This is a genomic window from Janthinobacterium glycogeni, assembly GCF_051380725.1.
In the GTDB taxonomy this organism is placed as follows: Bacteria; Pseudomonadota; Gammaproteobacteria; order Burkholderiales; family Burkholderiaceae_D; genus Janthinobacterium.
The window spans coordinates 57,672-173,014 of record NZ_JBNYXP010000005.1; the positions used below are offsets into that span (position 1 = coordinate 57,672).

The following is a 115,343-nucleotide window of genomic DNA, read 5'->3' on the forward strand; positions in this document are numbered from 1 at the left end:
CTCGTCATCGGCTGGACCGTGTACGACCTGCTGTGCCGCTCGAAGCTGGCGCACTATGAACTGTGGTTCGGCGTGACGGTGTTCGCGCTGATCGTCGGCGCCGCGTACGTGCTCACGCATTTGCTCAGCGGCCGCGCCGCCTATATCCACGTGGGCGCGATGATCGGCACCATCATGGTGGCCAATGTGCTGATGCTGATCATCCCCGGCCAGCGCAAGATGGTCGAAGCCATGGCGGCCGGCAAGCTGCCCGATCCCAAGCACGGCCAGAAGGCCAAGCAGCGCAGCGTGCATAACAATTACTTTACCTTGCCGGTGCTGTTCATCATGATCAGCAACCACTACGCGATGACCTATCGGAACGATCATGCGTGGCTGGTGCTGGCGCTGATCATGCCAGCCGGGGTCTTCATCCGCCACTTCTTCAACCTGCGCCACAAGGGCCGTGTCGAGTGGCGCTACCCGGCCATCGGCGTGGCCTTGCTGGTGGCGGTGGCCGTGGCCATCGCGCCGAAAGCGCCCGTGGCCATGGCGGCCGCGCCGGCGGTGGACCCGGCCGCGCAGTTCAGGAGCGTGCACGCCATCATCGCCCAGCGCTGCGCCACCTGCCATTCGGCGCACCCCACGCAAGCGGGTTTCGCCACGGCGCCGGCCGGCATGATGCTCGATAATGAAACGCAAATCCGCCAGCACGCGGCGCAAATCTACAAGCAGGCCATCGAACTGAAAGCCATGCCGATCGGGAACCTGACCAATATGACGGAAGCCGAGCGCAGCGAACTGGGCGCCTGGCTGCAACTGACCATGCAAGGAGCAAAATGACTACGCACGCAGAAAAAATCACGGCCTGGATCGACGAGCACTTCGACGAGGAAATCGCCTTTTTACAGAAGGTGGTGCAGCAGCCGACGGATACCCCGCCCGGCAACAACGCGCCGCATGCGGAGCTGGTGGCGCAGCTGCTGCAGGCGTATGGCTGGAACGCGGAGCAGCATGCGGTGCCGGCGGACCAGGTCGAGGCGTACGGCATGCAGAGCATCACCAACCTGATCGTGCGCCGTCCGTATGCCGCGGGCGGGCCGACCGTGGCGCTGAATGCGCATGGCGACGTGGTGCCGCCCGGCGACAACTGGACGTATCCGCCGTATGGCGGGCAGATCGACGGCGGTTATATCTACGGCCGCGCGACGGCCGTCTCGAAAGGCGATTTCGCCACCTATGTATTCGCCGCGCGCGCCCTGGAAGCGCTGGGCATTCCATTAAAAGGCCAGCTGGAGCTGCATTTTACCTACGACGAGGAATTCGGCGGCTTGCTGGGGCCGGGCTGGCTGCTGGAACAGCAGCTGACAAAACCCGATTTCGTCATCGCGGCCGGTTTCAGCTACGGCATCGTCACGGCGCACAACGCCTGCCTGCAGCTGGAAATCACCGTGCACGGCAAGTCGGGCCACGGTTCCATGCCGGAGACGGGACACGACGCGCTGCAGGCGGCCAACAAGATCCTCAACGCCATCTACGGCCAGTTGCCGCAGCTGAAAAAGATCAAATCCAAAGTGGCCGGCATCGACTCGCCCACCATGCTGGTGGGGCGCATCGACGGCGGCACGAATACCAATGTGGTGCCGGGCAAGGTCGTCATGAAGATGGACCGCCGCATGATTCCGGAAGAAGACCCGGTGGCGGTGGAAGCGCAGGTGCGCGCGCTGATCGAGGACGCCGTGCGGGGCGAGCCAGGCATCCGCATCGAGATCCGCCGCCTGCTGCTGTCGCATGCGCTGCGGCCCTTGCCCGGCTCCGAGCAACTGGTCGGCAGCCTGCAAAAGAATGCGCAAGCGATCCTCGGCGAGACGATACCCGCCGTCGGCACGCCCCTGTATGCGGATGCGCGCCTGTATGGCGAGCGGGGCATCCCGGCCGTGCTGTATGGCGCCGGCCCGCGCACGGTGCCCGAATCGAACGCGAAGAAGGCCGACGAGCGCCTGGCGCTCGACGATCTGCGCAAGGCCAGCAAGATCGTGGCCCTGACCCTGCTCGACTTCCTGGGACAGAAATAGGGCAGGAAATAAGGCAAGGCAGTTTGGCTTACAATGGGCCGACCACACTTTAGGTGAAGAAGAGCTCCATTGAATACCCGTTTTCTCGAAGCGTTTGTCTGGGCCGCGCGGCTGGGCAGCTTTCGCACGGCGGCCGACAAGCTGCACATCACGCAAGCCGCCATTTCGAACCGCATCGCCTCGCTGGAGCAGGATTTCGGCACGCGCCTGTTCGATCGCGACGCGCGTGAAATCCGCCTGACCTTCGCCGGGCGCAACCTGCTCGGGTACGCCGAGCGCATGCTGGAGCTGTGCCGCGACATGTATGCGGCCAATTCCTCGCCCGCGCAGATCACGGGTGAGGTGCGCATCGGCGTCATCGAAACCATCGTGCATACCTGGCTGATCCCGTTCCTGCAGCGGGTGCAGGAACGCTATCCGGGCATCGAGATTCAATTGACGTCGGAATCGACGCGCCGCCTGCACGAACAGCTGCAGCAGGGCGAGCTCGATATCGCGCTGCAGACGGACATGCTGACGGGCGACCATATCCGCAGCACGGGCAGCGGCGCCATCGCCATGGGCTGGGCCGGCAGGGCCGCCGACTGGCCCGCTACGGGCGCGCCGTTCACGGTGGCGCAACTGGCGCAGCATCCGATCATCACCATGAACCGGGGATCGCAGCCGCATTCCGCCTTGAAGGCGCTGTGCCAGGACGAGGGCGTGCAGCTTGGCCGCGTGCACTGCGTCAGTTCGATTTCCGCCATCGTGCGTCTGGTCAAGGCGGGCTTCGGCATCGCCGTGCTGCCGCTGGCGCCCCTGCGCGAGGAAATCGAACAAGGCAATATCGCGCTGATTCCCTGCACCAGCACCCTGGCGCCGCAACGCATCGTCATCAGCTACAGCGAAGACATCACCACGGAAGCGATTCAGCTGGTGGCCATGCTGGCGTGCGAGGAGGCGGCCAGGTTCACCTTGGCGCTGGGCGAGGAATATGGCGCCGGGTGATGTCGGCTTACGCTGGCGCTAAGCCGACCGACGATGCCGTGGTGGAGGTGAGTCGCGTAGGTCGGATGAGCGCCCAGGCGCGTAATCCGACAACATTGTTGGCTCCACCCACAAGAAAAACTTATCAGTCGCGTTCAGAATAACCCGTTTGCCAAGTGATGGCGCGCCACCTATTCTGGGTTGGCACTCCACTTACAACGCAAACGGAACCCTCATGACGACGTCCACCACCACCTTGCCCGGCATCCTGTTCGTCTGGACCAGCGCCGACCCGGAACATGAACGCGATTTCAACCGCTGGTACGACCGCGAGCACGTGGAAGAGCGCGTGCGCATTCCCGGCTTCGTCAGCGGCACGCGCTACCAGAGCGTGCGCGGTCCCCGCAAATACCTGGGCCTGTACCGCACCGTGTCGCTCGCCGCCTTCCAGACAGCCGACTACTTCAAGGCCTTCGGCCAGCAGACCCCATGGTCGCTGACGAATCTGCAGCGCATGGTGGACCCGATGCGCAGAGTCTGCGCCATCGAGGCAGAAACGGGCATGGGCACGGGTGCCTGGCTGGCCGTGCTGCGCCTGGGGGCGCCGGCCATCGGCCAGGATGCGCAAGCGGTGGCCGCCATGACGAAGCTGGGGGCGACATTGCTGCAGATCGACGGCGTCATTGCCACGCGCTTGCTCACTCCCGACGTCAATTTGTCCGGCCCCCTGCCGGCCGAGCAGAAGGAAGGGCGCGTGCTCGATCCGATTTTCCTGATCGACGCGTCCTCGGAACGTGCCGCCATGGCCGCCGCCGATGCCGCCAGCGCGGCGCTTGGGCTGGACGGGGAGCAGGCGGCCATCCTGCAGCTGTCCTGGCAACTGCGCGAAGCCGACCTGCACGCCGCCTGACGCGGTCACGCGCATCTTGCCGGCACTGATAACACGAGACACGGGCCACGGCGCAGGGCAAAGCATCCTGCGGCGGACCTGCAATAAAACTGACGAGAGAGGTAGGCAATGACCACATATACAACGGCAAGCGCAGCGCATCCGGCGGCCCAGGCACCGGGTGACAAGTCAAAAACGGGCCGCCTGGCCACGGCCAGCATGGTCGGCACCACCCTGGAGTGGTATGACTTCACTGTCTACAACACCATGGCCGCGCTGATCTTCAATCACCTGTTCTTTCCCTCGTTCGATCCGCTGACGGGCACCATCCTGGCCTTTTCCACGTATGCCGTCGGCTATATCTCGCGCCCCATCGGCGGCGTGATCTTCGGCCACCTGGGCGACAAGCTGGGGCGCCGCTGGGTGCTGGTCGTGACCCTGATGCTGATGGGCGTGACGACGGGCCTGATGGGTCTCCTGCCCACGTACGCGACGGCCGGCATCTGGAGCCCGGTCCTGCTGGTGGCGCTGCGCTTCGTGCAGGGCATCGCTTTGGGCGGCGAATGGGCCGGTGCCGTACTGATCTCCGTCGAACACGGCGCGCCGGACAAGCGCGGCCGCAACGCTTCGTGGACGCAGGTGGGGCCGTCGTTCGGCACCTTGCTGGCGACCGGCTGCATCGGCCTGATCACCTATCTGCTGCCGCATGAAGCGTTCATGGACTGGGGCTGGCGCATGCCGTTCATCGCCAGCCTGCTGCTGGTGGCCTTCGGCATGTGGATACGCAGCGGCATCGAGGAAACACCGCTGTTCAAGGAACTCGACCAGCAGGACGCGAAGGCGGAAGCGCCGGTCGGCGACGTGCTGCGCCTTTACTGGCGCCGTCTGCTGATCGCCGGCGGCGTGCGCATCGGCTCGGACGTGCTGTATGCGCTGGTGGTGGTGTTCACCCTGACGTATGTGACCACCGTGCTGCACCTGTCGTCGACCCTGGCGCTCACCGCCATCATGATCGGCACGGCTTGCAATGCGCTGTCGGTACCGCTCTTTGGCGCCCTGTCGGACAAGATCGGCCGCCGCCCCGTGTATGCGCTGGGCGCCATCCTGGGCCTCGTGTGGGCATTCGCCTTCTTCACCCTGCTCGACGCGGCCAGTCCGGCGGCCATCGTCACGGCCGTCGTCGTGGGCCTGGTCATCCACGCCATCATGTATGGCCCGCAGGCCGCCTTCGTCATCGAGCAATTCCCCACCAAGGTGCGCTATGCGGGGTCTTCGCTGGCCTACACCCTGGCCGGTGTCATCGGCGGCGGCTTTGCGCCCCTCGTCATCGCCAGCCTGTATCGCTCGTACAACAGCACCATGGCCGTCTCGCTGTATGTGGCGGCGGCCTTGCTGATCACCGGCGCAGCCGTGTTTGCGGCGCGCGAAACGGGCCGCGGCCCCCTCGAAGAATAAGGAAGATCATGACTACCCACACCTTCAACCTGGCCGGCCACGGCCCCGTCACCTTCGACATCGACCAGTTGATCATCGCCGGCTGGACGGGCCGCGACATGGCGATGGTCGAACACCATATCGCCGAACTGGAAGCCATCGGCGTGGCGCGCCCGAAAAGCGTGCCGACGTTTTACCGCGTGGCGGCATCGCTGCTGTCGAGCGACGCGGCCATCGAAGTGCCGGGCCGCGACTCCTCTGGCGAAGCCGAATTCGTGCTGTTCTCCACGGAATACGGCCTGCTGGTGGGGATCGGCTCCGACCATACGGACCGCAAGGTGGAAAGCTATGGCGTGACGGTGTCCAAGCAGATGTGCGGCAAACCCGTGGGCGATACCCTGTGGCCTTATGCCGACGTGGCCGGCCACTGGGACCAGCTGCAGATGCGCTCCTGGCGCGAACGGGCCGGCGTGCCGGCCCTGTACCAGGAAGGCCCCGTGACGCGCATGCTGTCGCCGGAAGACCTGATCTTGCGCTACACGGGGCAGGCGACCCTGCCCGTGGGCAGCGCCATGTTCTGCGGCACGCAGCCCATCATCGGCGAAATGGGCCATGGCGACGCGTTCGCGCTGGAGCTGTATGATCCAGCCTTGCAGCGCCGCCTGCAGCACCGCTATGCCGTGCAAACCCTGCCCGTGGAAGGATAAGAGCATGACCCAGTTGACCAAGACCATCCGCGACCTGGCGGCCGACCTGGCCGCCGGCCGCATCACCAGCGTGGCATTGACGGAGCAGATGCTGGCGCGCGCCGAGGCGCACCGGGCGCAGGGCGGCCATGCGTATGTCAGCCTCGATGGCGAACAGGCCCTGGCCGAGGCCCGCGCCAGCGATGCGGCGCGGACGGCCGGCTGGGTGCCTTCGCCGCTGGCCGGCGTGCCCATCTCGATCAAGGACCTGTTCGACGTCAATGGGCAGGTCAGCAGCGCCGCCTCGCTGGCGCTGGCCGGCGCGCCGCCCGCCGTTGTGGATGCAGGTGCCGTGGCGCGCCTGCGCGCGGCCGGCGCCATCCTGCTGGGGCGCACCAACATGAGCGAATTCGCGTTTTCCGGCCTGGGCTTGAATCCCCATTACGGCACGCCGCGCCATCCGCACGACGGCGCGCGCGTGGCGGGCGGCTCCACCTCGGGCGGCGCCGTGACGGTGGCGCTGGACATGGCGGCCGGCGCGCTGGGCACGGACACGGGCGGCTCGATCCGCATCCCATCCGCCTTTTGCGGCTTGACGGGCTTCAAGCCGACGGCGGCCTCCGTTTCGCTTGAAGGCACGGTACCGCTGTCGCGTTCCCTCGATTCGGCCGGCCCCATCGCCCACAGCGTCGACTGCTGCGCCATCCTGTACGCGGCCCTGTCGGGCAAGGAGATCGCCGACGGCGCACCGGCATTGAAGGGCTTGCGTCTTGGCTTTACCCTGGACTACGTCGGGGCCAATGTCGAGCCGCAGGTGCGGCAGGCTTTCGACGCCGCGCTGGGCAAGCTGCGGCTAGCTGGCGCTCAAGTCGAACAGTTCGATTTCCCCGAATTGCTGGAGCTGCCAGGTATCAATGGCGGCGGCGGCCTGGTGGCGGCGGAAGCGTGGCACTGGCACAGGGTGCTGCTTGAAGAGAAGGGTGCGCAGTACGACCAGCGCGTGGCGGCGCGCATCCGCCGCGGCCAGCAGCAGGGGGCGGCCGACTACATCGACCTGCTCGATGCGCGCGCGCGCCTGATCGCCATCGCCAAGCAGCGCCTGGCGCCGTTCGACGCCTGGCTGATGCCCAGCGTGGCCATTCTGGCGCCGCAGCTCGCGCCGCTGGAAGCGGACGACGCCACTTTTTTTGCCACGAACGGCCTGGTGCTGCGCAACGCCAGCGTCATCAACTTTCTCGACGGCTGTGCGCTGTCGCTGCCTTGCCATACCGACGGCGAGCTGCCAGTGGGGCTGGGCATCTGCGGCCTGGCGGGCGCGGACGATCAAGTGCTGCAAATCGGCCGCGCCGTGGAGGCGTTGTTGCGGGGGCGTGAAAAAGAATAGTGCTGTAGTGCAGGAAAATGCCAATTCTGTCATGATGGCTGGCATTGACATGGGATAGTCGCGCTGCGGGCGCCGGCAAACTTCACACTGTGCACCGATACGACCTGATTAGCTGTCATGACTGCGGCGTGCTGTACCGCAAACGTCCGCTGCGTCCCCGCGAAAAGGCGCGCTGCATCCGTTGCCGCTCGGTGCTGTACCGGGGCGCGCCAGGCCGGGGCGCGCATGCGCGGGGCGCATCGGCCGAATTGAGCAAGGTGGTGGCGCTCACCCTGGGCGCCGCCTTCGTCTTCCTGATCGCCCAGTTTTTTCCCATCGTCGAACTCGACGTCAATGGCCTCACTTCCAGCGCCACCTTGCTCGGCTCCATCCGCGTGCTGTGGTACGAGCAGATGCATATCGTGGCGACGATGGTCTTCCTGTTTACGATCCTCTTTCCCGCCATCGAACTCGGTTCGCTGCTGTATGTGGCGCTGGGCTTGCGCGGCGGCGTCAAGGTGCCGGGCTTCAACCGCGTGCTGCGCGCCGTGCAGACGGCGCGCGAATGGGGCATGACGGAGGTGCTGATGATCGGCATCCTGATCACCGTCGTGAAGATGACCAGCCTGGCCACGGTGCTGCCGCAACCGGGCTTGTTCGCGTTTGGCGCGCTGACCCTGATGCTGGCCATCGTCGTCTCGTTCGACCCCAAGGCCCTGTGGAATCTGGGCGACGACCTGACCCGCCAGGCGCTGCCCGGCATCCGCTACAAGGCCTTCGCGCCGGGCGCGAAGATCGTTCCCTGCCATGCCTGCGGCCTGGTGGCGCCGCCTGCGGGCAAGGGCAGGCACCTGGCGTGCGTGCGCTGCGGCACGGCCCTGCACGTGCGCAAGCCGGACAGCATCAACCGCACCTGGGCCTTGCTGATCGCCGCCATGATCCTCTACATTCCCGCCAACCTGCTGCCCGTGATGGTGACGCAGTCGCTGTTCGGCGCGCAGGACGACACCATCATGAGCGGCGTGGTGCTGTTCTGGACCAGCGGCTCGAAGGGCCTGGCCATCATCATTTTCATCGCCAGCGTGGTCGTGCCGATGTTGAAGCTGGGCGTGCTGGCGCTGCTGGCGTTTACGGCGCAGCGGCGTTCGCGCTGGCGGCCGCGCCAGCGCACCATCTTGTACCGCATGGTCGAATTCATCGGCCGCTGGTCCATGCTCGACATCTTTGTCGTCACCCTGACGGTGGCGCTGGTGCGCTTCAAGTCGCTGGCCGTGATCACGGCCGGTCCCGGCGCGCTGGCCTTCGGCGCCGTGGTGGTGCTGACCATGCTGGCGGCGATGCAGTTCGACCCGCGCCTGATCTGGGACCCCGTTGATGGCCAGGTGCCTGGCGAGGAAGAACCCGTGGTGGTGGCAAATACCGGAAACAATACAGTGATTGGAGAACAGCATGTCTGACAACGAAGCGGGCGGCCTTGCCGAAACGGGTGGCCGTCCATTGCCGGAACCCGATGTGGAGCAGGGCAGCCGCTGGCTGCCGTCGCTGGTATGGCTCATTCCGCTGCTGGCCGCGCTGATCGGCGCCGGCCTGGCCGCCAAGTCCATCCTCGACCAGGGGCCCACGGTGACGGTCAGCTTCAAGAGCGCCGAAGGCCTGGAGCCGGGCAAGACCAAGGTCAAATACAAGGATGTCGAGATCGGCCAAGTGCGCGCCATCACCCTGGGCGACGACTTGAGCAAGGTACTCGTGACGATCGACATGAGCAAGGAAGCGCGCCGCTTCGCCACCGCCGATTCGCGCTTCTGGGTGGTGCGCCCGCAGATCGGCGCCAGCGGCGTGACGGGGCTGGGCACCTTGCTGTCGGGCGCCTATATCGGCGTCGACACGGGCAAGTCGGAGGCCAAGAAGGACAATTTCGTCGGCATGGAGAGTCCGCCTGCCGTGGCAGGGGACCAGAAGGGCAAGCTGTACACCCTGCATGCGGACAGCCTCGGTTCCGTCGACGTGGGTTCGCCCCTGTTCTTCCACCGTCTGCGCGTGGGCAAGGTGGTCAGCTTCGCGCTGGACAAGGATGGCAACGGCATCACCATGTCGGTCTTCGTGAACGCGCCGTACGACCAGTTCGTCGGCAAGAATGCGCGCTGGTGGCACGCCAGCGGCGTCGACGTGCGCCTCGATTCGAACGGCTTCAAATTGAATACGCAATCGCTGGCCGCCATGCTGGTGGGCGGCATCGCCTTTGAGGCGGAAAACGGCCGCAGGCCCGAAGAACCGGCGCCGGCCAATGCCAATTTCCGCCTGGCGGCCGACGAGGCCAGCGCTATGCGCGAGCCCGATGGTGAAGCCATTACGACCGTATTCTATTTCGACCAGTCCCTGCGCGGCTTGCAGCCTGGCGCCACGGTCGATTTCCGCGGCATCGTGCTGGGCGAGGTGCGTTCTGTCGGGATCGAGTTCGATCCCGTGAAGAAGAACTTCCGCATGCCCGTCACCGTCAACCTGTACCCGGCCCGCCTGGGCATGCGCTTCAAGGCTGCCGTCGACGATGAGGAAGGTTCGGCCGGCCACCAGCTGCTCGAACGCATGGTCAGCCGCGGCTTGCGCGCGCAGCTACGCACGGGCAACCTGCTGACCAGCCAGCTGTACATCGCGCTCGACTTCTTCCCGAAAGCGCCGAAGGTGGCGCTGGACCTGAACAAATATCCGCTGGAAGTGCCGACTGTGCCCAATACCCTCGATGAACTGCAGACGCAGATCGCCAGCATCGCCCGCAAGCTCGATCAGGTGCCGTACGCGGAGATCGGCAACAACCTGAACGCCACCATCAAGCAGGCCAATACCCTGTTCAAGCAGCTCGATGGCCAGGTGGTGCCGGAAATGCGCGATACCCTGACGGCGGCGAAACAGACCTTCGGCACGGCCGAACAGGTGCTGCAAAAAGATTCGCCGCTGCAGTCGGACGTGCGCCAGGCCTTGCAGCAGCTGACGCAAACCCTGCAATCGCTCAATGCCCTGTCGGATTACCTGGAACGTCACCCCGAATCCCTGATCCGCGGTAAAAAAGGAGATGAGAAAAAATGAAGCAGCCAATTTTTGCGCTTTTGATGACAGCCATCCTGCTGGGCGCCTGCTCCACGCCCCAGCCCGAGCATTTCTATACGCTCAGCGGCGGCCCCGACGCGCAGCCGGCCAAGCCTGTGAAATACTATGTCGAGGTGCTGGCCGTCAGCGTGCCGCAGCAGGTGAGCCGCAACCAGTTTGTCGTGACGGCGCCATCGGGCCGTATCGAATTGCTGGAGCAGCAGCGCTGGGCGGGGCCGCTGGCCGGCGAGATCGGCCAGGCCCTGTCGACGGCCGTGACGAACGACCTGGGCGCCATCGACGTGTTCCGCACGCCGCATCCCGATAACCTGCCCGTGTACCGCATCAGCACCAATGTGCAGCGCTTCGAGTCCGTGATGGGCCAGTATGCGCTGATCGACGCTGTGTGGAGCGTGCGCCAGCTGGCCAGCAGCAAGGTGGTCACTTGCCGCACGATCGCCAACGAAAAGGTGGGCGCCGGCTATGATGAGCTGGTGCTCGGTCACCGCCGCGCCGTGAACCGCATCGCCGCCGATGCGGCCAGCGTGGTGCGTGCTTTTGACAACGGCAGCGCCGCCTGCCCGGCGGCCTGAGCCGCTTTCCGCTACCCAGTCCCGGCGGCCGCTGGTAAAATGCGGCCATGGGAATGACCTTGTTCACGCGCCGCTTTGCCGCCTGGATCGCCTGTTTCGCGATTCTGCTGGCGGCGCTCGCGCCATCGATTTCCCAGGCCGTCGCCAACGCCAAGCAGGAGTCGGGCTCCGGCTGGGCGGAAATCTGCTCGGTCGCCGGCATACGCTTCGTCCAGGTCGATGATGACGGCGCCGCCGACGGCAAGTCTGGCGGCAAGGCCATGCAGATGGAGCACTGCGCCTTCTGTTCCACGCATGCGGGCTCCGTCGGGCTGCCGCCCGCCAGCCCCGTGCTGCCGCTGCTTGTGGCCAGCGGCACGGCCATCTTCCCGGCCCTGTACTACCGGTCTCCCGCACCGCTGTTCATCTGGTCCGCCGCGCAGTCGCGCGCGCCGCCAAACCTCGTCTAAGTTTTTTTTTGCTTTTTCAATGCTGGCGCTGTCCACCTCGCGGTGTGACGCGCCGCATCCGCACACTTATACGAGAATCACATGAACAAACAACTGTTGGTGCTGGCCGCGGCCATCACCGTGGCTTATCCGTGCGCGCAGGCGCAGCAACTTGACCAAACCGACCACGCCATCGACACCGTCGTCGTTTCCGGCTCGCGCGCGCAAGCGTGGCTGTCCGAGACGCCGCAGGCCATCGGCGTCGTCAATGCGAAGACGCTGGAACGCGACAAGCCCAAAACCATGGGCGATATCCTCAACCGCATCGCCGGCGTGTACTGGAATGACCTGGGCAACGAGCAGCACAGCATGAGCATCCGCCAGCCGATCGGCACGAATGCCGTCTACCAGTATCTGGAAGACGGCATCCCCATCCGCCCGCTGGGCGTCTTCAATCATAACTCGCTCAACGAGATGAACATGGCGGGCGCCAGCGGCGTGGAAGTGGTGAAGGGCGCCGCCTCCTCGCTGTACGGCAGCAATGCGGTGGGCGGCGCCGTCAATTTCCTCACGGCCGGCGCCAGCGCCACGCCGACGGCAAGCGTGGGCGTGCGGCGCGACAACGTAGGCGGCTTCACCCGCTACGACACGGCCGCCAGCGATACCTGGGGGCCGCTGGGACTGCGCTTCTCCCATTACAGTTCGCGCCGTTCGCGCGACAACTGGCAAGAGTACAGCTACGGCGACAAGGATTCGTTCTCGCTGCGCGCCGACTATGCGCTCGGCCCCGCGTCGCAGCTGCGCGCCACCATCGTGCACACGGATCTCGATGCGGCCATGACGGGCAGCCTGTTCGAGAACGATTATCGCAGCCATCCCGGCAAGAGCCTGAACACGTTCAGCTACCGCAAGGACAAGACCACGCGCATGAACCTGGCGTGGGAGGGCGCGACGACGGCCCATGGCACCAGCACCGTCACCGTGTTTACGCGCAAGAACGACCATGGGCAGATTCCCGCATATTCCATCGGCAGCTGCGCAGGCATGCTGTGCAAGGGCGTCATCAACAACAACCACGTCGATTCGCTGGGGCTGGACCTGAAGCACCAGCAGGAATTCGCCTGGCTGCGTTCGCGCCTGATCGCCGGCGTGTATGTCGACAAGAGCGACAATCCCTTTGTCAGCGACAATCTCTCCATCGTGCGCGATGCGGCCACGGGCCGCTACCTGCGCTATACGCTGGCCAATGCCAGCAATCCCCAGGGCGTGCGCGACTACCAGACGGATATCCTCAACACGGCCGTCTTCGCGCAATGGGAGTTTTCACCGCTGGCCGGCACGCGCGTGGTGCTGGGCGGGCGCTCGGACGCCATCCGCTACGATTACCACAACAAGCTGGCGCCCGGCGGCAGCACCAATTACGGCGCGCCCGACGAGTCGCGCAGCTTTTCGCACGTGAGCCCGAAGCTGGGCGCCACCTACGCCATCGGCCAGGCGGGCAGCGCGTATGCGAACGTCAGCCAGGGTTTTACGCCACCCGAGGTGAGCCAGCTGTATGGCAAGACGGGCATCGCCGACCTGCAGCCGTCCGTCTACAACAACTATGAACTGGGCTTGCGCTGGGCCTTTTTGCAGGGCCGCCTGAAACTCGACACGGCCCTGTACCGTCTCGACGGGCGCGACACCATCGTCAGCTATACGCTCTCGCCGGGCAACAGCGAAAACCGCAATGCGGGACGCACGCGCAGCGAAGGGCTGGAGCTGGGCCTGAACTACGACAGCGGCCCGTTCGACGCGCGCTTCGCCACGGCCATCGCACGCCACCGCTACCTGCGTTACCAGGTCTCCGCCAGCCTCGATTACAGCGGCCGCGCCATGCCGCAGGCGCCGCGCGACATCACCTCAATCGAGATCGGCTACAAGCCCGTTGCGGGCGCGCGTATCGCGCTCGAAGCCGTGCATCAGGGCCGCTACTGGATGAACAACGCCAACACGGTGGAGTATGGCGGTCACGCGCTGCTGAACCTGCGTGCCAGCTACCGGCTCGCGCGAGGCCTGGAGGCGTGGGCGCAGGTGCGCAATCTGGCCGACAAGCGCTATGCCGATTCGGCCAGCAGCAGCTATGCGGGTACGGGCAGCTATGCGCCGAACAGCCAGAACCAGTACACGCCCGGTGCGCCGCGCAGCGTGATGCTGGGCCTGGGCTATACCTTCAACGCACTGTGAGGCTGGCCATGGACGATTTCACCTTTCTCATCGCGCGCCGCAAAAGCCTGTACTGGCGCATCCATTTCTGGGCCGCGCTGATCGCCTCGCCGTTTGCCCTGGTGGCCACCCTGACGGGCATTCTGTATGTGTTCACGCCGCAGATCGAGGCAAGCCTGTATCGGCACCTCGACCATGTGACGCCGCAAGCATCGATGCTGCCGCTGGACGCCGCCGTTGCGGCGGCGGAACGGGCGGCGCCACGCGGCTGGGCAGTGCAGCACTTGGTGCCGCCGTTCCAGCAGGACGATGCGGTGCAGGTGGCGTTCGCGCCGCCCGGCGGCGTGCAGGATGAGCATGCGGCCCATGGCGGACATGCGGCGCCGGCCACGCCCGCCAGACCGAAGTTCGGCCTGCCCGCGCAAGCCATCATCGTGTATGTGAATCCGTATGATGCGCGCGTACTCGGTACGCTGGCGAGCGGCGAGCGCTTCGGCAACTGGGCGAAAAAGCTGCATTCGCGCCTGCTGCAAAACGATGGCTGGCGCTGGATGATCGAACTGGCGGCCAGCTGGCTGATGGTGATGCTGGTGACGGGCGTGGTGCTGTGGTGGCCGCGCGGCGCGCAATCGGGCTTGCCGAAGCGGGGCGCGCAGGGCCGCAATGGCTGGCGCCAGTGGCATGCTTTTCTCGGCGTGGCGCTTGGCATCGTCAGCGTCGTGATCCTGACGACAGGACTGACGTGGAGCCAGCAGGCGGGCGCGCGCATCCGCGCGCTGCGCGACGTCAGCGGCCAGGCGCCGCCGCCCGTGCCGCGCGGTCTGCATTCGCGCGAGGAAGGTGCTCCGCTCGACTGGCAGGGCGCCTGGCAGGTGGCGCGCAGCCATGCGCCTGCCATCGCCGTGCAGCTGACGGCGCCGGCCAGCCAGGACGACGTGTGGCGTGCCACCATGGCCGACCGCAGCCGGCCCACCTTGCGCTTCGACCTGCAATTCGACGCCTACAGCGGCAAGCCTTTGTACTATGCGGGGTGGGAGGCGCAGACGGCGTTCGGCAAGGCCACCGCCATCGGCATTCCGTTTCACCGCGGTGAATTCGGCTGGTGGAACCAGGCCTTGCTGCTGCTGTTCGGCGCCAGCGTGCTGTTTTCGCTCGTGTCGGGCTGGGTGATGTTTTTCAAGCGGCGTTTGCCGGGTACTTTGGGTTTGCCCAAGCTGCTGCCCGGCGCGTGGACGTCGCCATCCGCGCTGGCCTGGCTGGCGGCGGCCGGCATGTGCGCGCTGATGCCGCTGCTGCTCGTTTCCGGCTGCATGCTGATGCTGCTGGAGCTGGGGTTGGAGCGCGCCAGACGCCGGCGCATGGCTGCACGTTGACATGGCACACGGCTCGGCGATTGTTGCGCTAGAATGAAAGGAAGCGGCCAGGCTCGTTGCCATGGGCCGCCCCTTGCAATGGCTAAACCATGGTATTCATCGATTTTTTCGCCTTGTCCGCACTGGCCGCGACGTCGGCCGGCGTCACTCAAAAATGCAGCTGCTGCACCGTTCCGCTCGATGCCTGGCAGCGGCTGCCGACGTCGCTGGAACTCGACCGTTTCGAGGAGGTCGGCACCTTGCGCGAAGATCCGTACGAGGAACCGACGTTTGACGAGTACCACCCGCACGGCACGCGCTATGACAGTGCCGATGCGCCCATCGCGCCGCGCTACTATCCCGCCAACCTGAGCCAGGTGGCCCGCTGCCTGGACTGCGGCCGCCACTACCTGCGCTACAACGAGGCGGGCGGTTATTTCACGGAGCTGCGCATCCGCGCGCTGCGCCCGGCATTGCTGGCCGACGCGGCGTAGTCACTGCTACAGGCTTTCCTTGACGTGGGCGATGCCGTGTTCATCGTAGATCGAGTACACGGCGGCGAGGAGGTTGTCCAGTTCCGGCGAGCGGTCCATATGCCGCATGCTGAATAAAATGGGCGAGAACGCATGCTTGTCGTCCAGCTTGCGATACACGACGTTCCGATGATGCATGGCCTGCACGCTTTCCGGCACGATGGAAATGCCCTGGCCGGCCGCTACCAGTCCCATGGAAATCTGCAGTTCGCGCACTTCCGTGACGGGACCGGGCGTGACATTGCCTTCGCTGAACATGGCCAGCACCTGGTCGGCAAAGCTGGGGCGCGGCGTTTTCGGATACACGAGCAGGGTTTCGTGCACCAGGTCCGTCAGGCGCAAGCCGCCTTCCCCCCTGGCCAGCCGGTGGCCGGGCGGCAGGGCCACCACCAGGCGTTCTTCGCGCAGCAGGATGCGGCGGATGCTGGGGTCTTCGCTTTTCAATCGCCCGAAACCCACGTCGATGCGGCCTTCCTTCAGGGCCTTCAACTGCTGCACCGTCGTCATTTCATGCAGGGTCACGTCGACTTCGGGATGGCGTTCGCAAAAGCGGTGCGCGATGTCGGGCAATTCCCCATACAGGGTCGAGGCGACGAAGCCGATCGACAGGGTGCGTTCCAGCTTGCCGATGCGTTGCGTCATCGCCTGCAGGTCGCGCACCTGGTCGAGCAGGGGCCGCGCATGGGCGAGGAAAAACTCTCCCGCTTCCGTCAGCCGCAGCGGCCGCGACCCCTTTTCGATCAGCGCCACGCCCAGCGTTTCTTCCAGCTGCTGCATCTGCCGGCTCAGCGGCGGCTGCGCGATGTGCAGCCGCGCGGCGGCCCGCGTGAAGTTCCTTTCCTCTGCTACCGCGACGAAGTAGCGCAAGTGCCGTAATTCCATCTTCATACCTTTCAGGTATAGGTTTGATACCAACTCGGTGTTGGACGTGGGGGCGTTCGGGGAATATCGTGTCTCCACTCCACAGAATTATACGGAATAAATATGATTCAAAATATCGATACCTACCTGGTCGATGTGCCAACCATCCGTCCGCACCGGATGTCCGTCGCCACCATGAATACGCAAACCCTGGTGCTGGTGCGGCTGCGCTGCGCCGACGGCATCACCGGCTGGGGCGAAGCGACCACCATCGGCGGTTTGGGCTACGGCGGCGAAAGCCCGGAAAGCATCAAGACGAATATCGATACCTATATCGCGCCGCTGCTGGTCGGTATGGAAGCGAGCGCAGTGGCCAAGGCGATGGCCAGGGTGCGCAAGGCCATCCAGGGCAACCGCTTCGCCAAATGCGCGATCGAGACGGCGCTGCTCGACGCGCAGGCGCGCCGCCTGAACGTGCCGCTGTCGGAATTGCTGGGCGGCCGCGTGCGCGATGCGCTGCCCGTGGCCTGGGTGCTGGCCAGCGGCGACACCGCGCGCGATATCGCGGAGGGGGAAAAAATGCTGGACCTGCGCCGCCACCGCATCTTCAAGCTGAAGATCGGCTTGCGCGACGTGATGGATGACGTGGCCCATGTGCTGGAGATCAAGCGGGCGTTGGGCGAACGGGCCAGCGTGCGGGTCGACGTCAACCAGGCCTGGAGCGAGACGGACGCCGTGCGCGGCATCGCCGCGCTGGAAGCGGGTGGCATTGACCTGATCGAGCAGCCCGTCAAGGCTGGCAATCGCGCCGCGCTGGCGCGCCTGAAGCAGCGCTTCGACGTGGCCATCATGGCCGACGAAGCCTTGCACGGCCCCGCCGATGCGCTGGCGCTGGCCCAGGCCGACGCGGCCGACGTGTATGCCGTAAAAATCACCCAGTCGGGCGGCTTGCTGCCCGCGCTGGAAGTGGCCACCGTGGCGCGCCTGGCCGGCGTGGGCCTGTACGGCGGCACCATGCTCGAAGGCGGCGTCGGCACGGCGGCCACGGCCCACGTGTGTTCCACGTTTGCCGAACTGGCCTGGGGCACGGAGCTGTTCGGGCCACTGCTGCTGACGCAGGAAGTCTTGCGCGAGCCGCTCGTGTACCGCGACTTCATGCTGCAGGTGCCGACGGGTCCGGGCCTGGGCGTCGAGATCGATATGGACAAGCTGCGCTCCCTGCAGCGTCAATAAAGGAGACACCATGTTATTCCATGTACGCATGAACGTGAACCTGCCATTGAGCATGCCCGCCGAACAGGCGGCGCAGCTCAAGCAGACGGAAAGGGAACTGGCGCAGCGCCTGCAGCACGAGGGCAAATGGCGCCACCTGTGGCGCATCGCCGGCCAGTACGCCAACATCAGCGTCTTCGACGTGGACAGCGTGGACGAGCTGCATGATTTGCTGACTTCGCTGCCGCTGTTTCCCTACATGCAGATCGACGTGATGCCGCTGTGCCGCCATCCTTCGTCGGTGCGCGACGACGATTCCTGAGGAGACGTGCGATGACGCAGATAGACAACGGCACTGCCGGGAAAACGTGCGAGGTCGACGGTATCGGCCTGCATTACCGGACGGATGGCGAGCGTGGCAAGCCCTGCCTGGTCCTGTCGAATTCCCTGGGCACGGACCTGTCCATGTGGGATGCGCAGGCGGACGCGCTGGCGGGCGACTTTTTTGTCGTGCGCTACGATACGCGCGGCCATGGCCAGTCCGCCAGCGGCGGCGCGCCGTTCGGCATCGACCGGCTGGGCCTGGACGTGGTGGCGCTGCTCGATCACCTCGATATCGCGCGCGCCGCCTTCTGCGGCATTTCCATGGGCGGCTTGATCGGCCAGTGGCTGGGCATACACCAGCCGCGGCGCTTGACGCAGCTCGTGCTGGCAAATACGGCGGCACGCATCGGGGGCGCCGCGCCGTGGCAGCTGCGGGCGGAACAAGTGCGCCGCGACGGCATGGCCGCAGTGGCCGACAGCGCCGCCGCGCGCTGGTTCACGCCGCAGTTCATCGCGCGCGAGGCGGACACGGTGGCGCGCCTGGTCGGCATGTTGCGCAGCCAGGATGCCGGCGGCTACGCGGCCTGCTGCGACGTGCTGGCCCAGACGGACTTGCACGCCGGTGTCGGCACGATCAGCGTGCCCACCCTGATCATCGCGGGCGAGCACGATCCCGTCACCACCCTCGACGACGGGCGCTGGCTGCAGCGGCAGATCGCGGGCGCCCGCCTGGCAAGCTTGCCTGCCTCGCATATCTCGAACGTCGAAGCGGCGGACTTGTTCACGGCGCAGTTGCGGACCTTTTTGTTGTGAGGCTTGCTGTACCGTATAGGTATGGCAGGAATTTGACTTCCCCCTGAGCACCGCCACCGGCAAGACCGGCATGCGGCAGGGGAAGCTTTCTTGAAAAATAATAATAAGAAAAGCAGACTTGGAGTAGACAGATGGAAAACAGATTGATCATTATCGCCGCGGTCACGGTGGGCTATTTCGCCCTCATGTCGTACATTACGTATAGCGTGCGCAAGCATGCCAACAGCGCCGAGGGCATGACGGCGGGCGGGCGCAATTATCCCGCCTACCTGATCGGCGCGCTGCTGCTGTCGGAATTCATCGGCAGCTCCGTCAGCATCGGCACGGCGCAGAAGGGTTATGAACTGGGCATTTCCGCAGCCTGGAACCTGGTGGCGCTGTCGCTGGGCTTCTTGCTGCTGGCCATCGTGCTGGTCAAAAAATACAAGGAAAGCGGGCAGTCGACGATTTCCGGCATCCTGGCGCAAACCTACGGCGAACCCGTGCGCTATGCGGCGTCGATCCTCACCATCGTCGCGCTGAGCATCGTTGCCGTGGCCCTGTACGCGAGCGGCGGCGCCGTGCTGGCGGCCGTGTTGCACATCAACAAGACGGTGGCCATTTTGCTGGTGGGCGCCATCACCGTGATCTATGTCAGCCTGGGCGGCATGCGCTCGGTGGTGTACACCAACTTTGCCCACTCCATCGTCAAGTACCTGGGCGTGATCCTGGCGCTGGCGTATGCGCTGGAAGCGACGGGCGGCATCGGCGCGCTGCAGGCGCAATTGCCGGCCAAGATGTTCAATTGGGTCGAGATCGGCTGGGGCCAGATCATCGCCTGGATGATCGGCGGCATCGGTTCCATCTTTGCCACGCAATACGTGATCCAGGCCCTCGTCAGCACGGACAACCCTGCCGTGGCCAAGCGCGCCTGCTATTACGTGTCGTCGCTGATGATTCCGTTCGGCCTGATGGCGGCCCTGATCGGCATGTGCAGCGCCGTGCTGTATCCGGGCATGAAGTCGATCGACGCCTTTCCGACATTGATCGCGCACATGCCGGCGTTTTCCGCCAGCATCATGATCGTCGGCCTGGCCGGCGCCCTGTTCGGCGGCATTTCCGCCACCACCCTGGCATCGGCGACCCTGGCCATGAAGGATTTTTATGATCCCTGGTACAACAAGGCGAAGAACGATGCGAAATCGCTGATGTTCCTGCGTATCGCCATTGTCGTGGCCGGCCTGCTGCCGCTGGTGCTGGCCCTGTATGCAGAAAAACTGCTGATGATCGCTTTCCTCGGCAAGGCCCTGCGCGCCACCCTGGCCGTGCTGGTGCTGATGGCCTTCTATGCGCCGAAGTTCGGCACGCCGCGCGGCGCCTTCGTCGGCGTGATCGTTTCCGTGATCGCCACCATCGGCTGGTTCCTGGCCGGCAATCCGTATGGCGTCGACAGTTCCTACCTGGCGCTGGCCGGCCCGCTGCTGACCATGGGCATCAGCCACCTGTTCAAGCCGGCGCAAGCGGTGGTGACGCCGGCATCGTCGTCGCGGCTGTAGCTTGCCCAACCGTCACACCAGACCCGTCAGGTAATACAGGGCAATGACGAGGAACACGGCCACCGTCTTGATGACGGTGATGCCGAAAATGTCGCGGTAGGACTGGCGGTGCGTGAGGCCCGTGACGGCCAGCAGGGTGATCACGGCGCCGTTGTGCGGCAAGGTATCCATGCCGCCGCTGGCCATGGCCACCACGCGGTGCATGACTTCGAGCGGGATATGCGCCTGTTGCGCGGCCTGGATAAAACTGTCCGACATGGCGGCCAGCGCGATGCTCATGCCGCCCGAAGCCGATCCCGTAATGCCGGCCAGGGTCGTCACGGACACGGCCGCGTTGACGAGCGGATCGGGCACGCTGCGCAAGGTGTTGCTGACGGCAAGAAAGCCGGGCAGGGCGGCGATGACGCCGCCGAAGCCGTATTCGGACGCCGTATTCATGGCAGCCAGCAGCGCGCCGCCGACGGCCGCCTTGGTGCCTTCGGCAAAGGCGGCGCGGATGCGCCCGAAGGCCGTCACGCACACGAGCAAGATACCCAGCAACAAGGCGCCTTCCACGGCCCAGATGCCGGTGACGGCGGCGATCGACGTGGTCACGGGAGCGTGCAAACCGGGCAGGGCATCGGCGCTGAGCACGTAGCTGGCGCCATACCAGTGGGGAATCAGCTTGGTCAGCGCAAAGTTGGCCACGCCGACGAGCACCAACGGCGCGACCGACAGCAGCGGATGGGGCAGGTCGCCGCCACCGGTCTTGGCCTGTTCCGCTTCCACTCCGTAACCTTCGCCCGTCGCCATGACGGAGCGGCGGCGCCATTCCAGAAAAGCCAGCCCCATGATCACCGTCAGCACGGCACCGATGGTGCCCAGCCATGGCGCGGCCCAGCCGGTGGTATTGAAAAAGGTGGTGGGGATGATGTTCTGGATTTGCGGCGTGCCGGGCAGGGTATCCATGGTGAACGAAAACGCGCCCAGAGCGATGGCGCCCGGCATCAGGCGCTTGGGAATATTGCTCTGGCGGTACAGCTCGGCCGCAAACGGATACACGGCAAACACCACCACGAACAGCGACACGCCGCCATACGTGAGCGCCGCGCACACGGCAACGATCACGGCATTCGCCCGCGCGCTGCCGATGTAGCGGATGGCGGCCACGACGATGGACTGCGAAAAACCGGACAGCTCGATGAGTTTACCGAACACGGCGCCGAGCAAAAAGACGGGGAAATACAGCTTGATGAAGCCCACCATCTTTTCCATGAAGATGCCGCTGAAGACGGCCGGCACGGCAGACGGATCGGTCAGCAGCACGGCGCCCAGCGCGGCGACGGGCGCAAACAGGATCACGCTATAGCCGCGGTAGGCGGCCAGCATCAGGAAGGCCAGTGCGGCCAGAACTATCAGGAAAGACATCGGTCAGCCCCTTGCGCGAGAAGTGAGCAGGATATTAATGATGTAATTAATATCATACTTCTCGGCAACACGCCAACGCGTGGGTCAAGGTACCGGCAGCTTAAGCCGGCACAGCAAGGGGGAAGCGGCTGGTCGGGGTGAGAGGATTCGAACCTCCGGCCTCTGCGTCCCGAACGCAGCGCTCTACCAGGCTGAGCCACACCCCGCATACTGGTATTACAGCAGATGGCGGGGCGGGTTTCAAGCGGCGGCGTCAAGGTCTATTTCTTTTCCTGCTGGGCCTTCCTGATTTCCGCTTCGCTCACTTTCTTGGCGGGCGCGTTCGTCGCCGGCACCGTGGGATTTTTCCGCGTGGCGTTGGCTTGGGCCATGACGGCGGCGCAGTTCGTGTCGGGGGCCTTGTCGACGTTGACCAGCGGCAGCAGGGCGGCCAGGGGCGTGACGACGGTGGCCAGCGCCACAGCGGCGCCTGCCTTCAGGGCCAACGGGCCTTTTTGCGGGCCCACGTCCGGGTGCTTGAACGTGCCTTTCGCATACAGCGGGGTGCGCAGGGTGATGATGCGGGCGCCCTTGGTGCGCGGGCGCACGTCGAGGTCCAGGGTTTCGCTTGCCAGGTCGACGTTGCCCGTGACGTTCACGACGGCCGTGTCCGTATCGAGCACGAAGCGGCGCACGTCGGCCTGGCCATTCGTGACGGCGAAGTCGCTGGCCAGGCAGTTCAGGTGGACTTGCTTGTCGCCAAAGATTTTCACGAAGACGGCGTTGGCCAGGTTCAGGCCCGCCAGTTCCAGCATGAACTGGCTGACGGAGCCTTCGCTGACGGTGGCCGCCAGCTCGCCATTTGCGCTGGCCAGCATGGCCGAGATGGAATTGCCGTGGCCCGTCAGCGCCGCGTCGCCATACACTTCGCCGAAACTCGCCTGCATCGATTGCAGCTTGGGAAACAGTTCGCGGATCTTGAGGTGGCGCGCCGCCACCTTGGCTTGCGCGGCGATGGTCTTTTGACGGCCGTCGAGCGTGATGTTCGAGGTGATGTCGCCGCCGGCCATGCCGAAATTGAGCGGCGTCAAACTCAGCACCTTGTCTTTCATGCGGATGTTGGCGACGATATCGTTGAGCGGGATGTCGTGCGTGCGTACCAGTTTCTTGCCTGTGAATTTCACGTCGGCATCGAGCGCATCCCATTTCGCCGTATTGAACTGTTCCACGGGCAAGGCTTTGCTGTCGGGCTGCACGGGCGCCTTGCCGCGCGCCTGTTTGCGCGCATTGCTGTCGGCGCCGATGCTGGGGCCCAGGTCTTCCAGGCGCAATTGCTGCGACGTTACTTCGCCGCGCAGCAGGGGGCGGGGTTGGCGCGGCAAATATTGCAGGGTGCCGGCCAGGTCGCTCTGGCCAACCGTGCCCTTGAAGTTTTGATAGGTCCAGCTCCAGGCGGCGCCGTCTTTCTTGCCCAGCAGGCGGCCCTTGGTCGCGTAGTCCGGCGTTTCCGGCAGCAATACCCCTGTCAGCGGATACAGGTCGGCCATGCTGGCGCCGGCCAGGCTCAGCTGCAAATCGATGCCCGACAAGGAGCGCGGGTCGGTCAGGGTGCCATCGATGCTGGCCTTGTTCTTGCCCAGCACGGCATGCGCCTGCACGGGATACACGGTGTTATTGTCGGTCAGGGACAGCACGGCGCCCGCCTTGCCGCCGCCCGTCACGGGCGCCTTGCGGTAGCTGCCGCCCAGGGTGAATGCGATGCCGTATTTCTGCACGGGCGCGTTGCCTGGTGCGTCGCCCGGCGTGGCGTCGGGCGCCGTCGAGCTGACCTTGGCTTGCACGTCGAGCGCGATGCCTTCGTCGAGGTAGCGGATGACGCCGTCGCCGAAGGCCATGCGCTGGATTTCCACGTCCCATGTCGAAGGGCCGTTGTCCTTCAAGGTCCAGCTGTTGCTGCCGTCGGCGCGGCGCTGCAGGGCGATGTTCGGCGCCTCGAGGGCGAGATCCGTCAGCACCAGCCTGTGCTGCAACAGGGGCAAGGGATGGATCGCCAGGTCGATGCGTTTCGCGCTGGCCAGTTGCGTGCCGGCTGTCGCCCAGTCAGGGTTGCTCATGCGCACGTCGTGGGCGCTGATGACAGGCCGCGGCACGTAGCGACGCCAGCCCGGCTCGGTTTTGAGGCCTTGCTTCCATGTCACCTGCAGGTCGCCGCCGATGACGAAGCTGCGGCCCGTGCTTGCCGATACCTTCTCGTTGATGTAGGGGCGGGCGCGGTTCCAGTCGAAGGTCAGCACGAAGATGACCACGATGGCGATGAGGGTAAGCAGGGCGGCCAGGCTCCAGCCGAGGATTTTCAGGGGTGTCGAGCGTGTCATGGTAAGCCAGTCGCAATGATTTTTCATCAAGGTAGACCGATAGGCCAGAACAGTCGGTGCGCTGGGTTACGTAAGACACCGCGCTTGAAATGATTCAATAATTCGACTATTATTGAAATATGGAAAATGCAAAGACAATAGCGAACCAGGCGACTGCGCTGACGAGCGCTTCCGCCATCGTGGCCCTGGCTGCGCTGGCGCAGGAATCGCGGCTGGCCGTGTTCCGCCTGCTGGTGCAAGCGGGGCCGGAAGGCATGGCCGCGACGAAAATTGCCGACGCGCTGGCGATTGCGCCGTCGTCGCTGTCATTTCACCTGAAAGAACTCGCGCACGCCAATTTGGTGACGGCGAACAAGGCAGGGCGCTCCATCATCTATGCCGCCAATTATGCGGGCATGAACGGCTTGCTCGCCTTCCTGACCGAGAACTGTTGCGCCGGCGCATCTTGCTGCGTCAGCGAACCCAATGTAAAGGACATCACGCCATGACGATCACGATTTATCACAACACGGCATGCGGCACCTCGCGCAATACCCTGGCCCTGATCCGCAACACGGGCGTCGAGCCCGTCATCATCGATTACGTCAAGCATCCGCCGTCGCGCGAGGAACTGGTCGACCTGATCGAGCGTGCGGGCCTGTCCGTGCGCGCCGTCATGCGCGACAAGGGCGCCCTGTACGACGAACTGGGCCTGGCCAATCCTGAGCTGAGCGATGCGGCCCTGCTGGACGCCATGCAAGCCCACCCCATTTTGATCAACCGCCCCATCGTCGTCACGGCACTGGGCGTGCGCCTGTGCCGGCCGTCGGAAAAAGTGCTGGAGATCCTGCCGCTGCCGCAGCAAGGGGCATTTGTCAAGGAAGATGGTCAGGCCGTGGTCGGCGCCGACGGCAAACCGGTGAAATGAGCGGAGTATAAAAAACGGCGCCAGTGGCGCCGTTTTGTATTGGATATGAGTACCACGCGATCAGTGATTGCGGTCCACGGCAAACGAGCACAGTTGCAGCATCGATTGCTTGTAGACGCTGTCGGGCCAGCCGGCGATGGCGTCGGCGGCGCGCTGGCCGGCGATTTCCGCCTGCTGGCGCGTGTAGTCGAGGGCGCCGCTGCTGGTGATGGCCGTCAGGACGGTATCGAAATGCTGTTCGTCGCCTTGCTCGATGCAGCTGCGCACCAGTTCGCGTTGTTCCGGCGTACCGTTTTCCATCAGCCAGATCAGCGGCATGGTCGGTTTGCCTTCGCGCAAGTCGTCGCCCACGTTCTTGCCGATTTCGGCGGCGTCGCCTGCATAATCGAGCACGTCGTCGATCAGCTGGAAAGCCGTGCCCAGCGAACGGCCGTATTCGGCAGCCGCTTCGATATCGTCTTCGCTGGCGCCGGCGATCAGCGCGCCCAGTTGCGCTGACGCTTCGAACAGCTTGGCTGTCTTCGAGCGGATGACGTTCAGGTAGCTGTCCTGCGTCACGTCCGGATCGTGCATGTTCAGCAATTGCAGCACTTCGCCTTCGGCGATCACATTGGTGGCGTCGGAGAGGATTTGCATGACGCGCATATTATTGAGCGACACCATCAGCTGGAACGAGCGCGAGTGCAGGAAGTCGCCCACCAGCACCGAAGCGGCATTGCCGAACAGGGCATTGGCCGTTTGGCGTCCACGGCGCATCGACGATTCGTCGACGACGTCGTCGTGCAGCAGGGTGGCGGTGTGGATGAATTCCACCACGGCGGCCAGTTCATGGTGCGCCGTGCCGCGATAGGCGTGGGCATTGGCCACCAGCAAAATCAGCACGGGGCGGATGCGTTTGCCCCCTGCGCTGATGATGTATTCAGCGATCTGGTTGATCAGAATGACATCGGAGTGCAACTTTTGGCGGATCACCGTATTGACTGCATCCATATCGGCGGCAATCGTTTGCACGATGGTGTTTTGGTTAACGTGTTTGTTAGCGTCAGACAAGGCGAACCTGCATTAGATTGTGGGTGCCGCGATTATACGACAAGGCTTGCGCGTGCGTGATGTTTGCCTATGACTGTAGAGCAATTGATTGATCTTGTTGGCACTGGCGCGCGTTTTCCTGTCCGCCTGGCGCAAGCCTGACATCATGGCCAGGTTGTCGACATACCACGATCGTCAAGCTTTGTGAATACTTTTTGACGCAATTTCTCAGTCCGTGTATAATCGCTGGTTCTCCCTGTTGTGTACGGCTTGCTTTGCGTGACAGTGGGACAAATTCTTTCAACATTTGATGAGGTTTCAAATCATGTACGCGGTCATAAAAACCGGTGGCAAACAATACAAAGTTGTCGCTGGCGAAAAACTTAAAGTAGAACAGATACCGGCAGACATTGGTTCCGAAATCACCATCGATCAAGTTCTCGCAGTAGGCGCGGGCGATAGCATCAAGTTTGGTGCTCCATTGGTCGAAGGTGCAACGGTACTGGTTACGGTTGTGGCGCATGGTCGCCATGATAAGGTCAAAATTTTCAAGATGCGTCGTCGTAAGCACTACCAAAAGCATCAAGGCCATCGCCAGAATTTTACCGAAATCCAAATCGTTTCGATCAACGGCTAATCGCCGCTGTTTGAATTAATCAGCTATCAAGGAGTCTTAAATGGCACATAAAAAAGGCGGCGGCACAACGCGAAACGGCCGTGATTCAGAATCAAAGCGTCTGGGCGTTAAAGTCTACGGCGGCCAAGCTATCAATGCTGGCGGCATCATCATTCGTCAACGCGGCACCCCAGTGCGCGCCGGCGAAGGCGTAGGCATGGGCAAGGACCACACGTTGTTCGCGCTGATCGCGGGCAAAGTGAAGTTCGTTGTCAAAGGTGCCGGCTCGAAGCAATTCGTGACCGTTGTACCAAACGAAGCAGTACCAGCGTAATTCATTGGCGGAGCGCCAGTTCGCTCCACGATGATCGCATGATGTAAGGCGCAAGCCTTCAATCGAAAGGCTCTGCCCAAGGTAGAGCCTTTTTAGTTTTATGGCGGCAAAATTATGAAGTTTATCGACGAAGCAAAAATCGAAGTCATCGCGGGCGATGGCGGCAACGGCTGCGCCTCTTTCTGCCGTGAAAAATTCCGGCCTTTCGGCGGTCCCGATGGCGGCGATGGCGGCAAGGGCGGCACCATTTGGGCAGTCGCCGACCGCAATATCAACACGCTCGTCGATTTCCGCTTCTCCAAAATGCACAAGGCTCGCAATGGCGAGCCTGGCCGTGGCGCAGATTGCTATGGCAAGGGCGCCGATGACATCCACCTGCGCATGCCGGTCGGCACCTTGATCATCGACAACGCGAGCGGCGAAATCCTGGCCGATCTGACCGAACACGGCCAGACCGAAATGCTGGCCAAGGGCGGCGAAGGCGGCTGGGGCAATATCCACTTCAAGTCCTCGACCAACCGCGCACCGCGCCAAAAAGGCGAGGGCAAGGAAGGCGAACGCCGCGAATTGCGCCTGGAACTGAAAGTACTGGCCGACGTGGGCCTGCTGGGCATGCCGAACGCCGGCAAATCGACCTTCATTTCGGCCGTCTCGAACGCGCGTCCGAAAATTGCCGATTACCCATTTACCACCCTGCACCCGAACCTGGGCGTGGTGCGCGTGTCGCACGAGAAGAGCTTTGTGATCGCCGATATTCCCGGCTTGATCGAAGGCGCTTCCGAAGGCGCGGGCCTGGGCCATCAATTCCTGCGCCACTTGCAGCGCACGGGTCTGCTGCTGCACATCGTCGACCTGGCGCCGTTTGAAACCAACGTCGATCCTGTCAAGGAAGCCAAGGCGCTGGTCAAGGAATTGAAGAAGTACGACGAGTCGCTGGTCGACAAGCCGCGCTGGCTGGTGTTGAACAAGCTCGACATGGTGCCGGAAGAAGAGCGCAAGAAGATCGTCAAGGACTTCCTCAAGCGTTTCGCCTGGAAAGGTCCCGTCTTCGAGATCTCCGCGCTGAACCACCAGGGTTGCCCGGAACTGGTCAATGCCATTTACCAGCATCTGGAAGAGAAGAAACACAGCGAAAGCCGTGCCGAAGAAACGCAAATGACCGAAGAAGCACGCGGTATCTCGTCGATCGACCCGGATGATCCGCGTTTCAAGATCCTCGACTAAGAGCCTTACCCTGATGTCGGTACAGACGGTCGCTGCCGCGTCCGCACGCAAGCAAGCGTGGCAGCGCCGTGTATTGCATCTGATCGCGTATGCTTACGGGCTGAGCGCGGTCGCCTGTCTGCTGTTCGCCGATGCAATGGCGGCCGGCATGGGCATCTTCCTCAACGGCGTCGATGGCTACAGCCAGTTCTACGCTTCCCATGTCGGTGTCTGGGGCGCTACCGCGCTCCTGGCGCTGTTCGCGGCACGGCAGGGCGAACCGCCTGTCCTCGGCGATATCACTGCAATGTTGGTCCTGGCGCAGCCCGCCGGCCGTCTGTTCGCGGCCATCAGCTTCGGCTTGCCCCAGGGTTTTGTGTTGTTCATGTGCGCAATCGAGCTGACGGCGGGGCTGGCCTTGCTGCTGCTGCGTCCTGCGCGCTGACGTCTATTAAGTGAAGAGCGCCGCCCCATGGATTCCGTGATTCAAAAAGCTACCCGCATCATCATCAAAGTCGGCTCCTCGCTGGTCACCAACGATGGCCGCGGACTCGACCATGCCGCCATTGCGCGCTGGGCCGCGCAGATTTCCGGCTTGCGCGCCCTGGGCAAGGAAGTGGTGCTGGTCAGTTCCGGCGCCATCGCCGAAGGCATGCTGCGCCTCGGTTTCGAGCAGCGCCCCACCGATATCCACGAATTGCAGGCGTGCGCCGCCGTGGGCCAGATGGGCCTGGCGCAAATCTATGAAAGCAGCTTCCGCGCCCACCAGCTGGGCACGGCACAGGTGCTGCTCACGCACGCCGACCTGGCCGACCGCGAACGCTACCTGAACGCGCGCTCCACCCTGACGACCCTGCTGCGCCTGGGCGTGGTGCCGATCATCAATGAAAATGACACGGTCGTCACCGATGAAATCAAGTTCGGCGACAACGATACCCTGGGCGCCCTGGTCGCCAACCTGATCGAGGCCGATGCCCTGGTCATCCTGACGGACCAGCACGGCCTGTTCTCGGCCGACCCGCGCAAGGACCCGAACGCCTACCTGATCACGCAAGGCATCGCCGGCGATCCGGCCCTGGAAACGATGGCCGGCGGCGCCGGCAGCAGCCTGGGCCGTGGCGGCATGCTGACGAAAATCCTCGCCGCCAAGCGCGCCGCCAAGTCCGGCGCCCATACCATCATCGCCTGGGGCCGCGACAGCGACGTGCTCAGCCGCCTCGCCCAGGGCGAAGCGATCGGCACGCAGTTGCTGGCACAAACGGGGCAATTGACGGCGCGTAAGCAGTGGATGGCCGATCATCTGCACACGGCCGGCGCCGTCGTGCTGGACGCGGGCGCCGTGCAAAAGCTGCGCCAGGAAGGCAAGTCCCTGCTGCCGATCGGCGTGACGGGCGTGAACGGCGAATTCGGCCGCGGCGCCGTCATCACCTGCGTCGACGCGGATGGCGTGCCCGTGGCGCGCGGCCTGTCGAACTACACGAGCGGCGAAGCGCGCCGCATCATGCGCAAGCCGTCCACCGAGATCGAAGCGATTCTCGGCTACATGGAAGGCCATGAGCTGATCCATCGCGATAATATGGTGTTGTTGTAGGTCGGATTAGGCCCGAGGGGCCGTAATCCGACAACACCCCAGGCAGCAACAATGTGTCGGGTTACGCCCTGCGGGCTAACCCGACCTACGCAGCAACGACATCGGCCCACTCGGGCCGTTGCTTTACACCACGGCCGGCATCGGCGATTTGTCCTTGTAGTCGCACAGGTCGGCGATCATGCAGTTCCAGCATTGCGGCTTGCGCGCCGTGCATGTGTAGCGGCCGTGCAAGATGAGCCAGTGGTGGGCGTCGTGCAGGAATTCCTTGGGGATGAATTTGAGCAGCTTTTGCTCGACGATATCGACATTCTTGCCCGGCGCAATGCCGGTGCGGTTCGAGACGCGGAAGATATGCGTGTCGACAGCCATCGTCGGTTCGCCAAACGCCGTGTTCATGACCACATTGGCCGTCTTGCGGCCCACGCCGGGCAAGGCTTCCAGCGAAGCGCGGTCGCGCGGCACTTCGCCGCCGTGCTGATCGAGCAGGATCTGGCAGGTGGCGATGACGTTCTTCGCCTTGGTGCGGAACAGACCGATGGTGCGGATGTAGCTGGCCAGCTCGTCGACGCCCAGCGCCAGTATCTTGGCCGGCGTATTGGCGACCGGATACAGCAAGCGGGTCGCCTTGTTGACGGACACGTCCGTCGCCTGCGCCGACAGCAGCACGGCGATCAGCAGCTCGAACGGCGTCGTGTAGTCGAGTTCCGTTTTCGGGGAAGGGTTGGCGGCGCGAAAGCGCGTAAAGATTTCCAGGCGTTTGGCAGCGTTCATGCGTCTTTTTTCGGCGTGTTGGGGGCTGGCGGGGCGGTGTCGGCGCTGGCGGCGGCCTTGGCGCGCGCGCGCTCCATGGCGGCGGCGATGATGGCGCGCTTGCGCTCCTTCTCTGCCAGTTCATCTGGCGTGACGGGCACTTCCTGCGTCACTTCCTGCATCTTGGCGACGGCCTTGGCGGCCAGGCGCGCATCGTTGGCCTCTGCTTCGCGGCGCAGCCGCTGCGTGCGGAAATCGTGGCGCGCGCGCGCGTCGTCGGCCTCTGCCTGGCTCCAGGCGTCCCAGCCCGTGGCGTCGCCGCTGACCGGGTACATGACGATGCAGTCGACGGGGCAGGGCGCCACGCACAGGTCGCAGCCCGTGCACAGGCTGGTCACTACCGTATGCATCTGCTTGGCTGCGCCGACGATGGCGTCCACGGGACAGGCCTGGATGCACAGCGTACAGCCGATACACAGCGATTCGTCGATATAGGCGAAAGATCGCGGACGTTCGAGGCCGTTGACGGGATTGAGCGGAATGATTTTTTTGCCCAGCAAGCCGGCCAGGCGCACGATGCCCTGCGCGCCGCCCGGTGGGCACTGGTTAATGTCGGCGCTGCCGACGGCTATCGCTTCCGCATACGGGCGGCAGCCGTTGTAGCCGCATTTGGTGCATTGCGTTTGCGGCAGCAGGTCTTCGATCTGGTCGGCAAGTGAGGCAGGGGCTGGGTGCGGCACGGTCATCTTCCACGGTAAAACGCCATTATCGGCCATCCGGCGCGCGCACAAGCAAAAACCTGTTTCGTCAGAGGGGATAGCGTGTGCCAGGGCCGGCTGTTGCAGGCGCGCCGCAATCGTATTTTATTTCCATTGGGAATGTCAAAGTGCAAATAAACAACTTTGCAATTTCTTTTTTTTGTGGGAGCATGATTTTCATCAAGCCAGTAATCAAAAAAGCCGACCGCCAGTCCTGTTGTCGCCCCCTGTGAGGCGTAGCAGGTCATAGGAGCAAAACATGCGTTTCCTCCGGACAGTTGGTTTGCCCTTCTGTTTGTTCATGCACTCTGCACTTGCCCTTGCGTACGGGCAGGCTGGCTCTCCCATGGCGGCGCCGGGCGCCGCCAGTTCGCGCATCGTCCGCTTCGCCGCGGAAGACTGGCCGCCCTTCATTTCCCGCAGCCTGCCTGCCGATGGCATGTCGGGCGCCATGGTCAGCGCCATCTTCGAGCGTCTCGGCTATACGGTCAAATATGAATATTTTCCCTGGAAGCGTGCCATGCAGTTTGGCCTGGCCAGTTCCCGCTATGCAGGGCTTCTGGCCGTCTGGCGCACGCCCGAGCGGGAAAAACTCTGTCATTTTTCTGTGCCGGTTGGCAATACGCAAGGCGTGCTGGCCTACCTGAAGGAGGATGGCGTGCCCGGCGCCAGCCTGGCCGATCTGGGCAAGCTGCGCATCGGCACCGTGGCCGGCTATTCGAATGGAGAACAGTTCGATGGCATGGTGGCGCGCGGCGAGCTGAGGACGGAAGAGGGCTTGAACGACGCGACGAATCTGAAGAAGCTGTTGATCAAGCGTTACCGCGTGATCGTCATCGAGCGCCATGTCCTGCAGCATTTGCTGATGGGACGCAACTTCAGCAAGGCCGAGCGCGAGCGCATCGCCATCATCGATACGGTCTTCAAGGAGCGTCCCGTGCATGTGTGCTTCCAGCGCGATGCCGAGGGGGCGGCCCGGCAAAAGCGCTTCAACGAGGCGGCCCGCGATATCGATACGGCCCGCCTGGAACGCGATTACTGGAAGCGGCTCGACCAGAGCCTGGCGACGGCCCCATCCTCCCCCTGAGACTGTGGGCCGCTGTTGTTCGTTGCCAAAACGAAATATCTAAATACGAAACCATTCGTTCTTGTTTGTTTGTCCATCCTTTAGTCTGCAGCCACTGTGTTGACGACTTTGAAAGGATGTTTTCGTATGCCGGAATTGATTCAGAAGCAAGAGCCCGTCCCCCGCGTGCGGCAATTGGCGCATGCCGTCTCGTTGGCCGTGCTCATGCTGGGAGCGCCTGGCGTGGCCCATGCGCAAGCGCCGCTTGACGCCGTGATCGTCACGGGCGCGCGCGGCACGGGCCGCACGGTGGCCAACAGCGCCGCGCCGATTGACGTGATCAGCGCGCAGCAATTGCAGGCCACGGGCAAACTGAACTTGCTCGACGCGCTGGATACGGCCTTGCCCTCATTCAACTTGCCGGCCCGCGTGCAGCCCGACCTGGGCAGCATCGTGCGCGCCGGGCAGTTGCGCAACCTCGACCCGTCGCATACATTGGTGCTGGTCAACGGCAAGCGCCGGCATACGACGGCCATCGTCAATGAGGATGGCTTTCCCGGTTCCGTCGCCACCGACCTGGCCCTGATTCCCACGGGCGCCATTGCCCGCGTGGAAATCCTGCGCGACGGCGCCTCGGCCATCTACGGTTCCGACGCCATCGCCGGCGTCATCAACATCATCCTGAAAGCGGACGACAAGGGCAGCTTCAGCACGCAGCTCGGTTCCACCTACGACGGCGACGGCACGAACGGTTCCGCGCGTATCGATGGCGGCACGCGCTTGGGCGAACACGGCTTTGCCCACTTCGGCGCCGAAGTCCAGCGCCAGGGCATCGCCGTGCGCAATTTCGGATTGAATCTCGGCTACCTGTCGTATCCGGCCGTGCGCAACAGCGATGGCCAGCTGGTCAAATTGGGGACGAACAACAGCTTGCCGGCCGGCACCTCGCCGAATCCGGCCGAAGCAAAGCGCAACAGCAATCCGTGGCGTAATACGGGCGTGCCGCAAAGCACGACCGCCTCGCTCAGCGCCAACCTCGGCTATGACCTGTCGAACGAGGTGCAACTGTACGGCTTCGGCACGTATGCGCACCGCAATGCCCGCTCGGCGCAGAATTTCCGCCTGCCCAATACCATTTTTAATAACAACAAAGGCTTGCTGGCCGTGTATCCCGACGGCTTCACGCCGTATGAAACGACGAGCGAAAACGACTTTTCCTTGACGGGGGGCATCAAGGGCGAAACGGCCGACTGGAGCTGGGATATCAGCAGTACCTACGGCCGCGACGATATCGACGTGGGCGTGGAGCATACGGCCAATTATTCGCTCACTTATCCGGGCGGCAAGACGGATTTTGACATCGGCAATCAGCGCTACAGCCGCTCGACGACGAATGCGGACGCGCGCCGTCCCGTGCAGCTGGGCTTGAGCGAACCGGCTGACCTCAGCGTCGGTCTCGAGTACTCGCATGAAACGCAGCAGCGCAACCCAGGCGAACCCGCTTCCTGGCAGGGCAGCGGCTCGTCCGCGCTGGCCGGTTACCTGCCCGTCGATGCTTCCGACACGGCGCGCCACAGCTATGCGGCGTACATCGGCCTGGGCGCCAAACTGACGCCGCAATGGCTGCTCGACACAGCCTTGCGTGCCGAAAAGTACTCCGATTTCGGCAGCAAGACGACGGGGCGCTTGTCGGCCCGTTATGACGTCACGCCCACCGTGGCCGTGCGCGGCACTGTCAGCAACGGTTTTCATGCACCGAGCCTGGTGACGCAGTCGTATTCGAACACCTCCGACCATGCGGGCGTGCCGTATACCCTGGCGCAGCCGAATTCGGCCGCTGCGCGGGCCCTGGGTGCGCAAGCGTTGAAACCGGAAAAATCGACGAATCTGTCTGCCGGGCTGAGCTTCAATCCCACGCCGACGCTGCGCCTGGCCGTCGACGCATATCAAATCAGGGTCAGCGACCGCCTGGGCGTGTCGTCGAACATCGGCATCGACCGCAGCTCGGGCGTGGCGCTCGACGGCAGCGGCCGGCCGCTGACGGCGGCGCAAGCGGGCGTCATTGAAAACCTGCTGCGCTCGGCGGGACTGACGGTGGGCAATGGTCTCGTCGCCCATTATTTTGGCAACGTGGGCGACACGCGCACGCGCGGCATCGATTTCACGGCGGAAGATGTGCTGCGCGTGGCCGATGGCAAGCTGCGCTGGACGGCGGCGGCGAATCTCAACCATACGAGCCTGGTGGGCAAGGCGGCACTGCCCGCCGTGCTGCAAGGCTTGCCGAACATCGGCACCCTGAGCAAGTCGGCCGAGTACGACTTGCTGTACCGCGCCCCGCGCGACAAGGAAATCGTCACCCTGGCATATGAAAAAGCCGGCTGGACATTCAATGTACGCGAGACGCGCTACGGCAAGCTCAAGCGCCTGAACGCCATCACGGGCGGCGATTACCAGTTGAAAGCGGCCTTCGTGACGGATGTCAGCGTCGGCTACGACATCAGCAAGCGCATCAACGTGACGGTGGGCGCCAACAATGTCTTCGACCAGAAGCCGGGCCAGCTGCCGCGCGAGGCGCGCAGCGCCGCCAGTCTGGCGCAGTACGCGGGCGCGTATGACAACACGGGACCATTAGGCGTGCTGGGCGGCTATTACTACGCCCGCGCCACCGTCTCGTTCTGATTTTCCCCATCCCTCTACCTCTCATCAAGAACAGGAAATCCTATGTCTGAACACAATCAATACGCCGCCATCGATCTGGAATGGGCCAATCTCCTCTCGCCGCAGCGCCGCACGGTGTTGCGCGGCGGCGGCCTGGTGGCGGCGCTGGCCGCTTCCGGCCTGGCGGGAACGGCCCTGGCGCAGGATGGCGCAGTAAAACGAGTCAAGCCGCCGCCCGGTAAAAGCCCATGGGGCGAGCATACGGATACGGCGCCCACGCCGCGTCCCGTCAGCGTGCGGCCCGGCGAGGAAGCCTTGCCGTCGGCGCCGCGCGCCTACACGGATATCGAGAGCTATCACGCGCACATCTATTTTGACGAAGACAGCTACCGGAAGGCGGCGCTGATACGCCAGTGGGCGGCCGAGCGCTTCCGGATCGAGCTGGGCGACTGGAATGTGGAGCCGCGCGGCCCGCACGTGACGCCGTCGTTTTACTTTGGCTTTACGAATGACTTGCTGCCCGTGATCGTGCCGTGGCTGCAGCTCAACAGCCTGGGCCTGACGATATTGATCCACCCGAATACGGAAGATCCACGCGCCGACCACCTGTATTACGCGCTGTGGGTGAACCGTTCGCAGCCCGTGAATGGCTACGCGATGAAGAAGCCGGGACCGGGCGAACCAAGGGTCGAGCAAATCTTTGTCAATACGCGCCCGACGGTGAAAATCGAACGGGCATGAGCTGGGCACAAAAGAAAACGCCACGCCAGTATGAACTGGCGTGGCGTTTCGATGGATATGCCGTGTATCAGCCGTGTTTCTGAATGAATTCGCCGATCTTCGGGCAAATGATCTCGCGCCAGCGGCGGCCCGAGAAGATACCGTAGTGGCCGCATTTCGGCGCCACGAAGTCTTGCTGCATGTCGGCAGGGATGCCCGAACACAGATCATGGGCCGCCTGCGTCTGGCCGGCACCGGAAATGTCGTCCAGCTCGCCTTCCACGGTAAACAGCGCTACGTTCGTGATGTCTTGCGGACGCACCAGCTGGCCGCCCACTTTCCAGGTGCCCATCGGCAGGCTGAATTCCTGGAAAACCGTTTTAATGGTTTCCAGGTAGTACTCGGCCGGCATGTCCAGTACGGCGTTGTACTCGTTGTAGAACTGGCGGTGGCCTTCCGCCGGTTCGTCGTCGCCCGTCACCAGGTGCATGTAGAACTCGCGGTGACTTTGCGCGTGGCGGCCCGGGTTCATGGCGATGAAGCCGGCGTGCTGCAGGAAGCCCGGATACACCTTGCGGCCAAAGCCAGGGTAGTTCGGCGGCACCGCGTAGATCACAGTGTTTTCAAACCATGAGAATTTCTTTTCCGTCGCCAGGTTGTTCACTTGCGTGGGCGAGCGGCGCGGGTCGATCGGGCCGCCCATCATCGTCATGGTTTTCGGCATGTGCGGATCTTTTGCCGTCGCCATCAGCGAGATGGCGGCCAGCACGGGCACGGTCGGTTGACAGACGGAAATGACGTGCAAGTCAGGCGCCAGCAGGCGGATGAATTCCTGCACATAATAAATGTAGTCATCGAGGTGGAACGGGCCTTCCGTCAGCGGTACCATGCGCGCGTCCGTCCAGTCGGTGATGTAGACATCGTGCTCGGCCAGCAAGCCGCGCACGGTATCGCGCAGCAGGGTCGAGTGGTGACCGGACAGGGGGGCAACCAGCAAAACTTTGGGCTGTTGCAAGCCAGTGGCTTCTTTTTTGAAGTGAATCAGGCGGCAAAACGGTTTTGTCACGACAACGTGTTCGCGGATGTCGACGCTCTCGCCCTGGACGAGAACGGATTTGATATCGAATTGTGGTTTTTCGTAGTCTTTGCCAAGGCGGTACATCAGCTCGTAGCCGGCTGCGATGCGTTGCGAAAACGGGGTGTGGGCCAGAGGGGAAACCGGGTTGGTAAATAACTTGGAGGACATGTCTGCCCATTGCATCACCGGAGTGAGGAAAGAGCGTTGCAGTTCGTGCAGTTGGTAAAGCATATAGAGTCCTTGTTTGATTCCAAGCGCCAATATCGGCTCAAATATCATAATCCAATTTTACGATATTTGTTGAGGACAAAATGTGCTTTACCGCGCATAGGTCCACTGTTTGCGCATAGTTGTGACAGCGCGCCACAGTTACGTGGATAGACCTGCAACGATGCTTTAAAAGCAAAAAAAGCAGCGTTTCCGCTGCTTTTTGTCTGTTTTTTTGCCGCTACGCCCCTGCGGGGAAGAGTCTCCATCCCCGCCGGACTTGCCGCCGCAGCTGCCGGGCGTTTAACGCACCAGCATGTCGAGCTTGTCCTTGACGTCCTTGTATTGCTCCGCTTCCGGCAAGGCAGCCTTCGTCTTGGTGATCGAAGGCCAGTTGCGGGCCAGATCGACGTTGATCTTGATGAAGGCTTGCTGGTCGCCCGGCACGTCCTCTTCCGCGAAAATCGCGTTCACCGGGCACTCTGCCACGCAGACGGCGCAGTCAATACATTCGTCCGGATCGATTGCCAGGAAGTTCGGGCCTTCCCGGAAACAATCTACCGGGCAGACATCGACGCAGTCGGTATAGCGACAGGCGATGCAGGATTCGGTGACAACGTGGGTCATAACAGTCCTATCAATTTTTGGGGGAGGTGCTGTAGCGCCTGCAGGAACTTCGGCGGCGCATACTAAAGCAAAGCATTGTATTTTAAGGCAATTCGCTATTTCTCACAAATCCCGCTTATATACAATACATATAAGCAAATTCATTTTTTGGCAGTGCCATTGCCGCGCAGAGCGGGCAGTTCAGCGACTATCCGGGACGTTGCCATGAAGAACGCGGCAAGAACGCGACAGTCGCCCGACGCGGCAGGGGGCAGGGCGGGGGCTGTGCTGGCTTGCCGTGTGGTGTTTTTGTTTTACTCAAATCAAGATCGGCACAAATAAATGCCGGAACAATCAGGCGCTGGCGCGTATTTGCGTCAGCAATTGCTGCCATCGTGCATTTTCAGCGCTGCCATCCTCGGCAAATGTGATGGTGCGACGCGCGGTGGGCGCATCGACGGTGATCTGCCAGCGGGGAATATCGGCGCCCACGTGTTCGTCCCTGGCCTGCGGATGCGTGAAAAAGCCGCTGCTGGCCAATGCCGCTTCCAGCCTGGGGCCAGCCGGATGGGCTTGCGTATCGATCTCATACTGTTCGCTCAGGCCGGCAAAGCCGCCGCTGCTGCGGGCTGAAATTTTCATGCTGCTCCTTGCTGTTGTGGGTGGTGTAGGCCCGTCATGGCCTGCCGCTGGTGCGACTGGCCTGAAGCGGGCGCGCCGGTGCGCTGCCTGGTACGTGACTGTTTACCGGGGACCGTAACTGCGGCACCAGGCGGCCAGCGCTTCGCGCTCCGCTTCGAGCAACTGGTCCGATTCGCTGTATTCCGCATGGTTCATGGTACCGCAGCAGGCGCGCCGGTCTTGCACGGCGCCGTCTTCGTCGACGACATCGGGGGCGAACGTCATTTGCCCCTCCTCCGTCATGGTATTGGCCTTGAGCACTTCGCGCACGGTAAAGCTGTTGCGGATGAAGTCCAGGTAGGCGCCATTGCCATCGGCCTGGGCGATGGTCAGCATGTGGCCGGCTACATCCGCATAGGTGGCGGCCTGATCGGGCGATGCCACCAGCGCGCGCAGGACCAGGCTGCGCAGGTAATCGCCGCAGCGGTGCAGCACGGCCGCGTCATCTTCCAGCTGGGGCTGGCGTTCGTGGGCAAAGATGTCGGCCAGGATGTCGTAGATGGCGCCCGTAAACACTTGCGAGATGGCGTGCACTTCCGTGCCCGCTTCCGACAATTTGATGTCATTGTCGGCATTGCGCAAACCGTTCGGCCGGCCCAGGGCCAGGCCGAACTGCTCCGCCAGGTCGGCCAGAAAGGTCTTGTCGTGCAGGTCGGATTTCGTTTGCGCGATCACCGCTTCCACCTGATCCAGCTGCGACAGGGCCAGGAAGATGGCGGTCAGGTCGCCGAACGATTCGTGCAAGCCGCCCGTTTGCGGCGGATTGTTGCTGAGCAGCCAATTCGGCTTGAGGCCATCGAGCACGGCGTGCCCCGTTTCATGCGAGACGATGTCGAGCGAGCGGCAGGTGTAGACGCGCTCGGTGGCGCCGCTGGGGATGAAGTCGCCGAACTTGAGCGCCTTGTCGCTGCGGCTGTAATACGCATTCATGACGTTGGGCAAACCATGCGGGAACACGCGCAGCGGTGCCGTATTGCTGGCGCTGTTCCATTGCCAGGGCAGGGGCGGCGCCGTGTCGTTGCTGGCCAGCGCGCGCTGGTACATGGTGAGCGTCATGCGCACGATGGCAAACGTGTGCACGGCGTCGAACTGGTCGGTGTTGGGCGAGACGATGAAGTCGCCGAAGGCATTTGGGCTGACCTGCGCGATGCCCGGTTCGCCAAACGTGATGCGCGCGTCGCGCGGACCTTGCAGGATCAGGCCGGGCAAAAAGGCTTTACGGGTGCCCAGGTCGCTGACGGACGGATCTTGTTTCCAGATCAGCACGCGTGAACCGATGGGCACGGCGGCCAGCTTGCGCACCGTTGCCTCCGTCAGGCGGGGCGGGCCCGGCTGCAGGGTCAGCTGCGCATTCTTGCGGTGCTGGCGGTATGGCGCCGAGGGGGTGGGGACATAGCCGACGGGCAGGGACACGCATTTGGTCAGTACGGCTTCGACCGGCACGATGACTTTCTGGTCCATGGTAGTTCTCCAAAACACGCGCAACTGGAACTGGAATAGTCGTCCCGCTTCGGCGCGTCCGGTTTGATTCCGCGCAAACGATGCGCGGGAAGGACGGGCTTTTTTGGCCGCCCGGCGCTGGCTGCGGCCGTGCCCGCTGCACGGCGGCTGGTATGATGCTGGCCGTATTGCCCCCGTTTTTATAATAAAAGGATCGTTTGATGGCGGATATAAATATAGTTCAGCAACATAAGCTGACAGCAGCAAAGGCGCGCGCAGCGGCGCAGCAAGTGGCCGACAAGCTGGCCCAGGAGTATGACCTGGCGTGCGCCTGGGATGGCGATGTGCTGCGCTTCGAGCGCAGCGGCGTCGACGGTTCGCTGACCCTGGAAAAGGAACAGGCGCAACTGCAAATCAAGCTGGGCTTCATGCTCAGCGCCTTCGCCTCCACGATTGAAGGCAAGATCGCCGAGAAAATGCGCAAGGTGTTTACCGAGTCGGCTTGATGGCGTTTCAGCCACTTGTCTGGCGCCCTGTTTGGTGCTAGGGAGCGTGTCGCGGCGATGGGCGAAAAGACGATGAAAACACGTCGCTTTTCGCCTTTTTCACCCCCCACTGTACGCTGGCGAACATTGCTAGCACATTTCTATTTGGAAAGCTATTGGACTTTAGTGGCTTTTTGCGTTATACTTGAGTCATATTTACAACAGCTACACCGCGTTTCACCTTCTGCTTCGCAGTACTCTCCGCTCGCTGAGTGGTGAATAATTCTTCGGGTTTTACACCCGCATCCAGTTAAAAAGTAGCTTGGTCGATTTTTTCGGTCAAATACATTTGGTGCCATGTATTTGCATGGCGCTAGCGTTGTTAAAAGTCCTGAACCACAGCCTCTTTTAGCACGCACACGGCACCCCGGCACCGGCCTTGGCCATCCGCTGGTCACACGCGTGCCACCCCCTGTTTCCTGTCGCTCCCGTGCGCTTTTTGCGCCGTGGCGTAGCCGACGCAACAGGGTTTGCTGATTCCCGCCGCAAGCTGGCAGCTTGCTGGGTTTCATTCCATTCGTCAAATCGAGGGAGAACCACATCGTGGCAAAACAAATCATTATCGACCATGTGTTCAAAGTGTTCGGCGACAAGCCAGAAGAAGCACTTGAACTCGTCCGTCAGGGCGCCAGCAAGCAGGACATTCTGGCCAAGACCGACTGCACCATCGGCGTCTTCGACGCCACCTTTACCATCGAAGCGGGCGAGATCTTCGTCATCATGGGCCTGTCCGGTTCGGGCAAGTCGACCCTGGTGCGCATGCTGAACCGCCTGATCGAACCGACCGCCGGCCGCATCCTGATCGACGGCAACGACATCAATACCTTGCCGGACGCCCAGCTGCGCGCCCTGCGCCGCAAGGACATCAGCATGGTGTTCCAGTCGTTCGCGCTGCTGCCGCAAATTACCGTGCTCGACAACACCGCCTTCGGCATGGAACTGGCCGGCATGCCGAAAGCCGAGCGCCATGCGCTGGCCCAGCAAGCGCTGGAGCAGGTGGGCCTGGATGGCTACGGCGCCAGCTATCCCGACGAATTGTCGGGCGGCATGCAGCAGCGCGTGGGCCTGGCCCGTGCGCTGGCGTGCGATCCATCGATCTTGCTGATGGATGAAGCGTTTTCCGCGCTCGATCCGATTATCCGCACGGAAATGCAATCGGAACTGCTGCGCTTGCAGCAAATCAAGCGCCGCACCATCGTCTTCATTTCGCATGACCTCGACGAAGCCATGCGCATCGGCGACCGCGTCGCCATCATGAAAGACGGCCACGTGGTGCAAGTGGGCACGCCGGAAGAAATCCTGCGTAAGCCTGCCAACGATTATGTGCGCAACTTCGTGCGCGGCGTCGATGCGGCGGCCGTCTTCAAGGCCAGCGATATCGCCCGCAAGAGCCAGATCGTCGTGTCCGAGTCGCCGAGCCGCGGCTCGCGCGCCGCGCTGTCGATGCTGGAAGAGCAGGATCGCGCGTTTGCCTACGTCGTCAATCCGCAGCGCAAGTTCCTCGGCGTCGTGTCGGCCGATTCGCTGCGCAATGCGCTCGACGGCCATGTGGGGCCCTTGGGCCTGGCGCATGCCTATCTGCCCGACGTGCAGACCATCAATGCAGATGAGCCAGTCGCCGGCCTGTTCGGCCAGGTGGCGCAGCTGCCTTACGCCGTCCCTGTGGTGGCCAATGACGGCAGCTTCCGCGGCGCCATCAGCAAGACGACCTTGCTGAAGTTCCTCGACCGCGACACGCCAGCCATAGCCGAACAACAACAGAAAGGACAAGCATGAACCCAAGCACCGTTTCCACAGTAGAACCTGTTGTTGAACAGGCCGCCCAGATCAATCCTTGGGCGCTGACGCCTCCCACCGACGCCAGCACCGCGTGGCTGGACGCCGCGGCGCCCGCCGTGCAGCCGGAACATGCGGCCGGCTTTCACCTGACGCAGATCTTCGACGGCTCGCTGCCGCTGGAAAGCTGGATCAACCAGGGCCTGGGCTGGGTCGTCGCGCATTTCCGCCCGTTTTTCCAGGCCGTGCGCGCGCCGATCGACAGCGTGCTGTCCGGCGTGGAAGGCGTGCTGCTGGCGGCCCCGTCGCTGACGGTGATCGCCATCATCGGCTTGCTGGCATGGCAATTCACGAGCCGCACTCTGGCCATCGGCACCGTGCTGGCGCTGCTGCTCGTGTCGATGCTGGGCATCTGGCCGGAAGCCATGACGACCCTGTCGCTGGTGCTCACCTCCCTGGCGTTCTGTCTGGCTATCGGCTTGCCGCTCGGCATTTTCCTTGCCAGCAGCGACCGCGCGCAGAATATCCTGCGCCCCTTGCTGGACGCCATGCAGACGACGCCCGCCTTCGTCTACCTGGTGCCGGTGGTGATGCTGTTCGGTATCGGTAATGCGCCAGGCGTGATCGTGACGATCATCTTTGCCCTGCCGCCGCTGGTGCGTTTGACCAACCTCGGCATCCGCCAGGTGCGTCCGGACCTGATCGAAGCGGCCCGCGCCTATGGCGCTTCGCCGTGGCAGTTGCTGACCCGCGTGCAGTTCCCGCTGGCCATGCCGTCCATCATGGCCGGTATCAACCAGTCGCTGATGCTGTCGCTGTCGATGGTCGTGATCGCCTCGATGATCGCCGTCGGTGGCCTGGGCCAGATGGTATTGCGCGGCATCGGCCGCCTGGACATGGGGCTGGCAACGGTTGGCGGCCTGGGTATCGTGCTGCTGGCCATCACCCTGGACCGCTTGACGCAAGCGATGGGCCAGCCACGCCGCGGCGTGCGCCACTGGTACCAGACGGGTCCCGCCGGTTTCGTGCTGCGCCTGGTGCGCGGCAACACGGAAAAGAATAATGTTGAACAGCAAGCTACGCTGGCCAACGCACAATAAAGGATACACATGCATCAAATTGACAATTTTAAAGTGACGCAAAAATCGCAACGCAAGTTCCAGCTGTTTTCCGCCCTGGCGATCGCCGCCATGGCCCTGACCACCAGCCTGGCCATGGCGCAGACGCCGGCCGTGGCCGCCGATGCGCTGCCCGGCAAGGGCGTCAAGGTGCAGCCGCTGCAAAGCTCGATCGCGGAAGAAACCTTCCAGACCATGCTGGTCGACAAGGCCCTGGAAAAGCTCGGCTACGAAGTGCAGCCGATCAAGGAAGTGGAATATCCGACCGCGCATATCGCCATCGCCAACGGCGACGCCACCTTCATGGCCGTGCACTGGGACCCGATGCACAAGGATTTCTATAACAATGCGGGCGGCGACGCCAAGCTGTCGCGCACGGGCCAGTATGCGGGTCCTGCCGCACAGGGTTATCTGATCGATAAGGCGACGGCGGAGAAGTACAACATCACGAATATCGACCAGTTGCGCGACCCCACCCTGGCCAAGCTGTTCGACCATGATGGCGACGGCAAGGCCGACTTGACGGGCTGCAACCCCGGCTGGGGCTGCGAAGCGCTGATCGAGAACCACATGGATGCCTATAAATTGCGCGACACGGTGACGCACGTGCAGGGCAGCTATGCGGCCCTGATCGCCGACACCCTGGGCCGCTACAAGCGTGGCGAATCCATCCTGTACTACACGTGGACGCCATACTGGGTCAGTGGCGTGCTGGTGCCGGGCAAGGACGTGGTCTGGCTGAAAGTGCCGTTCTCGGCCAATCCCGACAAGGTGAATACTCGCCTCGACGATGGCAGCGACTACGGTTTTGCCGTCAACACGGCGCGCATCGTATCGAACAAAGCCTGGGCGGAGAAAAATCCGGCCGCGGCCAAGCTGTTCGAGGTGATGCAATTGCCGGTGGCCGACATCAATGCGCAGAACGAGCGCATGCGCCGCGGCGAAAACACGCAAGCCGATATCGCGCGCCATACGGCCGGCTGGATCAAGTACCACCAGCAAAAGTTTGACGGCTGGATCGCGCAAGCGCTGGCGGCGGCAAAAAAGTAAATTACGGCTGATACAGGCGTAAAAAAAGTGGCTACCTATTTGGTAGCCACTTTTGCGTTAACGGCCCGTTTTGGTGGTTTTTTGTGAGTTTTCAGCCGTTTTCGGCCAGTTTCAGGTGCAAAATGGGGAAAGGCTTGCCAAAGGGGTCGCATTCCGAGCGGCTTTCCCCGATAAAACCCAGGTGGCGGTAAAAGCCGTGCGCTTGCGTGTTGTGCTCGTTGACGTCGACGGTCGTGGCGCCCAAGGCCGTGATGGCGTGCTGGACCAAGGTGCAGCCGGCGCCGCTGCCGCGTTGATCGGGATGCACGAACAGCATCTCGATCTTGGCGTGCTCGACGCACAGGAAAGCATAGGCGGCGCCGTCATCCGCGCGCAGCACGTGCAGCAGGCGTTCCGCCGTCACCCTGGCCAGCTCGTCGCGCACGAAGGGCATCAGGAAGGAGATATCGCTGTCGGCGAGAAAATCGTGGGTGGCGCGGACGGACAGGTGCCAGACATCGAACAAACGGGGCAGGTCGGCGGCGTGCGCCAGGGAAACTGGGGAAAGCGGGGATGGGGTCATGCAGAAATTATACTGCCCCGGCAGGCGCCGGGGCAGGGATACATCAGTCCTTTAAATCTTCGATCAGGTCGATGTACTGCTGCTGCGCCTCTTCCTTCGAGGTGCCGGCCAGGGCCGCCCAGGCGTCGAACTTGGCGCGGTTAACGAAGTCGGTCATGCCAGGGCGCTCGCCCGTGGCGTCCCCGCTCGATGCTTGCTTGAACAAGGCGTAGATTTTCAACAAGGTCATATTGTCCGGACGCTCGGACAGGGTCTTGGAATCGAGCTGCGCTTGGTCGAATTGTTCTTGTAAACTCATGATGGCTCCTGTGTGCTGATGGAATCGCTGGAAAAGTGCGGCAGGCGCGGCGGAGTGGCCACCGTGCGTGCTGCAGTGCCTGACATCATAGTGAAAAAAGCGCGCCGTGCATTAGAGGACACACTCAAAACAAAAACGCCGCCGCTGCGTGAACAGGGGCGGCGTCGGTACAGTCGCTTCAGCGCTGTGGAGTCGGTGCTTATACGCCCAGCAGTTCGACGTCGAAAATCAGGGTGGCGTTCGGTGGAATCACGCCGCCGGCGCCGCGTGCGCCATAGCCCAGTGCTGCCGGGATGATCAGCTGGCGCTTGCCGCCCACTTTCATGCCTTGCACGCCTTCGTCCCAGCCCTGGATGACGCGGCCGGCGCCCAGCGGGAATTCGAATGGATCGTTGCGATCCTTGCTCGAGTCAAATTTCGAGCCGGCGCTGCCGTCGTCGTTTTGCAGCCAGCCCGTGTAATGCACGACAACATTGTTGCCGGCTTGCGCTTCAGCGCCTTCGCCAACGACGGTATCGATGTATTGCAGGCCGGAAGCGGTAGTGGTGGTGGTCATGATTATCCTTGTGTAGGCGATGAAAGCTTCAGATTGTAGAGCAATGAGTTGCAAAGCGCCATTCCAGGCCCTTTGCCGGGAAAATGGGGAAGTTACGGCGATGTGTGGCTAGTGCTTGCATTTAAGGGGGGATTTCACACAATAAATACGGTGTTCCACGTAAAATGCATGTTTTGTATTTAACAGTGATTTCTTCCATGTTCCGCAGTCTACGCCGCCTTGTTTTTTCCTCGCTGTGCCTGGTTTCCGCAATATCGACGGCGCAAGCCGAAGTGGTGGTGGTGCTCAATTCCCGTGATGCTACGGTGCAACTGCTGGACCAGAAAACCTATGCTCCCTTGTCCACCTTTGCCGTCGGCAAGGAACCGCACCATCTGATGGAGACGCCGGATGGCAAGTCGCTGATCGTCGCCAGTTCCGTCGGCAACGAGCTGATCTTCCTCGACCCCGTGTCGGGCCAGATCCAGCGCCGCATCAGCAATATCCTCGACCCCTACCAGATCGGCTTTTCGCCGGACCAGAAGTGGTTCATCTCGAACTCGCTGCGCCTGGACCGCATCGACCTGTACCGCTACGACGGCAAGAACCTGACTCTGGCCAAGCGCATCCCGCTGCCGAAGCTGCCCAGCCACATGGCCTTCACGGCCGACAGCACCATGGCTTTTATCACGCAGCAGGGCAGTAACCAGGTCAGCGCCATCGACCTGGCCACGCAGACGGTGAAGTGGACCATGCCCGTCGGCCCGGCGCCGGCCGGCATCACGATGACACCCGACGGTAAACATTTGCTGGTCGGCATCATGGGCAGCGATTACGTGGAAGTGATTGACTGGCGCACGCAAAAGACCGTCAAGCGCATCAAGGCGGGCGCCGGCACGCATAATTTCCGCGCGCTCGGCGATAACCGCATGACGTTCGTCTCGAACCGCGTCTCGAACACCATCAACATCATCGACCAGCAAACCCTGGAAAACGTGGGCACCATCAATGTGCCGGGCGGCCCGGACTGCATGGAAATCACGCCGGACGGCAAGACCATGTGGGTAACGTTGCGCTGGATCAAGAAAGTGGCCGTGATCGATTTGACCACGCGCAAGGTGATCAAGACGATCCCCGTGGGCCGCTCGCCCCATGGCGTGTATTTCGCCACGCACTCGCCGCGCATGTGATGACGGGTGTGATGATGCAATGCTTGATTTCCGCGGGCCGTGTGCCCGCCACGCTGCTGTGCGCCAGCGCCATGCTGTCGCCCGCGCATGGCGCCGCCGCTGCCGCACCTGCCACCGTACCTATTGCCCCAGCCGCCTCGTCAGCCCCGGCCGCCTGTAAGGGCACCATCTACATGACGTTCGACACGGGCAGCCAGTCGCAGGCGCAACTGATCGCCGATGTGCTGAACAAGCGCCATGTGAAGGCCACCTTTTTCCTGGCCAATGAAAAGACGACGCGCGGCGACTATTCGCTCGACCCGTCGTGGGCGCCCTACTGGAAAGCCCGCGTGGCCGAAGGCCATGCGTTCGGCACGCATACGTTTGACCACGTGTATTGGAAGAAGGATCTGGCCAACGGCTTGATCCAGGTCAAGCCCCAGTTCGGCAAGGATGGCGGCAAGCTGGCCTCCTTCACCGATCAGCAGTTCTGCGAGGAACTGCGCCGCGTCGACACGCGCTTCCAGGAACTGACCGGACATAAGCTCGACCCGTTCTGGCGTGCGCCGGGCGGCTACACGTCGCCGCGCACCCTGGCGGCCGGCAGCGCTTGCGGCTACCAGCATGCGGGCTGGGCGCCGGCCGGGTATTCCGGCGATGAGCTGCCCAGCGACAAGTATCCGAACGCCATGCTGCTGAAGAAAGCCCTGGCGAACCTGCGCAGCGGCGACATTTTCATTGCGCACATGGGCATCTGGTCGCGCAAGGAGGCGTGGGCCCCGGCCAACCTCGATGCCTTGATTTCCGGCCTGCAAGACAAAGGTTTCTGTTTTGCCACCCTGCGCGCGCATCCTGCCTACGCGCAGAAGAAAGGGCAGCCATGATCGCCGCCGACATCGTCAGCTTCGTCACCCCGGTGATCGACGCCGTGGTCGACGCCTTTGGCGCGGCGCAAGGCTGGCTGTTCCAGACCATCGTCAATCCCCTCGTGTATCACCTGGGCTTTGGCGAATTCACGGAAGAAGCGTTCGAGGGCACGGAGTGGCTGCTGATCGGCCTGTGCGAGCTGGTGCTGCTGTTTCTCGTGCTGCGCCCGCTCGAAGCCCTGATTCCCGCGCAAAAGATCACGGACCCGCGCGCCCGCTGGAACGATTTTCTCTATACGGTGCTGCACCGCATCGGCCTGTTTTCCGTGCTGGTCTTCTTCACGCTCGATCCGCTGATGGATGCCTTGGCGGGCGCCTTGCGTTTCGACAATATCCATCCCCTGAACCTGGAGTCGCTGTTGCCCGGCATCAGTCCCTTAGTCAGTTTTATCATTTATTTTGTGATACTGGACTTCGTCGACTATTGCTATCACCGGGCCTCGCACCATTTCGGCTGGTGGTGGGGCTTGCACAGCCTGCATCACAGCCAGCAAAACATGAACTTGTGGAGCGATGACCGCAATCACTTGCTCGATGACTTTTTACGCGACGTGGTGATGGCGCTGGTGGCGCTCGGCATCGGCGTGCCGCCTGGGCAATATGTGCTGCTGGTGTCGATTTCGCGCATCCTGCAAAGCTTGCAGCATGCGAATGTGAGGATACACTTCGGCCGCATCGGCGAGCGCCTCTTGATCTCGCCCCGTTTCCACCGCACCCACCACGCGATCGGCGTGGGGCACGAGTCGAAAGGCAAGGGCAGCATGGGCGGTTGCAACTTCGGCGTGGTCTTGCCGATTTGGGATATGCTGCTGGGCACCGCGAATTTCTCGGCCGGTTATGCGCGCACGGGCGTGCGCGACCAGCTGGCCCGCATCGACAGCAACGGTGTCGGCCGGCCGGGGCGCAACTATGGCCGCGGCTTCTGGCAGCAGCAATGGCTGGGCCTGCGTCGCATGGTGGAATTTGCAAGAATTAAACGAAAAGGACGCCGTTGATGCGCAATGTGTTGAATTCGTATGGCCGTGCTTTCCTGTCGCAATTGCACGGCAGGATATTGCTGTTGAGCATCGCACCGTTCATCCTGTCGCTGATCCTGTGGGGCGCTCTGCTGTATGTGGGCCTGCAGCCGCTGATCGACAGCCTGCATGCGCTGTTTACGCAGTATGACTTCTTCCGCACCAGCGGCCAGGTGCTGGCCACCTTCGGCCTGGGGATGCTGAAAGCCGTGATCGTGCCGCTGATCGCCATGTTCATGCTGCTGCCGCTGATGATCCTGACGGCGCTGATCTTCATGGGCCTGTTCGCCATGCCGGCCATCGGCCGCCACATCGGCGGGCGGCACTTTCCGCAGCTGGAAAAGAAACATGGCGGCAGCCTGCTCGGCAGCGTCGGCACTTCGCTGGCCACGTTCCTGCTGTTCATCGTCGTCTGGGTGCTCATGCTGCCCCTGTACGCTTTCCCGCCGGCCGCATTGGCGGGGCAGGCCGTGCTGTGGGGCTGGCTGACCTACCGCGTGATGGCGTATGACGCCATGGCCGACTACGCCAGCGTGGAAGAGCGCCACGCCATCATGCGCACGCAGCGCTGGCCCTTGCTGGCCATCGGCATGGTGTCCGGCGCGGCCGGCGCCGTGCCGGGCCTGCTGTGGATGGGCGGCGTGATGGCGGTGGTGTTCTTCCCCTTCCTGGCGGCGTTCGCCATCTGGCTGTATGTCCTGATCTTTATCTTTACGGGGTTGTGGTTCCAGTATTACTGCCTGGAAGCCCTGGCGCGCCTGCGCGGCCAGCGCGGCATGACGGACGTGGCGCCGGCGGACGCTTGAGTATTTTCATCGAATTCTACGAGGAAGCTTCATGGCTATCGGATTGATCATCATCGGCGACGAAATCCTGTCGGGCAAGCGCACGGACCAGCATTTCCCGAAAGTGGTGCAAATGCTCAAGGCGCGGGGATTGCAGCTGAGCTGGGCGGAATACGTGGGCGACGAGCCTGCCCGCCTGGTCGCCTTGCTCAAGCGCAGTTTTGCCAGCGGCGACATCGTCTTCAGCTTTGGCGGCATCGGCGCCACGCCGGACGACCATACGCGCCAGGCGGCGGCAGATGCGCTGGGCTTGCCGCTGGTGCTGCATCCGCAGGGCAAGCTCAATATCCAGCAACGGATCATGGAAATGGGCGAGGAGGCGGGCGTGCCGGCCGATTTGAACTCGCCGGAAAACCTGCACCGCCTGAAAATGGCGGAATTCGTCCAAGGTGCCGAGCTGATTCCGAATCCGTACAACAAGATTGCCGGCTTTGCCGTGCGCGAGCATTATTTCGTGCCCGGCTTTCCCGTCATGTCCTGGCCCATGATCGAATGGGTGCTCGACACGCATTATGCGCACCTGTTCAACCAGGTGCCGCACGCGGAACATGCCTTGCTCGTGTATGAAACGGCCGAATCGCTGCTCACGCCGCTGATGGTGCGCCTGGAAGCGGAGTTTCCGCTGATCAAGGTATTCAGCCTGCCCAGCGTGGGCGATGCGCAGACGCGCCGGCATATCGAACTGGGCGTCAAGGGCGAGCCCGCGCAAGCGGCCGCCGCCTTTGCCGAGATGCGCGCCGCGCTCGACGCGCTGCATGCGGAATACACCACCATCTGAGATGCAGCCAGCCCGGCGCCGGCGGCTTTTTCGCTGGCGTCCAGCCCGCCGTGCATCTTAGAGCCTATCCCAGTAGGGAGCGTCTTCTGCTGGCAGCGCATCAGGAGCGCGGACAAGGCGTGAGGAGGACGCGTGGCGAGCCACGCAACGACGATCAACGCAGTCCCCGCTTCTGAGGGGCGCCAGCAGGGGGATGTATTCATCTACTGGGATAGGCTCTTAGTACGCAAGCGTACGTTCCAAGACGTTGTTTTTTTGCGAAAATCTTCAATGAAGCAAGATTTTTGTGCGCGCTCGTCAGTCGTTTTCATGCCGATGTGGTGGAATGGTGAACAGGGCCCTTGCGTGTCGAACGCGCGGTCGCCTGCCTGTGCAGTAGCGTGTTTTTTTGATTCACCGGTATGGACATCATGTTAAGCAAGTTTTGTTGTGACCGGCCCTGGCTGGCCCTCGTCTTATCCTGCGCGGAGCGGCATCGCTGCCGCCTTTGCCGCACCGTCCAAACCCAACCTTACCCCAGCACCCCATGAAAGACACAGGCGTCAACCTGGCCGCGCAAGAGCGGCCCCCCTCCGATCCAGCTCCCGAGGCGCCGCCGCCGACGAGCCCGCCGAAGAAGCGTCGTTCGCGCATCTGGCCGATCTTTGCCATCATCGTGCTGGCGCTGATCGCCGGCGTGGCGTGGTTCGTCATGCGCGAAGTGCGCACCTCGGCCTTGCAGGCCGAGTTTTTCACGCGCCTGGACCGCCAGCTGGCGTTCAAGGTCGAGCCTGGCCCCGCGCCGGCGGCGGCCATCCGCTATCCGCAGCACGGCCCGTACGACGAGCGGCTCGGCTATGCCAGCCTGCCTGACTTCATTTCCAAGCTCAATGCGCGCGACTATGCCGTCACGGCGCAGGCGCGCATGTCGCCGAAAATGGTGCAACTGGTCGACCGTGGCATCTTTTCCACGTATCACGAGAAAAACCGCGCCGGGCTGACCATCCTCGATTGCCGCGCTGCGCCGCTGTTCGCGGCCAGCTATCCCGAGCGCATGTTCGACGGCTTTGCCGAAGCGCCTCCCGCGCTCGTGCAAAGCCTGCTGTTCATCGAAAACCGCGAATTGCTCGACCCGGGCACGCCCAAGCGCAATCCCGCCGTGGAATGGGACCGTCTGAGCAAGGCGATCCTCGACAAGGCGCTCAACCTGTTCGGCGGCCACCGGGGCGGTGGCGGCAGCACGCTGGCCACGCAGATCGAAAAATACCGGCATTCGGAAGACGGACGCACCAGTTCCATGCAGGACAAGCTGCTGCAGATGATTTCGGCCAGCCTGCGCTCGTACCAGGATGGCGAAAACACCATGGAAGCGCGGCGCAAGATCGTCGTCAATTACCTCAATACCGTGCCGCTGTCGGCAAAGAGCGGCTTTGGCGAAGTCAACGGCATCGGCGACGGCATGTGGGTCTGGTATGGCCGTCCGTTTGCCGAAGTGAAAACCTTGCTTAGCGGAAAAATGGACCAGCCGGGCAGCGCACTGGCCTACAAGCAGGCGCTGAGCCTGCTGATCGCGCAGCGCCGTCCTTCCCATTATCTGGTGGCCGGCGGCGCCGACCTGGAAGAATTGACCAACAGCCATCTGCGTTTGCTGGCGCAGGCGGGCGTGATTTCGCCGCAGCTGCGCGATACGGCCATCGCCGAGAAGCTGCGTCCGTCGACGGCGTCGGGCGTGCAATCGGAAGCGTCGACCTCGTTCGTCACGCGCAAGGCGTCGAATGCCGTGCGCAACCACCTGGCCGCCATGCTCGGCGATCCGCGCTTGTACAACCTCGACCGCCTGGACCTGAAAGTGGTCAGCACGCTCGACGCACAGGCGCAAAACGCCGTCACCAAGGTCTTGCGCGAGCTGCGCGACCCGGAAGTGGCGAAAGCGGCCGGCCTGACGGGCAAGGGCATGCTGGGCAATGGCGACCCCGCCAACGTGGTCTACAGCTTTACCTTGCTGCAAAAGGGCGACCAGGCCAACCTGTTGCGCGTGCAAACGGATAACTTTGATCAGCCGCTCGACATCAACGAAGGCGCCAAGCTGGACCTCGGTTCCACGGCCAAGCTGCGCACCCTGGTGACCTACCTGGACATCATCGACCAGCTGCACCAGCGCTACAGCGGCATGGGCGCCGCCGAGCTGAACAAGATCGCCGTCGATCCCAAGGATATGCTGTCGCAGTGGGCGATTGCCTACTTGAAACCTTTGCCTCTGGGCGAAGCGAGGAATCTGCCGGCCATGCTGGCGGCTGCCATGGAACGCAAATACTCGGGCAACCCGGGCGAAGGCTTCTTCACGGGCGGCGGCTTGCACCATTTCGGCAACTTCTCCAAGCTCGACGACAGCCGCATCATGACGGTGCAGCAGGCGCTGCGCCAGTCGACCAATCTGGTGTTCGTGCGCCTGATGCGCGACGTGGCCCGCTACTACATGTTTTCGCGCCCCGATTCCTCGGCTTCCCTGCTGGCGGATGCGGACGATCCGCGCCGGGCGCAGTACCTGAGCCGTTTTGCCGACAAGGAAGGGCGCGAATTCCTGCACCGCTTCTATCAGAAGTACCGCGGCAAGAGCGTCGACGAGCAGGAAAAGATTTTATTGGCCAGCATCCGCCCGACGCCCGTGCGCCTGGCGAATATCTTCCGCACCATCAATCCCAAGGGCACGGTGGCGGAATTCGGCGATTTCCTCAACGCCAACTTGCCGTCGCAAAACGAAGTGCCGCCCGAGCGCGTCGCCAAGATGTATCAGCAGTACGCGATGGAAAACTGGTCGCTGGCCGATCGCGGTTATCTCGCCAATGTGCATCCGCTGGAACTGTGGATGGTGGCGTATCTGCGCCAGCACGAAGGTTCCACCCTGACGCAGATGGTGGCGGCCAGCGAAAAGGAACGCCAGGAAGTGTATAAGTGGCTGTTCAATACGCACCGCAAGCACGCGCAGGACCGCCGCATCGCCAACTTGCTGGAAGTCGAAGGCTTCCTGGAAATCCACCGCCAGTGGAAGAAGATGGGTTATCCCTTCGATTCGCTCGTGCCGTCGTATGCGACCACCTTGGGCGCGTCGGCTGACCGTCCCGCCGCGCTGGCCGAATTGATGGGTATCATCATCAACGATGGCGTGCGCAAGCCGAGCGTGCGCATCGATTCCATGCATTTCGCCGCCAATACGCCGTATGACACCATGGTCAAGCGTGGCACGAAGGTGGAGGCGGAGCAAGTGTTGTCGCCGGACGTGGCCAAGGCTGTCGCCAAGGCCATCCGCGAAGTGGTGTCGGACGGTACGGCGAAACGGGCGAAGACGGCGTTTGTCGGCGCCGACGGCGTGCCGATCCCGATGGGCGGCAAGACGGGTACGGGCGACCAGCGTTTCGACGTGTATGGCGCCGGCGGCCGCCTGATCGAATCGCGCTATGTGAACCGTTCGGCCACGTTCGTCTTCAATATCGGCGAGCGCTTCTACGGCAGCATGACGGCGTATGTGCGCGGGCCGGAATCGAAAAACTATGATTTCACCAGCGCCTTGCCCGTGCAACTGCTGGTGTCGCTGGCGCCAAGCCTGATGCCGCTGATTGAGCCGCCCGCGCCGGCCGAGGGCGTGGCGAAGCAGTGCACGAATTAAATCGTTGCTGCAACTAAAAGCCGGCCCTCGCGGGCCGGTTTTTTTGCACAGGAGTAAAAGAAATGGAAACAACGCAGCGCATTTTTGAGCAATATCACCGCTTTGACGATGGCGCGCTCGTGTCATTCGAGCAAATGTACGGGCCGCACGGCGTGCAGGCCGTGCGCATCGTCTTGTACGCGAGAAATCATGCATTGGATGGCAACGTGTGGCGCCAGGTCGCCATCACGGTGGGCGCCGTGCGGGAAGTGCTGCTCAGGACGCCGGGCAACTTCATCAACCGTATCTGCTGCGGCGTGAAGCTGCTGCGTTTCGGCGACGTCTGGTGCGTCGATGTCGACGGCACGTATGCGCACGACGACCCGGCGACCCTGGACGAGGTGCGCCGCGATGGCGACTGCTACGTCATCGGCGGCACGGTCGAGGCCATCGAACTGGACTAACCGGCGAACACGGCGGTTTTACCTTCCAGGCGCGCGTGATAGGCGGCGATGGCCGGATATTCCGGGCGTTCCATGGGCGCCATCAGCCAGCGCTTGACGGACAGACCCAGCACGATATCGGCCAGGGTGAACGTTTCGCCGCACACATAAGCGCCCGTGCGCTGCAACTGCTGCTCGAGGATGCCCATCATCTTGTTCCATCCGGCAATACCCGCCGCCAGCTGCGCCGCATCCTGGTGGGCCGGGCTGTGGCGCACCAGCGACATGAAGGCGTAGCGCCAGCTGTTGTTCAGGTCGCCCATCTGCCAATCCATCCATTTTTCCACTTCCGCGCGGGCACGTGGCGTGCTTGGCAGCAAGTCGTCGCGGCCTGCCTGGGCGCACAGGTAGCGGCAGATCGTGTTCGATTCCCACAGCACCAGGTCGCCATCGACCAGCACGGGCACCATGGCGTTCGGGTTCAGGGCCAGGAAGGCCGGGTCGTCCGTGCTGCGAAAGCCGCTGCCCCAGTCTTCGCGTTCGTAGGACAGGTCGAGTTCTTCGCACGTCCACAGGACTTTGCGGACGTTGATCGAGGCGGCTTTTCCAAGAATTTTCAGCATGCGGGGCTCCAGAGGGCAGGTGATCGATCTGCCACTGTAGCGGATTTGGCCACGCCGCGCATGTGAATGTGCCTTGCATAGTTGAGGTTTTCTTGGCATCGTAGCCACCCATGAAACCTATGCGCCACCACATGTCCAAAATCCTCGCGTTCAGCCGCTTTTCCGTGCGCGATTTCCTCGCCACCGCCGGTCCCACCCTGCTGCTCGTCGGCGCGTTCTGCGCGCTCGCTTACTGGCTGGTCGACCCGGCGCCGCCGCGCCAGGTGAGCCTGTCGACGGGACAGGACAATAGCGCGTATGAAGAGTTCGGCAAGAAATACGCGGCCACCCTGGCCAAGCACGGCATCAAGGTGACCTTGCAACCGTCGCTGGGCTCGCAGGAAAACTTGCAGCGCCTCAATAACGGCAGGACCGATATCGCTTTCGTGCAAAGCGGCTCGACGGAACACGCCGATGCCGAGCGCCATGGCCTGATTTCCCTGGGGAGTTTATTTACGGAACCCGTGTGGCTGTTCCTGCGCGAAGACAAGGCGGTGACGGAACTGACGCAATTGAAGGGCATGAAGATCAACCTGGGGCCGGAAGGCACGGGTGTGCCCAGCCTGTTCCGACAGTTGCTGTCCGTCAATGGCGTCGAAGCGAGCGAGCTGACCGTCAGTGCCTTGCAAAACACGCCCGCCACGGTGGAACTGCTTGAAGGGCGCATCGACGGTCTCGTGTTCAGCTCGGCGCCGGAAGCGCCGCTGATCCAGATGCTGCTGCAAACGCCGGGCATCAAGCTGTTTGATTTTTCGCAGGCAGAGGCGTACACGCGGCGCCTGCCTTTCCTGACGCATGTCGTTTTGCCGCGTGGCATCGTCGACCTGGGGCAAAACATTCCCGCGCAGGATTATCATTTGATCGCGCCGACGGCCACCCTGGTCGCGCGCGAAGACTTGCATCCGGCCCTGGTCGACCTGTTCGTGCAGGCGGCGGCCAGCATTCACGGCGGCACGGGCTGGTTCCAGCAGCAGGGGCAGTTCCCATCCGCGCGCTACACGGAAATTCCTGTCGCGCCGGAAGCGCTGAAATTCTACAAGGATGGCGCGCCAGTGCTGCAGCGCTATATGAGCTTCTGGCTGGCCAATTTCTTCGACCGCATGTGGGTGCTGGTGGTGGCCCTGGGCGCCTTGATATTACCGCTGTCACGCGTGGTGCCGCCCCTGTACGTGTGGCGCATCCGCTCGCGCGTGTACCGCTGGTACGGCCAGCTGCGCACGGTGGAGCAGGCGCTGGAAGACGTGCCGGAAGGGCAGCGCGCGCACGTGTATGCGGAACAATTGAAACGGCTCGACCAGATCGAGGACATGGTCAACCAGATATCGATTCCATTGTCGTTCGCCGATGGCTTGTATGGCTTGCGCAGCCACATCAATTTCGTGCGCAAGCGCATTCTGACGCTGATGGGCGAACATCCAGAGGCGGGTGAGCCAGCCTGAAGCATCAAGCCCGGGCGGGACTTGTCTCTGGCCGACGCATGGCCGTCATCGGCAGCTGTTCCGTTACTGCTGCTTTCAAGCGCCCAGCCACGGCAAGCCCGCCTTGCACCAGCCGCCGATCTGCTTGCGGTGGCCGTCGGCATCCTTGTCGCCTTCAAACCCTTCGAGGATGTCGAAGCAGTTGATATAGCCGTGTTCGGTGGCCAGCTTGGCGGCGTGGCGCGAACGCACGCCGGAGCGGCACAGGAACAGCAGCACCTCGTCCTTGCCGGCCTGGGCCGCCAGTTGCGCGAGGAAGTCGGGATTCGGCACGCCGCCCGGATACGTGGCCCACTGCACCGCACCATGCTGGGTATCGGCGATGTCGACCCGGCCCACCCAGTCGCGCTCGGCATTCGTGCGCACGTCGATGAGCTTGACGCCGGCATCGTCTTGCAGCAAGTCATACGCTTCCTGCGGCGTGACGGCGCCGGCATACGGGGTTCCTTCATTGGCCCGGCTGCGGGCGGTGGTCAGGATGGCGGCGGCGGTGGTCATGGCGTCCTCGATGAAAGTGGGATGGTGTATACGATTATAGTGCGCCGTCCGCGCCCCGCAAACGGGAAACCACGGTGCACGGCGCATGCACCACAACGAGGCATTTTCAAGAAATTTTCACAAAATGCACGATAATGGTGCGTTATTCGTTTTTTGCACTTGCATAGTGCATTCTTGATTTAACGCAAACGCAGCAGGAAAATCGCGGGCAGGAAAACTTTCACAGGGATGGCCGGGTTTTGACCTGGGCGGCTAGATCCGTCCAGAAGCTGGCATGGAATCTGCTATGATCCTTATGAGTTTTGGTGGCACGCAATGTTTGCTTCGCTTCATCAGCCCAGACGCACTAAGGTCGGCTCACCCCACATTCATTTAGGAGATACGCATGGCAATGACAGCCGCAGAAGTCTTGAAGATGGTAGAAGAAAACGAAGTCAAATTCGTTGATTTCCGCTTTGCTGATACCCGTGGTAAAGAGCAGCACGTGACGGTTCCCGTGTCGCATTTCGACATGGACAAATTCGAGTCGGGCCACGCCTTTGACGGTTCTTCGATCGCTGGCTGGAAAGGCATTGAAGCGTCCGACATGATCTTGCTGCCGGATCCAAACACGGCCAATATCGACCCGTTCATGGAAGAAACGACCCTGTTCATGCAGTGCGACGTGATCGAACCGTCGGACGGCAAAGGCTACGACCGCGACCCGCGCTCGATCGCGAAACGCGCCGAAGCCTACCTGAAATCGTCGGGCATGGGCGACACCGCCTACTTCGGCCCTGAGCCGGAATTCTTCATCTTCGACAGCGTGCGCTGGAAGATCGACATGTCGGGCTGCTTCGTCAAGATCGGTTCGGACGAAGGTTCGTGGTCGACCGGCAAGGACATCGAAGGCGGCAACAGCGGCCACCGTCCTACCGTCAAGGGCGGCTACTTCCCCGTGCCGCCAGTGGACAGCTTCCAGGACATGCGTTCGGAAATGTGCCTGATCCTGGAGTCCTTGGGCATCCCGGTTGAAGTACATCACCACGAAGTCGCCGGCGCCGGCCAGAATGAAATCGGCACCAAGTTCTCGACCCTGGTCGAGCGCGCCGACTGGACGCAAAACCTGAAATACGTGGTGTGGAACGTGGCGCACAGCTATGGCAAGACCGCCACCTTCATGCCGAAACCTATCGTTGGCGACAACGGTTCGGGCATGCACGTGCATCAATCCGTATGGAAAGATGGCAAAAACCTGTTCGCCGGCGACGGCTATGCCGGCCTGTCCGATTTCGCCCTGTACTACATCGGCGGCATCATCAAGCACGCCAAGGCGCTGAACGCGATCACCAACCCGGGCACCAACTCGTACAAGCGTCTGGTACCAGGCTACGAAGCACCAGTGAAACTGGCGTACTCGGCGAAAAACCGTTCCGCCTCGATCCGTATCCCGCACGTGGCCAATCCAAAAGGCCGCCGCGTCGAAGCGCGCTTCCCGGATCCGCTGGCGAACCCGTACCTGTGCTTCGCCGCACTGCTGATGGCCGGCCTGGACGGCGTTGCCAACAAGATCCATCCGGGCGAAGCTGCCTCGAAAGATCTGTACCATCTGCCGCCGGAAGAAGATGCACTGATCCCGACCGTGTGCGCTTCGCTGGAAGAAGCACTGGAAGCCCTGGACAAGGACCGCGAGTTCCTGACCCGTGGCGGCGTGTTCAGCGATTCCATGATCGACGCTTACCTGGAACTGAAAATGCAGGACGTGCAGCGCATGCGCATGACCACGCATCCTGCCGAGTTCGACATGTACTACTCGCTGTAATGGCGCCACGCCGGCAATGTGCCGGTAGTGAATAAAAAACGCGGGTGAGGCGATGGTCTTGCCCGCGTTTTTTTATGTGGCGCGCCAAGGCGGCGCCAGTGCAGTGTTGTATAGTCGGCCCAGGAACGATGCGGTACGAGCCGACAGGAGTGAAGATTGAGCAAGCATTACAGAATGGCGCTGATGGCAGGATTGCTGGGCGCGGCGGCGCAGGCGCATGGGCAGCTGTATGTCTGCGCCGATGCGCAGGGACACAAAACGTACACGGACAGGAGTGCTGGCAAGCATTGCCAGCTGCTCGATTTGCCGGGGGCCATGACGGAGCCGCCGCGCAAGACGGCGCCGCTGGCCGGCGCGCCTGCCCGGCCCGCCACGCAGGCGGCGGTCACGGCGGCGCCGGCCGCCGGCGTGTTTCCCAAGGTCGATGGCGCCGAGCAGCGCGCGCGCGACCTGGACCGGCGCCAGATCCTGCAGGACGAATTGCGCAGCGAAGAGCAGAAACTGGCGGCGCAGCGCATGGAATTGAATGGCGGACAGCCCGAGCGCCAGGGTAATGAGCGCAATTACGCGAAATACCAGGAACGGGTGGCGCAGTTGAAGGACAACATTAGCCGGACACAGCAGAATGTCGAGGCCCTGAAACGCGAGATCGCGAATATTCGGTAAAGCACATGACACTAGACAACCATTCCAGCCGCCCGGCCCATCTGGCCGGCCTTGATCTGCTCGCTTCAGCCGTGATCCTGCTCGACGGCGACGGCCGCATCAGCTATGCCAACGCGGCGGCGGAAAATCTGCTGGAAAGCTCGCTGAAAGCCCTGTCGCGGCAAAAGCTGACGGCGCTGTTCCTGAACCCGGACGAGCTGGCCGGCATCTGCGCGCAGGCGCTCGAACATAAATTTTCCGATTTGCGCCAGGACCTGAGCCTGGAACGGCTGGGGCGCGAGCCGCTGCGCGTGCACAGCATCGTCAGTGCGCTCGACGCGCCAAGCGACGGCGTGCTGATCGAGCTGCGCGAAAACGTGCAGCAGCTGAAGCTCGACCGCGAGGAGCGCATCCTCGATCAGAGCCAGGTCAACAAGGAGCTGATCCGCAACCTGGCGCATGAAATCAAGAACCCGCTGGGCGGCATCCGCGGCGCGGCCCAGCTGCTGGAGCTGGAATTGCCGGCCCTGCACCTGAGCGAGCTGCGCGAATACACGCAAGTCATCATCAAGGAAGCGGACCGGCTGCAGACGCTGGTCGACCGCCTGCTGGCGCCGCATCGCCGTCCGCATATCGTCGGCGACGTGAATATCCACGAAGTGTGCGAAAGGGTGCGCAGCCTGATCCTGGCCGAATTTCCCAGCGGCCTGACCATTTCGCGCGATTACGATGCCTCGATCCCCGAGTTTCGCGGCGACAAGGAGCAATTGATACAGACCGTGCTGAACATCGCGCACAACGCGGCGCAGGCGCTGGCCGAGCGCATCGAGGCGGGCGACGCCGAGCTGATTTTCAAGACGCGCGTGGCGCGCCAGGTGACCCTGGCCAAGGTCCGCTACAACCTGGCATTAGACTTGCATATCATCGACAATGGACCGGGCATCGCACCCCAGATCCGCGACCGGATTTTCTACCCGCTGGTGTCGGGCAGGGAAGGCGGCAGCGGACTGGGACTGACCTTGGCGCAAACCTTCGTGCAACAGCACCTGGGCGTGATCGAGTGCGAAAGCCGGCCTGGATACACCGATTTCAGGATCGTTCTCCCCTTGCCATAAGCGAGGAAGTATCCCACCCATGAAATCCATTGCGGGACGCACACACTAATGAAGCCAATCTGGATAGTTGACGACGACGAATCAATCCGCTGGGTGCTGGAAAAAGCCCTGGCGCGGGAAAATCTCGCCACCAAGAGTTTTGCCAATGCGCGCGACGCCATCGCCGCGCTGGAATTTGACACGCCGCAAGTGCTCGTGTCCGATATCCGCATGCCGGGCGCCTCCGGCCTGGAATTGCTGCAGACGGTCAAGTCGCGCTTTCCCGGCTTGCCGGTCATCATCATCACGGCCTTTTCCGACCTCGATTCGGCCGTCGCGGCCTTCCAGGGCGGCGCCTTCGAATACCTGGCCAAGCCCTTCGACATCGACAAGGCTGTCGAGCTGATCCGCCGCGCGCTGGAAGAGAGCCTGCGCGAGACCAGCGTCGAATCGGGCCCGTCGGAAACGCCGGAAATCCTCGGCCAGGCGCCGGCCATGCAGGAAGTCTTCCGCGCCATCGGCCGTTTGTCGCAATCGAACGTGACGGTGCTCATCACGGGCGAATCCGGATCCGGCAAGGAACTCGTGGCGCGCGCGCTGCATAAGCACAGCCCGCGCGCGGCGCAGCCGTTCATCGCCTTGAACACGGCGGCGATCCCGAAGGATCTGCTCGAGTCCGAACTGTTCGGCCATGAACGCGGTGCATTTACCGGTGCGCAAACGACGCGCCGGGGCCGCTTCGAGCAAGCCGAGAATGGCACTTTGTTCCTTGATGAAATCGGCGACATGCCGTTCGACCTGCAGACGCGTTTGCTGCGCGTGCTGTCCGACGGCCATTTCTATCGCGTTGGCGGGCATCAGCCGATGAAGGCCAATGTGCGCGTCATTACGGCCACGCACCAGAACCTCGAGCAGCGCGTGCGCGACGGCCTGTTCCGTGAAGACTTGTATCACCGGCTGAACGTGATCCGCCTGCGCCTGCCCAGTTTGCGGGAGCGGCGCGAGGATATCCCCATCCTGGTGCGCCACTTCCTGGTGCAAAGCGCGCGCCAACTGGGCGTGGAAGCCAAGCGCATGAGCGAACCGACGATGCAGTTCCTGAGCAGCCTCGACTTGCCCGGCAATGTGCGCCAGCTGGAAAACCTGTGCAACTGGATCACCGTGATGGCGCCGGGCCAGACGGTGGAAATCAAGGATTTGCCGCTGGAATTGACGCAGGGGCAGGGCGACGGCGCCGCCACCGCGGCGGCGGGCGAGGCTGCGCCGGCCGCCGTTGCCCATCCGCAGGGGGGGCAGGTCTTCGAAGCGGCCGCGCCCGCCAACGGCGCGCCGCCGGGCTGGATTGGTTTACTGGAATTGCAGGCGGCTGGCATGCTGGGCGCGGGGCAGCAGGAAGTCATGGCCGTGCTGGGGCGGCAATTCGAGTCGGCCCTGATCAAGACGGCGCTCAAGCATACGCACGGGCGCAAGAACGACGCCGCCGTGCGCCTGGGCATCGGCCGCAACACCATCACCCGCAAGATCTCGGAACTGGGCATCGACGGCGCCAAGGACGATTGACGCCTTGCCGGACGGGGACTTTCCCCGTCCGCTTTTTCTTGCGGTGTTCCTCGCACGCCACAACACCCACAGCAGGCGATAAGGTAAGCTGACGCCTGCCGGACTGTTTCGTCCGGTCTTCATTTGATTGTGGAACTGTATGCTCATAAACTGCGTGGCCTACCAGGATGGCAAAAAACTGGCCGACTTGCCGATCGACGATATCAGCGATTACGTCGAGCGTCCCGACTGCTTCGTCTGGGTGGCCCTGCTCGACGCCACGCCGGCCGAACTGAAACAGATGCAGCACGAGTTTTGCCTGCACGAACTGGCGGTGGAAGACGCGCAGCGGGGGCACCAGCGCCCGAAGATCGAGGAATATGGCGATTCCCTGTTTGCCGTCGTGAAAACCGTGGAAATGGTCGAGAACGAACTAGTGCTGGGCGAAGTCGACATTTTCGTTGGCGCCAATTACGTGCTTTCGTCGCGCAGCAACAGCTCGCAAGGTTTCCTGGGCGTGCGCGCGCGTGCCGAGCGCGAACCGCACTTGCTGCGCCAGGGCTCGGCCTTCGTGCTGTACGCGCTGATGGACGCCGTCGTCGACCGTTACTTTCCCGTGCTCGACGCGCTCGAATCGGAGCTGGAACTGATCGAGGACCGCATCTTCGACCGTGGCACCGAGCGCGACAATATCGAACGGTTGTATCAATTGAAACGCAAGGTCATGGTCTTGCGCCACGTGGTGGCGCCCCTGATGGAAGCGGTGGGCAAGCTGCACGGCGGGCGGGTGCCGCCGCTGTGCCACGATACCCAGGAGTATTTCCGCGATGTGCACGACCATTTGGCGCGCATCAACGGCACGCTCGACACCATCCGCGACACCATCAGCACGGCCATCCAGGTGAATCTGTCGATGGTGGCCATCGACGAGAGCGAAGTGAACAAGCAGCTGGCGGCCTGGGCCGCCATCTTCGCCGTCTTCACGGCGTTTGCCGGCGTGTGGGGCATGAACTTCAAGTTCATGCCGGAACTGGACTGGCAATACGGCTATCCCGTGGCCGTGGGACTGATGAGCTGTGTCTGCGGTTATATGTATTACTTGTTCAAGCGTGCCGGCTGGCTATAAAAAATTCCTGTGTATCTGTACTATTAAACAATAGCCAGGGGTACAATCGCGGCAAGTCCCCTGACCCGAGCCTTTGCTGAGGATCGCCGCGCCGGCAGCTGTGCCTGCGCTTTCCGTGCTGCGCAGGAGCATTCATGAGTATTCCGTTGTTCGATGTGAATTCGCAAGAACCCCTGTTCGATCCCGAGCAGCGGCGCACCCTGGCGGAAGCGGCCCTGCGCTCGATCACCGCCTCGACGGCGCACGCCCGTGGCGACGACTTCCTGCGCATCCTCGTCAAGGACCTGGCCGAAGCGCTCGACGTGCACTATGTGATCGCCGGTCGGCTGGTGCGCATGGACGATGGCAGCGAAGGCATCCGCACCCTGGCGCTGTGGGGCGGCGACGGCTACCAGCCGAATATCGAATACAGCCTGCAGCACACGCCTTGCCAGGACGTGACCTGCCAGAGCATGTGTTTTCACGGCAGCGATATCCAGCGTCGCTTTCCACTCGATAGTCTCCTCGTCGACATGCATGCGGAAAGTTACGTCGGCATGCCGCTGATCGATACCGACGGCAAGACCCTGGGCATCCTGTCGGCCATCGACACGCGTCCCATCGATGAAAACAAACGCTTGCTGGCCTTGCTGCTGCTGTCGATCTTTTCGGCCCGCGGCGCGGCCGAGCTGCAGCACCAGGAGCGCACGCAGCAGCTGGAAGAAATCGTGCGCGTGCGCACCGAATCGCTGCTGGCGGCGCAGGCCAACCTGATCGAGCAAGAGCAGATGGCGGCCCTCGGCTCGCTGGTGGCGGGCGTGTCGCACGAGGTCAACACGCCCATCGGCGTGGCGCTGACGGCGGCGTCGAGCATGGGCAGCTATGCCGACCAGCTGGTGCAGCTGCTGGGCGGCGCCAAGGTCAGCCGCGCCGAACTGATCGACATTGCCGAATCCCTCAAAGGCGCGGCGGCATTGATCGAGCGCAACCTGGCGCGTGCCGCCGACCTGATCGGCAATTTCAAGCAGCTGGCCGTGGACCAGGTCAGCGAATACGTGGCGGACCTGGCGCTGCACGATTATGTGCACGGCCTGGTGTCGGCGCACAGCCCGGAACTGCGCAAGGCGGCGCTGGGCGTGGAACTCGATATCGCCCCGGATTGCCAGGTGCGCCTGGCGGCCGGCAAGCTGTCGCAAATCCTCTCGAACCTGCTGATGAACAGCGCCCGCCACGGCTATCCGCAGGGCGGCCCGGGGCGCATCACGATACGCGCGCGCATCGAGGCGGACGAGAATGACGCGGCTGCGCGCTGGCTGCTGCTCGAGTTTTCCGACGACGGCGTCGGCCTGGCGCCGGCCGTGCGCGAACACATGTTTGAACCATTTTTCACGACCAAACGTGGCCAGGGCGGCTCCGGCCTGGGCATGCACATCGTCTACACCATCGTGCAGCAACTGGGCGGCCAGGTGTGCGCCATCGACTGCACTCCCGGCTGTCACATACAGATCAGGCTGCCATTGGCCGCCTGAACGCTGGCTTAGCGCGCCGCCATCGACAGGGCCACCGCCTCGGCCACCTTGATGCCGTCGACGGCCGCCGACAGGATGCCGCCCGCATAGCCGGCGCCTTCGCCTGCGGGGAACAGGCCCCGCGTGTTCAGGCTTTGCAGGTCGTCGTCGCGGCGCTTGATGCGGATCGGCGACGAGGTGCGCGTTTCCACGCCCGTCAGCACGGCGTCGGCCTTGTAATAGCCCTTGATCTGCTTGTTGAATGCAGGAAACGCTTCGCGCAGGGCCGTGATCGCGTATTCGGGCAAGGAGGGCGCCAGGTCCGTCAGGTGCACGGCCGGCTTGTAGGATGGCACCACGCTGCCGAATTGCGTCGAGGCCCGGCCCGCCACGAAGTCGCCGACCAATTGTCCCGGGGCATCGTAGTTGCCGCCGCCCAGGGCAAACGCGCGCTCCTCCAGCTCGCGCTGCAGGGCGATGCCGGCCAGCGGGTCGCCCGGGTAATCGGCCGGCGTGATGCCGACGACGATGGCGCTGTTGGCGTTGCGCTCGTTGCGCGAATACTGGCTCATGCCGTTCGTCACCAGGCGGCCCGGTTCCGAGGCGGCCGCCACCACGGTGCCGCCCGGGCACATGCAGAAACTGTAGACGGAGCGGCCATTGCTGGCGTGGTGCACGAGTTTGTAGTCGGCCGCGCCCAGGATCGGGTGGCCGGCGCTGGGGCCGAAGCGGCAACTGTCGATCAACGATTGCGGGTGTTCCACGCGGAAACCGATCGAGAACGGTTTCGCTTCGATGTACACGCCGCGGCGGTGCAGCATCTCAAAGGTGTCGCGCGCGCTGTGTCCGATGGCCAGCACGACGTGGTTGCTGGCGATGGTTTCGCCATTGTCCAGCACCACGCCGCGCACCTGGCCGCCGTCGCTGCCGGGCTCGATGTCGAGATCGACCACTTTACTGCTGAAGCGGTATTCGCCGCCCAGCTGTTCGATATTGGCGCGCATTTCTTCCACCATCTTGACCAGGCGGAAAGTGCCGATGTGCGGCTTGCTCACATACATGATTTCTTCGGGCGCGCCCGCCTTGACGAATTCCGTCAACACCTTGCGGCCGTAATGCTTGGGATCCTTGATCTGGCTGTACAGCTTGCCGTCCGAGAAGGTGCCGGCGCCGCCTTCGCCGAATTGCACGTTCGATTCCGGATTCAGCTCGCGCTTGCGCCAGAAGCCGAAGGTATCGACCGTGCGTTCGCGCACCTGCTTGCCCCGCTCCAGGATGAGGGGGCGCAAGCCCATCTGTGCCAGGATCAGCGCCACGAACAGGCCGCAGGGGCCTGTGCCGATGACGATGGGGCGTGGCTCATTGGTGTGGCCGGCCAGCTGTTCGCCGCCGGCGACGAATTTGTAGTCGGTGTCGGGCGCGGGCATCAGGTGGATATCGTGACCCAGGCGCGCCAGCACGGCCGCTTCGTTCTTGATCTCGACGTGCAGCGAGTAAATCAACACCACGGCACTGCGCTTGCGCGCGTCATAGCTGCGCTTGAAGACGGTAAAGCCGAGCAGCTCATCCGCGGCAATGCCGAGGCGCGCCAGAATGGCAGCGGGCAGTGCCGTTTCGTCGTGTTCGAGGGGGAGTTTTACTTCGTTGAGTCGCAACATGGTGTGTATTTTTAAAAATTGCCGGGCTCCGTATCTAGCGGAGAGTGTGTGGTGCCGCGTGACGGCATCCGGGCGCTATTTTACCTCCACATCGTTCACTGCTTCGTTTACCCGGACTTTTTTTTGGGGCGGTAACGGGCGACAGTGCCGTCTGTTCGCCTGGTCGCCACCGTGCCGTGGCGCGGTATGGCGGCGTTTCCTGCCTGCTACAAACTGGTGCAAATCGGCGCGTCGCTGGTGCATCCGCCGCCCCTTGTTGGGGCGCGCAAATCGGGGCCATATTTTCCAGGTAATTTGTGTTGCTTTTTTGTTGTTGCCGCTTGATTTTGTTGACGCCTTGCCATTGCGTGTGATTTGATAGTGTTTTGTTTCTTGCAGGTGCAATTCTGTATCTTTGCTTCGCACGCATTGAAGGAAATCAGTAGCGCTGTCTCTGGCCGCTGTCGCTCCCTCTATGGAGTGCGGGATTTTATTTTGAGATGATGGCGAGGAATTTCTTTTTATATGGAATTGTTCTGAAAAAATCTGATTGATTTATTGCGAGATGGATGTGCAATATATTCGGCCTCGTTCCGTAAAATAATTTCGTCTTGCGCGTCATTTATTTTGCGGACTTTTTATATTCATCTTTTTTAGAAACAACTCTTCCTGCAGCATTCTGATTCAATTGGTGCAAAGCCACTGTTTGCAGGCATTCCAAGTAAATTTGATTATCGTCCGCGAGTGTTTTCATTCAGCCTGGATGCGCTTCTGCTCGCCTATTTTTTGTATAAATTGAAGTGTTGCGCCAACAGAACAGTTTTTCTAATTTTATTGACCAGCCCGTTTCAATATGTTCCGATGTGTCATTCTGTTTATTTTGCGTATGCAAAGTGGATCGAGAGGATGCCTTGTATGAAGGGATTACAAGGTGATGAGAGTAAAAAGCGTTCAAAAACGCATAAGTGTGAGTGATAAACTCCTTTACCAAAGCAGTAATACTGCGCTCATAAATAAATAGGGAATGACATGTTGAAAAAAACTGTAATAGCACGTGCATTAACGATCGCTTTCAGCGCATCGGTATTGAGCGCTGCAATTGTTCCAGCGGTAATGGCACAGTCGAATGCCACGGGTAATATCATCGGCAAGATCGCGCCGGATGCCAGCGCATCGGTGCAGATCGTCGGTGCTGACAATGGCTTCAAACGGACCATTTCGCCCGATGCAAGCGGTACTTTCCGCATCACCTCCCTGCCAGTTGGCAACTACAAGGTGACCTTGCTGAAAGGCTCTTCCGTCGTCAGCACGCAGGATGTGGAAGTGCGCATCGGCCAGGAAAGCGAAGTGGCGCTGCAGCAAGTGCAAACCGTGAACGTAACGAGCCGCCGCCGCGCGATCGATGTCACCAGTTCCAACTCCGGTTCTTCCTTCAATTCGCGCGAACTGGCTACCCTGCCACTGGCGCCTACGGTTGCCAACATCGTGCAACTGGCCGGCGGCACCACGCGCGCCGACTCGCGCTACGGCAACAACGCCGCCAGCTTCGGCGGCTCCAGCGCGTCGGAAAATGCGGCGTACATCAACGGTTTCCCTGTTACCAACAGCCTGTACCAGGTGGGTTACTCTTCGCTGCCATTCGGTTCGATCGCCGAAGCGCAAATCATCACCGGCGGCTACGGCGCCGAATTCGGCCGTTCGACGGGCGGCGTGGTCAACATCACCACCAAGAGCGGTACCAATAACTGGGAATTCGGCGCCGGCTTTACCTACGCGCCTGATTCGCTGCGCGGCAAAGCCAAGAACATCATGTTCCCGAATACGGGCGCCAATCCCAAGACGGATGGCAAGATCTACAACTACCGCGAAGGCGACAAGCTGACCGAGAAGGTCTACAACGCCTATGTCAGCGGCCCGCTGATCAAGGACAAGCTGTTCATCTATCTGGGTGGTGAATTTACCAAGATGGACCGCGAAACGGCGCGTCTGGCATCGACCAGCACGGTGAATAACCAGACTGGCTGGCTGGTACAGAAATCCGACGTACCGCGCTATATCGCCAAGATCGACTGGAATATCACCGACAACAACCGTCTCGAATACACGCATATTTCGGACGAGTCGAATGTCAACGATCAATACTACGGCTTCAACTACGACACCAAGCAGCGCGGCTACGTGCAGAACGGCGGCGCCCGATTCAAGAACTATTCGGCAGGCGTGCTGTTCCTCAATGCCACCGGCGCTGCGCTGGCGGCAGCCCAGGGTTCCAATATCGACATCCTCAAGCTGACCAGCTATGTGACCGACGATCTGACCGTGCAGGCTCTGATCGGCCAGGCCAAGACAGAGCGCGAACAAAATCCGTTCGGCTACATTCCAGGCTTGCGTCCTGTCGTTGCCTCCCCGGACAACCAGGTGCCAGGCGTGAATTACCAGCCTAGCCAAGTGCAAGGTTTCAGCTCGGCCCTGTTGCGCGACGGTGCGCAAGACACCAACCGCGGTTATCGCCTGGACCTGGAATACAAACTGGCCAAGCAGCATACGATACGCGGCGGTCTTGACCACAACAAGATCAATGCCCTGAACGGCACGGAAGCGGCCGGCGGCGGTACCTGGACTTACCTGAAAACCAATCCGAACACGGTATTGTCTGGCCACAATATGTCGCCGGCAGCTGGCGGCGGTTATGGCACACAAGGTTACTACGTGCGTGAAAACCTGCAGCGCGGCGGCTCCACCCCGACCGTCGAGCAGTCGGCGCAATATATCGAGGACCGCTATCAAGCCACCGAAAACCTGGTCGTGACCCTGGGCTTGCGCAATGAGTCGTTCAAGAATATGAACGGTATCGGCGAAACCTTCGTGGAACAGAAAAACATGCTGGCGCCGCGCCTGAATGCGGCCTGGAATGTATATGGCGACGGTTCCCTGAAAGTCTTCGGTACGGCTGGCCGCTATTTCATGCAATTGCCGGCCAACATGGCCGTGCGTTTTGCCGGCGCTTCGCTGAACACCGACCGCTTCTATACCTATACCGGCGTCAATCCAACCACGGGTGCACCGCTGGGCTTGAACCCGATCAGCAATGTCGTGTCGGCTAACAATGAATTTGGCCAGGAAAAACGCGCCAATGAATTGGCTGCGACCAACTTGAAGGCCCACTTCCAGGACGAGATCAACCTGGGCTTCGAGAAGGCGCTGACGCCTGATTTCAACGGCGGCATCAAGTTCACCTATCGCAAGCTGAAAAACACGATCGATGACTACTCGGATCCACGCGCTATTTCCGCCAAGCTGACGGGCGCTGAGAAAGAGTACTTCGACGACCATGGCTGGAACGGCGCCCTGTTTAATCCAGGCAAGGACAACACCTTCATGATCCCGGTGGGACCAAACGGTGCACAGCGCGCGGTGACGATTACGGCTGCCGATGCCGGCTTCCCGGAAAAAGCCAAGCGTACCTACACGGCGCTGGAATTCATGCTTGAACATCCGATGCGCAATGGCTGGTACGGCAAGATGAACTACACTTGGTCGCGCAGCGAAGGCAACCAGGAAGGCCAGACCAAGTCGGATAACGGCCAGGCCGACGTGGGCTTCAGCTCGGGATGGGACTTCCCTGAGACGATGATCAACGGCAGCGGATTGTTGCCGAACAATCGTACGCACCAGTTGAAAACCTACGGCTACTATGAGTTCACGAGCCAGTTCGGCGTCGGCGGCAACTTGCTGGTGGCGACGGGCCGTCCAATGTCGCGTACCTGCAATATCCCGGCGTCCATGGATCAACAGGGCTTGGGCTTGTCGCAGTACGGTTCGATCTTCTTCCTGTGCCCAACCGGCCCGAACGGCCGCGGCGCTTACGGCACGCTGCCAACGGAAATGCGCCTGGACTTGAACTTCATCTACAAGCCAGAGCAAATCAAAGGCATCGTGCTGAAAGTCGACGTGCTGAACGCGACCAACCGTCAAGTGGCGCAATCGATCGACGAGGCTTACAACACCAGCGCCGCTGGTACTGCCGTCAGCCCTACCGCCGGCATGGTTAACGCCTATTCGAACCCGCGCACCGTGCGCTTGTCGGCCCAGTACAGCCACAAGTTCTGATGTGATTCCCTCCTTGCCGGTTGACAGTCGTCAGCCGGAGGCGGCGGGGATGCGCGGACGGATATAGCAAAGGCATAATCAGTCATGCCAATAAAATGCCCCGCAAGCTGCAAAGCTTGCGGGGCATTTATTTTGGCGGCACGCTCGGTGCCCGGTCGTCGTACGCTGGCTTACATGCCGCCCCACAAGGCGCCCAAGGTGGCCAGCGCCGTCAGGCCCGCCGTTTCCGTGCGCAGGATGCGCGGCCCCATAGCCAGGCCGATGGCGCCGGCGGCCAGGGCCGCCTTTTCTTCCGCTTCCGAAAATCCCCCTTCCGGCCCCACCATCACGGTGATCGCCTGCGGCGGCTGATGACGCGCCCAGTCGGCCAGCGACTGCTCCGCACGCGGCGTCAGGATGATGCGTTTATGTAAATCTTGCTGGCTGCTCCAGCTATTAAAATCCTGCAATGGCGCTAGCTGCGCCAGGCGGTTGCGCCCGCATTGTTCCGATGCGGACACGATGATCGCTTGCCAATGGGCCAGTTTTTTCTCCGCCCGCTCGGCGGACAGGCGCACGACGCAGCGTTGCGCCGCCAGCGGCACGATGCCGGCCGCGCCCAGTTCGATGGCTTTCTCGATGATCCAGTCCATTTTGGATGCTTCCGGCAGCGCTTGTGCCAGGGTCACGGCGTAGGGCAGTTCCGCTTCGCGCGCCGTGTGCGACTTCAGTTCGGCGCTGGCGCGTTTTTTCTCGACGTTGCACAAGACCGCCGTGTACTCGCCGCCCTCGCCGTTGAAGACGGTGATGGCCTCGCCCGGCATAAGGCGCACCACATGGACATGGTGGGCGACGGCGTCGGGCAGAGCGATGGTGGCGCCAATGGCGAGTGGCTGGGGACAGAAAAAACGCGGCATGCAACATCCTGGCGGAGAGAAACAATGGGAGGTGCCGCGCCGCGCGCGGGTGGGGCGCGCGCAGCTGCGACTCGAGGGTGCAATTTTAGTGCCGCTGCGCGCGGCCGGGTGAAATTCTTGCCGCCAGGCCTGCGCGCGGCGCATCCGGGGCGGGAAATTACGTGGAGATAACAAGCTGACTAAAACGAAATGTTGTTTTTTGACTTCATGAATCATTGCATTATTGACAGTGATACTTTTAGCGTGGTTTGATGACTATACAAGTTGTATTGAACGACATCAATTGTTTCCAGCAATGTCGTCCGTGATGTGATTCGGTATGGTATGGGGAGACGCCGCGCGTTTCAATGCCTGGACTTATGACCCTGGGTGCGTTGCGGTCAGCTTAAATTGGTTGGAAAAGTATGACACTGTAGCTGCAGCGGGAGGGGCCTTGCAGTGTTTCGCAAGACCATGAGAGATTTAAGTGATTATAAAAATACAAACTAATCGCTTATAAGTGATATCAGGGATCATGAAAAGGAATAAGTTATGATGTTTCGCGAGAAAAAGAGTGTGCAGGTGGTGAGATTGGCGTTGGCCGCGTTCGCTGGCGTCGCAACGATGAGCGTGCATGCGCAGGACGCGATCGATGCGCCGGTGCCTAAGGTGCAGCGCGTCGAAATCACCGGTTCGAGTATCAAACGCATCGAAGCCGAAGGTATTTCCCCGATCACCGTGATGACGCGCGAATCGATTGCCCGTTCGGGCGCGACGTCGGTGCTGGATCTGATGCGCAACCTGACTTCTGCGGGCGGTAACGGCGGTGAGCTGGCGACGTCGAGTTCCTTCCGAAACGGCGCCACCAGCGTCTCGCTGCGCGGCCTGCCGACCCTCATCCTGTTGAACGGCTATCGCCTGCCGGCATCCGGTTCGGACGAGTACAGCGGCCAGACCTCGGTCGATCTGAATGCCATTCCGCTGTCGGCCATCGAGCGCATCGATGTGCTCAAGGACGGCGCCTCGGCCATTTACGGCACCGATGCCGTCGGCGGCGTCATCAACTTCATCCTGCGCAAGGATTACCAGGGCTTGACCCTCGACGCTAGCACTGGTTCGACCACCTATGGCGACGGGCAAAACCATAAGGTATCCGTGTCCGGCGGTTTCGGCGACCGTGATGCACAGAAATTCAACGTGACTTATTCGGCTTCGTACGAAAAAACCAAGGCCATCCACGGCGTCGACCGCGATTGGGCGAACAGTACCGATTTCACCGGCCACAAGGGCGGCCTGTATCAGGGTGGCGTGTACGGCGCCAAGGGCCGCGATCCCGGCACCATATCGCTGGGCGGTTCGCAACGCATGCCCGATCCGGAGTGCGACGCGGCCCACAGCAAGCCCTATCCGGATGCGCCGGAATGGGTGGCTGCGCCGAATCGCAGCTCCTGCCTGTATTCCGCCGCTGAGTCGATAGACCTGGTGCGTCCGTCCACACGCTACGGCGGGGCGGTCACGGCGAACTGGGATTTGACGCCGGATGTGTCGTTGTTCGCCAATCTGTTTTACAACCACTTCGACACGCGCATCCAAGGCTCGCCGGCCTGGATCCAAAATGCCGACCGCTCCGGCGTGCTGCGTGTGGCTGCGAACAACCCCTTCAATACCTACGGCGTGCCGGTCAATATCCGCCGCCTCTTCCCTGCCGCCGAGGGTGGTACGGGCACCAATGTTGACACCACCTGGCTGGTCGGCGGCGCCACCGGCCGCGCAGCCAACTGGGATTGGACCGTGTCTGTGGGCCACAGCCAAGAGAAGGGCGAAACGCGCGTGTACGGCTCCTTCATGCACGATAAATTGCAGAGTTACCTGGCGCAGGGCAAGTTCAACCCCTTCGGCGGCAACCATAATTCGGAGCAGATCATCAACGAACTGGCGGCCGACCAGTACACCAAGACCAAGTCCTCGACGGACTTTGCTAAGGTGACGGCTTCCAGCGAATTTGGCCAACTGCCCGGCGGCAAGATCGGTGTGGCCGTCGGTGCCGAGTACAAGCGCGAGAAGCTCAGCTACGATCCGTCGCAGGCTTGGCGCGATGGCGCGATCGGCATCTATTCAACCCTGCGCGGCATCGACGGCTCTGAGTCGCTCGGCGCCGTGTTCGGCGAGTTGGCCCTGCCGCTGCTGAAAAACCTGGAAGCGCAGGCGGCAGTCCGCTATGATCGCTACCAGTTGGCTGGCGGTACCACCAATCCGAAGCTTGGCCTGCGCTGGACCGCCTTGCCGAACTTGATGTTCCGCACCAGCTACAGCACCGGTTTCCGCGCGCCGACGCTGTCGCAGCGCTTTAACGAAGGCCGCGGCGGTTTCGTCGCGACCAAGGATCCGAAGCGTTGCATCGTGGGTGACTCGTATTTTGACACCGCTTGCAGCGGTTCGGCGCTGTCTCTGCTGTCCGGCACGAAGGATTTGAAGCCCGAAAAATCGAAGCAGTTCAACCTGGGCGTAGTCGCCGAACCGATCAAGAACCTGACGCTGGGTTTAACTTACTGGAATATCAAATGGAACGATCGGGTCGAGAATCTTGACAACGAAACCGTGTTGGCGGGCGAGGATGGTCAGTACAAGGACGCTGTCACACGCTACGCCGTGACGGCGGAAGACCAGGAGAGGTATAACGCGCTGAGCGCCGCCCAGCGCGCGACGCTGGGTCCGTTGGTAGGTCGCCTGAAGCAGCTGCAGGTTGGTCTGATCAACCGCAGCAAGGTCACCACCGACGGTCTGGATGTCGAAGCGTCGTACACGTTGCGCACGGCCGAGATGGGACGTTTCAAGGTGTTCGGCGAGGCGAGCTACACACTGTCCTACGACCGCGCGCTGCTGCCTGACGATCCGGCGATCAATTGCGCCAACAACACGGCCTGCGAGGCCGGTGAATACGGCTATCCTAAGCTGCTGGCCAAGCTGGGCGTCAACTGGGACCGCGGTGCTTGGGCGGCGACGACGAGCGCCAACTTCACCTCGCATTACCATGTGGACCGGACACCGTCGGCGACGATCAACCTTTACTACGACGAGTACGCGAACGGCCTGATGATCCCGAGCGCGACCCTGGTTGACGCCTCGCTGTCCTACAGCGGCTTCAAGAACCTGGTGCTGCGCGGTGGCGTCAATAACGTGTTCGACCGTGCGCCGGCGTTCGATCCATCGTCGAACATCGGCTACGACACCGCCTACGGCAATCCGCGTGGCCGCTACATCTACATGTCGGCGTCGTACTCCTTCAAATGACGTGAGGATAGACTGACGGGTGGGGCGGGCCGATTTGCGGCGCGCTCCGCAGCGGCGTAAGTCGCGAAAAACCGGGCCTGGCCCGGTTTTTTTTCGTCCCTGCCGGGCGCAAGGGGCACAACCTGCGGCGGCGGCGTTGCGCGGTTTGATTTTTCCCCTTGTTGGTCTGGTAAAATACATAGCTCTGACTGCGCCCAGCTGCGCTGCAAACGAATTTAAACTCCGCGACTGACCCACACCATCATGACAACTACGCTCCCGACTACCAAAATGGCCAATGCGATCCGCGCACTGGCAATGGACGCTGTACAAAAGGCCAATTCCGGCCATCCAGGCATGCCGATGGGCATGGCCGAGATCGCAGTTGCCCTGTGGAGTGGTCACTATCGCCACAATCCCGCAAACCCGAAATGGCAAAACCGCGACCGTTTCCTGTTGTCGAACGGTCACGGCTCGATGCTGCACTACGCGCTGCTGCACCTGACCGGTTACGACCTGTCGATGGAGGACATCAAGGCCTTCCGCCAGATGCATTCGAAAACCCCGGGCCACCCGGAAGTCGATGTCACGCCAGGCGTGGAAACGACCACCGGCCCGCTGGGCCAGGGCATCGCCAATGCCGTCGGCATGGCCCTGTCGGAGCAATTGCTGGCCGCTGAATTCAACAAGCCTGGCTACGACATCGTCAACCACTACACCTACGCCTTCGTCGGTGATGGCTGCCTGATGGAAGGTATTTCGCACGAAGTGTGCGCGCTGGCCGGCACTCTGGGCCTGAACAAACTGATCGCCCTGTACGACGACAACGGCATTTCCATCGACGGCAAAGTCGAAGGCTGGTTCACGGACGACACCCCGGCCCGCTTCGAAGCGTACGGCTGGAACGTCATCCGCGCCGTCGACGGCCACGATGTCGCCGCCGTGGCTGCCGCCATCGCCGCCGCCAAGACCGCGTCGAAGCCAACCCTGATCTGCTGCAAGACCATCATCGGCAAGGGTTCGCCGAACCTGCAAGGCGGCGACAAGGTCCACGGCGCCGCGCTGGGCGACAAGGAAATCGCCGCCGTGCGCGAATACATCGGCTGGGATGCCGCACCATTTGAAATGCCGGCCGACGTGTACGCGGCCTGGGATGCCAAGAAACAAGGCGCCCTGCTGGAAGCGGACTGGAACGAGCGCTTTGCCGCCTACAGCCGCGAATTCCCGCAGCAAGCCGCTGAACTGAACCGCCGCATGCAGGGTGAATTGCCACAGGCATTCGAAGCGGCACTGAGCGCCGCCATCGCTTCCTGCGTGGAAAAGAAAGAAAACATCGCCACCCGCAAGGCCAGCCAGAACGCCATCCAGGCGCTGGCGTCGTCCCTGCCGGAATTCCTCGGCGGCTCGGCCGACCTGACCGGTTCGAATCTGACCAACTGGAAAGAGTGCGTGGCCGTGCGTTCGGGCCAGCCTGGCAACCACATCAACTACGGCGTGCGCGAATTCGGCATGAGCGCCATCATGAACGGCATCACCCTGCACGGCGGCTACATCCCGTTCGGCGCCACGTTCCTGACGTTCTCCGACTACAGCCGCAACGCGCTGCGCATGGCCGCCCTGATGAAACTGCGTTCGATCTTCGTGTTCACCCACGATTCGATCGGCCTGGGCGAAGACGGCCCGACGCACCAATCGGTCGAGCACGTCTCGTCGATGCGTCTGATCCCGAACCTGGACAACTGGCGTCCGTGCGACACAGTCGAGTCGGCCGCCGCCTGGGGCGCCGCCGTGCGCCGCAAGGATGGCCCGTCGACCCTGATCTTCTCGCGCCAGAACCTGCCGTACCAGGAGCGTAGCGCCGAACAGATCGAGAACATCTACCGCGGCGGCTATGTGCTGAACGACGTAGCCGACGCCAAGGCGATCCTGATCGCCACCGGTTCCGAAGTGGAACTGGCCGTCGCCGCCGCCAGCGCGCTGGCCTCGGAAGGCATCAATGTGCGCGTGGTGTCGATGCCGTCGACCGACGTGTACGACCGTCAGGACGCCGCCTACAAGGCCAGCGTGCTGACGAAAGGTGTGCCGCGCGTGGCCATCGAAGCGGGCGTGACCAGCTTCTGGTACAAATACGTGGGCCTGGAAGGCGCCGTGGTCGGTATCGACACGTTTGGCGAATCGGCGCCGGCCGGCGTGTTGTTCAAGCACTTCGGCTTCACGGTCGAGAACGTCGTCGCCAAGGTGAAAGCCGTTATCGCTGGCTAATATTGATTTTTAACGGTCCTGGCGAAGCACTCGCCGGGGGCGTGCATGTACCTTCTTTTTTAATCAGGAGCAGAGTATGACGATCAAAGTTGCAATCAATGGCTACGGCCGCATCGGCCGTAATGTGTTGCGCGCTTTCTACGAAGGCGGCAAGAAACAGGATATCCAGATCGTTGCCATCAACGACCTGGGCGATGCCAAATCGAACGCCCACCTGACCCGCTACGATACCGCGCACGGCAAGTTCCCGGGCACGGTCACCGTCGAAGGCGACAACATGATCGTCAATGGCGATCCGATCCGCGTATTCGCACAGCGCAACCCTGCTGAAATCCCATGGGGCGAGCTGGGCGTGGACGTCGTGCTGGAATGCACGGGCTTCTTCACCACCAAAGAGAAAGCTTCGGCTCACCTGAAGGGCGGCGCGAAAAAAGTCATCATCTCGGCACCAGGCGGCAAGGACGTCGATGCGACCGTCGTGTTTGGCGTGAACCACTCGGTGCTGAAATCGACCGACACCGTCATCTCGAACGCTTCGTGCACCACCAACTGCCTGGCACCGCTGGTCAAGCCATTGAACGACGCCATCGGCATCGAAACGGGCCTGATGACCACCGTGCACGCCTACACCAACGACCAGGTGCTGTCCGACGTGATGCATGAAGACCTGCGCCGCGCCCGTTCGGCCACCATGAGCATGATCCCGACCAAGACGGGCGCCGCTGCCGCCGTGGGCCTGGTCCTGCCTGAGCTGAATGGCAAGCTGGACGGTTTCGCCATCCGCGTGCCGACCATCAACGTGTCGCTGGTCGACCTGTCGTTCATCGCCAAGCGCGACACCACCGTGGAAGAAGTCAATGCGCTGATGAAGGCCGCTTCGGAAGGCGCACTGGAAGGCATCCTGACGTACCAGACCGAACCGCTGGTCTCGATCGACTTCAACCACAACCCGGCTTCGTCGAACTTCGATTCGACCCTGACCAAAGTGTCGGGCCGTCTGGTGAAAGTATCGTCGTGGTACGACAACGAGTGGGGTTTCTCGAACCGCATGCTCGACACCACCGTTGCACTGATGTCGGCCAAGTAATTTTTGACCGCATAAGAAAAAACGCCCTCCGGGGCGTTTTTTTTCGGCTGTTGCCGGTTTATTCCCTCGGTTCGCACTGGTTGCGCCACTGCTCGCACGACGCCTCGACGCCCTGGTAGCACATATTGAGGATGTAATCGCAGTTTTCCGACGGGACCCACGCGCGCACGGCGGCCGTGCTGGAGAACGAAGCTGCGGCGCCGACGGCGATGGCAAAGACAAACAGGGCTTTTTTAATGGAAATCATTTTTCTCGCTTTCAATGTTGGACAACGGCAGGGTGTCAAATCAAAAGGCCGCCGTGGCAGGCAGGATGGGCCCGCCGGGCGCAGAAAAATATTAGCATTAAAATCAGATAAATATTGCCATAAAGAAAAATATTTTTGTCAGCGTTGCGCGTGCAGGCGGCGCCGGTAGAAGCGCCACAGCAGGCGCAAGTCGCGCAGCACGGGCACGCCCGACAGCAGGGTCAGCACGCCGGCGAGCAGGATGGTGGCGGCAGGAAAGCCGATGTGCTTGAAGGCCAGTGCGCCGCTGACGCCGCCGATGAAGAAGCAGCTGATCAGCAGGCTGTGCGTTCGCAGCTTGCCGCGGTTGACCTTGACCATGCGGTCCGGCAGGTGGCGCCGGTTGTAATACGCCATCTTGCCCAGTTCGATACCGATATCGGTGGACAGGCCCGTCACGTGCGTGGTGCGGATGACGGCGCCCGAAATCTTGGTGATGATGGCGTTTTGCAAGCCCATCACAAAGCACAGCAGCAAGATGGTGACGGGGCCCAGCACGTCGGGCATGGCGGCCAGGTAATTGCCCGTCAAGCCGAACAGCAGCAGCAAGGCCGCTTCCAGCAGCAGGCTGGCGGCAAACTGGCTGTGCAGGCGCCGCCGCTTGCCCCAGTTCACCATGATGGCCGTCACGGCCGCGCCGCTGACGAAGGCCAGCCACGCGCCCAGCGCGGCCAGGGCCACCGTGATATTGCCCAGCGCCAAGTCATCGGCCATGCCCGAGACGATGCCCGTCATGTGCGAGGTATAGCCGCCGATGGCGAGAAAGCCGCCCGCATTCACGGCGCCGGCCACCAGCGCCAGCACGCAGCCCAGCTGCAGGTTGGCTTGCGTATCGCGCGCCGATCCGCTCAGGCGGGACAGGTAATGAAGTGGCATGTCCGGGCCGGCCTCAGGCAGCGGCGCCGAAGATGGCTTGCCACAGGCGCATCACATTCTCCGCATGCACGCGCACGCGCTCCGGTTCCACGCGGGCCAGGTCTTGCCCTTGCAGGCGCAGCTGATGCTGCAGCTTGCGCAGCGCGCGGTAGGCATCGGCGACCAGGCCGGCCAGCTGGGCGTCGATCAGTCCCAGCTCGCCGCACAGGCGCAGCAGGGCGATATTGCCCGAATTGGCCGTCAGCTGCGGGTATTGCGCCGCGTGCTGCAGTACCAGATATTGCACCATGAATTCGATGTCGATCATGCCGCCCGGATCCTGTTTCAGATCAAAGCTGCCGGGACGGGGAGGGTGGGCATCGAGCATCTTCTTGCGCATGGCCACCACTTCGCCCTTGAGCGGGCCGTTTTCCGGGCGTTCCTTGCGCAGGATTGAGTCGCGGATGCGTTCGAAATGCTTGCCGATGCTGACGTCGCCCGCGCAAAAGCGCGCACGCGTGAGCGCCTGGTGTTCCCACACCCAGGCCGCGCTGCCCTGGTAGCGCTCGAAGGCCTGCACGCTGGACACCAGCATGCCCGAGGCGCCGTCGGGGCGCAGGGCGATGTCGATGTCGAACAGGATGCCGGCCGACGTGTGCGAGGTCATCCAGGTAATGAAGCGCTGCGCGAGCTTGGCGTACAGGCCGGGCGCGTCCTGGTCGTCGTCATCGAAGAGGAAGATGACGTCGAGGTCGGAGACATAACCCAGTTCCTTGCCGCCCAGCTTGCCATACGCGATGACGGCGAATTTCGGCACCTCGCGGTGGCGCGTGGGCAAGGTCTGCCACACGGCTTGCACGGTGGCGGCGACGATGATGTCGGCCAGCTGCGACAGGTAGTCGGCCAGCTTTTCCACGCTGAGGTCGCCCGCCAGGTCTTGCGCCAGGCACTGGAACAGCTGTGCGTGGTGCATTTCACGCAAGATATCCATCTGCCGCTCCGTGTCGCCGGGCGCGTCGTCGAGCTGGCGCTGCAGGTCCAGCGCCAGCGCGGCCGGATCGGGCACCGTGTTGCGGATGCGTTCGTCCAACAGTTCATCGAGCAAGATAGGGTGTTGCGTGAGGAAGGTGGCGGCCCAGCCGCTGGCGCACACCATGCGCACCACGCGTTCCAGCGTGTGCGGGTACTCTGTCAACAATGACAGATAAGCCGATCGCCGCGCGATGGCTTCCAGGAAATCGAGCAGCCGGCCCAGGGTGGCCAGCTGGCTGGCGTTACCGTTGGACACGGAGCAATCGGTGATCAGGGGCAAGGCCGAATTGACGAGGGCCACCAAACGCGTGCGGCTCGCCTCGGGCAGGGATTGCAAACGGGGCGCCTGCCACGTGGCCAGCAAACGGCGCGCGCAGGCTGCCGGCTCGTGGAAACCCATGGCGGCAAAGCGCGCTTCGATGGCTTCCTGCTGGTCGGATGCGGCGCAGTCGTTCGACGTCTGCGGGTCGATGCCCGTGTCGGCCGGCGGCGTGCCGCTGCTCTTGTCGCTGAACATTTCATCGAACTGGCCGGCGACAAACACGCGGTGCGCTTCCAGCCGGGCCAGCAGGGTGGACGTGTCGGGCAAGCCCATCATCTGCGCCACCACAAGGCGGTCGGCCTCGCTGGCGGGCAGGGTGTGGGTTTGCGCATCGTCCAGGTATTGCAGCCGGTGTTCGAGGTTGCGCAGGAACGTGTAGGAAGCGAGCAGTTGCTCCACGATGGCTGGCTCCAGTAACCCTTTTTCCGCCACCGTGCGCAGGGTGGCGCGCGTGGAGCGCTCGCGCAGCTCGGCGTCGCGCCCACCGCGTATCAATTGGAATACCTGGGCCAGGAATTCGATTTCGCGGATACCGCCACGGCCCAGCTTGACGTTGTTGCTGCGGTCCGGATGCAGCCGTTCCTGGCGGTTGACCTCGGCGCGGATCTGGCCGTGCATGGTGCGGATGGCGTCGATGACGCCGAAATCGAGGTAGCGGCGGAAGACGAAGGGCCGCACGATGGCGTCGAGCGCAGCGATATCGTCCGCCTTGCCCGTCACGGCGCGCGCCTTGACCCAGGCGTAGCGCTCCCATTCGCGTCCCTGCACGATCAGGTATTGCTCCACCATGCCCAGGCTGGCTGCCAGCGGACCCGAGTTGCCGTTCGGACGCAAGGCCATGTCCACGCGGAAGGTAAATCCGTCCTGCGTGATCTCGGCCAGGGCGGCGATCAGTTTCTTGCCCATGCGAATGAAAAACTCGTGATTCGACAGGCTGCGCTGGCCCGCTACGGTGACTTGCGTGTCGCCATCTTCCGGGTAGACAAAAATCAGGTCGATATCGGACGAGACGTTGAGTTCGCCGCCGCCCTGCTTGCCCATCGCCAGCACCATCAAGGCCTGTTCCTCGCCCGATTCCTCGCCGACAGGCATGCCGTGAAGGGCCACCATTTCGGCCATGATGGCGTCCACATGCGTGCGGATGGCAAAATCGGCAAAGCCCGTCATGGCCGTGACGACTTCATTCAAGTCCGCCTGGCCGCCAAGATCGCGCGCGATCAGGCCGCAGACGAGCAGATTGCGCAGGCGGCGCATGGCCCGCTCTGGCGGCAGCGGCGGCGTGGCGGCGTTCGATTGCTCGGCCAACGCGGCGGCAAAGTCGAGCCCGTCCAATGGTGCGCGCGCCAGTTGCGCTACCTGCGCGGCGCGCTCGGGGGCGGCGTCCAGCCAGCGCTGGTAGAAACGGGAGGCGGAGATCAAAGGCTGTGTGCTCATGGTATCGGTAGGGTCTCGTGGATGCTGCGTGCATGTTCTTGTTTAACTTGGCTGCGAACGGCGGGGGATGCGGTAAAATTGTGCCGCCGGCCCAATACCGCCGGTAGTGCGTGCTCTTCCGAACGATGGTAAGGGAGGCTTTGCTCAGACGCAAGCGCAAGGATGCAGGCGCGCACCACGAATGCAGACGATTTTTGCCATTATTTGACGCCGGGCCAGTTTATTAGCTTATTGATGCAAAAACCGCCAGAAGCAAACGTGACAGAGCATGTGCCCTTGGCCCTGCGCTGGCAGCGGCTGCGTGCCGCCTATCGCCTGGCCAACCTGGCTACCCACCATGTGCTGGGTTTTACCATCAAACTGGTGCTGCTCGCGTATTTCGCCTTCGCCGTGCTGTTTTTATTCCTGCGCTACGCGATCCTGCCGAATATCGATTATTACAAAGGCGATATCGAGCGGGCGGCCAGTCGCGCGCTGGGCAACCCTGTCAGCATCGCGCGTATTTATGCCTCCTGGCATGGCGTGCGGCCCAATCTCTTCTTCGGCGACGTGACCCTGCGCGACCAGGCGGGCCGCCAGGCGCTGAGCCTGCCGAGCATATCGGCCACCGTGTCGTGGTGGAGCGTGTTCGGTTCCGTGCGCTTCACCACCCTGGAAATCACGCGGCCCGACCTGGACGTACGGCGCAGCAAGGATGGCAAGCTGTATGTGGCCGGCGTGCTCGTCGACAGCAAGCAGGGCAGCGATGGCAAGGGCGCCGACTGGCTGCTGTCGCAGCATGACATCATCATTCGCGACGGCAAGGTGCGCTGGACCGATGAAGCGCGCGGCACACCGGAGCTGGCTTTATCCCAGGTCAATCTGCTGCTGCGCAACCGCTGGCGCAGCCACAGGCTGGGCTTGCAGGCCACGCCGCCCGCCAGGCTGGCCGCGCCCATCGATGTGCGCGCTCACTTCACGCATCCGCCTTTCAGCACGCGCATTTCCGATGTGTCGATGTGGAAGGGCGAGCTGTACGCCGACCTGAAAAACGCCGACCTGGCGGCCTGGCGCCGCTATCTCGATTATCCATTCGAACTGAGCCAGGGCAAGGGCGCGCTGCGCGCCTGGTTGAGCCTGGATCACGCGCGCCTGGCCGGCTTCACGGCCGATGTGGGCTTGACCGATGTGCAGGCGCAGCTGGGCGAGCACATCGCGCCGCTCGACCTGCTGTCGGTCAGCGGGCGCATTTCGGCCAAAGAAGAGCTGTCTGCGCAGGTGCCCGACGGCAAGCCCACCTTTGGCGCGAATGGCCATCAGGTGGAATTGACGAATTTCGCGGTGGAAACCCGCGATGGCCTCAGCCTGCCGCCCACGACCTTGTCCGAACGCTTTGTCGCCGCCACCAAACGCAGGCCGGCGCGCACGGAAATCACGGCCAAGTCGCTCGATTTGCAAACCCTGGCCGCGCTGGCCGACAAGCTGCCGCTGGGCGAGCAGCAGCGCCAGCGCCTCGACGCCCTGGCGCCGCGCGGGCGTTTGCAGGATTTTTCAGCGCAATGGGAAGGCGAGATGGCCACCCCCGCCAGCTACCGTTTGCGCGGCAAGCTCATCGACCTGGGCCTGAATGCGCAGCCGGCGCGCCTGGCCGTGGCGAAGACGGCGACCAGCCCCGCGCAGGCCGCCGCGCCCGCCATTCCCGGCTTCGATAAGCTCACCGGCAGCATCGACGCCAACGACAAGGGCGGCAGCATCGCAATCGATGCGCAGGACCTGGTGCTGCAATTGCCCACGTACTTGAGCGAACCGGCCTTGCCGTTCGAACAATTCGCCATGCAGGCGCGCTGGAAGTTTGAGGCGGACAATATGCTGCAAGTCGGGCTGGACAAACTCGATTTCAACCAGCAAGGCTTGCGCGTCGCCTTGCAGGGCACGCACCGGATGCCGCTCGACGGCAAGAACCTGGGGCAGGTCGATTTGACGGGCACGATCGACAATTTCCAGATCAACACCATCGGCCGCTACCTGCCGCTGCAAACGCCCGAGCATCTGCGTCACTGGCTGACGGGAGCGCTGGAAGGCGGCATGGCGCACGATGTCAGCCTGCGCCTGCGCGGCGAACTCGAACATTTCCCCTTCAAGGCCGACACGCCCGCCCAGCGCAATCGCGGCGACTTCCGCGTGGCCGGCAAGATCGAGAATGGCAAGCTGAACTATGCGCCCGGCGAATTTGCGGAAAGCGGTCCGCTGGCGGGCAAGGCGCCCCTGTGGCCGCAGGCGGAAAAGATCAAGGGCAGTTTTGTATTCGAGCGGGCGCGCATGGAAATTCGCGGCGACACGGCCACCACGGGCGGCGTGGCCTTGACGAATGTCAAAGCCGTGATCCCCGACCTCACCGTCTTCGACACCTTGCTCGACATTGAAGGCAATGCGGCCGGCCCGATGCAGGAATTCCTCAAGTACGTGACGGCCAGCCCCGTGCTGGGCTGGATCGAACATTTCACGGATGAAACAACGGCGACGGGCAACGCCAGGCTGGCCCTCAAACTGCACTTGCCGATCGAGCGCATGCTCGAGTCGACCGTGCAGGGCAGCTTGCAGCTGGCCGGCAATGACGTGGTGCTGTTCCACGATATGCCGCCCGTGCTGGGTACGCAGGGCAAGATCGAGTTCAATGAAAAGGGCGTCAACCTGAATGGCTTGAATGGCAGCTTGCTGGGCGGGCCGCTGGCCATCTCGGGCGGCACGCAGGCGGACAGCTCGATTCAGGTGAAAATCGCCGGCAACATGACCATCGATGGCTTGCGCAAGACCTATCCGGCGCCCGTGCTGCAGCGCCTGGCGAAACATTTGAATGGCGGCGCGCGCTACAACGGCTTGATCACGGCGCGCGACCACCAGGTGGTGGTCAATGTCGAGTCGCCGCTGACTGGCCTGGGCCTGGATTTCCCCGCTCCCCTGAAAAAGCCTGCCGGCGACAGCCTGCCCGTGAAATTCACCCTGACGGGCAATGCGGCCAACGGCGCAGGCCTGCGCACGGACGATATCCGCATTGCGCTCGGCTCCGGCATCGCTGCCCGCTACCAGCGCCAGAAGCAGGGCAAGGACGCCTGGCGCCTGGTGCGCGGCGGCATCGGCGTGAACGTGCAGGCGCCGGAACCCGATAGCGGCATGATGCTTAACGTCAACATGAAAACCCTGGACGTGGACAGCTGGATCGCCGCCGGCAGCGAGATCGCCGGCAGTGCCCCGGCGTCCGCCGACAGCGGCGCCGCCGACGATGCGCCCGATATCGCGCAATACGTGGTGCCGGACATGATGGCGGCCCGTGCCAGCGAACTGATGCTGGGCGAGCGCAAGCTGGAAAACGTCGTGGTCGGCGCCACGCATCAAAAGGATGTGTGGCAAGCCAATATCGACGCAAAACAAGTGTCGGGCTATGTGACGTGGCTGGAAACGCCGTCCGGCCTGGGCAAGATGACGGCGCGCCTGTCGTCGCTGATCATTCCGGAGTCGGCCGCCAACGACGTGAAGAATTTGCTGGAAGGAAAGAGTGGCGCCCAGTCGATCCCCTCGCTCGATATCGTTGCCGAGCAATTTGAACTGTTCAACAAGAAGATCGGCCGGCTGGAGCTGCAGGCCTATAACACCATGGCGGCGGGCGGGCGCGAGTGGCGCGTGGGTAAGCTGCAACTGTCGAACGCCGATGGCGCGCTGAGCGGCAGTGGCAAATGGGTCATCAAGGATGGACAAAGCACGACCAGCCTACGATTCGGCCTCGACATCGTCGATGCGGGCAAGCTGCTCGACCGCTTCGGCTTTGCCGACACGGTGCGCCGCGGCAAGGGTCGTCTGAGCGGCGATATCGCCTGGAATGGCTTGCCGTATTCGCTAGACATCCCCACCTTGTCGGGACAGATCGAGATGAAGGTGGAATCGGGCCAGTTCCTCAAACAGGACCCGGGCGCGGCCAAGCTGTTGGGCGTGCTCAGCCTGCAAGCCTTGCCCCGCCTGCTGAAACTCGATTTCCACGACGTATTTTCCGAAGGCCTGGCCTTTGACGGCATCACGGCCAACGCCAGCATCAAGCGCGGCGTGGTGACCACCGATAACCTCAAGATGCATGGCGTGGCGGCCACCGTGCTGATGGATGGCACGGCCGATATCGCCAATGAAACGACGAATTTGCACGTGGTGGTGATTCCCGAATTTAACCTGGGCACGGGCCCGCTCGTGTACGCGCTGGCCGTCAATCCCGTCATCGGCCTGGGCAGTTTCCTGGCGCAATTGTTCCTGCGCGCGCCCGTGATGAAGGCACTCACCTACCACATGCAGATCGCCGGCCCGTGGAAATCGCCCGTCGTGACCAAGCTCGATGGTGGTAAATTGGAACCTGTCGCCGCTCCTGCCGTTCCTGCCGCAGCGGCGGCGGAGGCCGTGGCGAAATAGGCGCGGTGTTCGAATGGAGAAGAGGTGGCAATGATGCATACAGTCGCAGCAGTACAAATGGTTTCCTCGCCTTCCGTGGAAGACAACCTGGCCACGGCGCGGCGCCTGGTGGCGCAGGCCGCCGCCGCTGGCGCGCAGCTGGTGGTGCTGCCCGAATACTGGGCCATCATGGGCCAGCAGGAAACGGACAAGCTGGCCCACGCGGAGCAGCCCGGAAGCGGCCCGATCCAGGATGGCATGGCGCAGATGGCGCGCCGGCACGGCATCTGGCTGATCGGCGGCACCTTGCCCCTGATCTCGGGCCAGGAAGGCAAGGTCCTGAACACCACGCTGGTATACGACCCGCAAGGCGAGCCGGCAGGCCGCTACGACAAGATCCACCTGTTCGGCTTTACGCGCGGCACCGAGTCGTACAACGAATCGCGTACCATCGTGCCAGGTGCGCAGGTGCGCGCTATCGAGACGCCGTTCGGCCGGGTCGGCTTGTCCATCTGCTACGACCTGCGCTTTCCCGAACTGTACCGCGCCATGGGCGATTGCGCGCTGATCGTCGTGCCGGCCGCGTTTACCCATACGACGGGCAGCGCCCACTGGGAAGTGCTGCTGCGCGCGCGCGCCATCGAAAACCAGTGCTACGTGCTGGCCTCGGCGCAGGGTGGCCTGCATCCGAACGGCCGCCGCACGTGGGGGCACAGCATGCTGATCGACCCGTGGGGCGAAGTGATCGCCGTGCTGCCCGAAGGCGAGGGCGTGGTCAGCGGCGAGATCGATCTGGTGTTCCTGGCCGGTGTGCGCGAATCCTTGCCGGCGCTGGCACACCGCACCATGTAAATTGAATGTTGAGAAGAAGCTATGAAGCCATTTGAACCGAATCTGTCCAGCCTTGCCGTGGCGCGCGATATCCTGCTCACGCCGTTCGGCCTGGATGAAGACAAGCTGCTCAAAGCCCTGGGCACGATGTTTACGCACAAGGTCGACTATGCCGACCTGTATTTCCAGTCGACCAGGAGCGAAGGCTGGAGCCTGGAAGAGGGCATCGTCAAGACGGGCAGCTTTTCCATCGACCAGGGCGTAGGCGTGCGCGCCGTGTCCGGCGACAAGACGGCGTTTGCGTACTCCGACGACATTTCCGAGCGGGCCCTGCTGGAAGCGGCGGCGGCCACGCGCACCATCGCGCGCGCCGGTTCGGGCAAGATCAAGATTGCGGGGCGCACGCTGGCGCAGGGCGGGCGCTCGCTGTATCTGCCCGACGATCCGCTCGCCTCGCTGGACGCCACGGCCAAGGTGCAGCTGCTCGAGCGCGTGGAAAAGATGGCGCGGGCGAAAGATCCCAGAGTGGTGCAAGTGATGGCTGGGCTGGCCGGCGAGTACGACGTGGTGCTGGTGCTGCGCAGCGATGGCGTGCTGGCGGCCGACATCCGCCCGCTGGTGCGCGTGTCACTCACCGTGATCGCGGAACAGAACGGCCGCCGCGAAACGGGCTCGGCCGGCGGCGGCGGGCGCTTCAGCTATGACTATTTCAGCGATGCGGTGCTGGAACAATATGCAACGGACGCCGTCAATTCGGCGCTGGTCAACCTGGAAGCGCGCCCCGCGCCCGCCGGGCCCATGACCATCGTGCTGGGACCGGGCTGGCCCGGCATCCTGCTGCACGAAGCCATCGGCCACGGCCTGGAAGGCGATTTCAACCGCAAGGGTTCGTCCGCGTTTTCGGGACGCATCGGCGAACGCGTGGCGGCCAAGGGCGTCACCGTGGTCGATGACGGCACCCTGGCTGGCCGGCGCGGTTCGCTCAATATCGACGACGAGGGCAATCCTACGCAGTGCACGACCCTGATCGAAGACGGCATCCTGAAGGGTTACATTCAGGACACGATGAATGCGCGCCTGATGAAGATGCCCGTGACGGGCAATGCGCGCCGCGAATCGTTCGCCCATCTGCCCATGCCGCGCATGACGAATACGTATATGCTGGGCGGCGACAAGGACCCGGGCGAGATCCTCGCTTCCGTGAAAAACGGCTTGTATGCCGTCAACTTCGGCGGCGGCCAGGTCGACATCACGAATGGCAAGTTCGTCTTTTCGGCCAGCGAAGCGTACATGATCGAAAACGGCAAGCTCAGCTATCCGGTGAAGGGCGCGACCCTGATCGGCAACGGTCCGGACGTGCTCAACCGCGTCTCCATGATCGGCAACGACATGCGCCTCGACTCGGGCGTGGGCGTATGCGGCAAGGAGGGGCAAAGCGTGCCCGTGGGCGTGGGGCAGCCGACCCTGCGCCTCGATGGCATCACGGTCGGCGGGACTGCCTGATTTTTCGGACACTGTGAGGCCAACGCGATTGTCGGATTACGCCCCCCGGGCCAATCCGAGCTACGCTTTTCTGACATGGCGCTCGCGTAGGTCGGGTTAGCGCAAAGCGCGTAACCCGACACCACTGCCGGCCGCGTCAACACGGTTGTCGGATTACGCGTGGCTGCGCCCCGCTAATCCGACCTACGCTCCCGATTTTTCAGAATTTGTATTCGATTGTCGGATTACGCCCTCAGGGCTAATCCGAGCTACGCTTTTCTGACATGGCGCTCGCGTAGGTCGGGTTAGCGCAAGGCGCGTAACCCGACACCACTGCCGGCCGCGTCAACACGGTTGTCGGATTACGCGTGGCTGCGCCCCGCTAATCCGACCTACGCTCCCGATTTTTCAGAATTTGTATTCGATTTTAGGATTACGCCCTCCGGGCCAATCCGGCCTACTTTCTCTGACATGGCGCTCGCGTAGGTCGGGTTAGCGCAAGGCGCGTAACCCGACACCACTGCCGGCCGCGTCAACACGGTTGTCGGATTACGCGTGGCTGCGCCCCGCTAATCCGACCTACGCTCCCGATTTTTCAGAATTTGTATTTCACCCCCGCACTGATGAACCGTCCCGCCGCGCCCGCGTAGTCGAGCGGGTTGTAGCCCGTGGCGCCATACGTCAGCGGGTCGAGCGGGGCGATCTTGTCGAACAGGTTTTGTATCGTCGCATACACTTCCAGCTTGGGCGTGGCCAGCCAGCGGGCCGTCAGGTCGACCGAGGTGAACGAGGCGATGCGGCAGCCGCGCGGCGCGTCCGTGCCGTCGGCGAAATGCGTGGCGCAGCCGTCCGGGTCATTCTTGAACAGCACGTTGTCGAGCGGCGCGCGATAGTTGACGTTGGCCGTGACCCGCCAGTTCTGGCGTTCCCAGGTGGCGCCCAGGTTGACGCGGTCGTCCGGCGTGCCCATGCAGTTGGACACGTCGCAATTGCCATGCGTGCCAGCAAAATCGCGCTGCGTGCCATCCCGTTCCGTGCGCAGCCATTTGTACAGGTGCGTCCACTTCAGGTCGAAGGTTAGGCTGCCGTAGCCGTTGTCCAGGTTGAAGCGCTGGCGGGCGTCGATATCGATGCCGCGCACCGTCGTTTGCGCCGAATTTACATAGTTGGCCAGCACGGCCGTGATGGCGCCCGGATCGCCGGCAATGCCGGTGGCCGTGGACGGGTCGCGCGCCACGTTGCCGGCGGCAATGGCCGCATCCGTTTGCTCCTGGTTGATTTCATTCTTGCGGCGGATTTGCCACAGGTCCACGGAAATGCTGCTGCGTGGCAGCGGGTCCCACACGGCGCCCACGGAATAGCTGCGCGAACGCTCTGGCGACAGCTTCGGATTGGGCGAGGTGATGACGGCGATCGGCGCGGGATCGCACGCCACTTCCACGCCCAGCGCGCAGCGCAGGGGATCGCTGGCGGTGGAGAACGCGGCCAGGCCGCCGACGCCGTTTTCCGCCGCGCTGGGAGCGCGGAAACCCTTGGCAAAGGTGCCGCGCAGGGCCAGTTCGCGCACGGGCGTCCATTTCACGCCCACTTTCGGCGTGTAGGAATTGCCCACGTCCGTGAAATGGTCGGCGCGCAGGGCGCCTGACAGCTCCACGGTTTTCAACACGGGCGCCAGCACCTCGGCATAGAGGGCCGAGGCGTTGCGGCTGCCCTTGTAGGCGGAATAGCCGAGGCCGATGATATTGCCCCGTTCCGTGCCTGTGGTGGGTTTGAGTTCCGTCGATTCGTGGCGAAATTCCGCGCCCACGGCCACGCCCAGGCCACCGCCGTCGAGCTTGGCAACCTCGCGGCTGGCCTTGAAGTCGATCTGCGCGATATGCGTCCTGGCGTCGTTCGAGATGCGCGGCGACAGGGCCGCGTACAGTGCGGGCGAATTGAGGCCCGCGTTTTCCGCGATGCGCCACAGGCTGCCGGCCGGCAAGGCCGCATACGCGGGGTTCAGGCTGGCCGCCGCCACGTTGGCGGCAGTCGGGTTGAGCAGGGCGAAGGCGACGTCGCGCTGCAGATAGCCGTTCAAGTCGTTCGAGACCTTGTTCTGCGAGTACAGCAAGGCGCTGTCGATATCCCAGCCCGCCACGGCGCCCTTGATGCCGGCCACGAAGCGCGTGAAGGTGGAATCGACTTCCGACAGGCGCGGTCCCACGTCGGCCGCCAGGTAGCGCAGCCGCGCCGCCGTGCCGAAATACGGATTGTCCGGGTGCGCGGCGCCGAGCGAGACGCCCGCATTGCTGACGGGCCCGCCCGGATAGCCGACCGAACCGCTGACCGTCGAGGGCGTAGTGGCCGAGTGCGATTCGCTGTGATACAGGTTCAGCTCGGCATACGTCTGCAGGGCAGGCGTCAGTTGCCAGGCGGCGCGGCCGAAGAAATTGATGTTCTTTTGCTTGGGCTGGATCTGACCGTATTGCTGCGCGGCATCGGTCAGGCAGCCGCCGCCCGGGTCGCCCTGCGGATGCGTGGTGAAGTTGCCGCAGGCGGCGCCGGGAAAGGTGCGCGTAAAGCCCACGCCGGCCAGGTTGCCGCGGTTGTAGTAGTCGAGCGTGTCGGGATTGCGCACATTGCCGTTGACGGCGCTGCCGGCCGCGTTGTTGGTGGTGATGGCGCCCGCGCCGCTGAGCGACTCCTGCGCGCTGAAGCCCAGGTCGCGCAAGTCGCTGCGGCCGACGGCGCCTCGCCCGGCCCGGTCGCGGTTCCAGATAGCGGCCTTTTCGCTGTACTCGAGGTTCAATAGCACGTTGTAGCGGTCGCTGTCGATGTCGCCGAAGCCGTGCGTGATGGCGGCGCGCGCGTCGCGCCCGTCCCACTCCTTCGTTTTGCCGTAATTGCCCTTGATGGCCGTGCCCTGATAGTCGCGCCGCAGGATCACGTTGACCACGCCGGCGATGGCGTCCGAACCGTAGATGGCCGAGGCGCCATCCTTGAGGATTTCCACCCGTTCCACCGCTTCCAGGGGAATGATGTTCAGGTCGGCAAAGACCTTCTGGCCATCGTCGGCCAGGCCATACGGCGCCACTCTGCGGCCATTGAGCAGTACCAGGGTCGAGGCCGTGCCCAGACCTCGCAGCGACACGCCGGAAGCGCCGGCGGCAAAGCCGTTGCCGAAGGTGGTGGGGACGGAACCCTGGTTGTCGACGGCCAGGGTCTGCAGCAGTTCGGCCACGCTGGACTTGCCCGATTTTTCAATGTCGGCCGCGTTCAGGGTTTGCACGGCCGACGCCGTTTCCGCCTGCGCGCGGCGGATGTTCGAACCGGTGATTTCCACGCGGGCAATGGGAGCCGCTTCCTGTGCCAGGACGGGCAGGGCGAGCAGGGCGCTTGCCAGAGCCAGGCCCATGTGCGGCGGTGAAAATGGATGGGCAGATTGTTTGTAGATCATGCGAGTCTCCGGAAGGTCAGACAGAAAAAGGTGAGGTACATCCTGCAGTCTTGGCCGTGCGGCCTGGCGGGGATTCGATCTACATCAGGAGTGCGTCGCTTCCCAAGGTCAAAACGGGCTGGCGTGGCGTGCGCGCCACGGCGGCCCCGGCGTTGTCGGCCAGCCGGGGCCCACCTGCAGCGCGCAACTTTTTATGCCTTTTGACGTATTTTGCAGTGTAAAACGGCGGCGGCATGCGGCTTTGCCGACAAATATGCTTGCCAACCCTTGCGATTTAGGTTTATAGTCGTTCATCACTTACGGATGACTCGCATGTTCGCTCGCCACTTTTTTACCGCTTATTTTTACTTTAGCAATTCCAACCCAAAGGCGGTGGAGTAGCGGTCGGTTCACGTAGCAGCAAAAAACGAGATCCCAGCAAATTCTAAAAAACCGCCACTGATGGCGGTTTTTTTTTACCCAGATGTTTTACCCATCCTTAAATTTTGGAGAAAATGATGCCCCGCACCGATGATTTGCGAATTCGCGAAATGAAGGAATTGACCCCGCCGTCCCACCTGATCCGCGAATTCGCCTGCTCGGAGCAAGCCGAACAGACCGCCGCCAGCGCCCGCATTGCCCTGCACCGTATCCTGCACGGCCAGGACGACCGCCTGATGGTGGTGATCGGGCCTTGCTCCATCCACGACACCAAGGCGGCGATGGAATATGCGCGCCTGCTGGTCAAGGAGCGCGCGCGTTTCGCGGGCGAACTGGAAATCGTCATGCGCGTCTACTTCGAGAAGCCGCGCACCACAGTGGGCTGGAAGGGCCTGATCAACGATCCGTACATGGACAACAGCTTCCGCATCAACGACGGCTTGCGCATGGCGCGCGAACTGTTGCGCGATATCAATGAGCTGGGCTTGCCGGCAGGCACCGAGTTCCTCGACGTCATCAGCCCGCAATACATCGCCGACCTGATCAGCTGGGGCGCCATCGGCGCGCGCACGACGGAGTCGCAGGTGCACCGCGAGCTGGCGTCGGGATTGTCCTGTCCCGTCGGCTTCAAGAATGGCACGGACGGCAACGTGAAAATCGCCGTGGAAGCCATCAAGGCCGCCTCGCAGCCGCACCATTTTCTGTCCGTCACGAAGGGCGGCCACTCGGCCATCGTCTCGACCAACGGCAACGAGGATTGCCACATCATTTTGCGCGGCGGCAAAACGCCGAACTATGACGCGGCCAGCGTGGACGAGGCCTGCAAGGCCATCGCGGCGCAAGGCCTGGCGGCGCGCCTGATGATCGACGCCTCGCATGCGAACAGCTCGAAAAAACCGGAAAACCAGATCCCCGTGTGCGCCGACATCGCCGCGCAGGTGGCGGGCGGCGACGGCCGCATCGTCGGCGTGATGGTGGAGTCGCACCTGGTGGCGGGGCGCCAGGATTTGATCCCGGGCAAGGAATTGATCTATGGCCAGTCCGTCACGGACGGCTGCATCGACTGGAGCGCCAGCGTGGCCGTGCTGGAAAACCTGGCGCAAGCCGTGAAGCAGCGCCGCTTGCAGGGCGACGCGGAATAACGTGGCGCGCGGCATGAAAAAAAGCCCGGAAAGCTAAGCTTTCCGGGCTTTTTCTGTTTTCAGCTTGCGGGAAGCTTAGAACTTGTAGGAACCGCTCAGGTAGAACTGGCGGCCCAGGGCGCTCGAGTACGATGGGTTGTAGCCTACTTGATGCGAACCCGTGTTACGCAGGGTGAACGGCGGATTGCGGTCGAACAGGTTCAGGATGCCGCCCGTGATTTCCACGTTCTTCAGCGGACGGTAAGCCGTCTGGAAGTCGAAGGTGGTGTAGCTCGGCACTTCCAGCTGGATGCCATAGCATTCGCCAGGGCTGCCGGCCACGATCACGGCGCAATCGTCAGCCGTCTGTTCCTTGTCCGTATAGCCGTTGCGGTAGCTGGCGCTCAGCGTATGCGTGAACTTGGCCGTCTCATACGAGGTGGTGGCGCGGATGATGTTGCGGAAGCTGACCTTGTCGTTCGAACCGTAGCGATTCAGGCTGGTTTCCCATTGATCATCGGTGCCCGGCGTCGTGTAGCGCGAACGCAGCAGGTAGGTACCCATCAGACGGCTCGTCAGACGGCCGTCCAGCAGCTTCATCTTGTGGGTGAAGTCGTAGTCGATACCGCGGTTTTCTACCTTGCCGATGTTAATCGGCAGCAGCTTGATGGCCAGCACGTCCTTGCCCGTCGAGCTGATGTGCTTGGTGGTGAACAGGTTGGCGTACTTGGCAGGATTGTTGAAGATCAGACCTTCCGAAACCGCCGTGACCTGGTCGCGGATTTCCACGTTCCACAGGTCGAACGACATCGACAGGCTGTCGATCGGCTCGAACACGGTACCGATGCTCCATTGCTTCGACGTTTCCGGTTTCAGCTCAGGATTGCCGCCCTGGAAGGCCTCGAACTGCTGGCGTCCGACGCCGCTGCAGTAGCTGGCCAGCGGGTGGCCGCCCATGCCGTTCGCTGCCGTCAATGGGCATTGGTAGTTGCCGCCCGTGACGCCCCAGTCTTCCAGTGGACCAGCGATTTCCTGCATGCTGGCGGCGCGGAAGCCGGTGCCGGCAGCGGCGCGGAACATCAGGCTCTTGGTCGCGGAATACTTGCCGCTGACTTTCCAGGTGGTGGCGTTTTCTTTCTTGCCTACCGTCTTGCCTGTCAGCTTGTCGTCGATGGATCCGATCTGGTCATAACGCAGCGAGCCGGTCATTTCCAGTTTTTTCGAGATTGGCATCATCAGCTCGGCGTAGGCGCCGGCATTGTCGCGCGCGTATTCGCTGTCGACTTGTGCATTGTCAAACAGGATCTGCGCCTGTTTGGCAACGTCGGCCTGCTTCACCTTGTACGAGGTGTTGCGGTAGTCGGCGCCCACACCCAGCATGGCGGTGCCGCCTGGCAGCGAGAACACAGGGCGCGAAGCGCGGCCGTCGATACCCTTCATTTCCACGGTTTGCGTGTTGTAGGTGCCGCTGAAACCCGTGCCCAGCAGTGCCTGACGCATGGCGTCCGGCATGGAACCCACAGGGTAGGCGAATGGGTCGATATTGCCGGCGGCGACTTGCGCGTCGAATTTGTCGGCCAGCGGGAAGCCGCTGACGTATTTCTGCGTCTGCTTGTTTTTCGAGTACGTCACGGCCGAGTTGATGTCCCAGCCGAATGCATTGCCATCGATGCCGGCGACGATGTGGGTGGCCTTGGTGCCGTAGTCGTACACGCGGTTGCCCATTTCCGACAGGCGGTATTTGGCGACGGCGCCCGTGGCGTTGGCCAACTGCGCCGGCGTCAGGTTCGGCGCCAGATATTTGTTGAACAGCGGTGAGCCGACATCGACGGAGAAATCGGCCGGGTACGGCGCGATGCTGGCGACGACGCGCGCTTCCGTGTAGGCGAGGTCATAGAAACCCTGGAAGCCGGTTTTGCCCAGTTTGACGGTACCCGAGCTGAAGATGGCGTCGCGCTTCGATTCGGGATTGATTTCGATGGTTGATGGCGAATCGAAATAGCAGTTGCCGTCGCCATAGAAATCCATGTTGCTGGCGGCGCATTTGCCGCCATGGGCCAGTGCGTACGGATTCAGATTGACGTTGTCGACGAAGGGCTTGTTGGTCTCTGGATTGATGACCACGTTACCGTTCGCATCGGTACGGTTGTAATCGACCGTGGCATTGCCAGGTGCCGAACGCGAGGAACCGTTGATGAATTGCAGCGCCTTGCCGGTCTTCGGATCGTTGAAATTGATGATGCCGCTTTTCGCGAAGCTGCGCTGTGAAGCCTTCAGCGATTTTTGTTCGTCATGGCTGGCCGACACGAAGATGCTGTAGCCGTCTTCGTCGATATCGCCGAAGCCCTTGCTGATCGAGATCGAGTTGCTGGCGCCGCCTTTTTCTTCAGGACGCGAATACTTGGCATTGATTTCCAGCGGCGATGCGCCTTTTTTCAGGATGAAGTTGACTACGCCGGCGATGGCGTCGGCGCCGTACAGTGCCGAGGCGCCGTCCGTCAGTACTTCCACGCGCTCGATGGCCGACAGGGGGATCGAATTGAGGTCGATGGTGGTGCCGGAATTGGATGGCGCGATACGGCGGCCGTTCAGCAGCACCAGCGTGTAGGCTGCGCCGATATCGTGGATCGATGCCGTGGTGACGCCGCCGCCGCCGCCGCCCACCGAATCGGCGGCCACGGAGAAGCCCTGCATCGCAGGAATTTGCTGGATGAAATCGGTCACCGTGGTGACGCCGGTTTTCTTGATGTCTTTCTGGTTGAACGACTGCACCGGCAGCGACGCTTCGGAAGCGATGCGCTTGATGCTCGAACCCGTGACTTCCACGCGTTGCATGGTGCCATCTGTTGTTTCTTGCGCATACGCGGCGTGCATGCTCAGGGCCATGCCGCCTGCAAACATCAGGCGCAGCGACCGCGATATTACATTTTCTATCATCATCTGAAATTCCTTGTTATTGTGATAAAGGCGGCAATTATTTTGAAATAACTTGTTGCTTGCCAACAATTTATTTGCCTTTTTGAAAATCCACCAATGAAAATTCTGTAAATTTTCTGGGCCCTCATCAAAACATTCACGATTCAGATTGTCAATTTCACGCGGACTTTTTGGACGAAATGCAACATTCCCCTGTTTTTTTTGTAATCCTTCAGCAATAAAGTATCGTGAACCCTTGTCAGCCTTGCTCAGATGCGTAAAATAAAACGGCGCACATCATCGCTGATGGCGCCGCTTTTCTGTTGCTGGCACGCTGTTGCCGGCGCTGCCTGTTTTATCTATTGACCTGAAAATTCCCCTTAAAACGTATAGCTGCCACGCAAGTACCAGGCGCGCCCGACCGGGTCCGTGTAGCGCGGGTCATAGCCTTTCTGGAACAAGGTGCCCTGGTTCGAGAATGGCGGTTCCCTGTCGAACAGGTTTTTCACGCCGGCCGTCAGCAGCAAGCCTTTCCACGCATAGCTGCCCGACACGTTGAGCAGGCTGTAGGACGGCACATCGTGGCGGTATGGCGGCTCGACCAGATTCTGATCCGTGTAGCCGGACTTGAACGATTGCGATACGGTGGCGCCCCAGTTGCCCATGCGCCAGTTCAGCGCGGCCGTATGTTTCCAGCGGAACACGGGATTGTTGTCCGCGTAGCGGCCCACGTTGGCAATGAAGGCGCCGCCGCGCTCATTTTGGTAGTCGTACTTGTGGGTCCATGTGCCATCGACCGACACGCTGACATCGCCATACGCGCCTCGGGCCAGGCGCGCATTCAGGCTGACGTCGATGCCGTCCGTTTTCACTTCACCGAGGTTGTCGTTCAAGTCCAGGATGGCGTAGGGCGAACCATCGGGATTGCGCAGGAACAAGGCCTTGTACTTTTCGTAGTTGCCGAAGATCGATTGCTCGGGCAGCGACGAAATCTTGTCCTTCAGGTGGATGTTCCAGTAATCGACGGCAAGCGTGACTTCCTTGACCGGTTCGAGCACGAGGCCGACGGCAAAGGTCGTGGATTTTTCCGGTTTCAGCTTTTCATTGCCCCCTTGTAGCTTGAATTGCTGCAAGTCGCAATCGCGCAGGGGATTGGCACCGGGCTGCGGCACGCCGCCCGGGCAGAGGATGGGGTCGTCGTAGGTATCGTTGGTATCGTTCTTCGACGGCGGCGCATTCTTTTCAAACAAGGTAGGCGCGCGGAAACCCGTGCTGGCCGAGCCGCGCAGCACCAGCGCGCTGCTGGCCTGGTAGCGCAGGGCCAGCTTGGGATTGGTGGTGCTGCCCACGTCGCTGTAATGGTCGAAGCGGGCGGCCAGCTGCACTTCCAGGTCCTTGATCAGCGGTAAGTTGACTTCGCCGAAGACAGCTTCGATGGAACGCGAACCGCTCTTCGACAGCGAACCGGACAGGCCCGAGCTGGCGGCCTGGCCGGCGATGTCGCGGTTGACGTTGAAGTCGGCCTTTTCGCGCCGCACTTCGCCACCGAGCGCGAGCGCCAGCGGGCCGCCGGCCAGCTGCGTCAGTTCGCGGCTGCCCTTGATGTCGAAGCCCGTGGTGGTGACCCTGGCGTTCTGTACCTCGCCGCGCAGGGCGGTGCTGTCCAGGTAAGCCTTGCCGGCCGCATCCTGCACGCCGAAGGGATTGAGGATGCCGTTCAGCACACCGGCGGCAAAGCCCGCATCCTGCACATAGCCGTTCGTGAATTGCTCCGACGACTTGCTGATGGCATGGCTCAGGCCGGTCTTATAGTCCCAGCCGGCCAGCTCGCCTTCGAGGGCCAGCACCAGGCGATCTGCCTGGCCATCCGAATCGATCTGGCGCTGGCCCGCCTCCACGGGGCGCCAGTTGACGCTCAGCGGCTGTCCCGACAAGCCCGGCTGGGCCGGTACGCCGCCGGCATTGCCCGGATAGTATTTGCTGCTGATGGGCAGAATCAGGCCCGTTTGCGGCGGCGGCGCCGTGCGTGCCTTCACCTTGTTTTCCGAATGCAGGTATTCCACCGTTGCCAAATGGCCGCCACCGAGCTTGAAGGCGCCCTTGCCGAAGAAGGCCAGCTGTTCCTGTGCGGGCAAGTCGTCGATCTGGCGCGTGTAGTCCTGGCGGCAGGTACCGTTGGCGGCCGCCACCGACAAGGGGGGCAGGCAGCCGCTGGCCGCGTAGGGATTGCCGGCCAGGCCGTCGCCCCCGTTGGCCGCCGCATCGAAGTAATTGCCGGGGAAAGTCGTGCCGCTGGTAATGGACAGCCCGCGCGAGGGGATGATGCCGGTCTTGGAAAAATCGCGGTCCTGCGACGTGAGCACGTTTTGCTTGTGGTAGTCGAGCACGCCGAAAATATTGTAGCCGTCCGTGTCGAGCTTGCCGAAGCCCGTCGACAGGTTGAGGCGGTGCTCGCCGGCGCCCTTGTGTTCGGGGGCGACCACTTCGGCCGTGATGTTGGTGACGTTGACGGAGCGCTTGGTGATGAAGTTGATGACGCCGCCGATGGCGTCCGTGCCGTAGATGGCCGAGGCGCCGTCGCGCAGCACTTCGACACGTTCGAGGGCGGCAATCGGAATGATGTTCAGGTCGACGCTGGCGCCGTCATACGGATGGTTGGCGATGCGCCGGCCGTTGAGCAGCACCAGTGTCTTGTCGCCGCCCAGGCCGCGCAAGTCGGCGCTGGCCTGGCCGCCCGTGGGCAAGCCGCTGGTATTGCCGCCGACGGCATTGCCGCTGCCCATGCTTGACGCATTCGAGGGAATCTTGCTGAGCACCTCCTGGGCTGTCGTCAGGCCCTGTTTGGCGAAATCCTCGGCCTTGAAGATGGACAGGGGCGTCGCCGTTTCCGACACGAGGCGCTTGATGGAGGAACCGGTGACTTCGACTCGCTGCAGGGCGGGAGGCTCGCCGGCGGCGCCGGTGTTCTGCGCCATGGCCGCATGGCCATACGCGCCGAGCAAGGCTGCGCACAACAGGCGCAAGGTAGGGGAGGGACTGCGGGTTTGCGTCATCTTACACTCCTGTGGCGTAGGTTTGGCCGAGTGGCCTGCAAGGGAGTTTTACAGGCGCGCAGCAGGGAAGGTTTGCGCTGTCGCAATGGACGGGTGGATGAGTACCTTGCACCACAGTCGCGGACGAAAAAAAAGGCGGTGATTGCTCACCGCCTTGCGTCGGGATACGGTTATCAGCTTAGAAGAACTTGTAGCTGGCGCCCAGTTTGAAGTAGCGGCCGATGGCGCCGCTGGCATCCATCGGGTTGTAGCTCATGCCGCCGTAGGTCAGCGGGTCGAGTGGGGCGATCTTGTCGGTCACGTTGTTGATCGAGGCAAACAATTGCAACTGTTTGTTGACGTTCCAGCGCGAGGACAGGTCGAGCGTGGTGAACGAGGCGAGCTTGCAACCGTTCGGCGCCGGCGTGCCGTTGGCCAGTTTGGAGGCGCAAGGATCGCCTTCAAACTTGATATTTTTCATATCCGAACGGTAGTTCAGCACGCCGCTGACGTTCCAGTTGCCCAGGTCCCACGAGCCGGTGAGGTTGATCTTGTCCTTCGGCGTGCCGGCGCAGTTGGAGGTATCGCAATTGCCATGCGTGCCGGCGAACTGGTAGCGCACGGTGGACGACTCGGCCCGCACCCACGAGGCGATGTGGGTCCAGGTCAGGCCGAAGGTGGCGCGGCCGTAGTCGCCCAGGCGCACGCGCTGCTTGACGTCCAGGTCGATACCCTTGATCTCCGTGTAGCTGGAGTTGCGGTACGGCGCCTTGGTGATCAGCAAGGTCCCCGTGTTCGGCACCACCACGCCATTGATGGTCAGGTTGTTGTCGGCGCGGACGGCCGTCGGCAGGGCGGCCGCCTCGTTGTACGGCAGCGGGTTGATCTCGTTTTCGCGCTTGATCTTCCAGGCATCGAGCGACAGGCTGGTATCGTTGAACGGATCCCACACGAGGCCCAGGGTGTAGCCCTTGGACTTTTCCGGCTTCAGGCTCGGGTCGCCGATCTTGACGGCCGCCACTTGCAGTTCGCAGTCGCTGGCATTGGCGCCCGGCAAGCGGGTGCCGCCCGGGCAGCGCACGGGATCGCTCACGGTCGAGGTGCCCGTCGATTGCGAATTGGCGTTGCTTTCGGCAGGGCCCGGCGCGCGGAAGCCTTCCGAATACGTGCCGCGCACGGCGAAGGTTTTCACCGGCGTCCACTTGGCGCCCAGTTTCGGCGTGGTCGATGAGAACCGGTCATATTTGTCGTAACGCAAGGCGCCCGACAGCTCCACCGTCTTGATGACGGGCGCCAGCACTTCGAGGAACACGGCCGAGACCTTGCTGTCGCCCTTGGCCGCCACATAGCTGGAGTTGATGGAACCGTCTTGCGTGCCCGACAGCGATGGATTGTCGAGCTTGTCGCGGCGGTGTTCCGCGCCCACGGCCAGGCCCAGCGCGCCGCCTGGCAACTGCATCAGTTCGCGCGAGGCCTTGAAGTCGATGATGTCGAGCTTGGTGGTGGAATCGGAAGTGGCGTTCGTCACCATGGCCGCGTACAGCGAGGCGGGATTCTTGCCCGCCTGCGCACCGATGTAGTATGGGAAATATTGGCTGTTCGGATTGCCCAGGGCATCCTTGACGACGGCCATGTTCAGCATGTTGCTGTAATCGAGGTGCAGCTTCGATTCCGAATGCGTATAGCCGGCATCATAATCCCAGCCCATGGCGTTGCCCTTGACGCCGAGCACGATGCGGTTGAACTCATTGTTGGCCTGGCGCGTGCTGGCACCCACATCGAAAGCCTGGTAGCGCACGCGCACCGGCACGCCATACGGATTTTGCGGGTGGTTGGCGGCCAGCACGATGGTGGTGCCGGCGCCGGAACCGTAGTTGACGACGCCCGTCGGACTGGTGGCGTTCGGCGGGAAGGCGATGGTCGGCGTGATCGATGGCGGTATCAGGGTGAAGGCCGTATCGCGCTTCGAGTAGCCCGCTTCCGCGTACACCTGGGTGTCGGCATTGACTTGCCAGGTGCCGCGCGTGTACAGGTTGATCGATTCGATCTTCGGCTGCATCGAGCGGAACTGGTCGTGGTGCCACAGGCAGCCGCCCTTTGGATCTTGCGGTGAAGACACGGACAAGCTGGCGCAGCCGGGCAGCGACACATAGTTGTTGGTGACGGGGTCGCGGATCAGGCCCGTCGGCGCGGCATTGGCATCGTTGTTGCCATTGATGTAGCCGCCGGCGAACTGGGTGTTGATCGCGTAGCCGTATGGACGCAGGTCGGCCTTGCCTATCCATTTGCGGCCGGCGCGGTCGCTGTTCATCAGCATGTCCGACTTGGTGTACTCGGCGTTGAGGACGAAGTTGAATTTGTCCGTATCCAGGTTGCCCTTGCCGAAGGTCAGCGAGGCGCGGTGCTGCTTGGCGTCGCTGTCGCCGGAGATGCCCGTGTCGCCTTTCAAGGTCAGGCCTTCGAAGTCCTTGCGCAGGATGATGTTGACGACGCCGGCGATGGCGTCCGCGCCGTAGGTCGACGATGCGCCATCCTTGAGGATTTCGATGCGCTCGACGATCTGCATCGGCACGGTGGAGAGGTCGGTAAAGCTCTTCTGGCCGTCGTCGGCGCGCGCGAACGGCGCCATGCGGCGGCCATTGAGCAAGACGAGGGTCGAGGTGGCGCCCAGGCCGCGCAGCGAGATGGCCGTGGAACCGGCGGCAAAGCCGTTGCCGAAACCCGTCGGCAGCGAACCGGCGCCATCGGCGGTCAGGGTTTGCAGGTATTCGGCGACGGTGGCCTTGCCCGATTTCATCAAGTCGTCGCGGGTGATGACCTGTACCGGCGACGCGGTCTCGGCCGTAGCCCGTTTGATGCTCGAGCCGGTAATTTCCACACGTTGTACATTGGCGTCTTGCGCCAGTGCCGGCGCAGCCATCATGCCCAGGCTGAGCGCTGCTACGCTACCCGAAAAAATCAGGCGCACGGAGCGGGACATCACTGTTTCCATCATCATTCTCAGAACTCCGAAAGTATGCTCGGCCGGCCTTTGTGCGGCACAGCTTTGCCAGGGTAATAAAGATTGCTGCGTCGGCAATCGCTATGGATCAAACGGCATATCGTGTGAGCCGTCGTGATGGATAAGACCATTTGTCGAGAAACCTTGTCAACGCGCACACACCCGCTTTCAGCATGGAAACAACAGTGTTTTTTATAATGTTGGTATGTTTCAATATTTGCAATTATTTCAATGTTGCACTGCGATGCGTATTTTCCGTACTGCGATAAAAACGGTTGTCATTCGAGGCCGTAAGGGTTACTGCCAGGCCGGTTTTTCATGGCGGCGACCTGTCTTTGTTGCGCTGCGGAAGATTTTCCCGGCGAGGCGGGTGAGCGTGGCTGCACGCCACGCCAGTGCTGCGGCTTTTCGCCCGGCGAACGGAATATGCGTTATCGTTACGCCTTTTTCCGGCTCGCCTGCTTGCAGGTCCGGCTGGCGATGAGCAAGGCATAGATCTTGCGAGGATGGACTGGTTTTGGCGGTGGAATCCTGTATCCCAGGGGGAAGCCAGTACAAGCGCACCAATACGGTGCGACAGATAATCGAGATGAAGGGTATTACATGAAGTCACCATGGATGCGGCGCGTGGCGCTGCTCGCCTGCCTGGCCACCCTGCCGCTGGCCGCCGTTGCTGCGGATGCCAACCCTGCCCCTGCGGCCGCGCCGGTGAAAACCTTGCGCTATATCCTGCCGGCCGCCGAGACGGGTTTTGACCCGGCCACCGCGCGCGACCTGTATTCGAACCACATCACGCAGGCCGTCTTCGACACCCTGTACACCTATGATTACCTGGCGCGCCCCGTCAAGGTGGTGCCCGGCGCCGCGGCCGCCATGCCCGAAGTGTCGGCCGACGGCAAGACCTATACCATCCGCCTGAAAAAAGGCATTTTGTATACGCCCGACCCGGCGTTCGGCGGCAAGCGCCGCGAACTGACGATGGCCGACTATGTGTACTCATGGAAGCGCCTGTTCGACCCGCGCCTGGCGTCGCCGCACAACTGGCTGTTCGAAGGCAAGGTGGTGGGCCTGGACGACCTGGCGAAGGACGCGGCCAAGTCGAACAAGCTCGATTACAGCAAGAAGGTGGCGGGCCTGGAAATCCTTGACCCGTACACCCTGCGCATCACGCTGACCAAGACCGATTTCAATTTCCCCATGATCCTCGCCTACGTGCCGACGGCCGCCGTGGCGCGCGAAGTGGTGGACAAATACGGCGACGTGAAGGGCGAAGTGGGTTCCAACCCGGTCGGCACCGGCTACTACACCTTGGGTGAGTGGACGCGCGGCAACCGCATCGTCCTGAACCGCAACCCCCAGCACTTGCCCGAGACGTGGAATTTCATGGCCGGCGACGACCCGGACGACCAGCGCATCGTGCGCCAGATGCAGGGCAAGCGCATTCCCGCCATCGACCGCATCGAAATTTCCGTCATGATCGAAGACCAGTCGCGCTGGCTGTCCTTCCAGAGCGGCGGCACGGACGTGTTCTGGCTCGATGGCCCGCTGGCGCCGAAGGCGCTGCTCAACGGCAAGCTGCGTCCCGAGCTGGCGGAGAAGGGCGTGCAACTGTCGCGCCTGCTGGACCCGGAAATCAGCTATTACTACTGGAATATGGAAGACCCGACCCTGGGTGGCTTCAGCAAGGAAAAGATCGCCCTGCGCCGCGCCATTGCCATGGCGCACAATATCGATGAGGAAATCCGCATCATCTGGAATGGCCAGGCCAAGCGCCTCGACTATCCGATTCCGCCGGGCGTGGTCGGCTACGATCCGCACTACAAATCCCTGCTGCAATACGATCCCGTGCTGGCGAATAAATTGCTGGATAAATTCGGCTACAAGAAGGGAGCCGACGGCTGGCGCACTTTGCCGGATGGCAAGCCGCTCTTGATCCGCTACGCGTCGCGCAACGAAGCCAATGGCGTGCTGCAGGCGGAAATGTGGCGCAAGACCTACAACTCGCTGGGCATCCGCATGGAAAACGACCGCATGATCTTTTCCGACATTCTAAAGACGGAAAAGCAGTGCAAGATGCAGACGCGCACGGCGCCGTGGCTGGCCGACTATCCGGATGGCGACAACTTCATGCAGCTGTTCTACGGCCCGAACACGCACCAGAACAACAACGGCTGCTACCAGGACCCCGAGTACGACAAATGGTACGCGGCCAGCCAGGCCATGCCGGCCAGCCCCGAGCGCGACGAGCTGTTCCACAAGATGGCGCGCCGTCTGGAAGTCAATGCGGGCGCCCTGATCGGCTACGCGCGCTACCGCAACATGCTGGCGCAAAAGTCGGTGCTCGGTTACAAGAAGCACCCTATCCTGTTCCAGGAATGGGCGTATATGGATATCGACAGCACGGGCGCGCCGGTAGCTACTCCGGCCCCTGCTGCTAAGTAAGCGCAGCTTATAACGACAAGGAATCATTATGTTTGCTTATATCCTGCGCCGCCTGTGGCAGATGCTGCCCACCATGCTGGGCGTCGTCCTGCTGGTGTTTATCCTGTTCAACTGGGTGGGCGGCGACCCCGCCTACATCCTGGCCGGCAAGATGTCCAGTGCGGAAAGCATCGCCAATATCCGCCGCCAGCTCGGCGTCGACCAGCCGTATTACGTGCAACTGTGGATCTTCATCAAGCAGATCGTCACGTTTGATTTCGGCCAGAGCTGGGCGACCGGCGAGTCCGTGTCGCACATCATCACCTCGCGCCTGGGCCCGTCGATGATGGTCTTGATCCCGCTGACCGTGCTGGAAACGTTTTTTGGCGTGGCGCTGGCGCTGGCCATCGCCTTCGTGCGCGGTTCGCTGACGGACCGCATGGTGATGATCGCCTGCACGGTGGGCATGTCGATTTCCATCCTCGTCTACATCATCGTCTTCCAGTACGGCTTCGCCTACAAGCTGGGCCTGTTCCCCGTGCAGGGCTGGGGCGACAGCTTCTGGGAAAACCTGCTGCGCTATTCGACCCTGCCGATCCTGATCGGCCTGGCCGTGTCCATCGCGCCGACCCTGCGCCTGTTCCGCACCTTCGTGCTGGACGAGGCGAACCAGGATTACGTGCGCACGGCGCGCGCCAAGGGCCTCAAGGAAGGCCGCATCATGTGGGTCCACGTGCTGCGCAACGCGGGCATTCCCATCATTACCTATGTGATGTCGAACTTGCCGGCCCTGCTGATCGGCGCTTTCCTGCTCGAGCGCTTCTTCGGCATTCCCGGCATCGGGCGTGAGGTGATCCTGGCCGTCGAGCGCAGCGACTTTCCGGTGATCAAGGCGATCACCGTGTATGTTGCCGCCGCCACCATGCTCTTCAACCTGCTCACCGACCTGCTGTACCAGGCGGTCGATCCTCGCGTACAACTGAAGTAGAAAGAGACGATGTCGAAACCTCATACATCGCCCGGCCTGTGGGCCCTGGCGTGGCGCCGTTTGCGCGGCGACAAGATTGCAATGGTATCGCTGGCCGTGGTCGGCGCATTTTTCCTGCTGGTGCTGGCGTCCGCCAGCGGCCTGGTGGCGGCGAACTGGGAAGACGAAGTGGCCGTCAGCTATGCGCCGCCCACGTTTGTCGGTGCCGACAAGGACGCGGCCGGTGCCGCCGACGGCGCCATTCCCCTGGCCGACGAGCGCAGCGCGCCCACTCCCGTCAACGTGCTCGACCCGCTGGCCGACGACATCGCCGAACTGCGCGCGCAGATGGGCAGCAATCCTTCTGCCGGCGTGGAGATGTACGGCGTCACCGACCCGCTGGCCGACGACTTGACGGCCTTGCGCGCCGGCATGGGCAAGACGAAAAAGCTGATCGCGCACAAGGCGGCGACACTGCCGTTCGGCGCCGACAAGTGGGGCCACGACATCCTGCAGAAAACCATCAAGGGCGGCGAAACGTCGATCGTCGTGGGCCTGGTGGCCGCCTTGCTGGCCGTGGTGCTGGGCACCTTGTTCGGCGCCGTGTCCGGTTACTTCGGCGGCATCGTCGATGATTTCTTCAACTGGTTCTACAGCATTTTTACTTCGATTCCTTCGATCCTGATGATTTTGACGGTTGCAGCGGTCTTGCAGCAAAAGGGCGTGCTGACCATCGTGCTGATCCTGGGGTTGACGGGCTGGACGGGGCCGTACCGCTTGATCCGCGCCGAATATATCAAGCACAAGGCGCGCGAATACGTGATGGCGGCCGACGCCATCGGCGCCTCGCACTGGCGCAAGATGTTTTCCCACATCTTCCCCAACGTCAGCCACGTGGCCTTGGTGCAGATGTCCATCCTCGTGGTGGGCTTCATCAAGGCGGAAGTGATCCTGAGTTTCCTCGGCTTTGGCGTGCCGGTGGGCACCGTCTCGTGGGGCAGCATGCTCAACGAGGCACAAAATGAACTGATCCTGGGCAAATGGTGGCAGCTGACGGCCGCCGCCACGGCGATGGCCGTGCTGGTGACGGCGTTCTCGCTGTTTACCGATGCCTTGCGCGATGCGCTCGACCCCAAAGTGAAATAGGAGTTGCTCATGGACCAGAATAACCTGTTGGAAGTGCGCGACCTGCGCGTCACCTTCCGCCTGGACAAGAAGACCACGTTCGAAGCCGTCAAGGGCATCTCGTTCAACGTGCCGCGCAACAGCACCGTCGCCCTGGTGGGCGAGTCGGGCAGCGGCAAGTCCGTCAGCTCCCTGGCCGTGATGGGCCTGCTGCCGCCGGATAACACCATCATCGATCCCGCATCGCGCATCCATTTCGGCGGGCGCGACCTGCTGCAACTGTCGATCGCCGAGCGCCGCACCATGTGCGGCAAGGATATCTCGATGATCTTCCAGGAGCCGATGTCGTCCTTGAATCCCGTGTTCACGGTCGGCTTCCAGATCGCCGAAGTGCTGCGCCAGCACATGGGCATGAACCGCAAGCAGGCGCGCGCGCGCACCTTGGCGCTGCTGGAAGAAGTGGGCATCCCCGATCCGGCCACGAAAATCGACGCCTACCCGAGCCAGATGTCGGGCGGCCAGCAGCAGCGCGTGATGATCGCCATGGCGATCGCCTGCGAACCGAAACTGCTGATCGCCGACGAACCGACGACGGCGCTGGACGTGACGATCCAGAAGCAGATCATGGACCTGATCGCGGCGCTGCAAAAGAAACACCAGATGTCCGTGCTCTTCATCACCCACGACCTGGGCCTGGTAGGAGAGATCGCCGACCAGGTGATCGTCATGCGCCATGGCGAAGTGCGCGAAACGGGCGAAGTGCGCCAGGTATTCGAAGCGCCGCAAGACAGTTACACGAAAGCGCTGCTGCATTGCCGCCCCTCGCTGGACGAGCGCCCATGGCGCCTGCCCGTCATTGCCGATTATATGGAAGGCAAGGCCGGCCCCGGCGTCGAGGTGAAACAGCGCACGCGCGGCTATACGCCGGGGGACGAACCGGTGCTGGTGGTCAATAATTTAAGTAAAAGCTTTTATACGCGCGAGGGCCTGTTCGGCAAGCGCGAATTCCAGGCAGTCAAGGATGTGTCGTTCACTTTGCCGCGCGGAAAAACCCTGGGCGTGGTGGGCGAATCCGGCTCCGGCAAGACGACGGTGGGCCTGACCCTGCTGCGCCTGCACCAAGCAACGGGCGGCACGGCCATGTTCCACGGCAAGGATTTGATCGCCATGCCGAACAAGGAGTATCTGCCGTATAAACGCCGCATCCAGATCATCTTCCAGAATCCCTACGCATCACTGAACCCCCGCTTCACGGTGGGACAGATCCTGCTGGAACCCATGCGCATCCACAAGATCGGCGCGACGGACCAGGAACGCATCGCCAAGGCCTACTGGCTGCTTGATAAAGTCGGCTTGCCGGAGCAGGCCTTCCACCGCTATCCGCACGAGTTCTCGGGCGGCCAACGCCAGCGCATCGCCATTGCCCGCTGCCTGACCATGCAGCCGGAAATCCTCGTGTGCGACGAATCCGTGTCGGCGCTGGACGTGTCGGTGCAGGCGCAGGTGCTCAATCTGCTGCAGGACTTGCAGGATGAATTCGGCTTGTCCTACATCTTCATCTCGCACGATTTGTCCGTCGTTAAATACATCGCCGACCAGGTGATGGTGATGCACAAGGGGCAGGTGGTGGAACTGGCCGATTCGGACGAGCTGTACCGCAATCCCGTGCATCCGTACACGCGCACCCTATTGAGTGCCATACCGAAGGGCGTGCAGTTGTAGGGGGCTTTTTACGGTAAGATAGCGGCCATGCCCAACCTCATTTATCTGCTCGAACATTACGGTGTCCTGATTGTCTTTGGCATCGTGCTGGTGGAGCAGCTCGGTCTGCCGATTCCCGCCTTCCCCATTCTCGTGGTGGCGGGGGCGCTGGCCGTCGATGGCGATATGAATGGGGGGCTGGTGTTGGCCGCCGCCCTGGGCGCCTGCCTGATCAGTGACTTCACGTGGTTCCGCGCGGGCCGCCATTTCGGCAAGCGCATCCTGCGGTTGCTGTGCCGCATCTCGCTGTCGCCCGATTACTGTGTCAGCCAGACGGAAGATAAATTCAAGCGTTGGGGTCCGAAAGCCCTGATCGTCTCCAAATTCGTGCCGGGGTTCAATACCGTTGCCGCGCCCATGTCGGGTGCGCTGGGCACGCCGCCGCGCCTGTTCTTCCTGTATGCGGGTCTGGGCGCCTTGTTGTGGAGCGGCACCGGCATCGCCGTTGGCGTGATCTTTCACGCCAGCGTGCAGCAGGTGCTCGACTTGCTCAGCACCATGGGCAGCACGGCCTTGCTGATGCTGGCCGCCTTGCTGGGCTTGTTCCTGCTGTACAAATTCCTCGAACGCCGGCGTTTCCGCCAGGCCTTGCAGATCGAGCGCATCGGCATCGATGAATTGCTCGAACTCATAGAGCAGGGCGAAGAGCCGCTCATGGTCGACGCGCGCAGCGCCACGGCGCAGGCGCTGGAGCCGGCCGTGCCGGGCGCCTTGTTCTTCAATGGCAAGGAGCCGGTGCCCGCCATGATCGCCATGGACAAGGACCGCCACATCATCGTGTATTGCAGCTGCCCCAACGACGTGACGGCCGCGCAAGTGGCCAAGCTGCTGCACCAGCACGGCTTTCACCGGGCCAAGCCCCTGCATGGCGGCCTCGATGCGTGGAACGCCGCCTACCGCTCGGACCAGCCGGCGCCCGCCAGCCTGCTGGGCGAAGGCTTGCCCTCCTGAATCGCGCTGTCGCCCGCGCGCCACGCCAGCCGTAAAAACCGGTAGTAATAATACGAAAACAGCCGCGCCGGGCCGCCACGATGCCGGCGCCGCTTGGCCGCCGTCCTGCACGAAGCGGCTTTGCGCAAACTGCGGCATACTCTCCTTCAAGCCCGATTCCTGCTGCTATGCAGCATGGTTGTCACGCGCCTGGCGAGGGTGGGTGCTTACTATTATCCATTGTTTTTAGGTAACTTTTTACTGCTCTGTTGCATTTGGAGTGGAACTACCAATAAAGGCTGGTTTTGATGTACTTAAACTACAAACTTTGCTTGCCTCCGGGCGCATTCATCCTTTAAGCTTGGCGTCCCATGCGTCCCACTTCATCATTTAAAATCATGAGCGCTTCGTCTTCTCCCGTACTGCCGACTTCCGCCTTTGCCGATGGACCGCGCCTGCTGGCCGACGTGGGCGGCACCAATGCCCGTTTCGCCCTGGAAGTGGCCGCCGGCCACATCACCCTGGTCGAAGTGCTGCCCTGTGCCGATTACCCGAGCCTGTCCGCGGCCCTGCAGGCCTATCTGGCCTTGCCGCACATCGCTGCCGCAGGCGGGCAAGCCGTGCGCCATGCCGTGATCGCCATTGCCAACCCCGTCGACGGCGACTTCCTCAGCATGACGAACCACCACTGGTCGTTCTCGATCCGCGCCATGCGCGAAGAGTGCGGCTTCACGACCCTGGACGTGGTCAATGATTTCACGGCCCTGGCGCGTTCCTTGCCGCAGCTGTCGAGCGAGCAGAAGCACCAGGTGGGTGCGGGCACGGCCCGTCCGAACACGGCCATCGGCCTGATCGGCGCCGGCACGGGCCTGGGCGTGTCAGGCCTGATTCCTTCGCACGGCGGCTGGATCGCCCTGCAAAGCGAAGGCGGTCACGTCAGCTTTGCGCCGTTCAATGAAACGGAAGTGAGCATTCTGCAATTTGCCTGGCGCGAATACGAGCACGTCTCGGCCGAGCGCCTGATTTCCGGCGACGGCCTGGAACTGATCTACCGCGCGCTGGCCGACCGCGCGGGCGTGCCGGCCGAAGCCTTGCCGGCGGCGGAGATCACGCGCCGCGCGCTGGCCGGCGAATCCCAGCTGTGCGACGACGTCATCGAAGCGTTCTGCTGCATGCTCGGCACGGTGGCGGGCAACGTCGCCGTCACCCTGGGCGCGCTGGGCGGCATTTATATCGGCGGCGGCATCGTGCCACGCCTGGGAGCGCGTTTCGACCGCTCCGGTTTCCGCGCCCGCTTCGAGCGCAAGGGGCGCTTCGCCAATTATGTCTCGCAAGTGCCGACCTTCGTCATCACGGCGCAGTACCCAGCTTTCCTGGGCGCATCGGCCATTCTCTCGGAGAAACTCGCCTCCCTGTGATGCGCGAGGTGCGGGCGATGTGTCGCGCCAGGGCCGGGTAAAACGCGTGTTTTGCCCGGTTTTGCGCTTTTCCGCTTTTTATCAGGTACAATTGGCATCGTTGGATGAAACGACGACTGTCGCTCTCCTGTCTGGCTGGTTCGCCGCCACGGGAAAAGCAGCTGCTCCGGAGTGCGTTTCATTGCTGGTTATTTAAGGCCAGCACCATGGATGGCAGGACTTTCACTGCATCCGCTTTAATCCCGCTTTGCGCGCATCGGCCAAGGCGTCGGAAAAACAGCCTCAACTAGTAACCCAGCACGGCGTCATCATCGATGTCTGCCCTCTGTTACGTTGAAATGAACGTTTTTGATTTCTTTCTCTGCATACGAATTGCAACACACATCCGCACAGAATTGCTATGAATACAATTGAGGCTAAAAAAGTCCTCGAAACCGCGTTGCTGTGCGCTCGTGAATCGCTGACGATCCACAGCCTGAAAAAGCTGTTCGTCGATGCGGACGAGAATGGTCGCGTGCGCGGTGTCGGCGTCGGCGCCGACACGATCAAGCAATTGCTGGAAGAGTTGCGCGACGAGTGGGAAGGGCGCGGCATCGAGATCGTCAGTCTGGCTTCGGGCTGGCGCTTTCAAAGCCGCCCGGAAATGAAGATGTATCTCGACCGTTTGACGCCCGAGCGGCCGCCCAAGTATTCGCGGGCGACCCTGGAAACCCTCGCCATCATCGCCTACCGCCAGCCGGTGACGCGCGGCGATATCGAGGAGATTCGCGGCGTTGCCGTCAATTCGCAGACGATCAAGATGCTGGAAGACCGTGGCTGGGTCGATGCCATCGGCTACCGCGACGTGGTGGGACGGCCGGCTTTGCTGGCCACCACCAAGCAATTTTTGGATGATCTGGGTTTGCAATCGCTGTCCCAGCTGCCGCCTTTGCAGCAAATCAGCGAGATGCAGGGCAACGGGCTTGAAGCCCTGGAAGCGGCCCTGCAGGAAAATTTTGACAAGGCAAGCAATGAGCTTGTCCCCCAGCTTGGTGCAGGTAGCAATACGGCTGTGACAGATGTAGATGTGACAGCAAGCCTTGATGCCGGCCCCGATGCTTCGCCCACGGACGAAGCCTACACTCACGACCCTGCGCCAGAACTAACGGTTGACGCTGCGCCAGGTCAGCACAGCCAAGAAACGAAGAATGAATAATCCGAACACACCCGAGACAGTAACCGCCAGCGACGAAGCCATCGTTGCCAAGCCCAAGCGCCGCACCAAGGCCCAGATCGAAGCCGACGCGGCTGCCGCAGGCACGGCTGGCGACGCTGTCGCCGCCAAGCCGAAGCGCCGCACGAAAGCCGACGTGGCCGCCGACTCAGTTGCTGAGTCCTCCGTCGCCGTCGCTGCGGAAACTGAAGCTGCGCCCGCCGCCAAGAAAACCCGCGCCAAGCCGGCCCTGAAGGCCGTGGCCGACGCCGCTGAAGCGGCTGCCGAAGCCGTTGCCGCCCCGGCGCCGCGTCCGCCGCGCGCCCGCGCCGCCGCCAAGGCCGCTGCCGCCGTCGCTGAAACGGCGCCGGAAGCCGTCGCTGACAAGCCGGCCGAAGCACGCCCGACCCGTGGTCCGCGCCAGATGCGCGGCGTGCAGGCCGAACGCGCATTGCGCCAGCCGCCGCGCGCCGAAGCGCCGCAGGCCGCCGAAGCCGTTGCAGCAGCACCGGCCGCCGAACAGGCTGCCGCGCCTGTCGCCGATGTGTTCGATGCCGAAGGCAACCTCGTCTCCGGTCCGCGCCTGCCGCGCGGTCCCCGCAACGACGTGCCGGGCGCCGGCAAGAATGCCGGCAAGAGCCGTAAAAAGGGCAAGGGCCGCCAGGCTGCGCCAGGCAAGGTCAGCGACGCTGACGCCGTGTTCTCGTTCGTCACTTCCGACGCGTTCGACAGCGAAGAAGGCGGCACGGGCCGTGTGCAGAAAGCGGCCGTGCGCCGCGACCTGACGTCCGACGACGATGCGCCGAAGCTGCATAAAGTGCTGGCCGAAGCCGGTCTCGGTTCGCGCCGCGACATGGAAGACCTGATCATTTCGGGCCGCGTGTCCGTCAATGGCGAGCCGGCCCACATCGGCCAGCGCATCCTGCCGAGCGATCATGTGCGCATCAACGGCAAGTTGATCCAGCGCCGCGTCAGCAAGAAGCCGCCGCGCGTGCTGGTCTACCACAAGCCAGCCGGCGAAATCGTCAGCCACAACGACCCCGACGGCCGTCCCTCCGTGTTCGACCGCCTGCCGACCATGAAGGCGGGCAAATGGCTGGCCGTTGGCCGCCTCGACTTCAACACGGAAGGCTTGCTGTTGTTTACCACATCCGGTGACCTGGCCAACCGCCTGATGCACCCGCGCTACGGCATCGACCGCGAGTACGCCGTGCGTACCCTGGGCGAGCTGGAAGAGGGCATGCGCCAGAAACTGCTTGCCGGCGTCGAGCTGGAAGACGGCCTGGCGCAGTTCTCGAAGATCGCCGATGGCGGCGGCGAGGGCATCAACAAGTGGTACCGCGTGGTGATTGGCGAAGGCCGTAACCGCGAAGTGCGCCGCATGTTCGAAGCCATCGGCCTGACCGTCTCGCGCCTGATCCGTACCCGCTACGGCGCCATGACCCTGCCGAGCGGCCTGAAACGCGGCCGCTGGGAAGAGATGGATGAAAACACCGTGCGCGACCTGCTGACCGCCTACGGCATCGAAAAGAAAATGCCGGCATCGGGCGACCCCCGTGCCGCTGGCGCCGCCAAGGGCCGCGAAGCGCGCAAGGCCAGCCGCGATGACGAGCCGAATGGCAACCGCATCGACGTGAGCAACCGCAACGCCGACCCGTTCCCCGTCGCGCCGCGCCGTGGCCAGCCGCAAGGCCAGTTTGCCCGTCCGCAAGGCCAGGGCCGCCCGGGCGGCGCCGGCCGTCCAGGCGAAGCGCGTGGTCCGGGCCGCGGCCAGCCGCAAGGTCCGTTCCAGGGTGGTCAGCCGCGCTCGTCGGCATCGTTCGAAGGCGCGCCGCAAGGCCAGGGCCGTCCGCCGCGCGCGGCAGGCCAGGGACGTCCGGCCGGTGGTGGCGAAGGCCGCGCGCCGCAGCGCGGTCCGCGCCAGCCCGATCCGCTGCAAACGGCATTCGGCTTCGCCAACACGGGTCCGCGCCGCAATGCCGGCGGTGGTGCCGGTGGGCAAGCACGTTCCGGCGGCCAGCCGCGCGGCGGCATGGATGGCATGCCGCGCCGCCGCAGCAAAGGTTGATCGGGAAGCGTTTCTTCTTGCGCGCCCGCTGATCTGCCGCGGGTGCGCACTCTTGTAACTGTTGTAAGCCGGGCCGCTCCTCGTGTGCGGCATTGCGGCGAAGTTAATAAGAGGTTATAATCTGCAGCCTAATAAAAGTTCTCCGCAGGGTTGTTTGGTGGGGAGTGCTTTCATCTGGTTGGGAAAATACAAGAAGATGGGCAGATGCCCATTTTTTTTTTGTTGAACCGTTTGTCATGGCTCCGCAAGGGGCCATATATGACTTGAATGCGTGTTTTTGCATGTTGTCGGCGCTCATTGCGGCGCTGTCATGCCGAAAACGGGCCTTATTTCTGGAGAATTTCTTGCAGCAGTTGGGATTAATTGAAAAGACAGTTACAGGTCTGGGCTATGAGCTCGTTGATGTCGAACGTGCCGAGCGCGGGCTGCTGCGCGTCTTTATTGATTTCAGCGCCGCCGATGCCGCTGAAAAAGGTCCGATCACGGTCGAAGACTGTGCCACGGTCAGTCACCAGTTATCGCATGTGTTGACGGTAGAGAACGTTCCTTACGAGCGTCTCGAGATTTCTTCCCCGGGTCTCGATCGTCCGGTGCGCAAGCTGGAAGACTTTGTCCGTTTCGCAGGCCAGGAAATCATCGTCAAGCTGAATGTGGCGATGCCGGGTACGAACAACCGGAAATCGTTCCAGGGGATCTTGCAAGAACCCGTGGGCGATAAATTGTCGTTGGAATTTGAAGGTAAGGATGGTCCGGCGATGTTGGAGTTTACGCTCGCCGATGTGGATAAGGCACGCTTGGTGCCGCAGGTGGTTTTTAAGGGACGCAAAGCATGAGCCGCGAAGTTTTATTATTGGTTGACGCGCTGGCGCGCGAAAAAAACGTCGATAAAGATGTCGTC

88 protein-coding genes and 1 tRNA gene (2 of these 89 cut by a window edge) are annotated in these 115,343 nt (G+C 62.5%); 64 read left to right on the plus strand and 25 right to left on the minus strand.

Features of this window, described 5'->3' with window-relative positions:
* The 14 genes from ACQ4W4_RS13260 to ACQ4W4_RS13325 form a co-directional block, all read left to right on the plus strand.
* On the plus strand, positions 1–822 hold the 3' portion of the coding sequence (locus tag ACQ4W4_RS13260; RefSeq protein ID WP_436542396.1) for a urate hydroxylase PuuD. Its footprint begins 411 nt before the window's first position; the window shows 822 of its 1,233 coding nt (coding positions 412–1,233); its start codon lies beyond the left edge, outside the window; the stop codon is at positions 820–822.
* A complete protein-coding gene (locus ACQ4W4_RS13265; protein WP_436542397.1) occupies positions 819–2,054 on the plus strand; it encodes a M20/M25/M40 family metallo-hydrolase in 1,236 nt (411 codons plus the stop codon). The genes ACQ4W4_RS13260 and ACQ4W4_RS13265 overlap by 4 nt, the downstream gene beginning before the upstream one ends.
* Positions 2,055–2,123: 69 nt before the next feature.
* Positions 2,124–3,041: a LysR family transcriptional regulator gene (locus ACQ4W4_RS13270; RefSeq protein ID WP_436542398.1), complete on the plus strand. Its 918-nt coding sequence runs from the start codon at positions 2,124–2,126 to the stop codon at positions 3,039–3,041.
* Between the two features lie 214 nt (positions 3,042–3,255).
* Positions 3,256–3,930: a hypothetical protein gene (locus ACQ4W4_RS13275; RefSeq protein ID WP_436542399.1), complete on the plus strand. Its 675-nt coding sequence runs from the start codon at positions 3,256–3,258 to the stop codon at positions 3,928–3,930.
* A gap of 108 nt (positions 3,931–4,038) precedes the next feature.
* Entirely contained in the window at positions 4,039–5,364 is a 1,326-nt protein-coding gene (locus tag ACQ4W4_RS13280; RefSeq protein ID WP_436542400.1) for an MFS transporter, read from the plus strand.
* Positions 5,365–5,372: 8 nt separating this feature from the next.
* Entirely contained in the window at positions 5,373–6,050 is a 678-nt protein-coding gene (locus ACQ4W4_RS13285) for a DUF2848 domain-containing protein (RefSeq protein ID WP_436542401.1), read from the plus strand.
* Between the two features lie 4 nt (positions 6,051–6,054).
* On the plus strand, positions 6,055–7,413 hold the full coding sequence (locus tag ACQ4W4_RS13290) for an amidase (protein WP_436542402.1): 1,359 nt from the start codon (positions 6,055–6,057) through the stop codon (positions 7,411–7,413).
* A gap of 128 nt (positions 7,414–7,541) precedes the next feature.
* Positions 7,542–8,849, plus strand: a complete 1,308-nt coding sequence (locus ACQ4W4_RS13295) for a paraquat-inducible protein A (protein WP_436542403.1) — start codon at positions 7,542–7,544, stop codon at positions 8,847–8,849.
* Entirely contained in the window at positions 8,842–10,473 is a 1,632-nt protein-coding gene (locus ACQ4W4_RS13300) for a PqiB family protein (RefSeq protein ID WP_436542404.1), read from the plus strand. The genes ACQ4W4_RS13295 and ACQ4W4_RS13300 overlap by 8 nt, the downstream gene beginning before the upstream one ends.
* Before the next feature lie 23 nt (positions 10,474–10,496).
* On the plus strand, positions 10,497–11,066 hold the full coding sequence (locus ACQ4W4_RS13305; RefSeq protein ID WP_436542405.1) for a PqiC family protein: 570 nt from the start codon (positions 10,497–10,499) through the stop codon (positions 11,064–11,066).
* A 47-nt stretch (positions 11,067–11,113) separates the two neighbouring features.
* A complete protein-coding gene (locus ACQ4W4_RS13310; protein ID WP_436542406.1) occupies positions 11,114–11,515 on the plus strand; it encodes a DUF2946 domain-containing protein in 402 nt (133 codons plus the stop codon).
* 81 nt (positions 11,516–11,596) lie between these two features.
* Positions 11,597–13,720 carry a TonB-dependent receptor family protein gene (locus tag ACQ4W4_RS13315; RefSeq protein WP_436542407.1) on the plus strand — a complete coding sequence of 708 codons (2,124 nt, stop codon included), beginning with the start codon at positions 11,597–11,599 and terminating at the stop codon, positions 13,718–13,720.
* Positions 13,721–13,728: 8 nt separating this feature from the next.
* A complete protein-coding gene (locus tag ACQ4W4_RS13320; RefSeq protein ID WP_436542408.1) occupies positions 13,729–15,072 on the plus strand; it encodes a PepSY-associated TM helix domain-containing protein in 1,344 nt (447 codons plus the stop codon).
* A gap of 89 nt (positions 15,073–15,161) precedes the next feature.
* The gene (locus tag ACQ4W4_RS13325) at positions 15,162–15,545 is read left to right on the plus strand and encodes a hypothetical protein (protein ID WP_436542409.1); all 384 of its coding nucleotides are present in this window, start codon (positions 15,162–15,164) and stop codon (positions 15,543–15,545) included.
* A gap of 6 nt (positions 15,546–15,551) precedes the next feature.
* On the opposite strand, the gene ACQ4W4_RS13330 is transcribed toward ACQ4W4_RS13325, so the two are convergent.
* Complete coding sequence (locus ACQ4W4_RS13330) at positions 15,552–16,466, minus strand: LysR family transcriptional regulator (protein ID WP_436542410.1); 915 nt, start codon at positions 16,464–16,466, stop codon at positions 15,552–15,554.
* A gap of 102 nt (positions 16,467–16,568) precedes the next feature.
* Here ACQ4W4_RS13330 and ACQ4W4_RS13335 point away from each other — a divergent pair, with 102 nt between their 5' ends.
* The 4 genes from ACQ4W4_RS13335 to ACQ4W4_RS13350 all read left to right on the plus strand — a co-directional run bounded on the left by ACQ4W4_RS13335 (position 16,569) and on the right by ACQ4W4_RS13350 (position 20,329).
* Positions 16,569–17,678: a muconate/chloromuconate family cycloisomerase gene (locus ACQ4W4_RS13335; protein WP_436542411.1), complete on the plus strand. Its 1,110-nt coding sequence runs from the start codon at positions 16,569–16,571 to the stop codon at positions 17,676–17,678.
* Positions 17,679–17,688: 10 nt separating this feature from the next.
* Complete coding sequence (gene catC / locus ACQ4W4_RS13340) at positions 17,689–17,979, plus strand: muconolactone Delta-isomerase (protein ID WP_436542412.1); 291 nt, start codon at positions 17,689–17,691, stop codon at positions 17,977–17,979.
* An 11-nt stretch (positions 17,980–17,990) separates the two neighbouring features.
* Positions 17,991–18,794: a 3-oxoadipate enol-lactonase gene (gene pcaD / locus ACQ4W4_RS13345; RefSeq protein WP_436542413.1), complete on the plus strand. Its 804-nt coding sequence runs from the start codon at positions 17,991–17,993 to the stop codon at positions 18,792–18,794.
* Between the two features lie 131 nt (positions 18,795–18,925).
* A complete protein-coding gene (locus tag ACQ4W4_RS13350; protein WP_436542414.1) occupies positions 18,926–20,329 on the plus strand; it encodes a sodium:solute symporter family protein in 1,404 nt (467 codons plus the stop codon).
* Positions 20,330–20,341: 12 nt separating this feature from the next.
* Here the strand turns inward: ACQ4W4_RS13350 and ACQ4W4_RS13355 are convergent, their stop codons facing one another.
* From ACQ4W4_RS13355 to ACQ4W4_RS13365, 3 genes are all read right to left on the minus strand, one after another.
* The gene (locus ACQ4W4_RS13355; RefSeq protein WP_436542415.1) at positions 20,342–21,736 is read right to left on the minus strand and encodes a GntP family permease; all 1,395 of its coding nucleotides are present in this window, start codon (positions 21,734–21,736) and stop codon (positions 20,342–20,344) included.
* 129 nt (positions 21,737–21,865) lie between these two features.
* Positions 21,866–21,942, minus strand: a tRNA-Pro gene (locus ACQ4W4_RS13360).
* A 54-nt stretch (positions 21,943–21,996) separates the two neighbouring features.
* Entirely contained in the window at positions 21,997–24,090 is a 2,094-nt protein-coding gene (locus ACQ4W4_RS13365) for an AsmA family protein (protein WP_436542416.1), read from the minus strand.
* A 119-nt stretch (positions 24,091–24,209) separates the two neighbouring features.
* Between ACQ4W4_RS13365 and ACQ4W4_RS13370 the strand changes: the two genes are divergently transcribed.
* Positions 24,210–24,578, plus strand: coding sequence for an ArsR/SmtB family transcription factor (locus ACQ4W4_RS13370; protein WP_436542417.1), 369 nt, complete (start codon positions 24,210–24,212; stop codon positions 24,576–24,578).
* On the plus strand, positions 24,575–24,997 hold the full coding sequence (gene arsC / locus ACQ4W4_RS13375; protein WP_436542418.1) for an arsenate reductase (glutaredoxin): 423 nt from the start codon (positions 24,575–24,577) through the stop codon (positions 24,995–24,997). The genes ACQ4W4_RS13370 and arsC overlap by 4 nt, the downstream gene beginning before the upstream one ends.
* A 60-nt stretch (positions 24,998–25,057) precedes the next feature.
* Here arsC and ispB read toward each other — a convergent pair whose 3' ends face one another.
* The gene (ispB, locus tag ACQ4W4_RS13380; RefSeq protein WP_436542419.1) at positions 25,058–26,047 is read right to left on the minus strand and encodes an octaprenyl diphosphate synthase; all 990 of its coding nucleotides are present in this window, start codon (positions 26,045–26,047) and stop codon (positions 25,058–25,060) included.
* 304 nt (positions 26,048–26,351) lie between these two features.
* Here ispB and rplU point away from each other — a divergent pair, with 304 nt between their 5' ends.
* The 5 genes from rplU (at position 26,352) to proB (ending at position 29,770) form a co-directional block, all read left to right on the plus strand.
* Positions 26,352–26,663: a 50S ribosomal protein L21 gene (gene rplU / locus ACQ4W4_RS13385; RefSeq protein ID WP_034754730.1), complete on the plus strand. Its 312-nt coding sequence runs from the start codon at positions 26,352–26,354 to the stop codon at positions 26,661–26,663.
* Between the two features lie 40 nt (positions 26,664–26,703).
* A complete protein-coding gene (gene rpmA / locus ACQ4W4_RS13390) occupies positions 26,704–26,976 on the plus strand; it encodes a 50S ribosomal protein L27 (protein WP_070219281.1) in 273 nt (90 codons plus the stop codon).
* A 114-nt stretch (positions 26,977–27,090) separates the two neighbouring features.
* Entirely contained in the window at positions 27,091–28,200 is a 1,110-nt protein-coding gene (gene obgE / locus ACQ4W4_RS13395) for a GTPase ObgE (protein WP_034754647.1), read from the plus strand.
* A 13-nt stretch (positions 28,201–28,213) separates the two neighbouring features.
* A complete protein-coding gene (locus tag ACQ4W4_RS13400) occupies positions 28,214–28,624 on the plus strand; it encodes a hypothetical protein (protein WP_436542420.1) in 411 nt (136 codons plus the stop codon).
* 27 nt (positions 28,625–28,651) lie between these two features.
* Positions 28,652–29,770, plus strand: a complete 1,119-nt coding sequence (gene proB, locus ACQ4W4_RS13405) for a glutamate 5-kinase (protein WP_436542421.1) — start codon at positions 28,652–28,654, stop codon at positions 29,768–29,770.
* A gap of 123 nt (positions 29,771–29,893) precedes the next feature.
* On the opposite strand, the gene nth is transcribed toward proB, so the two are convergent.
* Together nth and rsxB are read right to left on the minus strand one after the other, a co-directional pair.
* Positions 29,894–30,541, minus strand: a complete 648-nt coding sequence (nth, locus tag ACQ4W4_RS13410) for an endonuclease III (RefSeq protein WP_436542422.1) — start codon at positions 30,539–30,541, stop codon at positions 29,894–29,896.
* Positions 30,538–31,266: an electron transport complex subunit RsxB gene (gene rsxB, locus ACQ4W4_RS13415; RefSeq protein WP_436542423.1), complete on the minus strand. Its 729-nt coding sequence runs from the start codon at positions 31,264–31,266 to the stop codon at positions 30,538–30,540. The genes nth and rsxB overlap by 4 nt, the downstream gene beginning before the upstream one ends.
* Positions 31,267–31,624: 358 nt before the next feature.
* Between rsxB and ACQ4W4_RS13420 the strand changes: the two genes are divergently transcribed.
* The 3 genes from ACQ4W4_RS13420 (at position 31,625) to ACQ4W4_RS13430 (ending at position 35,743) form a co-directional block, all read left to right on the plus strand.
* Positions 31,625–32,365, plus strand: coding sequence for a substrate-binding periplasmic protein (locus tag ACQ4W4_RS13420; protein WP_436542424.1), 741 nt, complete (start codon positions 31,625–31,627; stop codon positions 32,363–32,365).
* 126 nt (positions 32,366–32,491) lie between these two features.
* Positions 32,492–35,023 carry a TonB-dependent receptor plug domain-containing protein gene (locus ACQ4W4_RS13425; RefSeq protein WP_436542425.1) on the plus strand — a complete coding sequence of 844 codons (2,532 nt, stop codon included), beginning with the start codon at positions 32,492–32,494 and terminating at the stop codon, positions 35,021–35,023.
* A 42-nt stretch (positions 35,024–35,065) separates the two neighbouring features.
* Positions 35,066–35,743, plus strand: a complete 678-nt coding sequence (locus ACQ4W4_RS13430; RefSeq protein ID WP_436542426.1) for a DOPA 4,5-dioxygenase family protein — start codon at positions 35,066–35,068, stop codon at positions 35,741–35,743.
* Between the two features lie 67 nt (positions 35,744–35,810).
* On the opposite strand, the gene ACQ4W4_RS13435 is transcribed toward ACQ4W4_RS13430, so the two are convergent.
* The 4 genes from ACQ4W4_RS13435 to ACQ4W4_RS13450 all read right to left on the minus strand — a co-directional run bounded on the left by ACQ4W4_RS13435 (position 35,811) and on the right by ACQ4W4_RS13450 (position 39,755).
* Positions 35,811–37,031 (minus strand): polyhydroxyalkanoate depolymerase, encoded by a 1,221-nt coding sequence (locus ACQ4W4_RS13435; RefSeq protein WP_070219273.1) that lies wholly within the window; start codon positions 37,029–37,031, stop codon positions 35,811–35,813.
* Positions 37,032–37,310: 279 nt separating this feature from the next.
* The gene (gene fdxA, locus ACQ4W4_RS13440; protein ID WP_010395176.1) at positions 37,311–37,634 is read right to left on the minus strand and encodes a ferredoxin FdxA; all 324 of its coding nucleotides are present in this window, start codon (positions 37,632–37,634) and stop codon (positions 37,311–37,313) included.
* 333 nt (positions 37,635–37,967) lie between these two features.
* A complete protein-coding gene (locus ACQ4W4_RS13445; RefSeq protein ID WP_436542427.1) occupies positions 37,968–38,255 on the minus strand; it encodes a protealysin inhibitor emfourin in 288 nt (95 codons plus the stop codon).
* Positions 38,256–38,357: 102 nt separating this feature from the next.
* Complete coding sequence (locus tag ACQ4W4_RS13450) at positions 38,358–39,755, minus strand: gluzincin family metallopeptidase (protein ID WP_436542428.1); 1,398 nt, start codon at positions 39,753–39,755, stop codon at positions 38,358–38,360.
* A gap of 200 nt (positions 39,756–39,955) precedes the next feature.
* Here ACQ4W4_RS13450 and ACQ4W4_RS13455 point away from each other — a divergent pair, with 200 nt between their 5' ends.
* The 4 genes from ACQ4W4_RS13455 to proX all read left to right on the plus strand — a co-directional run bounded on the left by ACQ4W4_RS13455 (position 39,956) and on the right by proX (position 44,223).
* Positions 39,956–40,240, plus strand: coding sequence for a polyhydroxyalkanoic acid system family protein (locus ACQ4W4_RS13455; RefSeq protein WP_436542429.1), 285 nt, complete (start codon positions 39,956–39,958; stop codon positions 40,238–40,240).
* A 582-nt stretch (positions 40,241–40,822) separates the two neighbouring features.
* Positions 40,823–42,055: a glycine betaine/L-proline ABC transporter ATP-binding protein ProV gene (gene proV / locus ACQ4W4_RS13460; RefSeq protein ID WP_076569217.1), complete on the plus strand. Its 1,233-nt coding sequence runs from the start codon at positions 40,823–40,825 to the stop codon at positions 42,053–42,055.
* Entirely contained in the window at positions 42,052–43,155 is a 1,104-nt protein-coding gene (gene proW / locus ACQ4W4_RS13465) for a glycine betaine/L-proline ABC transporter permease ProW (protein ID WP_070219269.1), read from the plus strand. The genes proV and proW overlap by 4 nt, the downstream gene beginning before the upstream one ends.
* 9 nt (positions 43,156–43,164) lie before the next feature.
* Positions 43,165–44,223, plus strand: a complete 1,059-nt coding sequence (proX, locus tag ACQ4W4_RS13470; protein WP_436542430.1) for a glycine betaine/L-proline ABC transporter substrate-binding protein ProX — start codon at positions 43,165–43,167, stop codon at positions 44,221–44,223.
* Between the two features lie 91 nt (positions 44,224–44,314).
* Here the strand turns inward: proX and ACQ4W4_RS13475 are convergent, their stop codons facing one another.
* The 3 genes from ACQ4W4_RS13475 to ACQ4W4_RS13485 form a co-directional block, all read right to left on the minus strand.
* A complete protein-coding gene (locus tag ACQ4W4_RS13475) occupies positions 44,315–44,785 on the minus strand; it encodes a GNAT family N-acetyltransferase (RefSeq protein ID WP_436542431.1) in 471 nt (156 codons plus the stop codon).
* A gap of 43 nt (positions 44,786–44,828) precedes the next feature.
* Positions 44,829–45,083 (minus strand): acyl-CoA-binding protein, encoded by a 255-nt coding sequence (locus ACQ4W4_RS13480; protein WP_071325159.1) that lies wholly within the window; start codon positions 45,081–45,083, stop codon positions 44,829–44,831.
* 199 nt (positions 45,084–45,282) lie between these two features.
* Positions 45,283–45,639 carry an FKBP-type peptidyl-prolyl cis-trans isomerase gene (locus ACQ4W4_RS13485; RefSeq protein ID WP_034760263.1) on the minus strand — a complete coding sequence of 119 codons (357 nt, stop codon included), beginning with the start codon at positions 45,637–45,639 and terminating at the stop codon, positions 45,283–45,285.
* A 197-nt stretch (positions 45,640–45,836) separates the two neighbouring features.
* Between ACQ4W4_RS13485 and ACQ4W4_RS13490 the strand changes: the two genes are divergently transcribed.
* The 7 genes from ACQ4W4_RS13490 to ACQ4W4_RS13520 all read left to right on the plus strand — a co-directional run bounded on the left by ACQ4W4_RS13490 (position 45,837) and on the right by ACQ4W4_RS13520 (position 54,438).
* On the plus strand, positions 45,837–46,808 hold the full coding sequence (locus tag ACQ4W4_RS13490) for a YVTN family beta-propeller repeat protein (RefSeq protein WP_034760259.1): 972 nt from the start codon (positions 45,837–45,839) through the stop codon (positions 46,806–46,808).
* 11 nt (positions 46,809–46,819) lie between these two features.
* Positions 46,820–47,671, plus strand: coding sequence for a polysaccharide deacetylase family protein (locus tag ACQ4W4_RS13495; RefSeq protein WP_436542432.1), 852 nt, complete (start codon positions 46,820–46,822; stop codon positions 47,669–47,671).
* A complete protein-coding gene (locus ACQ4W4_RS13500; protein ID WP_436542433.1) occupies positions 47,668–48,708 on the plus strand; it encodes a sterol desaturase family protein in 1,041 nt (346 codons plus the stop codon). Before ACQ4W4_RS13495 ends, ACQ4W4_RS13500 begins: the two co-directional genes overlap by 4 nt.
* Positions 48,708–49,535 carry an EI24 domain-containing protein gene (locus ACQ4W4_RS13505; protein WP_436542434.1) on the plus strand — a complete coding sequence of 276 codons (828 nt, stop codon included), beginning with the start codon at positions 48,708–48,710 and terminating at the stop codon, positions 49,533–49,535. The genes ACQ4W4_RS13500 and ACQ4W4_RS13505 overlap by 1 nt, the downstream gene beginning before the upstream one ends.
* Before the next feature lie 31 nt (positions 49,536–49,566).
* On the plus strand, positions 49,567–50,352 hold the full coding sequence (locus ACQ4W4_RS13510; protein ID WP_436542435.1) for a competence/damage-inducible protein A: 786 nt from the start codon (positions 49,567–49,569) through the stop codon (positions 50,350–50,352).
* Positions 50,353–50,878: 526 nt separating this feature from the next.
* Positions 50,879–53,995 (plus strand): transglycosylase domain-containing protein, encoded by a 3,117-nt coding sequence (locus ACQ4W4_RS13515; protein WP_436542436.1) that lies wholly within the window; start codon positions 50,879–50,881, stop codon positions 53,993–53,995.
* Between the two features lie 62 nt (positions 53,996–54,057).
* Complete coding sequence (locus tag ACQ4W4_RS13520; protein ID WP_436542437.1) at positions 54,058–54,438, plus strand: hypothetical protein; 381 nt, start codon at positions 54,058–54,060, stop codon at positions 54,436–54,438.
* Here the strand turns inward: ACQ4W4_RS13520 and ACQ4W4_RS13525 are convergent.
* Positions 54,435–55,040 carry a glutathione S-transferase family protein gene (locus ACQ4W4_RS13525; RefSeq protein WP_436542438.1) on the minus strand — a complete coding sequence of 202 codons (606 nt, stop codon included), beginning with the start codon at positions 55,038–55,040 and terminating at the stop codon, positions 54,435–54,437. The two genes, ACQ4W4_RS13520 and ACQ4W4_RS13525, sit on opposite strands and share 4 nt — an antisense overlap.
* Before the next feature lie 131 nt (positions 55,041–55,171).
* Here ACQ4W4_RS13525 and ACQ4W4_RS13530 point away from each other — a divergent pair, with 131 nt between their 5' ends.
* Entirely contained in the window at positions 55,172–56,518 is a 1,347-nt protein-coding gene (locus ACQ4W4_RS13530) for a TAXI family TRAP transporter solute-binding subunit (protein WP_436542439.1), read from the plus strand.
* Positions 56,519–56,593: 75 nt separating this feature from the next.
* On the opposite strand, the gene ACQ4W4_RS13535 is transcribed toward ACQ4W4_RS13530, so the two are convergent.
* Positions 56,594–57,055 (minus strand): rhodanese-like domain-containing protein, encoded by a 462-nt coding sequence (locus ACQ4W4_RS13535; protein WP_436542440.1) that lies wholly within the window; start codon positions 57,053–57,055, stop codon positions 56,594–56,596.
* A gap of 385 nt (positions 57,056–57,440) precedes the next feature.
* Here ACQ4W4_RS13535 and glnA point away from each other — a divergent pair, with 385 nt between their 5' ends.
* The 6 genes from glnA to ACQ4W4_RS13565 all read left to right on the plus strand — a co-directional run bounded on the left by glnA (position 57,441) and on the right by ACQ4W4_RS13565 (position 64,768).
* Positions 57,441–58,856: a type I glutamate--ammonia ligase gene (glnA, locus tag ACQ4W4_RS13540; protein WP_070219258.1), complete on the plus strand. Its 1,416-nt coding sequence runs from the start codon at positions 57,441–57,443 to the stop codon at positions 58,854–58,856.
* 183 nt (positions 58,857–59,039) lie between these two features.
* A complete protein-coding gene (locus ACQ4W4_RS13545; protein WP_436542690.1) occupies positions 59,040–59,522 on the plus strand; it encodes a DUF4124 domain-containing protein in 483 nt (160 codons plus the stop codon).
* Positions 59,523–59,527: 5 nt separating this feature from the next.
* Complete coding sequence (gene glnL / locus ACQ4W4_RS13550) at positions 59,528–60,616, plus strand: nitrogen regulation protein NR(II) (RefSeq protein ID WP_436542441.1); 1,089 nt, start codon at positions 59,528–59,530, stop codon at positions 60,614–60,616.
* Between the two features lie 48 nt (positions 60,617–60,664).
* Entirely contained in the window at positions 60,665–62,155 is a 1,491-nt protein-coding gene (gene ntrC, locus ACQ4W4_RS13555; RefSeq protein WP_436542442.1) for a nitrogen regulation protein NR(I), read from the plus strand.
* Positions 62,156–62,294: 139 nt separating this feature from the next.
* Complete coding sequence (gene corA / locus ACQ4W4_RS13560; protein WP_436542443.1) at positions 62,295–63,260, plus strand: magnesium/cobalt transporter CorA; 966 nt, start codon at positions 62,295–62,297, stop codon at positions 63,258–63,260.
* 134 nt (positions 63,261–63,394) lie between these two features.
* The gene (locus ACQ4W4_RS13565; RefSeq protein ID WP_436542444.1) at positions 63,395–64,768 is read left to right on the plus strand and encodes an ATP-binding protein; all 1,374 of its coding nucleotides are present in this window, start codon (positions 63,395–63,397) and stop codon (positions 64,766–64,768) included.
* An 8-nt stretch (positions 64,769–64,776) separates the two neighbouring features.
* Here the strand turns inward: ACQ4W4_RS13565 and ACQ4W4_RS13570 are convergent, their stop codons facing one another.
* Positions 64,777–66,405 (minus strand): NAD(P)/FAD-dependent oxidoreductase, encoded by a 1,629-nt coding sequence (locus ACQ4W4_RS13570; RefSeq protein ID WP_436542445.1) that lies wholly within the window; start codon positions 66,403–66,405, stop codon positions 64,777–64,779.
* Positions 66,406–67,497: 1,092 nt separating this feature from the next.
* Between ACQ4W4_RS13570 and ACQ4W4_RS13575 the strand changes: the two genes are divergently transcribed.
* Positions 67,498–70,494 (plus strand): TonB-dependent receptor, encoded by a 2,997-nt coding sequence (locus ACQ4W4_RS13575; RefSeq protein ID WP_436542446.1) that lies wholly within the window; start codon positions 67,498–67,500, stop codon positions 70,492–70,494.
* Positions 70,495–70,664: 170 nt separating this feature from the next.
* On the opposite strand, the gene ACQ4W4_RS13580 is transcribed toward ACQ4W4_RS13575, so the two are convergent.
* A complete protein-coding gene (locus tag ACQ4W4_RS13580; protein ID WP_070312782.1) occupies positions 70,665–71,390 on the minus strand; it encodes a 16S rRNA (uracil(1498)-N(3))-methyltransferase in 726 nt (241 codons plus the stop codon).
* A gap of 531 nt (positions 71,391–71,921) precedes the next feature.
* Between ACQ4W4_RS13580 and ACQ4W4_RS13585 the strand changes: the two genes are divergently transcribed.
* The 3 genes from ACQ4W4_RS13585 (at position 71,922) to gap (ending at position 77,988) form a co-directional block, all read left to right on the plus strand.
* Positions 71,922–74,660: a TonB-dependent receptor gene (locus ACQ4W4_RS13585; protein ID WP_436542447.1), complete on the plus strand. Its 2,739-nt coding sequence runs from the start codon at positions 71,922–71,924 to the stop codon at positions 74,658–74,660.
* Positions 74,661–74,903: 243 nt separating this feature from the next.
* The gene (gene tkt, locus ACQ4W4_RS13590) at positions 74,904–76,901 is read left to right on the plus strand and encodes a transketolase (protein ID WP_436542448.1); all 1,998 of its coding nucleotides are present in this window, start codon (positions 74,904–74,906) and stop codon (positions 76,899–76,901) included.
* Positions 76,902–76,977: 76 nt separating this feature from the next.
* Complete coding sequence (gene gap, locus ACQ4W4_RS13595; RefSeq protein WP_010395244.1) at positions 76,978–77,988, plus strand: type I glyceraldehyde-3-phosphate dehydrogenase; 1,011 nt, start codon at positions 76,978–76,980, stop codon at positions 77,986–77,988.
* Positions 77,989–78,046: 58 nt separating this feature from the next.
* Here the strand turns inward: gap and ACQ4W4_RS13600 are convergent, their stop codons facing one another.
* The 3 genes from ACQ4W4_RS13600 to glnE form a co-directional block, all read right to left on the minus strand.
* Positions 78,047–78,235 (minus strand): hypothetical protein, encoded by a 189-nt coding sequence (locus tag ACQ4W4_RS13600; protein WP_436542449.1) that lies wholly within the window; start codon positions 78,233–78,235, stop codon positions 78,047–78,049.
* A gap of 138 nt (positions 78,236–78,373) precedes the next feature.
* Positions 78,374–79,150, minus strand: a complete 777-nt coding sequence (locus tag ACQ4W4_RS13605) for a YoaK family protein (protein ID WP_436542450.1) — start codon at positions 79,148–79,150, stop codon at positions 78,374–78,376.
* 13 nt (positions 79,151–79,163) lie between these two features.
* Positions 79,164–81,917: a bifunctional [glutamate--ammonia ligase]-adenylyl-L-tyrosine phosphorylase/[glutamate--ammonia-ligase] adenylyltransferase gene (gene glnE, locus ACQ4W4_RS13610; protein ID WP_436542451.1), complete on the minus strand. Its 2,754-nt coding sequence runs from the start codon at positions 81,915–81,917 to the stop codon at positions 79,164–79,166.
* Between the two features lie 258 nt (positions 81,918–82,175).
* On the opposite strand from glnE, the gene ACQ4W4_RS13615 reads away from it, so the two are divergent.
* From ACQ4W4_RS13615 to tldD, 3 genes are read left to right on the plus strand one after another with little or no spacing between them, the layout of a single operon-like run.
* On the plus strand, positions 82,176–86,345 hold the full coding sequence (locus ACQ4W4_RS13615) for a YhdP family protein (RefSeq protein ID WP_436542452.1): 4,170 nt from the start codon (positions 82,176–82,178) through the stop codon (positions 86,343–86,345).
* Between the two features lie 30 nt (positions 86,346–86,375).
* Positions 86,376–87,176, plus strand: a complete 801-nt coding sequence (locus tag ACQ4W4_RS13620) for a carbon-nitrogen hydrolase family protein (RefSeq protein ID WP_436542453.1) — start codon at positions 86,376–86,378, stop codon at positions 87,174–87,176.
* A 21-nt stretch (positions 87,177–87,197) separates the two neighbouring features.
* On the plus strand, positions 87,198–88,658 hold the full coding sequence (gene tldD, locus ACQ4W4_RS13625; protein ID WP_436542454.1) for a metalloprotease TldD: 1,461 nt from the start codon (positions 87,198–87,200) through the stop codon (positions 88,656–88,658).
* Between the two features lie 574 nt (positions 88,659–89,232).
* Here tldD and ACQ4W4_RS13630 read toward each other — a convergent pair.
* Positions 89,233–92,073 carry a TonB-dependent receptor gene (locus ACQ4W4_RS13630; RefSeq protein WP_436542455.1) on the minus strand — a complete coding sequence of 947 codons (2,841 nt, stop codon included), beginning with the start codon at positions 92,071–92,073 and terminating at the stop codon, positions 89,233–89,235.
* 497 nt (positions 92,074–92,570) lie between these two features.
* Here ACQ4W4_RS13630 and aroG point away from each other — a divergent pair, with 497 nt between their 5' ends.
* Positions 92,571–93,635, plus strand: coding sequence for a 3-deoxy-7-phosphoheptulonate synthase AroG (gene aroG, locus ACQ4W4_RS13635; RefSeq protein WP_436542456.1), 1,065 nt, complete (start codon positions 92,571–92,573; stop codon positions 93,633–93,635).
* A 75-nt stretch (positions 93,636–93,710) separates the two neighbouring features.
* On the opposite strand, the gene ACQ4W4_RS13640 is transcribed toward aroG, so the two are convergent.
* The 3 genes from ACQ4W4_RS13640 to ACQ4W4_RS13650 all read right to left on the minus strand — a co-directional run bounded on the left by ACQ4W4_RS13640 (position 93,711) and on the right by ACQ4W4_RS13650 (position 102,542).
* On the minus strand, positions 93,711–96,554 hold the full coding sequence (locus ACQ4W4_RS13640; RefSeq protein ID WP_436542457.1) for a TonB-dependent receptor: 2,844 nt from the start codon (positions 96,552–96,554) through the stop codon (positions 93,711–93,713).
* A 356-nt stretch (positions 96,555–96,910) separates the two neighbouring features.
* Positions 96,911–99,583: a TonB-dependent receptor gene (locus ACQ4W4_RS13645; RefSeq protein WP_436542458.1), complete on the minus strand. Its 2,673-nt coding sequence runs from the start codon at positions 99,581–99,583 to the stop codon at positions 96,911–96,913.
* 178 nt (positions 99,584–99,761) lie between these two features.
* A complete protein-coding gene (locus tag ACQ4W4_RS13650) occupies positions 99,762–102,542 on the minus strand; it encodes a TonB-dependent receptor (RefSeq protein WP_436542459.1) in 2,781 nt (926 codons plus the stop codon).
* A gap of 624 nt (positions 102,543–103,166) precedes the next feature.
* Between ACQ4W4_RS13650 and ACQ4W4_RS13655 the strand changes: the two genes are divergently transcribed.
* From ACQ4W4_RS13655 to nusA, 10 genes are all read left to right on the plus strand, one after another.
* Positions 103,167–105,005, plus strand: coding sequence for an ABC transporter substrate-binding protein (locus tag ACQ4W4_RS13655; protein ID WP_436542460.1), 1,839 nt, complete (start codon positions 103,167–103,169; stop codon positions 105,003–105,005).
* A gap of 28 nt (positions 105,006–105,033) precedes the next feature.
* Complete coding sequence (locus tag ACQ4W4_RS13660) at positions 105,034–105,972, plus strand: ABC transporter permease (RefSeq protein WP_070219240.1); 939 nt, start codon at positions 105,034–105,036, stop codon at positions 105,970–105,972.
* A 9-nt stretch (positions 105,973–105,981) separates the two neighbouring features.
* Positions 105,982–107,097 (plus strand): ABC transporter permease, encoded by a 1,116-nt coding sequence (locus ACQ4W4_RS13665; protein WP_436542461.1) that lies wholly within the window; start codon positions 105,982–105,984, stop codon positions 107,095–107,097.
* 9 nt (positions 107,098–107,106) lie between these two features.
* Complete coding sequence (locus ACQ4W4_RS13670; RefSeq protein ID WP_436542462.1) at positions 107,107–108,798, plus strand: ABC transporter ATP-binding protein; 1,692 nt, start codon at positions 107,107–107,109, stop codon at positions 108,796–108,798.
* 27 nt (positions 108,799–108,825) lie between these two features.
* Positions 108,826–109,788 (plus strand): VTT domain-containing protein, encoded by a 963-nt coding sequence (locus ACQ4W4_RS13675; protein WP_070219237.1) that lies wholly within the window; start codon positions 108,826–108,828, stop codon positions 109,786–109,788.
* Between the two features lie 377 nt (positions 109,789–110,165).
* Positions 110,166–111,185, plus strand: a complete 1,020-nt coding sequence (locus ACQ4W4_RS13680) for a glucokinase (RefSeq protein WP_070219236.1) — start codon at positions 110,166–110,168, stop codon at positions 111,183–111,185.
* Positions 111,186–111,585: 400 nt separating this feature from the next.
* Entirely contained in the window at positions 111,586–112,380 is a 795-nt protein-coding gene (scpB, locus tag ACQ4W4_RS13685; RefSeq protein ID WP_034760153.1) for an SMC-Scp complex subunit ScpB, read from the plus strand.
* Positions 112,373–114,445: a 23S rRNA pseudouridine(2605) synthase RluB gene (gene rluB, locus ACQ4W4_RS13690; RefSeq protein WP_436542463.1), complete on the plus strand. Its 2,073-nt coding sequence runs from the start codon at positions 112,373–112,375 to the stop codon at positions 114,443–114,445. Before scpB ends, rluB begins: the two co-directional genes overlap by 8 nt.
* 344 nt (positions 114,446–114,789) lie before the next feature.
* The gene (gene rimP, locus ACQ4W4_RS13695) at positions 114,790–115,278 is read left to right on the plus strand and encodes a ribosome maturation factor RimP (protein WP_071325130.1); all 489 of its coding nucleotides are present in this window, start codon (positions 114,790–114,792) and stop codon (positions 115,276–115,278) included.
* On the plus strand, positions 115,275–115,343 hold the start of the coding sequence (gene nusA / locus ACQ4W4_RS13700; protein ID WP_070222358.1) for a transcription termination factor NusA. Its footprint extends 1,497 nt past the window's final position; 69 of the gene's 1,566 nt are visible here — the first part of the coding sequence; its start codon is at positions 115,275–115,277; its stop codon lies off the right edge, out of view. Before rimP ends, nusA begins: the two co-directional genes overlap by 4 nt.

What these genes read in the sequence shown, in the direction of transcription:
- ACQ4W4_RS13505 (WP_436542434.1), top strand. Translation starts at nt 48,708, where the DNA reads ATGCGCAATGTGTTGAATTCGTATGGCCGTGCTTTCCTGTCGCAATTG.
- ntrC (WP_436542442.1), top strand. Translation starts at nt 60,665, where the DNA reads ATGAAGCCAATCTGGATAGTTGACGACGACGAATCAATCCGCTGGGTG.
- ACQ4W4_RS13280 (WP_436542400.1), top strand. Translation starts at nt 4,039, where the DNA reads ATGACCACATATACAACGGCAAGCGCAGCGCATCCGGCGGCCCAGGCA.
- ACQ4W4_RS13575 (WP_436542446.1), top strand. Translation starts at nt 67,498, where the DNA reads ATGGCACAGTCGAATGCCACGGGTAATATCATCGGCAAGATCGCGCCG.
- corA (WP_436542443.1), top strand. Translation starts at nt 62,295, where the DNA reads ATGCTCATAAACTGCGTGGCCTACCAGGATGGCAAAAAACTGGCCGAC.
- ACQ4W4_RS13445 (WP_436542427.1), bottom strand. Translation starts at nt 38,255, where the DNA reads ATGAAAATTTCAGCCCGCAGCAGCGGCGGCTTTGCCGGCCTGAGCGAA.
- ACQ4W4_RS13650 (WP_436542459.1), bottom strand. Translation starts at nt 102,542, where the DNA reads ATGTCCCGCTCCGTGCGCCTGATTTTTTCGGGTAGCGTAGCAGCGCTC.
- ACQ4W4_RS13305 (WP_436542405.1), top strand. Translation starts at nt 10,497, where the DNA reads ATGACAGCCATCCTGCTGGGCGCCTGCTCCACGCCCCAGCCCGAGCAT.
- ACQ4W4_RS13435 (WP_070219273.1), bottom strand. Translation starts at nt 37,031, where the DNA reads ATGCTTTACCAACTGCACGAACTGCAACGCTCTTTCCTCACTCCGGTG.
- rplU (WP_034754730.1), top strand. Translation starts at nt 26,352, where the DNA reads ATGTACGCGGTCATAAAAACCGGTGGCAAACAATACAAAGTTGTCGCT.
- ACQ4W4_RS13500 (WP_436542433.1), top strand. Translation starts at nt 47,668, where the DNA reads ATGATCGCCGCCGACATCGTCAGCTTCGTCACCCCGGTGATCGACGCC.
- ACQ4W4_RS13600 (WP_436542449.1), bottom strand. Translation starts at nt 78,235, where the DNA reads ATGATTTCCATTAAAAAAGCCCTGTTTGTCTTTGCCATCGCCGTCGGC.
- ACQ4W4_RS13525 (WP_436542438.1), bottom strand. Translation starts at nt 55,040, where the DNA reads ATGCTGAAAATTCTTGGAAAAGCCGCCTCGATCAACGTCCGCAAAGTC.
- ACQ4W4_RS13320 (WP_436542408.1), top strand. Translation starts at nt 13,729, where the DNA reads ATGGACGATTTCACCTTTCTCATCGCGCGCCGCAAAAGCCTGTACTGG.
- aroG (WP_436542456.1), top strand. Translation starts at nt 92,571, where the DNA reads ATGCCCCGCACCGATGATTTGCGAATTCGCGAAATGAAGGAATTGACC.
- pcaD (WP_436542413.1), top strand. Translation starts at nt 17,991, where the DNA reads ATGACGCAGATAGACAACGGCACTGCCGGGAAAACGTGCGAGGTCGAC.
- ACQ4W4_RS13515 (WP_436542436.1), top strand. Translation starts at nt 50,879, where the DNA reads ATGAAAGACACAGGCGTCAACCTGGCCGCGCAAGAGCGGCCCCCCTCC.
- ACQ4W4_RS13315 (WP_436542407.1), top strand. Translation starts at nt 11,597, where the DNA reads ATGAACAAACAACTGTTGGTGCTGGCCGCGGCCATCACCGTGGCTTAT.
- ACQ4W4_RS13350 (WP_436542414.1), top strand. Translation starts at nt 18,926, where the DNA reads ATGGAAAACAGATTGATCATTATCGCCGCGGTCACGGTGGGCTATTTC.
- ACQ4W4_RS13475 (WP_436542431.1), bottom strand. Translation starts at nt 44,785, where the DNA reads ATGACCCCATCCCCGCTTTCCCCAGTTTCCCTGGCGCACGCCGCCGAC.
- ACQ4W4_RS13420 (WP_436542424.1), top strand. Translation starts at nt 31,625, where the DNA reads ATGGCGGCGCCGGGCGCCGCCAGTTCGCGCATCGTCCGCTTCGCCGCG.
- ACQ4W4_RS13450 (WP_436542428.1), bottom strand. Translation starts at nt 39,755, where the DNA reads ATGGACCAGAAAGTCATCGTGCCGGTCGAAGCCGTACTGACCAAATGC.
- ACQ4W4_RS13355 (WP_436542415.1), bottom strand. Translation starts at nt 21,736, where the DNA reads ATGTCTTTCCTGATAGTTCTGGCCGCACTGGCCTTCCTGATGCTGGCC.
- ACQ4W4_RS13265 (WP_436542397.1), top strand. Translation starts at nt 819, where the DNA reads ATGACTACGCACGCAGAAAAAATCACGGCCTGGATCGACGAGCACTTC.
- ACQ4W4_RS13365 (WP_436542416.1), bottom strand. Translation starts at nt 24,090, where the DNA reads ATGACACGCTCGACACCCCTGAAAATCCTCGGCTGGAGCCTGGCCGCC.
- ACQ4W4_RS13425 (WP_436542425.1), top strand. Translation starts at nt 32,492, where the DNA reads ATGCCGGAATTGATTCAGAAGCAAGAGCCCGTCCCCCGCGTGCGGCAA.
- ACQ4W4_RS13330 (WP_436542410.1), bottom strand. Translation starts at nt 16,466, where the DNA reads ATGGAATTACGGCACTTGCGCTACTTCGTCGCGGTAGCAGAGGAAAGG.
- ACQ4W4_RS13665 (WP_436542461.1), top strand. Translation starts at nt 105,982, where the DNA reads ATGTCGAAACCTCATACATCGCCCGGCCTGTGGGCCCTGGCGTGGCGC.
- ACQ4W4_RS13485 (WP_034760263.1), bottom strand. Translation starts at nt 45,639, where the DNA reads ATGACCACCACCACTACCGCTTCCGGCCTGCAATACATCGATACCGTC.
- ACQ4W4_RS13430 (WP_436542426.1), top strand. Translation starts at nt 35,066, where the DNA reads ATGTCTGAACACAATCAATACGCCGCCATCGATCTGGAATGGGCCAAT.
- ACQ4W4_RS13275 (WP_436542399.1), top strand. Translation starts at nt 3,256, where the DNA reads ATGACGACGTCCACCACCACCTTGCCCGGCATCCTGTTCGTCTGGACC.
- ACQ4W4_RS13680 (WP_070219236.1), top strand. Translation starts at nt 110,166, where the DNA reads ATGAGCGCTTCGTCTTCTCCCGTACTGCCGACTTCCGCCTTTGCCGAT.
- tldD (WP_436542454.1), top strand. Translation starts at nt 87,198, where the DNA reads ATGAAGCCATTTGAACCGAATCTGTCCAGCCTTGCCGTGGCGCGCGAT.
- rluB (WP_436542463.1), top strand. Translation starts at nt 112,373, where the DNA reads ATGAATAATCCGAACACACCCGAGACAGTAACCGCCAGCGACGAAGCC.
- rpmA (WP_070219281.1), top strand. Translation starts at nt 26,704, where the DNA reads ATGGCACATAAAAAAGGCGGCGGCACAACGCGAAACGGCCGTGATTCA.
- glnA (WP_070219258.1), top strand. Translation starts at nt 57,441, where the DNA reads ATGGCAATGACAGCCGCAGAAGTCTTGAAGATGGTAGAAGAAAACGAA.
- ACQ4W4_RS13675 (WP_070219237.1), top strand. Translation starts at nt 108,826, where the DNA reads ATGCCCAACCTCATTTATCTGCTCGAACATTACGGTGTCCTGATTGTC.
- scpB (WP_034760153.1), top strand. Translation starts at nt 111,586, where the DNA reads ATGAATACAATTGAGGCTAAAAAAGTCCTCGAAACCGCGTTGCTGTGC.
- ACQ4W4_RS13620 (WP_436542453.1), top strand. Translation starts at nt 86,376, where the DNA reads ATGATGCATACAGTCGCAGCAGTACAAATGGTTTCCTCGCCTTCCGTG.
- ACQ4W4_RS13490 (WP_034760259.1), top strand. Translation starts at nt 45,837, where the DNA reads ATGTTCCGCAGTCTACGCCGCCTTGTTTTTTCCTCGCTGTGCCTGGTT.
- catC (WP_436542412.1), top strand. Translation starts at nt 17,689, where the DNA reads ATGTTATTCCATGTACGCATGAACGTGAACCTGCCATTGAGCATGCCC.
- obgE (WP_034754647.1), top strand. Translation starts at nt 27,091, where the DNA reads ATGAAGTTTATCGACGAAGCAAAAATCGAAGTCATCGCGGGCGATGGC.
- ACQ4W4_RS13565 (WP_436542444.1), top strand. Translation starts at nt 63,395, where the DNA reads ATGAGTATTCCGTTGTTCGATGTGAATTCGCAAGAACCCCTGTTCGAT.
- ACQ4W4_RS13530 (WP_436542439.1), top strand. Translation starts at nt 55,172, where the DNA reads ATGTCCAAAATCCTCGCGTTCAGCCGCTTTTCCGTGCGCGATTTCCTC.
- gap (WP_010395244.1), top strand. Translation starts at nt 76,978, where the DNA reads ATGACGATCAAAGTTGCAATCAATGGCTACGGCCGCATCGGCCGTAAT.
- ACQ4W4_RS13290 (WP_436542402.1), top strand. Translation starts at nt 6,055, where the DNA reads ATGACCCAGTTGACCAAGACCATCCGCGACCTGGCGGCCGACCTGGCC.
- ACQ4W4_RS13655 (WP_436542460.1), top strand. Translation starts at nt 103,167, where the DNA reads ATGAAGTCACCATGGATGCGGCGCGTGGCGCTGCTCGCCTGCCTGGCC.
- ACQ4W4_RS13370 (WP_436542417.1), top strand. Translation starts at nt 24,210, where the DNA reads ATGGAAAATGCAAAGACAATAGCGAACCAGGCGACTGCGCTGACGAGC.
- ACQ4W4_RS13580 (WP_070312782.1), bottom strand. Translation starts at nt 71,390, where the DNA reads ATGCCGCGTTTTTTCTGTCCCCAGCCACTCGCCATTGGCGCCACCATC.
- ACQ4W4_RS13545 (WP_436542690.1), top strand. Translation starts at nt 59,040, where the DNA reads ATGGCAGGATTGCTGGGCGCGGCGGCGCAGGCGCATGGGCAGCTGTAT.
- fdxA (WP_010395176.1), bottom strand. Translation starts at nt 37,634, where the DNA reads ATGACCCACGTTGTCACCGAATCCTGCATCGCCTGTCGCTATACCGAC.
- tkt (WP_436542448.1), top strand. Translation starts at nt 74,904, where the DNA reads ATGACAACTACGCTCCCGACTACCAAAATGGCCAATGCGATCCGCGCA.
- ACQ4W4_RS13605 (WP_436542450.1), bottom strand. Translation starts at nt 79,150, where the DNA reads ATGCCACTTCATTACCTGTCCCGCCTGAGCGGATCGGCGCGCGATACG.
- ACQ4W4_RS13630 (WP_436542455.1), bottom strand. Translation starts at nt 92,073, where the DNA reads ATGATCTACAAACAATCTGCCCATCCATTTTCACCGCCGCACATGGGC.
- rsxB (WP_436542423.1), bottom strand. Translation starts at nt 31,266, where the DNA reads ATGACCGTGCCGCACCCAGCCCCTGCCTCACTTGCCGACCAGATCGAA.
- ACQ4W4_RS13570 (WP_436542445.1), bottom strand. Translation starts at nt 66,405, where the DNA reads ATGTTGCGACTCAACGAAGTAAAACTCCCCCTCGAACACGACGAAACG.
- arsC (WP_436542418.1), top strand. Translation starts at nt 24,575, where the DNA reads ATGACGATCACGATTTATCACAACACGGCATGCGGCACCTCGCGCAAT.
- ACQ4W4_RS13660 (WP_070219240.1), top strand. Translation starts at nt 105,034, where the DNA reads ATGTTTGCTTATATCCTGCGCCGCCTGTGGCAGATGCTGCCCACCATG.
- ACQ4W4_RS13335 (WP_436542411.1), top strand. Translation starts at nt 16,569, where the DNA reads ATGATTCAAAATATCGATACCTACCTGGTCGATGTGCCAACCATCCGT.
- ACQ4W4_RS13645 (WP_436542458.1), bottom strand. Translation starts at nt 99,583, where the DNA reads ATGACGCAAACCCGCAGTCCCTCCCCTACCTTGCGCCTGTTGTGCGCA.
- ACQ4W4_RS13285 (WP_436542401.1), top strand. Translation starts at nt 5,373, where the DNA reads ATGACTACCCACACCTTCAACCTGGCCGGCCACGGCCCCGTCACCTTC.
- nth (WP_436542422.1), bottom strand. Translation starts at nt 30,541, where the DNA reads ATGAACGCTGCCAAACGCCTGGAAATCTTTACGCGCTTTCGCGCCGCC.
- ACQ4W4_RS13535 (WP_436542440.1), bottom strand. Translation starts at nt 57,055, where the DNA reads ATGACCACCGCCGCCGCCATCCTGACCACCGCCCGCAGCCGGGCCAAT.
- ACQ4W4_RS13310 (WP_436542406.1), top strand. Translation starts at nt 11,114, where the DNA reads ATGGGAATGACCTTGTTCACGCGCCGCTTTGCCGCCTGGATCGCCTGT.
- ACQ4W4_RS13455 (WP_436542429.1), top strand. Translation starts at nt 39,956, where the DNA reads ATGGCGGATATAAATATAGTTCAGCAACATAAGCTGACAGCAGCAAAG.
- proB (WP_436542421.1), top strand. Translation starts at nt 28,652, where the DNA reads ATGGATTCCGTGATTCAAAAAGCTACCCGCATCATCATCAAAGTCGGC.
- ACQ4W4_RS13400 (WP_436542420.1), top strand. Translation starts at nt 28,214, where the DNA reads ATGTCGGTACAGACGGTCGCTGCCGCGTCCGCACGCAAGCAAGCGTGG.
- ACQ4W4_RS13520 (WP_436542437.1), top strand. Translation starts at nt 54,058, where the DNA reads ATGGAAACAACGCAGCGCATTTTTGAGCAATATCACCGCTTTGACGAT.
- ACQ4W4_RS13585 (WP_436542447.1), top strand. Translation starts at nt 71,922, where the DNA reads ATGATGTTTCGCGAGAAAAAGAGTGTGCAGGTGGTGAGATTGGCGTTG.
- ACQ4W4_RS13480 (WP_071325159.1), bottom strand. Translation starts at nt 45,083, where the DNA reads ATGAGTTTACAAGAACAATTCGACCAAGCGCAGCTCGATTCCAAGACC.
- ACQ4W4_RS13670 (WP_436542462.1), top strand. Translation starts at nt 107,107, where the DNA reads ATGGACCAGAATAACCTGTTGGAAGTGCGCGACCTGCGCGTCACCTTC.
- ACQ4W4_RS13510 (WP_436542435.1), top strand. Translation starts at nt 49,567, where the DNA reads ATGGCTATCGGATTGATCATCATCGGCGACGAAATCCTGTCGGGCAAG.
- glnE (WP_436542451.1), bottom strand. Translation starts at nt 81,917, where the DNA reads ATGAGCACACAGCCTTTGATCTCCGCCTCCCGTTTCTACCAGCGCTGG.
- proW (WP_070219269.1), top strand. Translation starts at nt 42,052, where the DNA reads ATGAACCCAAGCACCGTTTCCACAGTAGAACCTGTTGTTGAACAGGCC.
- proX (WP_436542430.1), top strand. Translation starts at nt 43,165, where the DNA reads ATGCATCAAATTGACAATTTTAAAGTGACGCAAAAATCGCAACGCAAG.
- ACQ4W4_RS13495 (WP_436542432.1), top strand. Translation starts at nt 46,820, where the DNA reads ATGATGCAATGCTTGATTTCCGCGGGCCGTGTGCCCGCCACGCTGCTG.
- ACQ4W4_RS13300 (WP_436542404.1), top strand. Translation starts at nt 8,842, where the DNA reads ATGTCTGACAACGAAGCGGGCGGCCTTGCCGAAACGGGTGGCCGTCCA.
- ACQ4W4_RS13640 (WP_436542457.1), bottom strand. Translation starts at nt 96,554, where the DNA reads ATGATGATAGAAAATGTAATATCGCGGTCGCTGCGCCTGATGTTTGCA.
- glnL (WP_436542441.1), top strand. Translation starts at nt 59,528, where the DNA reads ATGACACTAGACAACCATTCCAGCCGCCCGGCCCATCTGGCCGGCCTT.
- ACQ4W4_RS13325 (WP_436542409.1), top strand. Translation starts at nt 15,162, where the DNA reads ATGGTATTCATCGATTTTTTCGCCTTGTCCGCACTGGCCGCGACGTCG.